The organism is Xanthomonas melonis (genome assembly GCF_020783655.1).
In the GTDB taxonomy this organism is placed as follows: domain Bacteria; phylum Pseudomonadota; class Gammaproteobacteria; order Xanthomonadales; family Xanthomonadaceae; genus Xanthomonas; species Xanthomonas melonis.
Window position 1 is genome coordinate 1 of sequence record NZ_JAJGQH010000006.1, and the last position, 115,343, is coordinate 115,343.

General features: G+C 65.8%; 89 protein-coding genes and 1 tRNA gene. 39 read left to right on the top strand and 51 right to left on the bottom strand.

Annotation, left to right across the window (positions count from 1 at the left end; translation table 11 throughout):
- Positions 1–31 precede the first annotated feature (31 nt).
- The 3 genes from pilB to LL964_RS07240 all read right to left on the bottom strand — a co-directional run bounded on the left by pilB (position 32) and on the right by LL964_RS07240 (position 2,844).
- Positions 32–1,762 (bottom strand): type IV-A pilus assembly ATPase PilB, encoded by a 1,731-nt coding sequence (pilB, locus tag LL964_RS07230; RefSeq protein WP_104586658.1) that lies wholly within the window; start codon positions 1,760–1,762, stop codon positions 32–34.
- A 78-nt stretch (positions 1,763–1,840) separates the two neighbouring features.
- Positions 1,841–2,293, bottom strand: a complete 453-nt coding sequence (locus tag LL964_RS20100; protein WP_167395255.1) for a pilin — start codon at positions 2,291–2,293, stop codon at positions 1,841–1,843.
- A gap of 101 nt (positions 2,294–2,394) precedes the next feature.
- Positions 2,395–2,844, bottom strand: a complete 450-nt coding sequence (locus LL964_RS07240; RefSeq protein ID WP_104586659.1) for a pilin — start codon at positions 2,842–2,844, stop codon at positions 2,395–2,397.
- Between the two features lie 320 nt (positions 2,845–3,164).
- On the opposite strand from LL964_RS07240, the gene LL964_RS07245 reads away from it, so the two are divergent.
- Genes LL964_RS07245 through coaE form a run of 3 tightly spaced genes read left to right on the top strand, consistent with a single transcriptional unit; the run spans position 3,165 to position 5,904 of the window.
- A complete protein-coding gene (locus LL964_RS07245) occupies positions 3,165–4,415 on the top strand; it encodes a type II secretion system F family protein (protein WP_228329403.1) in 1,251 nt (416 codons plus the stop codon).
- A gap of 6 nt (positions 4,416–4,421) precedes the next feature.
- The gene (locus tag LL964_RS07250; protein ID WP_104586660.1) at positions 4,422–5,285 is read left to right on the top strand and encodes a prepilin peptidase; all 864 of its coding nucleotides are present in this window, start codon (positions 4,422–4,424) and stop codon (positions 5,283–5,285) included.
- A gap of 13 nt (positions 5,286–5,298) precedes the next feature.
- Positions 5,299–5,904, top strand: coding sequence for a dephospho-CoA kinase (coaE, locus tag LL964_RS07255; protein ID WP_104586661.1), 606 nt, complete (start codon positions 5,299–5,301; stop codon positions 5,902–5,904).
- A gap of 69 nt (positions 5,905–5,973) precedes the next feature.
- Here coaE and LL964_RS07260 read toward each other — a convergent pair whose 3' ends face one another.
- The 4 genes from LL964_RS07260 to rimK all read right to left on the bottom strand — a co-directional run bounded on the left by LL964_RS07260 (position 5,974) and on the right by rimK (position 9,557).
- Positions 5,974–7,308: a sensor histidine kinase gene (locus tag LL964_RS07260; protein ID WP_167395256.1), complete on the bottom strand. Its 1,335-nt coding sequence runs from the start codon at positions 7,306–7,308 to the stop codon at positions 5,974–5,976.
- Positions 7,301–7,978, bottom strand: a complete 678-nt coding sequence (locus LL964_RS07265) for a response regulator transcription factor (protein ID WP_003490678.1) — start codon at positions 7,976–7,978, stop codon at positions 7,301–7,303. The genes LL964_RS07260 and LL964_RS07265 overlap by 8 nt, the downstream gene beginning before the upstream one ends.
- An 18-nt stretch (positions 7,979–7,996) precedes the next feature.
- Positions 7,997–8,461: a hypothetical protein gene (locus LL964_RS07270; protein WP_208621403.1), complete on the bottom strand. Its 465-nt coding sequence runs from the start codon at positions 8,459–8,461 to the stop codon at positions 7,997–7,999.
- A 220-nt stretch (positions 8,462–8,681) separates the two neighbouring features.
- Entirely contained in the window at positions 8,682–9,557 is an 876-nt protein-coding gene (gene rimK, locus LL964_RS07275) for a 30S ribosomal protein S6--L-glutamate ligase (protein ID WP_104586662.1), read from the bottom strand.
- Between the two features lie 481 nt (positions 9,558–10,038).
- Between rimK and glgX the strand changes: the two genes are divergently transcribed.
- Entirely contained in the window at positions 10,039–12,171 is a 2,133-nt protein-coding gene (gene glgX, locus LL964_RS07280) for a glycogen debranching protein GlgX (protein ID WP_104586663.1), read from the top strand.
- Positions 12,172–12,665: 494 nt separating this feature from the next.
- Here glgX and LL964_RS07285 read toward each other — a convergent pair whose 3' ends face one another.
- The 5 genes from LL964_RS07285 to LL964_RS07305 all read right to left on the bottom strand — a co-directional run bounded on the left by LL964_RS07285 (position 12,666) and on the right by LL964_RS07305 (position 16,834).
- Positions 12,666–13,058, bottom strand: coding sequence for an H-NS histone family protein (locus tag LL964_RS07285; protein WP_104586664.1), 393 nt, complete (start codon positions 13,056–13,058; stop codon positions 12,666–12,668).
- An 88-nt stretch (positions 13,059–13,146) separates the two neighbouring features.
- Positions 13,147–13,536, bottom strand: coding sequence for a hypothetical protein (locus LL964_RS07290; RefSeq protein ID WP_167395269.1), 390 nt, complete (start codon positions 13,534–13,536; stop codon positions 13,147–13,149).
- 376 nt (positions 13,537–13,912) lie between these two features.
- Entirely contained in the window at positions 13,913–14,458 is a 546-nt protein-coding gene (locus tag LL964_RS07295; RefSeq protein ID WP_146092343.1) for an STN domain-containing protein, read from the bottom strand.
- Positions 14,459–14,702: 244 nt separating this feature from the next.
- A tRNA-Gly gene (locus LL964_RS07300) sits at positions 14,703–14,776 on the bottom strand.
- Positions 14,777–15,049: 273 nt separating this feature from the next.
- Entirely contained in the window at positions 15,050–16,834 is a 1,785-nt protein-coding gene (locus LL964_RS07305) for an autotransporter outer membrane beta-barrel domain-containing protein (RefSeq protein WP_104586667.1), read from the bottom strand.
- Positions 16,835–17,023: 189 nt separating this feature from the next.
- Here LL964_RS07305 and thiS point away from each other — a divergent pair, with 189 nt between their 5' ends.
- From thiS to LL964_RS07325, 4 genes are all read left to right on the top strand, one after another.
- Positions 17,024–17,224, top strand: coding sequence for a sulfur carrier protein ThiS (thiS, locus tag LL964_RS07310; RefSeq protein ID WP_104586668.1), 201 nt, complete (start codon positions 17,024–17,026; stop codon positions 17,222–17,224).
- A gap of 49 nt (positions 17,225–17,273) precedes the next feature.
- Positions 17,274–18,068 (top strand): thiazole synthase, encoded by a 795-nt coding sequence (locus LL964_RS07315; protein WP_104586669.1) that lies wholly within the window; start codon positions 17,274–17,276, stop codon positions 18,066–18,068.
- A gap of 250 nt (positions 18,069–18,318) precedes the next feature.
- A complete protein-coding gene (trmB, locus tag LL964_RS07320) occupies positions 18,319–19,077 on the top strand; it encodes a tRNA (guanosine(46)-N7)-methyltransferase TrmB (protein WP_104586671.1) in 759 nt (252 codons plus the stop codon).
- Positions 19,078–19,152: 75 nt separating this feature from the next.
- Positions 19,153–21,015 (top strand): SLC13 family permease, encoded by a 1,863-nt coding sequence (locus LL964_RS07325; RefSeq protein WP_104586672.1) that lies wholly within the window; start codon positions 19,153–19,155, stop codon positions 21,013–21,015.
- A 205-nt stretch (positions 21,016–21,220) separates the two neighbouring features.
- Here the strand turns inward: LL964_RS07325 and LL964_RS07330 are convergent, their stop codons facing one another.
- A complete protein-coding gene (locus LL964_RS07330) occupies positions 21,221–21,562 on the bottom strand; it encodes a Rieske (2Fe-2S) protein (RefSeq protein ID WP_104586673.1) in 342 nt (113 codons plus the stop codon).
- 227 nt (positions 21,563–21,789) lie between these two features.
- Between LL964_RS07330 and LL964_RS07335 the strand changes: the two genes are divergently transcribed.
- From LL964_RS07335 to LL964_RS07355, 5 genes are all read left to right on the top strand, one after another.
- Positions 21,790–22,065, top strand: coding sequence for a hypothetical protein (locus tag LL964_RS07335; protein ID WP_104586674.1), 276 nt, complete (start codon positions 21,790–21,792; stop codon positions 22,063–22,065).
- 200 nt (positions 22,066–22,265) lie between these two features.
- On the top strand, positions 22,266–22,979 hold the full coding sequence (locus LL964_RS07340; RefSeq protein WP_104586675.1) for a fumarylacetoacetate hydrolase family protein: 714 nt from the start codon (positions 22,266–22,268) through the stop codon (positions 22,977–22,979).
- A gap of 61 nt (positions 22,980–23,040) precedes the next feature.
- Positions 23,041–23,472, top strand: a complete 432-nt coding sequence (gene mscL, locus LL964_RS07345) for a large-conductance mechanosensitive channel protein MscL (protein WP_104586676.1) — start codon at positions 23,041–23,043, stop codon at positions 23,470–23,472.
- 108 nt (positions 23,473–23,580) lie between these two features.
- On the top strand, positions 23,581–24,999 hold the full coding sequence (locus tag LL964_RS07350; RefSeq protein ID WP_104586677.1) for a M28 family peptidase: 1,419 nt from the start codon (positions 23,581–23,583) through the stop codon (positions 24,997–24,999).
- 51 nt (positions 25,000–25,050) lie between these two features.
- Positions 25,051–26,103: a LacI family DNA-binding transcriptional regulator gene (locus LL964_RS07355; RefSeq protein ID WP_104586678.1), complete on the top strand. Its 1,053-nt coding sequence runs from the start codon at positions 25,051–25,053 to the stop codon at positions 26,101–26,103.
- Between the two features lie 341 nt (positions 26,104–26,444).
- On the opposite strand, the gene LL964_RS07360 is transcribed toward LL964_RS07355, so the two are convergent.
- The 3 genes from LL964_RS07360 to LL964_RS07370 form a co-directional block, all read right to left on the bottom strand.
- Positions 26,445–28,127: a glycoside hydrolase family 6 protein gene (locus tag LL964_RS07360; protein ID WP_228329400.1), complete on the bottom strand. Its 1,683-nt coding sequence runs from the start codon at positions 28,125–28,127 to the stop codon at positions 26,445–26,447.
- A 687-nt stretch (positions 28,128–28,814) separates the two neighbouring features.
- Positions 28,815–31,751: a TonB-dependent receptor gene (locus LL964_RS07365; protein ID WP_104586679.1), complete on the bottom strand. Its 2,937-nt coding sequence runs from the start codon at positions 31,749–31,751 to the stop codon at positions 28,815–28,817.
- A gap of 138 nt (positions 31,752–31,889) precedes the next feature.
- Positions 31,890–35,360, bottom strand: coding sequence for a glycosyl hydrolase 2 galactose-binding domain-containing protein (locus LL964_RS07370; RefSeq protein ID WP_104586680.1), 3,471 nt, complete (start codon positions 35,358–35,360; stop codon positions 31,890–31,892).
- 217 nt (positions 35,361–35,577) lie between these two features.
- Here LL964_RS07370 and LL964_RS07375 point away from each other — a divergent pair, with 217 nt between their 5' ends.
- Together LL964_RS07375 and LL964_RS07380 are read left to right on the top strand one after the other, a co-directional pair.
- The gene (locus LL964_RS07375) at positions 35,578–37,542 is read left to right on the top strand and encodes a glycoside hydrolase family 97 protein (RefSeq protein ID WP_104586681.1); all 1,965 of its coding nucleotides are present in this window, start codon (positions 35,578–35,580) and stop codon (positions 37,540–37,542) included.
- Positions 37,543–38,345: 803 nt separating this feature from the next.
- The gene (locus LL964_RS07380) at positions 38,346–39,767 is read left to right on the top strand and encodes a neprosin family prolyl endopeptidase (RefSeq protein WP_228316013.1); all 1,422 of its coding nucleotides are present in this window, start codon (positions 38,346–38,348) and stop codon (positions 39,765–39,767) included.
- Positions 39,768–40,044: 277 nt separating this feature from the next.
- Here the strand turns inward: LL964_RS07380 and LL964_RS07385 are convergent, their stop codons facing one another.
- The 7 genes from LL964_RS07385 to cysD all read right to left on the bottom strand — a co-directional run bounded on the left by LL964_RS07385 (position 40,045) and on the right by cysD (position 52,998).
- Positions 40,045–41,556, bottom strand: a complete 1,512-nt coding sequence (locus tag LL964_RS07385) for a carboxylesterase/lipase family protein (protein ID WP_104586682.1) — start codon at positions 41,554–41,556, stop codon at positions 40,045–40,047.
- A complete protein-coding gene (locus LL964_RS07390; RefSeq protein WP_104586683.1) occupies positions 41,556–42,464 on the bottom strand; it encodes a TrmH family RNA methyltransferase in 909 nt (302 codons plus the stop codon). Before LL964_RS07390 ends, LL964_RS07385 begins: the two co-directional genes overlap by 1 nt.
- 302 nt (positions 42,465–42,766) lie before the next feature.
- Complete coding sequence (locus LL964_RS07395; RefSeq protein ID WP_104586684.1) at positions 42,767–45,442, bottom strand: M1 family metallopeptidase; 2,676 nt, start codon at positions 45,440–45,442, stop codon at positions 42,767–42,769.
- 238 nt (positions 45,443–45,680) lie between these two features.
- Positions 45,681–48,806 carry an efflux RND transporter permease subunit gene (locus LL964_RS07400; RefSeq protein ID WP_104586685.1) on the bottom strand — a complete coding sequence of 1,042 codons (3,126 nt, stop codon included), beginning with the start codon at positions 48,804–48,806 and terminating at the stop codon, positions 45,681–45,683.
- Positions 48,803–49,870 (bottom strand): efflux RND transporter periplasmic adaptor subunit, encoded by a 1,068-nt coding sequence (locus tag LL964_RS07405; RefSeq protein ID WP_104586686.1) that lies wholly within the window; start codon positions 49,868–49,870, stop codon positions 48,803–48,805. The genes LL964_RS07400 and LL964_RS07405 overlap by 4 nt, the downstream gene beginning before the upstream one ends.
- A gap of 243 nt (positions 49,871–50,113) precedes the next feature.
- On the bottom strand, positions 50,114–52,027 hold the full coding sequence (cysN, locus tag LL964_RS07410; protein WP_167395258.1) for a sulfate adenylyltransferase subunit CysN: 1,914 nt from the start codon (positions 52,025–52,027) through the stop codon (positions 50,114–50,116).
- A 62-nt stretch (positions 52,028–52,089) separates the two neighbouring features.
- On the bottom strand, positions 52,090–52,998 hold the full coding sequence (gene cysD / locus LL964_RS07415) for a sulfate adenylyltransferase subunit CysD (protein WP_104586689.1): 909 nt from the start codon (positions 52,996–52,998) through the stop codon (positions 52,090–52,092).
- A 178-nt stretch (positions 52,999–53,176) separates the two neighbouring features.
- Between cysD and LL964_RS07420 the strand changes: the two genes are divergently transcribed.
- The 3 genes from LL964_RS07420 (at position 53,177) to LL964_RS07430 (ending at position 57,597) form a co-directional block, all read left to right on the top strand.
- Entirely contained in the window at positions 53,177–55,024 is a 1,848-nt protein-coding gene (locus LL964_RS07420; protein ID WP_104586690.1) for an assimilatory sulfite reductase (NADPH) flavoprotein subunit, read from the top strand.
- A gap of 144 nt (positions 55,025–55,168) precedes the next feature.
- Complete coding sequence (gene cysI, locus LL964_RS07425) at positions 55,169–56,875, top strand: assimilatory sulfite reductase (NADPH) hemoprotein subunit (RefSeq protein ID WP_104586691.1); 1,707 nt, start codon at positions 55,169–55,171, stop codon at positions 56,873–56,875.
- Positions 56,872–57,597 (top strand): phosphoadenylyl-sulfate reductase, encoded by a 726-nt coding sequence (locus LL964_RS07430; protein WP_104586692.1) that lies wholly within the window; start codon positions 56,872–56,874, stop codon positions 57,595–57,597. The genes cysI and LL964_RS07430 overlap by 4 nt, the downstream gene beginning before the upstream one ends.
- 129 nt (positions 57,598–57,726) lie before the next feature.
- On the opposite strand, the gene LL964_RS07435 is transcribed toward LL964_RS07430, so the two are convergent.
- The 3 genes from LL964_RS07435 to LL964_RS07445 form a co-directional block, all read right to left on the bottom strand.
- The gene (locus LL964_RS07435) at positions 57,727–59,274 is read right to left on the bottom strand and encodes a PepSY-associated TM helix domain-containing protein (protein ID WP_104586849.1); all 1,548 of its coding nucleotides are present in this window, start codon (positions 59,272–59,274) and stop codon (positions 57,727–57,729) included.
- Positions 59,274–61,277: a TonB-dependent receptor gene (locus LL964_RS07440; protein ID WP_167395270.1), complete on the bottom strand. Its 2,004-nt coding sequence runs from the start codon at positions 61,275–61,277 to the stop codon at positions 59,274–59,276. The genes LL964_RS07435 and LL964_RS07440 overlap by 1 nt, the downstream gene beginning before the upstream one ends.
- A gap of 192 nt (positions 61,278–61,469) precedes the next feature.
- Positions 61,470–61,919 (bottom strand): DUF2946 family protein, encoded by a 450-nt coding sequence (locus LL964_RS07445; protein ID WP_104586694.1) that lies wholly within the window; start codon positions 61,917–61,919, stop codon positions 61,470–61,472.
- Positions 61,920–62,495: 576 nt separating this feature from the next.
- Between LL964_RS07445 and LL964_RS07450 the strand changes: the two genes are divergently transcribed.
- A complete protein-coding gene (locus LL964_RS07450; RefSeq protein ID WP_104586695.1) occupies positions 62,496–63,692 on the top strand; it encodes a sensor histidine kinase in 1,197 nt (398 codons plus the stop codon).
- Between the two features lie 605 nt (positions 63,693–64,297).
- Here LL964_RS07450 and LL964_RS07455 read toward each other — a convergent pair.
- Entirely contained in the window at positions 64,298–64,567 is a 270-nt protein-coding gene (locus LL964_RS07455; RefSeq protein ID WP_104586696.1) for a hypothetical protein, read from the bottom strand.
- A gap of 8 nt (positions 64,568–64,575) precedes the next feature.
- On the bottom strand, positions 64,576–65,559 hold the full coding sequence (locus tag LL964_RS07460) for a LysR family transcriptional regulator (protein WP_104586697.1): 984 nt from the start codon (positions 65,557–65,559) through the stop codon (positions 64,576–64,578).
- A gap of 164 nt (positions 65,560–65,723) precedes the next feature.
- Between LL964_RS07460 and cobA the strand changes: the two genes are divergently transcribed.
- The 4 genes from cobA (at position 65,724) to LL964_RS07480 (ending at position 69,444) form a co-directional block, all read left to right on the top strand.
- Positions 65,724–66,929: a uroporphyrinogen-III C-methyltransferase gene (cobA, locus tag LL964_RS07465; protein WP_104586698.1), complete on the top strand. Its 1,206-nt coding sequence runs from the start codon at positions 65,724–65,726 to the stop codon at positions 66,927–66,929.
- A gap of 17 nt (positions 66,930–66,946) precedes the next feature.
- Entirely contained in the window at positions 66,947–67,906 is a 960-nt protein-coding gene (cysK, locus tag LL964_RS07470; RefSeq protein WP_104586699.1) for a cysteine synthase A, read from the top strand.
- A 308-nt stretch (positions 67,907–68,214) separates the two neighbouring features.
- The gene (locus LL964_RS07475) at positions 68,215–68,721 is read left to right on the top strand and encodes a methyltransferase family protein (RefSeq protein ID WP_104586700.1); all 507 of its coding nucleotides are present in this window, start codon (positions 68,215–68,217) and stop codon (positions 68,719–68,721) included.
- Between the two features lie 183 nt (positions 68,722–68,904).
- Positions 68,905–69,444, top strand: coding sequence for an O-acetyl-ADP-ribose deacetylase (locus LL964_RS07480; protein ID WP_104586701.1), 540 nt, complete (start codon positions 68,905–68,907; stop codon positions 69,442–69,444).
- Between the two features lie 286 nt (positions 69,445–69,730).
- Here LL964_RS07480 and LL964_RS07485 read toward each other — a convergent pair whose 3' ends face one another.
- The 5 genes from LL964_RS07485 to LL964_RS07505 form a co-directional block, all read right to left on the bottom strand.
- A complete protein-coding gene (locus LL964_RS07485; RefSeq protein ID WP_104586702.1) occupies positions 69,731–70,735 on the bottom strand; it encodes a class I fructose-bisphosphate aldolase in 1,005 nt (334 codons plus the stop codon).
- Between the two features lie 310 nt (positions 70,736–71,045).
- Positions 71,046–72,512 (bottom strand): pyruvate kinase, encoded by a 1,467-nt coding sequence (gene pyk / locus LL964_RS07490; protein ID WP_104586703.1) that lies wholly within the window; start codon positions 72,510–72,512, stop codon positions 71,046–71,048.
- A 250-nt stretch (positions 72,513–72,762) separates the two neighbouring features.
- The gene (locus LL964_RS07495; protein WP_104586704.1) at positions 72,763–73,404 is read right to left on the bottom strand and encodes an HAD family hydrolase; all 642 of its coding nucleotides are present in this window, start codon (positions 73,402–73,404) and stop codon (positions 72,763–72,765) included.
- Positions 73,401–74,576 carry a phosphoglycerate kinase gene (locus LL964_RS07500; RefSeq protein ID WP_104586705.1) on the bottom strand — a complete coding sequence of 392 codons (1,176 nt, stop codon included), beginning with the start codon at positions 74,574–74,576 and terminating at the stop codon, positions 73,401–73,403. Before LL964_RS07500 ends, LL964_RS07495 begins: the two co-directional genes overlap by 4 nt.
- A 338-nt stretch (positions 74,577–74,914) precedes the next feature.
- Entirely contained in the window at positions 74,915–75,343 is a 429-nt protein-coding gene (locus LL964_RS07505) for a hypothetical protein (RefSeq protein WP_104586850.1), read from the bottom strand.
- A gap of 284 nt (positions 75,344–75,627) precedes the next feature.
- Between LL964_RS07505 and LL964_RS07510 the strand changes: the two genes are divergently transcribed.
- Together LL964_RS07510 and LL964_RS07515 are read left to right on the top strand one after the other, a co-directional pair.
- Positions 75,628–76,113: a hypothetical protein gene (locus LL964_RS07510; RefSeq protein ID WP_104586706.1), complete on the top strand. Its 486-nt coding sequence runs from the start codon at positions 75,628–75,630 to the stop codon at positions 76,111–76,113.
- Between the two features lie 124 nt (positions 76,114–76,237).
- Complete coding sequence (locus LL964_RS07515; RefSeq protein ID WP_104586851.1) at positions 76,238–76,618, top strand: hypothetical protein; 381 nt, start codon at positions 76,238–76,240, stop codon at positions 76,616–76,618.
- Positions 76,619–76,692: 74 nt separating this feature from the next.
- On the opposite strand, the gene gap is transcribed toward LL964_RS07515, so the two are convergent.
- Entirely contained in the window at positions 76,693–77,694 is a 1,002-nt protein-coding gene (gene gap, locus LL964_RS07520; protein ID WP_104586707.1) for a type I glyceraldehyde-3-phosphate dehydrogenase, read from the bottom strand.
- 424 nt (positions 77,695–78,118) lie between these two features.
- Between gap and LL964_RS07525 the strand changes: the two genes are divergently transcribed.
- From LL964_RS07525 to LL964_RS07580, 12 genes are all read left to right on the top strand, one after another.
- Positions 78,119–78,631: an SgcJ/EcaC family oxidoreductase gene (locus LL964_RS07525; protein WP_104586708.1), complete on the top strand. Its 513-nt coding sequence runs from the start codon at positions 78,119–78,121 to the stop codon at positions 78,629–78,631.
- A gap of 301 nt (positions 78,632–78,932) precedes the next feature.
- On the top strand, positions 78,933–79,556 hold the full coding sequence (locus LL964_RS07530; RefSeq protein WP_104586709.1) for an OmpW/AlkL family protein: 624 nt from the start codon (positions 78,933–78,935) through the stop codon (positions 79,554–79,556).
- A gap of 117 nt (positions 79,557–79,673) precedes the next feature.
- Complete coding sequence (locus tag LL964_RS07535) at positions 79,674–80,288, top strand: OmpW/AlkL family protein (RefSeq protein WP_104586710.1); 615 nt, start codon at positions 79,674–79,676, stop codon at positions 80,286–80,288.
- A 124-nt stretch (positions 80,289–80,412) separates the two neighbouring features.
- Positions 80,413–81,186 carry a S1/P1 nuclease gene (locus LL964_RS07540; protein ID WP_228329404.1) on the top strand — a complete coding sequence of 258 codons (774 nt, stop codon included), beginning with the start codon at positions 80,413–80,415 and terminating at the stop codon, positions 81,184–81,186.
- Positions 81,187–81,199: 13 nt separating this feature from the next.
- Positions 81,200–82,024: an MBL fold metallo-hydrolase gene (locus LL964_RS07545; protein WP_104586712.1), complete on the top strand. Its 825-nt coding sequence runs from the start codon at positions 81,200–81,202 to the stop codon at positions 82,022–82,024.
- Between the two features lie 75 nt (positions 82,025–82,099).
- Positions 82,100–82,876 (top strand): molybdate ABC transporter substrate-binding protein, encoded by a 777-nt coding sequence (gene modA, locus LL964_RS07550; protein WP_104586852.1) that lies wholly within the window; start codon positions 82,100–82,102, stop codon positions 82,874–82,876.
- Between the two features lie 16 nt (positions 82,877–82,892).
- Positions 82,893–83,579: a molybdate ABC transporter permease subunit gene (gene modB, locus LL964_RS07555; protein ID WP_208621415.1), complete on the top strand. Its 687-nt coding sequence runs from the start codon at positions 82,893–82,895 to the stop codon at positions 83,577–83,579.
- Positions 83,579–84,193, top strand: coding sequence for a molybdenum ABC transporter ATP-binding protein (gene modC, locus LL964_RS07560; protein ID WP_104586714.1), 615 nt, complete (start codon positions 83,579–83,581; stop codon positions 84,191–84,193). The genes modB and modC overlap by 1 nt, the downstream gene beginning before the upstream one ends.
- A gap of 165 nt (positions 84,194–84,358) precedes the next feature.
- A complete protein-coding gene (locus tag LL964_RS07565) occupies positions 84,359–86,317 on the top strand; it encodes an acetyl-CoA hydrolase/transferase C-terminal domain-containing protein (RefSeq protein ID WP_104586715.1) in 1,959 nt (652 codons plus the stop codon).
- Between the two features lie 325 nt (positions 86,318–86,642).
- Complete coding sequence (locus LL964_RS07570; RefSeq protein WP_104586716.1) at positions 86,643–87,626, top strand: L,D-transpeptidase family protein; 984 nt, start codon at positions 86,643–86,645, stop codon at positions 87,624–87,626.
- 2 nt (positions 87,627–87,628) lie between these two features.
- Positions 87,629–88,339: a M23 family metallopeptidase gene (locus LL964_RS07575; RefSeq protein WP_104586717.1), complete on the top strand. Its 711-nt coding sequence runs from the start codon at positions 87,629–87,631 to the stop codon at positions 88,337–88,339.
- A 229-nt stretch (positions 88,340–88,568) separates the two neighbouring features.
- The gene (locus LL964_RS07580; protein WP_104586718.1) at positions 88,569–89,480 is read left to right on the top strand and encodes a LysR family transcriptional regulator; all 912 of its coding nucleotides are present in this window, start codon (positions 88,569–88,571) and stop codon (positions 89,478–89,480) included.
- A gap of 290 nt (positions 89,481–89,770) precedes the next feature.
- Here LL964_RS07580 and fhuE read toward each other — a convergent pair whose 3' ends face one another.
- The 14 genes from fhuE to LL964_RS07650 form a co-directional block, all read right to left on the bottom strand.
- Positions 89,771–91,954: a ferric-rhodotorulic acid/ferric-coprogen receptor FhuE gene (gene fhuE / locus LL964_RS07585; protein WP_104586719.1), complete on the bottom strand. Its 2,184-nt coding sequence runs from the start codon at positions 91,952–91,954 to the stop codon at positions 89,771–89,773.
- Between the two features lie 349 nt (positions 91,955–92,303).
- Complete coding sequence (gene tkt / locus LL964_RS07590) at positions 92,304–94,304, bottom strand: transketolase (protein ID WP_104586720.1); 2,001 nt, start codon at positions 94,302–94,304, stop codon at positions 92,304–92,306.
- Positions 94,305–94,505: 201 nt separating this feature from the next.
- Positions 94,506–95,834 (bottom strand): dicarboxylate/amino acid:cation symporter, encoded by a 1,329-nt coding sequence (locus LL964_RS07595; RefSeq protein WP_104586721.1) that lies wholly within the window; start codon positions 95,832–95,834, stop codon positions 94,506–94,508.
- A 569-nt stretch (positions 95,835–96,403) separates the two neighbouring features.
- Positions 96,404–98,152 (bottom strand): BatD family protein, encoded by a 1,749-nt coding sequence (locus LL964_RS07600; protein WP_228329401.1) that lies wholly within the window; start codon positions 98,150–98,152, stop codon positions 96,404–96,406.
- Complete coding sequence (locus LL964_RS07605; RefSeq protein WP_146092345.1) at positions 98,149–99,960, bottom strand: tetratricopeptide repeat protein; 1,812 nt, start codon at positions 99,958–99,960, stop codon at positions 98,149–98,151. The genes LL964_RS07600 and LL964_RS07605 overlap by 4 nt, the downstream gene beginning before the upstream one ends.
- A complete protein-coding gene (locus tag LL964_RS07610; RefSeq protein WP_104586724.1) occupies positions 99,957–100,964 on the bottom strand; it encodes a vWA domain-containing protein in 1,008 nt (335 codons plus the stop codon). The genes LL964_RS07605 and LL964_RS07610 overlap by 4 nt, the downstream gene beginning before the upstream one ends.
- The gene (locus LL964_RS07615) at positions 100,961–101,422 is read right to left on the bottom strand and encodes a DUF4381 domain-containing protein (protein WP_104586853.1); all 462 of its coding nucleotides are present in this window, start codon (positions 101,420–101,422) and stop codon (positions 100,961–100,963) included. The genes LL964_RS07610 and LL964_RS07615 overlap by 4 nt, the downstream gene beginning before the upstream one ends.
- Positions 101,423–101,424: 2 nt before the next feature.
- Entirely contained in the window at positions 101,425–102,384 is a 960-nt protein-coding gene (locus LL964_RS07620) for a DUF58 domain-containing protein (protein WP_146092346.1), read from the bottom strand.
- A gap of 22 nt (positions 102,385–102,406) precedes the next feature.
- Entirely contained in the window at positions 102,407–103,426 is a 1,020-nt protein-coding gene (locus LL964_RS07625; protein ID WP_104586726.1) for an AAA family ATPase, read from the bottom strand.
- Between the two features lie 428 nt (positions 103,427–103,854).
- On the bottom strand, positions 103,855–105,810 hold the full coding sequence (locus LL964_RS07630; RefSeq protein ID WP_104586727.1) for a type IV pilus secretin PilQ: 1,956 nt from the start codon (positions 105,808–105,810) through the stop codon (positions 103,855–103,857).
- A gap of 19 nt (positions 105,811–105,829) precedes the next feature.
- Complete coding sequence (locus LL964_RS07635) at positions 105,830–106,363, bottom strand: pilus assembly protein PilP (protein WP_104586728.1); 534 nt, start codon at positions 106,361–106,363, stop codon at positions 105,830–105,832.
- Positions 106,360–107,025, bottom strand: coding sequence for a type IV pilus inner membrane component PilO (locus tag LL964_RS07640; RefSeq protein WP_029220527.1), 666 nt, complete (start codon positions 107,023–107,025; stop codon positions 106,360–106,362). Before LL964_RS07640 ends, LL964_RS07635 begins: the two co-directional genes overlap by 4 nt.
- Entirely contained in the window at positions 107,022–107,765 is a 744-nt protein-coding gene (locus tag LL964_RS07645; protein ID WP_104586729.1) for a PilN domain-containing protein, read from the bottom strand. Before LL964_RS07645 ends, LL964_RS07640 begins: the two co-directional genes overlap by 4 nt.
- Positions 107,765–108,823, bottom strand: a complete 1,059-nt coding sequence (locus tag LL964_RS07650; protein ID WP_104586730.1) for a pilus assembly protein PilM — start codon at positions 108,821–108,823, stop codon at positions 107,765–107,767. Before LL964_RS07650 ends, LL964_RS07645 begins: the two co-directional genes overlap by 1 nt.
- Before the next feature lie 212 nt (positions 108,824–109,035).
- Between LL964_RS07650 and LL964_RS07655 the strand changes: the two genes are divergently transcribed.
- Both LL964_RS07655 and LL964_RS07660 read left to right on the top strand, forming a co-directional pair.
- On the top strand, positions 109,036–111,462 hold the full coding sequence (locus LL964_RS07655; protein ID WP_167395259.1) for a penicillin-binding protein 1A: 2,427 nt from the start codon (positions 109,036–109,038) through the stop codon (positions 111,460–111,462).
- A 299-nt stretch (positions 111,463–111,761) separates the two neighbouring features.
- A complete protein-coding gene (locus LL964_RS07660; protein WP_104586732.1) occupies positions 111,762–112,412 on the top strand; it encodes a hypothetical protein in 651 nt (216 codons plus the stop codon).
- Between the two features lie 116 nt (positions 112,413–112,528).
- Here LL964_RS07660 and LL964_RS07665 read toward each other — a convergent pair whose 3' ends face one another.
- The 3 genes from LL964_RS07665 to LL964_RS07675 form a co-directional block, all read right to left on the bottom strand.
- Positions 112,529–113,818, bottom strand: coding sequence for a citrate synthase (locus LL964_RS07665; protein WP_104586733.1), 1,290 nt, complete (start codon positions 113,816–113,818; stop codon positions 112,529–112,531).
- A gap of 225 nt (positions 113,819–114,043) precedes the next feature.
- On the bottom strand, positions 114,044–114,286 hold the full coding sequence (locus LL964_RS07670) for a type B 50S ribosomal protein L31 (protein WP_104586734.1): 243 nt from the start codon (positions 114,284–114,286) through the stop codon (positions 114,044–114,046).
- Between the two features lie 71 nt (positions 114,287–114,357).
- Positions 114,358–115,296 carry a nucleoside hydrolase gene (locus LL964_RS07675; protein WP_104586735.1) on the bottom strand — a complete coding sequence of 313 codons (939 nt, stop codon included), beginning with the start codon at positions 115,294–115,296 and terminating at the stop codon, positions 114,358–114,360.
- Between the last annotated feature and the right edge of the window lie 47 nt (positions 115,297–115,343).

Genomic DNA, 115,343 nt, shown 5'->3' on the forward strand with positions numbered 1-115,343 from the left:
GAGAAGGTGCCCGAAGGGCGGATGAGGGCGCTTAGTCCTTCGTCACCCGATTGATTTCCGCCAGGCTGGTCACCCCATGCGCAGCCTTCATCAACGCCGACTGGCGCAAATCGCGGATACCGATCTTCTGCGCCGCCTCGGCGATCTGCATCGCATTACCGCCTTCCAACACGATCGCACCGATCTCGTCGGTCATCGGCATCACCTGGTAGATGCCGGTACGGCCCTTGTAGCCCTCGGTGCACTCGTCGCAGCCCACCGCCTCGTACAGCTCGATCCCCGCAGCGATCTGCTCGGGCGTAAAGCCTTCGGCCAGCAACGCGTTTTCCGGCAGCGACGACCTGCGCTTGCAGTGGTTGCACAACCGCCGCGCCAGACGCTGCGCGATCACCAGCGTCACCGAGGAAGTGATGTTGTAGGGCGCAATGCCCATGTTCATCAGACGCGCGATGGTCTGCGGCGCATCGTTGGTATGCAGCGTCGACAGCACCATGTGGCCGGTCTGCGCCGCCTTGATCGCGATCTCGGCCGTCTCCAGGTCGCGGATTTCGCCGACCATGATGATGTCCGGATCCTGGCGCAGGAACGAGCGCAAGGCCGCGGCGAAGGTCATGCCGCGCTTGTTGTTCTGCTGCACCTGGTTGACGCCTGGCAAGCGGATTTCGACCGGATCCTCGGCGGTGGAGATGTTGCGCGTCTCGTCGTTGAGGATGCCCAGCGCCGTATACAACGACACCGTCTTGCCCGAACCAGTCGGCCCGGTCACCAGCACCATCCCGTACGGCTTGTGGATCGCCTCCAGGAACAACTTCTGCTGGTCCGGCTCGTAGCCCAGCTTGTCGATGCCCAGCTTGGCCGCGCTGCCGTCCAGGATACGCAGCACCACCTTCTCGCCGAACAGCGTCGGCAAGGTGCTGACGCGGAAGTCGATCTGCTTGGTCTTGGACAGGTTGAGCTTGATGCGCCCGTCCTGGGGCACCCGCTTCTCCGCGATATCCAGCTGCGACATCACCTTCAAGCGAGCCGCGATGCGCTGATTCAGCTTCACCGGCGCCTTGGCCACATTCTTGAGCAGCCCATCGATCCGCAACCGCACCCGGTAATCGTCTTCATAGGGCTCGAAATGGATGTCCGAGGCTCCCCGCCGGATCGCATCCACCAGCACCTTGTTGACGAACTTCACCACCGGCGTGTCGTCGCCCTTGGCATCGACCCCGGAATCCCCGCCGGCGCCCATGTCCTCGTCCCCGGCCGACACGTCCAGGTCGCCCATGCCCTCATCATCATCCCCGAGAGAAGCGCCTAGCGAGGCATTACTGGCCTGCCATTGCTCCAGGGTACGACGGATCTGGTCTTCATCAACCAGGATCGGCTCGACCACCAAGTTTGTATGAAATTTGATGTCATCCAGCGCGCGCGTCTGCGTCGGGTTGCTCACCCCTACGAACAACCGGTTGCCGCGCTTGAACAGCGGCAGCACCTGATGCTTTTGCAGCAACTCCTCGCTGACCAGCTTGACCGCGTTTTGGCTAGCATCGAACACCGAAACGTCCATCAACGGCATGCCGAACTCGACTGCGTTGGCCGCTGCAAGTTGCGAGGCAGATACCAGCTTCTTCTCGGCGAACCACTGCGGCAAAGGAACTTTGGCAGCTGATGCCTGATCCATTGCCATCCTAGCCACACCTTCGTCTATAGCTCCATCCTGAACAAGACGCCGCGCTATACCAGTAATGCCAACAAGATTAACGGCTACGTTCATCGCGTTAAATGCTCCGAAGGTGATGGCGTCTATTCGACGAACCTAGACGACGCGCTTAGAGGGGCAAGTAAACTTCACTCATTTACAGTGGCCTTGACCATTCCGAAAACCGCGGCGCGGGTCACATATCGTCCCTGTATTGGTCCAATCCAGTTGAACACCTATCGATAACGATGGCGTATCAACGATGGTAAGCCGGGTCGCGCCATCGACGGAGGTCGCAGCAGTTGTCGCGCGAATCACGCCATCTTGTATCGAAAATGGCGTAGGAATATTTCGAGTTCCCCCAGCTGGAGGCATCGGTACGCCATTTTGCCCCGAACTGCATCCAGTCAACGATTGCTGTTCCGTCGCACATAGGCCTATCGCAGTGCGATAAGCCCCCAGCTCCGCCATTGCAGCAGCAGCTCTCGCGCGAGACACGTAGTCGCTATAGATAGGAGAAGCCACCGAGGCTAAAATCGCTACAATTGCGACGACAATCATTAGCTCCACAAGCGTGAAGCCTGCAAAATTTTTTTTCAGCCTCATCTCGCGCCTCCCCTACTAGACTTCAGCGCAAAGCCTCCGACTTGCAAAACTAAAAGAGCCCTGCCACTTGGCAGGGCTCTTTTTTCTATCCAATTACACAATTACGGGCAGCCGCCCTGACCTGGCTTGAAGCCGCGAGTAGCATTGCAAGAAGTACCCGAATTTTCCCAGGTGATGACGCCGGCATTCGCGGTCGGGGTCAGAACATACGTCAGGTTTGCTCCACCGCTCGATGCAGTGGCCCCAGTCGTCGCAGTGACCACACCATCGGCAATGCTGGTGATGTTGGTAACGTTCTTGGTACGGGGAAATGCGGCAGCAGTAATGGCTGGAATACCATTGGTACCGGCATTGCAACCGGTCGCAGTCTGCGTTTCGGCAATGCAGGACGAAATCGCGGTCTTGTAGCCAGCGAGTTCAGCAGCGGCGCCGGATGCACGCGTGCGCGAGACATAGTCCTGATATTGCGGAATCGCGATTGCAGCGAGAATAGCGATGATTGCCACCACGATCATCAATTCGATCAGCGTAAAGCCTTGTTGCTTCTTCATTTCAAGATCCCCAGAGTGAGTTAGACCGAGCAGCCAGATAAGCTAGACGGGCGTGCTGCAAATAGGCTTAAGCAGATTTCGTGCCAAGAATAGAACCAGCTCTTTGCATGCCGCGGGGCAATGATGAACCAACCGTGAGACCGAAGGAAGAAGCCGTGTTGCCAATTGAGACGCCGTCATCGCCCTGACGCACTAGGTCACTTTGTACCAAACGAAGTCACAAACCTTCTTCTGCAACCGGACGCGCCAGCTGCCTCCAAAAACGCTACCATAGACAGCATTCTGGCCTGGGGATGGCTAAGGGGAAATACATGTCGGCAATGCAGTCAGTCGCCAAGAAGACACAGCCTGGACAACGCAGCGTCCTGCTACAAACGTTTGTTTGGGAAGGGACAGACAAACGCGGCGTGAAGATGAAAGGGGAACAGACCGCAAGGAACGTGAACTTGCTTCGAGCTGAGCTTCGACGGCAAGGCATTACGCCAATAGTCGTGAAGCCCAAGCCCAAGCCCCTGTTTGGAGCTGCAGGCAAGAAGGTCACCCCTAAGGATATTGCATTCTTCAGTCGACAGATGGCCACCATGATGAAGTCTGGTGTGCCCATCGTAAGCGCGCTGGAGATAATAGGGGAGGGCCACAAAAATCCTCGAATGAAGCAGATGATCGGCCAAGTTAGAGGCGATATTGAAGGAGGGTCATCACTTTACGAAGCCATTAGCAAGCACCCAGTGCAGTTCGATGAGCTCTATAGAAATCTCGTTCGCGCGGGTGAAGGTGCAGGCGTTCTTGAGACCGTGCTCGATACTGTTGCAACGTACAAGGAAAATATCGAAGCACTGAAAGGAAAGATCAAGAAAGCACTCTTTTACCCAGCGATGGTTATCGCGGTTGCGTTGATCGTTAGTGCAATCCTTTTGATTTTCGTTGTCCCACAGTTTGAAGAAGTATTCAAGGGCTTTGGAGCGGAACTGCCTGCCTTTACCCAGTTGATTGTGTCAGCATCTCGTTTCATGGTGAGCTATTGGTTGCCAATGCTCTTCTTGACGATTGGCTCGATAGGCGGCTTCATTTTTGCCTATAAACGATCACCGCGAATGCAGCATGGAATGGACCGACTGGTATTGCGCATACCAGTGATTGGCCAGATCATGCACAATAGTTCCATTGCCCGTTTTTCTCGTACGACAGCTGTAACCTTTAGGGCAGGCGTGCCGCTAGTAGAAGCACTTGGGATAGTGGCAGGCGCAACGGGCAACAAGGTTTATGAAGAAGCAGTCCTTAGAATGCGTGATGATGTGGCAGTAGGGTATCCTGTCAATACCGCAATGAAACAAGTAAATATCTTCCCGCAGATGGTGATACAGATGACCGCAATTGGCGAGGAAGCAGGCGCCCTGGATTCCATGCTCTTCAAGGTTGCAGAGTATTTCGAACAAGAAGTGAACAACGCCGTAGATGCTCTTAGCAGCCTATTGGAACCGATGATCATGGTTTTTATTGGCACGGTTGTCGGCGGCATGGTTATTGGCATGTACCTACCCATTTTCAAACTCGCTTCGGTGGTTGGATAAGACGTAATGGCATTTCTCGACCAGCATCCCGGTCTCGGCTTTCCTGCCGCGGCCGGACTGGGACTGCTGATTGGCAGCTTCCTGAACGTGGTGATCCTGCGCTTGCCCAAGCGCATGGAGTGGCAGTGGCGGCGCGATGCGCGCGAGATCCTGGAGCTGCCGGACATCTATGAGCCGCCGCCGCCGGGGATCGTGGTGGAGCCCTCGCACGACCCGGTGACAGGCGACAAGCTCAAGTGGTGGGAGAACATTCCGGTCCTGAGCTGGGTGATGCTGCGCGGCAAGTCGCGCTACAGCGGCCAGCCGATCTCCATCCAGTATCCGCTGGTTGAGCTACTCACGGCCTTCCTGTGCGTGGCCAGCGTCTGGCGTTTCGGCTTCGGCTGGCAGGGCTTTGGCGCGATCGTGCTGAGCTGTTTCCTGGTAGCGATGTCGGGCATCGACCTGCGCCACAAGCTGTTGCCGGACCAGTTGACCTTGCCGCTGATGTGGCTGGGCCTGGTCGGCTCGATGGACAACCTCTACATGCCTGCCAAGCCCGCCTTACTGGGCGCGGCGGTCGGCTATGTCTCGCTGTGGACGGTGTGGTGGCTGTTTAAGCAGCTCACCGGCAAGGAAGGCATGGGCCACGGCGACTTCAAGCTGCTGGCCGCGCTCGGGGCCTGGTGCGGCTTGAAAGGCATCCTGCCGATCATCCTGATCTCTTCACTGGTCGGCGCCATCCTGGGCTCGATCTGGCTGGTGGCCAAGGGCCGCGACCGCGCCACCCCGATCCCATTCGGCCCCTACCTGGCCATCGCCGGCTGGGTGGTGTTCTTCTGGGGCAACGATCTGGTGAACGGCTACCTGCAGTTCGCAGGCCTGCGCTGACCGGGGCACGGCGATGAGCGACTTCATCGTCGGCCTCACTGGTGGCATCGCCTCCGGCAAGAGCGCCCTTGCCGCCGAGTTCGAGAAGCTGGGTGTACCGGTCATCGATGCCGATGCGGTTGCGCGGCACGTCGTCATGCCGGGTCCTGTTCTCGATTGCATCATCGACTACTTTGGACCAGGCATCTTGCTGCCGGATGGCACGCTGGACCGCTCCGCCCTGCGCAACATTGTTTTCGCAGATCTGACGCAACGCAAAGCGCTCGAAGCAATTACGCATCCGGCTATCCGTGCAGAGTTGCAGCGCGCGGCACAGGCGGCTGAAGGTCCTTATGCCATCGTTGCGATCCCTTTGCTCACCGAGGCGGGTGGCCGCGCAGCCTATCCCTGGTTGGATCGCGTTCTGGTGATCGATGCACCAGTCGAACTGCAACATGCACGACTAATGCGCCGCGATGGCAGCACGCCGGAATTGGCGGATCAGATGATCGCTGCGCAGGCGTCCCGCGAGCAGCGTCTTGCGCTGGCGGACGACGTCGTGGTCAACGATGGCCAGCCGGCACATCTAATTCGAGCGGCGCACGAGCTCGACGCGCGTTATCGCCAGCGCACGAATTAGCGCGTCATTCCTGCAATTCCGCACACCCTACCGACGGGAGCGGAAAACATGACAGGTCGCAAAGACGACCTAGCGATGAAAGGCCAGTGTCGCGATGACGCCGCGCTCCTGGCCTGGCCGCACGCTCACGCGCCAGCCATACAGGTCGCACAGCCGGCTGACGATGGACAGGCCGATGCCGCCGCCTTGCGAGTGGCCGGCGTGGGTGCCGCGGTAGCCGCGCTGGAACAGTTTGGCGGCGTCTTCTTCGCTCAGGCCGGGGCCGGAGTCGATGACTTCCACCGCATCGCCGAGCACGCGCACGCGCACCTGGCCGTCCTGGGTGTATTTGACGGCGTTGCCGATCAGGTTGCCGAGCGCGACCGACAAGGCGGATTCGGGCGCGTCGATCACCAGGTCGCGGCCGCCCTCCAGCAGCAGCTCCAGCGGTTTTCCGCCGAGTTGGGCGCGGTGCGAGTCGATCAGTTGTTCGGCCACCTTGGCCACATTGCTGCTGCCCTGCCCGCGTTCGTTGCGCGAGAGCAGCAGCAGCGAGCCGATCAGGTCGCTGCATTGCTGTTCGGCGCGCTGGATGCGCTGCAGCCGTTGCAGCACCTTCTCATCCAGATTGGGCTTGGTCAGCAGCAACTCGGTGGCACCGCGAATCACCGCCAGTGGCGTGCGCAGTTCGTGGCTGACGTCGGCGTTGAATTCGCGGTCGCGCTGCACCACTTCGGTCAGGCGTGCGGAATAGTCGTCCAGCGCTTCGGCGAGCTGGCCCACCTCGTCGTCCGGGAAGTGCGCGGCCAGCGGCTTGGGCTCGCTGGTACCGCCGCGGTAGGCACGCAGGCGCGCAGCCAGGTCCGACACCGGGCGCATCACCTTGGAGGCGGACCACCAGCCGATCAACAGTGAAAACCCGCTGAACACCAGTACCGACAGCATCAAGGTGCGCTTGAGCTGGATCTCGCCCTTGAGCGTCTGGGTCATGTCGTAGGCGAGGAAGAACCACTCGCTGGGCGTCTTGCGCACCGCCAGTTTGTACGAGTACGCATTGCCGTTTTCGTCCACGCCGGAAATGGTGTGGATGCCATCGGGGAACTGGTACCACTCCGGCTGCTCCAGGCGCAGCGCTTCGAACTTGTCGCTCTTGACCACGCGCCCGCGCATCTGTTGCACGGGCAGGTCGGGGTTGCGCATCGGATCGGAATAGAACCGCTGCGCGAACGCGTCGATGTTGCGGTTCATCACGTCTTCGACCAACTGGTTTTCCACGCGCGAGCGCGCCCAGTTGGTGGCAAAGGCGAACAGGGTCGTCAGGCAGAAGCCCAGCAACACGAACGACAGGATGATGCGGCTGCGCAGTCGCCGCCGGTAGCGGCCACGCCGGCGGGCGGGCCGCGGTCCGCTGGCACTCTCAGGCATCGGGCGAAGCGATGCGGTAGCCGATGCCATGGCGGGTCTGGATCATCGGTACATCGAACGGCTTGTCCACCACCGCGCGCAGGCCGTGAATATGCACGCGCAGCGAGTCCGAATCGGGGAGCTCTTCGCCCCACACGCGGGTTTCCAGCTCCTGGCGCGTCACCACGGCGGGCGAGGCTTCCATCAGCGCCTGCAGGATCTTCAACGCAGTGGGATTGAGTTGCAGCAGCTTGCCACGGCGGCGCACTTCCAGTGTGTCCAGGTTGTACTCAAGATCGCCGGTTTCGAGCACGCGGGTGTGCACGCCCTTGCCGCGACGCGACAGCGCGTTGAGGCGTACTTCCACTTCCTGCAACGCGAACGGCTTGATCAGATAGTCGTCGGCACCAGAGTCGAAGCCGGCCAGCTTGTTGTCCAGCGAGTCGCGCGCGGTGAGCATCAGCACCGGGGTTTGCTTGCGCGCTTCGTTGCGCAGCTTGCGACAGACTTCGATGCCGTCCATGCCGGGCAGGTTGAGGTCGAGCACGATGGCGTCGAACTCGTGCACCACCGCCAGGTGTAGGCCAGTGACGCCATCGGCGGCGAAATCCACCGTATGGCCGCGGTCTTCGAGGTAATCCCCCAGGTTGGCGGCAATGTCGCTATTGTCTTCGATTACTAGAATTCGCACTGGAACCTCGTTGTTGAGTCAGTTACCCGACTGCATTCGCACGTTCTGGCGTTGCAGCCGCGTCAATTCGTTTTTGTCGCCGTCTCGCAGCCGGCGCCGCTCGGCAGCCGTCATGCATTGCGTGGTGGAGAGATGCGAGCCCACTGCGCGAACGCGTTGACAGACCATCCGACTGTCTTCGCCAGCCTTGGTCAACAGCGCATTGACCACTTCCTGGTCATTGAACACTGCGACGCTTGACTCGGGCGTGAGTTGCGCCGGGTCGGGACTGGCCTGCAGCGTGGCCTGCATTCGCCCGAGGGCGGCCAGCACCTTGGCGCGGTCCTCGGGCCCGATCTCGGCATAGGTGTCGCCCGAGTTCAGGTCGCGGCGCACCTGTTCGGCCTGCTCGGCGAACGGCCGCTTGGCCTTGAGATCCACCATGGTCTTGGTGGCGGCAAAGGCCGGCAACGCCAGGAACAGCAGCAGCAGAGGTCCCTTCATGATTTTCCTTTGCGTTCCATACCCGACGATTGCTGAAATGTAGACCTGAACACGGCAACCAACAAGCCGTCACAAAAAGGCCCGGGCGCCTGTGGGACACCCGGGCCAAACGTTCTTCCCGATCACCGTCACTGCCGAGAGCGGAGCTACGGTCGGCAGAGGCTAGCGGTCCAGAGATTATTTTTTTGTTAATTTTTCGGTAAGGCATGCAGTCGGCCGATCAGCGGGTGGCCTGCTCCAGATGTTCCACGATATGGGTGGCGACATCCACGCCACAGACGCCCTCGACCCCTTCCAGCCCCGGAGTCGAGTTGACTTCCAGGACCAGTGGTCCACGGCTGGAGCGGATCAGGTCCACGCCGGCCACCGCCAGGCCGAGCGCGCGCGCCGAACGGACCGCCACTTCCTGTTCCTGCGCGCTGGCCTCGGCCATGGCGGCGCTGCCGCCCAGATGCAGGTTGGAACGAAAGTCGCCTTCGGCGGCCTGGCGGCGCATGGCGGCGACAACGCGGTCGCCGACCACGAAACAGCGCAGGTCCGCCCCCTCTGCCTCGCCGATGAATTCCTGCACGATGAAGTTGGCGTACAGCCCGCGCAGCGCCTCGACCACCCCGCGCGAGGCGCTGGCTTTTTCGGTCAGGATCACGCCGGCCCCCTGCGCGCCCTCGTTCAACTTCACCACATGCGGCGGCGGGCCGAGCATGGAGAGCAGATCCTGGGTGTCGTCGGGGTTGTCGCCGAACACGGTGACGGGCATGTCGATGCCCTGCGCGGCCAGCAGCTGGTGTGCACGCAACTTGTCGCGCGAACGCAGGATGGCGTCGGAAGGGTTCGGCGTATAGGTGCCCATGAACTCGAGCTGGCGCAACACTGCCGTGCCATAGCGGGTGACCGAGGCACCGATGCGCGGGATCACCGCGTCGAAGCCGGTGATCGGCTTGCCCTTGTAGTGCAGGCTGAAACCGTCGGCGGCAATCCGCATATAGCAGCGCAGCGGATCCAGGATGCGCACCGTATGCCCACGCTTGCGCCCGGCTTCGATCAGCCGGCGGGTCGAATACAGTTTGCTGTTGCGGGAAAGAATGGCGATCTTCATCGCAGTGGGAGTACGGCGCGGCCTGGACATGGTCGGAGTCTGGTGACGGAGTGACCCAAGCCCGTACGTGTGCCGTCCAGATCGCATGCAGGCCAGCTCCCTGCGCGCGACGATCGGACTGCTGTGCGACGGCCCCGAGAATGTGGAAGCGATGGCGCCAGGGCCTGTTGCAACCACGAACGCTGCGCAGCCACGGCCGCCTGGATGCTAGCAGGGCGTGCGCGCCGCGCTCAAGCGCCAAGCCGGCGACGGTCGCCCGCTAACGCATGCCAGCCATTGGCGCTGCCCGGCATGCACGGTCCACAACGCGTGGCGCGCGCAAGGCCCTCCGCTCGCAGCATCGATACCGACGCCGACGCAAGCTGCACATCCCCGTCGCCCTCACGCCACACCGCGATCGCCGTGACGCGTCTTGCACGCCTGGTACCGCAATGCTTGAGCCCCCTCAATGCCGGCATGCCGGCCCACCCGAGACCCATCCATGCGACGTCCAGCAAGCGCGGCCTATGCCAACCCCTCCCGCATCCGTCAGGGGCGTCCGTTTCCGCGCGGCGCCGTTTTCGATGGCAAGGGCACCAATTTCGCCCTGTTTTCCGCGCATGCCACGCGTGTGGAGCTGTGCCTGTTCGACGAACAGGGCAACGAAACGCGCGTCGACCTGCCCGAATACACCAACGAGATCTGGCATGGCTATCTGCCGGACGTCAAACCGGGGCAGCGTTATGGCTACCGCGTACACGGTCCTTACGCACCGACCGAGGGGCACCGCTTCAATCACAACAAGCTGCTGCTGGATCCCTATGCACGCGAGCTCGAAGGCGACCTGATCTGGGCCGACGAACTCTACGGCTACACGGTGGGCCACCCTGACGGCGATCTGAGTTTCGACGAGCGCGACAGCGCACCCTTCATGCCCAAGTGCGTCGTGGTCGAAGACACCTACGACTGGGAGGACGATGCGCGCCTGCTCAAGCCATGGAACGAGACGGTGGTGTATGAAACCCATGTGCGCGGCTACACCATGCGCAACCCGCAGGTGCCCGAAGCGCTCCGCGGCACCTGCGCCGGCCTGGCGCAGCCCCAGGTGCTGCAATACATCAAGGACCTGGGCGTCACCGCAGTGGAGTTGCTGCCGGTGCACGCGTACCTGGACGATCAACACCTGCTGGACAAGGGCCTGCGCAATTATTGGGGCTACAACACCATCGGTTTCTTCGCATTGAAGTCACGCTATCTCTCCAGCGGCCACCGCGATGAGTTCCGCGACATGGTCAAGGCCATGCACAAGCAGGGACTGGAGGTGATCCTGGACGTGGTCTACAACCACACCGCCGAAGGCAGCGAGCTTGGGCCCACGCTGTCGTTCAAGGGTATCGACAATGCCAGCTACTATCGTCTGGCCGAGGACAAGCGCTATTACATCAACGACACCGGCACGGGCAATACGCTCAACCTGAGCAACTCGCGGGTGATCCAATTCGTCAACGATTCGCTGCGCTACTGGGCGGGCGAAATGCATGTAGACGGCTTCCGCTTCGATCTGGCGACGATTCTCGGCCGCGAGCCGAGCGGGTTCGATCAACGCGGCGGCTTCCTGGATGCCTGCAACCAGGACCCGTTGCTGTCGGAAGTGAAGCTGATCGCCGAGCCGTGGGATTGCGGCCCTGGCGGTTACCAGGTGGGTCACTTCCCACCGGGCTGGTCGGAGTGGAACGACAAGTTTCGCGACAATGCGCGCGAGTTCTGGAAGGGGGAGGACGGCAAGCTCGCCGAATTCGCCACCCGTTTCACCGGCTCTGCGGACCTGTTCGATCGGCGCGGCCGCAGGCCGTGGGCGTCGGTGAATTTCATTACCGCGCACGATGGGTTCACCCTGCGCGATCTGGTCAGCTACAACGAAAAGCACAACATCGACAATGGTGAGGACAACCGCGACGGCTCGTCCAATGACGGATCGTGCAATTACGGCGCCGAAGGCGAGACCGACGATGCCCAGATCCTGCAGATCCGCGAGCGGCAGATGAAGAACCTGCTTGCCACCCTGTTCCTGGCGCAGGGAACACCGATGCTACTGGCCGGCGACGAGCGCGCGCAGACGCAGGGAGGCAACAACAACACCTATTGCCAGGACAACGAGATCACCTGGCTGGACTGGGAGAACGACCCCACCGACGGACGCCTGACCGACTTCGTCAAGGCGCTGACGCACCTGCGCAAGCGCTACCCGATCCTGTCGCGTGGACGCTTCCTCAACGGTCAGTACAACGAGGAAGCCGGAGTGCGCGACCTCACCTGGCTCAACCCGGGCGGCAGCGAGATGGACGATGCGCATTGGACCGACGCCGGTGCGCGCTCGGTGGGTCTGCTGCTGGAGGGCAAGGCGCAGACTTCCGGCGTCAAGGAGCTGGCCAACGATGCCACCCTGCTGATCGTGATCAACGCCTACCACGAGGGCGTGAGCTTCACCCTGCCCGCGGCCGACGAGCCGGTGCATTGGAAGCTGGTGCTCTCCACCGACGAAGCACTGGAAGTGGACATGATGCCGGCCGGCGCGAGCGAGTTCCTGGCGCCGCCGCGCAGCGTGTCGGTGTTCGAATGCAAGAGCGACCAATGACCTGACACGGAGTGGCTCGCCGTTCGTCGACAAGGCGAGCGGCGAGACCGCTGCACGCGCGGCACCGATGTGGCGAGGTGTCGGTCAAGGATCCAGGCCGTCGAAGGGTGCGATGGCGCGCGATCGTTACGCGACATCGTTGCCGGCCGCCTCCGCATCATCGCGACGTTCGATCTACAGAGCGCACTCCACACGGTGCCCGCTGCAGGCCGGGTGGCCGTGCTGCGGGAAGGGTTGGCTGCGAGAAACGTTGGCGCATGCATCGTCGCCGGGGCTTACGCTGCCTGGCCTGTGTCGCGACGAATCGACGCCGAGCAGCGGTAGTACGATGCGATCCGGGCAGGCAAAACCAGCGCCGTTCGGCGAGCCGTAGACCGCGAAGCATTGCACCACCAGACGCCGCGTCTGGCGCAACCAGTCACGCGTGTGCAGCGACTGACGGCCGCGTCCTTCAGACCCGCTCGAGCGTCGACCCGTCCTTGCTCGCGGACTGCTTAGCCGGGATAAAGCGGAAAGCGCTTGTCCGGGTGCTTGGCCTTCCATTCCTTGTACGAACTGGTGCCTTCCCAGGCCTTGAACGCGCGCGGCGTACGGCCGCGCCCGGACCAGGTTTCGCCCGAATGCGGGAGCCAGTACTTGGCCAGGACCTCGCCTGTGGACGCCAGCGGCCCCTTGGACTTGCCGGTCATGGCGAGCGAAGCGATCTGGGATTTCTGCTTGGCATTGAAGCGGCTGGCGAACTGGGTCAACACTTCCACGACCTGGTCGAAGGCTTCCAGCGTCTGGGAATACTTGAGCTGCGCCTCCTCCTGCTCGAGCTTGCGCAGTTCTTCCAGCAATTGGGCTTTGGCGGCGGCGGTGGGTGAATCAGGCGGAACCTGGCGCATTGACGAAGCGGGGCTTGGGTGGGTCAACGAGTATTGCCGCTGGGCCGCCCAGCGTAAAGCGTCTGGCGGCTGGCGGGTCTGCTCGCGCTCAGCGATGGCGCAGCAAGGCCTGCTCGCGGGCCATGGTCAGCACCGGCCCGATGCGCCCGGCCCGTATCAGTTCGCTGCAGTGCTTGCCCACGAATTCCACGCGCGGCGCGGTGAACCATTGCACCACCCGGTCCAGCTGACCTGCGTTGATCGACCAGGCATGGCAGACCGCCTCGCCCAGTTCCTCGACCCCCACCAGGCCCATCTCGCGGATCTGCTCGGAATCGAGCTTGAACATCTCGAGCACCTTTTCGGCATCGTCGGGCGTGCCGCAGCGAACCGGCTGCTGTTCCGGCCCGGCTCGATACGCGATCGAGGCCATCCGCGCAAACTCGGCGCGACGCATGCCCTTGACCAGCGCTCCAACCAGTTGGGAATAGGTAGTGATCATGGTGCTCGCTCGGTGGTGCATGCACTATGCGCACCGGCGACGACCCGCTCAATCAGGAGGTTCCTGACCGCGGGGAAGGAAATTTCGCAACAGTCCAGTCATGGTTTTCGGCGCAGCCTCGCTGCAATCGATGTCATGGACGCTGCGAAAAAAACGGACTCCCCCGGCTTCGTGGCGATGCGCTGAAGTCCCCACCGCCTAGCTTATCGCCACACTCACCGGACGCATCGGCGACGCAGGATCGCCATGGGGCGGAAGCCTGCGCCGAACGGATCGACCGAGCAAGGCGTGCCCCATGTGGGAGCCGACATGGGCGACAACGCGGCCTGTGCGATGGCCACGCGCGCGCGGCTTGCCGTCCTGGTCCACGCGCCTAGTGCCGTAGCGCCTGATCGACCGCCGTCAGCGTGCGCTCGTACGACGCACGCTCGGCCGCACTCAAGAATCCCTGCTCACGCACATGCCGGCGTACCCCCGTCTCCACCTTGGCCAGTTCCGCAACAAGGCGGCGCGACTGCCCTTGCGTCACGTCGCCTTGCTTGCGCGCCTGTGCGATCGTCTCCCGCAACACCGCGGTGCGCCCAAAAAAATAGTGTTGCTGCGCCCGATCGACCTGCCAGCGGCCTTGCACGGGCCGAACCTCAAGCCCGCTGCCACGCACGGATTGGATGAATGCCTGATCGGCGCTCAGGGAGCCCGACAGCGCCACGGAACGCTTGCCCTGCGTCAATCCAGGGTCCACGTCCACGGCACATCCGGTCCGATGCGCCAATTCTTGCAAACGCTCATCCAGCCGCTGTGCCGGCAGCGACAGTGGGAACGGCCCCGGCTGACAGGCCGCCACGGCCTGCCCCGCGCACAGAAACACGTTCCCGAATGCAACAACGATCGGCAGCAACCGATTGCAAACACCAGACATGGCGGCGTCCAGATCCGCACGGACATACGTGCAAACCAACGCTAGACCCGCAGGACCCAACGGCGACCAAATCGACGGGACACATCACTCGCCGCGCACTTCCGCAGCACACGCTCCGATCACATCGTCGGCGCGGCTATAGCAGGTGAGTTCTTCCAACGGGCTGGCTGCAGGAGCGCAGCTGATCGCGGAGCGAACCGGAAAATTGCGGAGCGGGCAGAAACGCCGAAACCCTTGCGGCATATGGAGCGGGCGATGGGAATCGAACCCACGTCAGTAGCTTGGGAAGCTACAGCTCTACCATTGAGCTACGCCCGCCTGGCGTGGTGAGAGTGTAGGCGGGTGCGGGCATCGGGCGCAATGTGCGCGTGACATGCAGCAGCACCATGACATGGCCGACTCGCCGCAACTAGGCCACTTTCTCCGCCACCACGCGGCCGATCTGGGTCGAACCGGTGGTGACCGGCAAGCGAGCGGCCAGACACGCTGCGCGTGGATCCCGCCCAGGCCTTGCGAGGATTCCACACGCAACGAGGGCCGGTTGCCCGGCCCTCGTGTCTTGCTGGTGCTGCACGCTCTACGACGCGTGGATCAGAATGCGCCGCTGAAATTCACGAACAGGGTGGCATCGCGTGCGCTGCGCTGGGCAGTGGTGGTGCTCAGGCCGATGTTGCTCTGCAGGCCCCACAGGCCGGTGCGCGCACCCAGTACCACGGTGGCGTAATTGCGATCGAAGTTCTGACCCGGGACGGTGTACATGCCTACCTGCGGCATCGACTGCAGCCAGGCGCTGGCTTCGCCGCCATCCTTGAACTCGTGGTCGTAGGTGGCCTGCAGGTAGGGCTTGACCATGGCGCCATCCAGACGCACCTGGAAGCCGACCCGGCCCACCAGCGAATCGATGTCCTGATCGGCATAGCCCAGCGCGGTCGCGCCTGCGTTGCTTTCGGTGTAGCCGTCGAGCTTGATCTTCTGCCAGGTCAGGCCGGCCACCGGGCCGTACTTGACGTTGCCTTCGCCCAGCGAATAGCCGGCGTTGAGCGCGGCGGTGAGGTTGCTGCCGTCCGGCGAACCGCTGTGCACGCGGGTGGCCGGCCCGAGCTGCACTTCGCGGTCCACGTCGTAGCTCAGCCAGCTGTAGCTGACCTGGGCATTGACCCACACCGGGCCGGTGTACCAGCCGAAGAAACCGCCCAGGGTGGTGTCGTCCTGCTTGAAGCTGCCATTGCGGTTGCCGAAGTCGGCGTCCATGCGGCCGAAGCCGGCAAAGCCACCGAAGACCAGATCGCCCGCGGTCCAATCCACACCGAACAGGCCGGCCGGCGCCAAGCCGTCGTACAGGTCGGCATGATCGTAGCGCTGCATGTCGCCACGCACGCTTCCCCACCAGCGCAGGCCGTCGGCGTCGGGCTTGCCGTCCAGATGCCAGGCCACCTGATCGGCGCGCGCGCGGCCGCCGGCCTGCGCGGAATGGGTCAGCACCTGCTGCAGACGCGGCGCTTCCAGCAGCGAGATCGCGTACTGGCCCAGGATCTGATGGACTGCAGTGGTCGGGTGGATGCCGTCTGCGAACACATAGGTGTTCTGCGCATTGGCGGCGACCAGGCTGGTCGGGTTGCAGGCCGGCAGCGCCAGCGCCGGGTTGCAGGCGGTGCTGGTGACGTTACTGAAACCAAAGGTGCCCGGCGTGGCGACGATTTCCTGCAGCATGTGGAAGGTATCGACCGGGATCACGCGCAGGCCAGCCGACTGCAGGCCGTTGAACAAGGCCGTGTTGTAGGTGGTGGCCGCAGCGGTGCCCTGCGCCATTCCCACAGCGCCGCCAGCGCGGAAGCGCGGGGTGAGGCCGACGTCCGGGATGGTGGGCACCATGACGTAGCGCGCGCCGGCATTTTGCAGGGTGGCCACGGCACCGACCTGTGCGGTGACCGCGCCGCCGATGATGGCCTGCGCCTGCGCCGGAGCGAGGGACGCGGCGAGCAGGTCGTTGGCGCCGCCCCACACGGTGTAGAGCGCGTTCGGGTCGGCGCGGCCGCCGTTGGCGGTGAGGTAGGTATTGATCTGGCTGGTCACCGACGGTGCGGCGCCGAGCACGCTGACCGAGCTGGCCTGGATACGCGCGCCGCCGGCAGCGTAGTTGTCGCCGATCTGGCCATTGCCGTTGGGCGCGGCATTGGTGGCGAAGTGGTCGGCCACGTACTCGGCCCATACCCAGCCCGGGTTGGTGGTGAACTTGCCGGTGACTGGGCGCGAGGCGGCCGGCAGCAGCGGGTTGTAGTAGCCGCTGTCGGTCAGGCTGTCACCGAAGAAGACGGTGCGATCGAAGGCCGACTCGGCCATGGCCGGGGTGGCCGCGATGGCGATGGCAACGGCCATCAGGGAACGGATCGGGCGAAATGTTGAAGCCATGGGAGTGCCTGTGTGATGGGAGTGGGACCGGAGATCGACCTGCATACGTACGCCGGCGCATGGCAATGGTTTCATCCTGGCCGCCCGTGCTCACGCTGCATCGCCGCATAACGCAAAAACGCGCGCCCGGACGGCGCGCGATGCAACAATGATGACATGAACATTCAACTCAACGGCAGCCCGCGCGCACTTCCCGACCAACTGACCCTGGCCGCCTTGCTGGAGCAGGAGGGCCTGGCCCAGCGGCGCGTGGCAGTGGAAGTCAACGGCGAGATCGTTCCACGTGGGCAACACGCCACGCATGCGCTGCATGCAGGCGACGTGGTGGAAATCGTACATGCGCTGGGCGGCGGCTGATGCGTCACGCCGCCCGACGCACCTGAGCACGATGGGTGATAATTGCGCCATGACGAATCCTGCCCCCTCCGACGCGCTGGTCATTGCCGGCAACCGCTACCGTTCGCGCCTGCTCACCGGCACCGGCAAGTTCAAGGATCTGGACCAAACCCGCCTGGCCACCGAGGCGGCCGCCGCCGACATCGTGACCGTGGCGATCCGCCGCGTGAACATCGGCCAGGACCCCAACGCGCCCAGCCTGCTCGACGTGCTGCCGCCGGACCGCTATACCCTGCTGCCCAACACCGCCGGCTGTTACACCGCCGAAGACGCAGTACGCACCTGTCGGCTGGCGCGCGAACTGCTGGACGGCCACACCCTCACCAAGCTGGAGGTGCTGGGCGACGAGAAGACGCTGTACCCGGACGTGGTGCAGACGCTCAAGGCCGCCGAGCAACTGGTCGCCGACGGCTTCGACGTCATGGTCTATACCTCCGACGATCCGATCCTGGCCAAGCGGCTGGAAGAGATCGGCTGCGTGGCGGTGATGCCGCTGGCCGCGCCGATCGGCTCGGGCCTGGGTATCCAGAACAAATACAACCTGCTGGAAATCATCGAGAACGCCAAGGTACCGATCATCGTGGATGCCGGCGTGGGCACCGCCTCGGATGCGGCGATCGCGATGGAGCTGGGCTGTGATGGCGTGCTGATGAATACTGCCATTGCCGGCGCACGCGATCCGATCCTGATGGCCAGCGCCATGCGCAAGGCGGTCGAGGCCGGACGCGAGGCCTTCCTGGCCGGGCGCATCCCGCGCAAGCGCTATGCGTCGGCGTCGAGTCCGGTGGATGGCGTGATTGGATGAGTGGGTGGTCTGCGTTGACATTGCGGCCGAGGCGCAATGATTGGCAGTGCGGCGTGCCGGATATGACCGCTGCCAGATCGCGCGTTGCTGCGAGCGCCCCGTCACACCGTACCCTCACCCCAACCCCCGCTCTGCGCCCCGGCCCGCGCCTGCGTCGCGGGCGCTCCTCGGCACGCGCGCCCACGGCGCGCAAGCTGTGCCTCCTCGCCCCGGTGGGAGAGGGGCGTTCGTTTCGTCGATGACTTAATTCATGACCGACCCTTTCACCAGCAACGGCGCCAAGATGCCGCCCAAACCCTTCACCATCGAAGAGGGCCGCCGCCAGGTGCGCAGCTTCGTGTTGCGCCAGGGGCGCTTCACGCCTGCGCAGCAGCGCGCCTTCGACGCGCTGTGGCCACGGTTCGGATTGGACTACACCGGTGCACCGCGCGATCTGGATGCCACCTTCGGCCGCAGCGCCCCCAAGGTACTGGAGATCGGTTTCGGCAACGGCGCCGCGCTGCGCTTCGCCGCCCAGCATGACCCCAGCCGCGACTACATCGGCATCGAGGTACATGCACCCGGTGTAGGCCGCCTGCTCAATGCGCTGGACGAAGACGGCAGCGCGCATGTGCGCCTCTACCACCACGACGCGGTGGAAGTGCTGGAACGCGAAATCGCCGATGGCGCGCTGGACGAGGTGCGCATCTACTTCCCGGACCCCTGGCACAAGAAGCGGCACAACAAGCGCCGCCTCATCCAGCCGGCCTTTGCGCAGTTGCTGGTGCGCAAGCTGCGCCAGGGCGGCCGCCTGCATGCCGCCACCGACTGGGCCGATTACGCCGAACAGATGTGGGACGTGCTCGATGCCACCGACGGACTGGTCAACCGCGCCGGCCCGCGCGGCCACGTCGAACGCCCGGCCTGGCGACCGCAGACCCACTTCGAAACCCGCGGCCAGAAGCTTGGCCATGGCGTGTGGGATCTGTTGTACGACCGGGATTCGGGAGTGGGGATTGGGGATTCGTAACAGCGCCTTCCCGCACAATCGACGCCGCAGCAGCTCAACGAATCCCCACTCCCGAATCACGAATCCCGGCCACTAATGGACACCGCGCTGACGCTGACCAACGATATGAAGCTCGTCCTCGGGCTGGTCGGCTTCACGATGGCGATGTTCCTGTTCGAGCGCATCCGCGCCGACGTGGTGGCGTTGATCGTGCTGGTGGTGCTGGGCGTCACCGGGCTGGTGGCGCCGGAAGAACTGTTCGGCGGTTTTTCCGGTAACGCGGTGATGAGCATCATCGCCACCACCATCCTCGGCGCAGGCCTGGAACGCACCGGCGCGTTGAACCGGCTGGCCAGCTGGTTGCTGCGGCGATCGCACGGCAGCGAGCAGCGGCTGATGATGATGACGCTGGGCATCTCCGGTTTGAACTCGTCGTTCATGCAGAACCCGTCGGTGATGGCGTTGTATCTGCCGGTGGCCTCGCGCCTTGCCGCACGCACCGGGCTCACCCTGCAGCGCATGCTGCTGCCGATCGCTTCGGCCATCGTGATGGGCGGTGCACTCACCATGGTGGGCAACTCGCCGTTGATCCTGCTCAACGACCTGCTGGTGTCGGCCAACAACAACCTGCCCTCGGGCATGGCCAGCATCGAGCCGCTGACGATGTTCGCGCCGCTGCCGATCGGCGTGGCCTTGCTGATCGCGGCGCTGCTGTACTTCCGCTTCTATGGCGACCGCAAGCTGATCGAGGAAGAGCGCCTGATCAACGAAGGCGTGACGCCGTCGCGCACCGAAAGCTATTTCGCCAAGACCTACGGCATCGATGGCGATGTGTTCGAGCTCATCGTCACCGCCGAAAGCCCGCTGGTCGGCATGACCCTGGGTGAAGCCGAGGCCCTGCACGATGCGCCGCTGCTGCTGGCGCTGAAGACCGGCAACGACACCCGTCTGGCGCCGCCGGCGGACATGCGCATCTGGGTCGGCAGCGTGCTGGGCGCGATGGGCCGGCGCCAGGAGGTGGCCGACTTCGCGCAGAACCATTTCCTGCGCATGTCCTCGCGGCTGCGCAACCTGGGCGATCTGTTCAACCCGAGCCTGGCGGGCATTTCCGAAGCGGTCATCCCGCCCAATTCGCGGTTGATCGGCAAGAGCGCCGGCGAACTGCGGCTGCGCAAGCAGGCCGGCATCAGCCTGCTGGCGATCAACCGCGACAAACAGGTCATCCGCGAGGACGTGCGCAACGTGCCGCTGCGCGCCGGCGACATGTTGGTGTTCCACAGCATCTGGCAGGATCTGGCGCAGGCAGCGGAAAGCCGCGACTTCGTGCCGGTCACCGATTTCCCGAAGGGCGAACAACGCCCGCACAAATTCAAGATCGCCATGGCGATCTTCGCCTTCACCATCTTGATCGCACTGACCTCCAAGCTGCCGGTGGCACTGACGCTGATGACCGGCGTGGCCTGCATGCTGGTGGCCGGCGTGCTGCGCATGGACGAGGCCTACGCCTCGATCAACTGGAAGACCATCTTCATGATGGCCGGGCTGATTCCCCTGGGTTGGGCGATGGACAGCAGCGGCACCGCTGCCTGGGTCGCCGGCCACACCATCGACCGCCTGCCCGAAGGCATCCCGGTGTGGGCGCTGGAAATCAGCCTGGCACTGCTGACCACCGCGTTCTCGCTGGTGATCAGCCATGTGGGTGCGACCATCGTGATGGTGCCCATCGCGGTCAACCTGGCGTTGGCGGCCAACGGCAACCCCACCGCCTTCGCACTGATCGTGGCGCTATCGGCATCCAACAATCTGATGACCGCCTCCAACCCGGTGATCTCGATGGTCGCCGGCCCGGCCAACTATCAGCCGCGCGAACTGTGGCGCGTGGGCGCACCGCTGTCGCTGATCTACATCGTGGTGATGGTGGCGACGATCAACCTGATGTTCTGGTGGGCGGCGCGCTGAGGGCGGCGATACGCCGGCGGATGCCGCACTCATTGCACGCGACATGCAGCGACCACGCCAGACACCGGCGGGCTGCTGCACTCTGCGCGCAGGTCGCGGCCCGGTCGTCGCGCGCGCGGGCCATCTTCGACGCGCGCAGCGCTCCCGTTCTTGCGGTGACGTTCTGTCTTGCGCAGGGCTCGCGGGCCGCGCTGCGGGCGCTGCCCTAGGCGAGCAGCACCTGCCCTGCCTCGATGCGCACCGGCACCGCGACCAGCGATTGGCCGCGACACGGCCCGCTGATGCATTCGCCTGCCCCCAGCTCGAATGCAGCGCCGTGCGCGGCGCAGACCAGATGGCCGTCTGCGGTCTTGAGAAACTGACCCGGCGCCCAGTCCAGCCGTCGGCCGGCATGCGGACAGACATTCAACCAGGCACGCACCTGCTCGCCGTCGCGGTACAGCACCAGCGACTCGGCACTGCCGCCCCACACCGCCTCCACTTCCAGCACTCCGGCATCGGGAATCTGTGCGACGGCAACAAGCGGGACGGGCGATGGCGCGGACATTGGCACTGGCTGCTGGCGGTGGGCGGCGATTGTGGCATGCGCCTGGCTACGGTCGCTGCCGGCGGCCTGTGGTGCTGGCAGGCGAACCTGACGACCGTCATGGGCATGCGCTTGCCCGTGATGTGATGCCCTTAACAAAACAGGCGTCGATTTAACGAAGTTTTCACTCAATGACATGAAACCGCAACGATACTGCGCGCTCGTTTCCTGCCCGGCAGCCCACCGCCATGCCTGCACGCATTTTCCAATCCGGCCACCTGCATCACCTGTTTGCGCCGCGCAAGCCGCGCCACCCGCTGGTACGCGTCGCTGCCGGCCTTGCCGGGCTGGCCATTCTTGCGGTGCTGATCTTCTTCAGCGTCTTCGTGGGTGCGGCGATGATCCTGGGCGGCATCGCCTGGAAGCTCCTGAGCAAGTCGAACCGGCGGGCGCCGCAGCAGGCGCGCGTGGTCGATGCCGAATACCGCGTGGTGCGCAAGCCTGCGCTGCCGATGTCGCACTGAGGTCTGCGCGGCACGCCTGCCGAGCCGGTCCACACTCCCACTGCATCGCATCGGCATGTCGACGGACATGCCGATGTCGTTTGCACGCCAAGATGCATCTACTGCGATGTGCCGGCCGCTGCCCGGTGCGCCATTGCCGAAGGTTCCGTCGTACGCCGTAGAGCGGCTAGACTCACGCGTCCCGTTCCGAGGATGCGCGCATGACCCACGATGTGATTCCCGCTGCCGATGTTCCGCGTATTCCGGTGATCGGCGGCGGCAATTTTCCGGTGCATCGCATCTATTGCGTCGGCCGAAACTTCGCCGACCACGCGCGTGAAATGGGCGCCAGCGCGCCGGCATCGAAGGCAGAACGCGGCCAGCCGACCTTTTTCATGAAACCCGCCGACGCCATCGTGGTCGGCCACGGCGACCACATCGCCTACCCGCCCGGCACCCGGGAGCTGCATCACGAAGTGGAACTGGTGGTCGCGCTGGGCAGCGACGCGCCGGCGGGCGAAGTGCCGGTGGACCAGGCCGAGGCGTTGATCTACGGCTATGGCGTGGGGCTGGACCTGACCCGGCGCGATCTGCAGGCCGCTGCCAAAGCCAAGGGCCTGCCCTGGGATACCGCGAAGGGCTTCGACCAGTCCGCGCCGATCAGCGAACTGGTGCATGCCGGCGAGGTGGGCGCACTGGATGCGCTGAACCTGTCGCTGGAAGTCAACGGGCAGGTACGCCAGCAGTCGTTGCTGGATCAGATGATCTGGAGCGTGCCGGAAATCCTGCACGAGCTCTCCAAACTCTACGCACTGCGCGCCGGCGATCTGATCTTCATGGGCACACCGGCCGGCGTGGGGCCCTTGCTGCCGGGCGACCAGTTCAGTGCGCGCCTGGAGAACGTGGCCGAGCGCCACGGCATCATCGCGGGCTGACATCGGCCGGGCTAGGATCGGCTCAGCGGCAGTTGGTCCGCGACCGCATCAGGAGTGCGCTATGGGAATGGTCAGCGAATTCAAGCAATTCGCGATGCGCGGCAACGTCATCGATCTTGCGGTCGGTGTGGTCATCGGCGCGGCGTTCGGCAAGATCGTCACCGCATTGGTGGAAAAGATCATCATGCCGCCGATCGGCTGGGCCATCGGTAACGTGGATTTTTCGCGCTTGGCGTGGGTACTCAAGCCGGCCGGGGTCGACGCTACCGGCAAGGAGATTCCGGCCGTGGTGATCGGCTACGGCGATTTCATCAACACCGTCGTGCAATTCGTGATCATCGCCTTCGCGATCTTCCTGGTGGTCAAGCTGATCAACCGTCTCAGCCATCGCAAGCCCGATGCGCCCAAGGGACCGAGCGAAGAAGTGCTGTTGCTGCGCGAGATCCGCGATAGTCTCAAGAACGGCACACTCAAGCCGCCGGTTGCGCCGTAAACGGGCCCATCCGCCGCGCACGCGGCACCGGACAATGACCTTTCACACGCAGACGGGGGACCTTGCGCTGATAAGCTCAAGGTCCCCCTGTCGTTTGGAGCCGCCTGCATGCGTCGCCTCGCTGTCGCCATTTCCGCCCTGCTCGCCTGCTCGTCTGCGCTTGCCGCGCAGACCACCATTCCCGACAGCGCGTTGCGCACCGCCGCGCAGCTGCGCGAGCAGGCGCTGGCCGACACCACCGGCTTTGCAGTGGTGGAATCGCTGACCACCGAAGTGGGCCCGCGCATCGCCGGGGGCGAGGCCGATCCGCGCGCGGTGGCCTGGGCCAAGGCCAAGTTCCAGTCGCTGGGCTTCGACAAGGTGTGGACCGAACCGGTGACCTTTCCCAAGTGGGAACGGCGTAGCGAACACGCCGCGGTGCTGGGCGCGCATGCACAACCGCTGACCATCACGGCCTTGGGTGGCAGCCCTGGGGGCAGTGTCGAGGGTGAAGTGGTGCGCTTCGAGACCCTTGCCGCGTTGCAGGCCGCGCCCGCAGGCTCGCTGGCCGGCAAGATCGCCTTCGTGGACTATCAAATGGTCAAGGCGCGCGACGGCAAGGATTACGGCAATGGCGGCGCGGTGCGCAGCAAGGGACCCTCGGAAGCGATCCGCAAGGGCGCGATCGGCTTCGTGATGCGCTCGGCCGGCACCGATTCGCATCGCGTGCCGCATACCGGCATCACCCGGTTCGACGAGGGGCTTACGCCGGTGCCGGCAGCGGCCCTGTCGGTGCCCGACGCCAACCAGCTCGCGCGCCTGGTCGCCCTGGGCGCCACACGCATCCGCCTGAGCCTGGATTGCGGCTGGGACGGCACTGCCACGTCGTACAACGTGATCGGCGAAATCACCGGCCGCAGCAAGCCCAAGGAAGTGGTGGTGATCGGCGGGCACCTGGATTCCTGGGATCTGGGCACCGGTGCGATCGACGACGGCGCTGGCGTGGCGATCACCATGGCGGCCGGCCATCTGATCGGGCAACTCGAGCAGGCTCCCAAGCGCAGCATCCGCGTGGTGGCCTTCGCCAACGAAGAACAAGGCCTGTACGGCGGCAAGGCCTATGCCGCCGCGCACGGCAAGGATGCCAAGGACATGGCGCTGCATCAGATCGGCGCGGAGAGCGACTTCGGCGCAGGGCGGATCTATGCATTCAATACCGGCTCCGTAGCGCCGGACGCGTCGCGCGCTGCGACGAGGCAGATTGCCGAGGTGTTGGCACCGCTGGGCATCGAATACGCACCGACCAAGGGCGGGCCGGGCCCGGACGTCGGCCCGATCTCCGCCAAGGGCGGTGCCTGGGCATGGCTGGCGCAGGACGGCACCGACTACTTCGATCTGCACCATACCGCCGACGACACCCTGGACAAGATCGACCCGAAGGCGCTCGCGCAGAACGTGGCCGCCTACACCGTGTTCGCGTATCTGGCGGCCGAAGCCGATGGCGATTTCGGCAGCCGCGCCCGCGCTGTACAGCCGCCGAGCGAGTAAGCTGGCAGCGCATCGCCCGCTTGCGCTTCTACTCCAGGACGAGCACACACGATGGTGGTCAAGCGCAAACGCAGTGCGAACACCGCGGCGACGTTGCTGGATGTCGCCAAGCATGCAGGCGTGTCGCCGATGACCGCTTCGCGCGTGATCAACCGCCACCCGCATGTCGGGCAGGACATGCGGGAGCGGGTGGAAGCGTCGGTACAGGCGCTGGGCTACCGGCCCAATCTGGCGGGCCGCTCGTTGCGCACCAGCGGCCTGCTGCGCATCGGCGTGCTGTACAGCAACCCGAGCGCGGCCTATCTCAATCAATTCATGCTGGGCCTGCTCGAACAGAGCAGCCTCAATGGTAGCCAGGTACTGGTGGAAAAATGCGGCGCCATCCGCAGCCAGCGCGCCGCCACCGAGCGTCTGCTGGCAGCCGGCGTGGACGGCGTGATCCTGCCGCCGCCACTGTGCGATTCGCGTCAGACCATCGCCGAACTGGATGCACGCGGGATTCCGGTGGTGGCCGTGGCCAGCGGCGCGCCGATGGCGCAGATCAGCTCGGTGCGTATCGACGACTATCAGGCGGCGCGCGCCATCGTTGCGCATCTGATCGAGCTCGGGCATCGGCGCATCGCCTTGATCAAGGGCGATCCGAAACATACGCCGAGCGCGCTGCGTGCCAACGGGTACGCCGACAGCCTGCAGGCGGCCGGTCTGGAGATCGCCGACGAACTGATCGCAGACGGGCTGTTCACCTACCACTCCGGCCTGCTCGCCGCGCGCAGCCTGCTCGCCCGTCCGCAGCCGCCGACCGCGATCTTCTGCAGCAACGACGATATGGCCGCCGCCGCGGTCGCCGTCGCGCACGGATTGGGATTACGCGTGCCCGAGGACGTCTCGGTGGCCGGGTTCGACGACACGCCGGTGGCCACCACCATCTGGCCCGAACTCACCACCGTGCATCAACCGGTGGCCGCAATGGGGCGCGCGGCGGTTTCTCTGCTGGCCGATGCGATCCGCCAGCGGCGCAAGGGCGACTCGATGACCGGCGTACACCAGGTCATGAAATACACCGTGGTCAAACGCGGCTCCACGGCAGCGCCGGCCGGAGCGTGATCGGCGTTGCCGATCGTCGCTGGATGCCATCTGCGCGACATTCCCATGCCTGCGACAGCGTACACATGTCGGAACGGCTACCGCCGCGCCGTCAGTCAGGGCGCCTCCGCACTGCTCCATGCTCGCGGCGCCGGTCGCCGGACCCGCAGCAGACGCTGTGGCATCTCGCAGGCCATGCAACGCCCAGGCCAGCAAGCAATCCTCTGATCATCGCAACGATCATGGCGGCCGCTGGGCCGCCATGATCGGAACCTCACATCACCTGCGCCGCGATGGAGTCGCAACGGTGGACGCACTGCGCGTCCATGCCGGGTCATCCACACGATGCATCGGCAGACAGGTCAGCGGCGCGGCTGCGCGCGTACCAGGGCCGATGGCGCGCTGGCGCCTGCGGCGCTGTTCGCCGTGACCATATAGTCGTAGCTCGCTCCATTGGTTACCGACTGATCGACATACGCGGCGGTGACCAGTGCGGGCGCCACCACGGCGAACGTACCGATGCCCGCGAGGCGGCGGCTGACCGTGTAGCTGCTCGCACCCGCCACCGGAGACCAGCTCAGCTTCACCCGGCCATCGCCACCAGCGGCAGTGAGCCCGCGCGTAGCGCCCGGCACCGCGCTCGGCGCCGGCGCAACCGTCGTGGCGCTGGCGGTTGCGATGACCGGATACGCGTTGTTCACCAACTCGACGAACTGGTTGTGGAACCAGGCGCCGGAGATCGGCGCGCCGGGGAAGGAGCCGGACAACACCCCATCGGCGGTCGTGTAGGTGGGATCGCACATCCGGTCGAAGCCCTTGCCCTCATTGTTGGGAATGAGGGAGCTGGAGCCGTCGGATTCGCCCGGCGGCTTGACCCAGGCATACGCATCCAGATGCGGACCAGGTGCGGCCGTCGGCAGCTCGCCGATGCCCGCGCCCTTCTGATTGCACCAGTTACCGCGGTGCAGACGGCGATCGATGCGGCCGGAATTGACGTAACTGGTGATGTCGTTACCGAAGGCGCCGCTCGGGCGATTCGGCCCGCCCCAACCATTACGTCCGGTATCGACGATGAAACCGATGGAGCTGGGCCAGCCCGCGCTGACGAACCCGTTGTACAGGGCCTGGGTAAAATCGGTCTCGTCGAAATACGGATTCCACTCGTAATACTTCGACGATTTGATCGGTTGCCCGTTGATGCTCAATTCGGGGTTGGGCAGATTCGGCTCGTTCAACGGCGTGGTATTGGCGGTATTGGTGACGAACCCGTCCACACTTGCAAGGCCCGCGGTTGTACCGAGCACCACCCTGGTGTAGAGCGAAATCGACGGGCCACGATTGCTATCCCAGCCCAGCCAGCCGGAATGGCCGATATCCAGGTAGTTGTAGGTGTTCGGGATGGCATGCAGCTTGTTGATGGCGTACTTGATGCCTTCTTCGTAAATGCCGGTGGAATTGGCCAACGCGCAGCGCATATCGTTCAAATTGGTGACCAGATTGGGAAGACTGTCCGGCTCGATCACGTTGACGATGCGAATATCCTTGTATTTCGGATCGGCGAATATCGCGGCGATCACATCGATGTATTCCTTCTTGTAACGCTCCAGCGCTGCCGGGGTCAGCGGCAATTCGCCATTGGAGGCCAGCGCGTGGCAGTCGCGGCCCGGCAGGTTGTAAATCACGAAGCTGGCCGTGATCGGCGTGTTCGGCTTCTTCTGTGCCAGTGCGGCATCCAGATGCCCTCGCAAACCCAGCCGTCCGGCGTTCTGCGAGCCTCCGCCGATCGCAGCGATGCGGTCCAGCCACACCGCGGTGGGGTAGGTCTTCACCACGCCCATCTTTGCCTTCAGCGGAAGGCCCTTGACCTTCGCGATCGATGCATCGACCTTCTTGGCGTAATCGGGATTGACATACCCGCTGGCGCCAACGAACGGATTGTCGACATGGGCTTGCGCGCCCACCGCCCCGATCAAAAACGGGTTCACTGCCAATAGCGAGAGCGCCAGCGAGCGCTTGAGATTCCGACGAATGCCTTTCCTGGTCATGACTTTCACCTTATTGATCTTCGGAGGATTATTACGAGCGTTGGACTGCAGCACGTCCTTCGATTGCCTTCGATTCTTGAAACACTCGCCGGATAGTTTCTGAGGCCGATCGAACCCGCTCCATCGGCGCATGACCGAAGAGGATTCGCACGGCATTATCTTGGCAACACCCAGCAGCTCGCGCAGCCCGGGAGTGGCTGCAAACGCCTGAAAAGGTGTAGCTAGGACTTCAGACCCGTTGCAGGCCAGGCTGTCGTCTACATTATCTTCGCGACGGTGGCCTGAGTGATGTTCGGAGTATCTCCAGGGAGCGATTGAGCGAGCAGCATCGATGCTGTGCCTGCGAACGGGGTGACCGTGTTCGCCACGCGGAAACTACGCCGCATACCAGGCATGCGCAATCTTCAAAAATTGCGTTCGGGCACAGATCCGGCGACTGTCCATGGCGACATTTCAACTGCAGGCATTAGGACACAATTGAATGTGCCAATACGCACAAAAAACGGCCGCATCGCTTCCCGACGATGCGGCCGAATGGGAGGGTACCCGACATGATCGTCGGGTGTACTGCAGCGCCGAACGCATCGGCGACGGGAAGAACGCGCAATCACCACTTGGAGAGGGACGACAGAAGATCATGTGCGACACGCCGCAGGGGTGCGCCGTGTCGCACATCGCTACATCCGATCAGAACCGCAGGCGCACGCCGGCGTAGTAACGACGCTCGAAGATGTTCTGGTCGTAGTAGTGGTTGCTCCATTGCGCGTACCGGCGCTCGCTTTCACCAGTGAGGTTGGTGGCCTGGGCATACAACGTGAGATGGTCGTTGACGTCGTAGCTCAGCGACGCATCCAGATAGCCCACGTCGTCGTTCCAGATGGCCAGCCTGTCGCCCCACGCGCCGCTATTGACCTGACTGAAGCGCTTGCTGCGCCAGTTGTAGGCCACACGCGCCTGCAACCTGTCCTTCTGGTACCACAGCACCGCATTGGCCTGGTGCTTGGAGTTGTCGCCGATCGGCAGCGTATTGCCCTCGATATCGGTATTGTCGGTGTCAGCGTCGGAGAAGGTGTAGTTGATGTTGGTGCCGAAGCCGCTGAGCCAGCCAGGCAGGAAATCGAAAGCCTGCTGATAGCCGATCTCGAAGCCCTTGATCTTGCCGCCGCCGCCGTTGACGATGCGCTCCACCGGCCCACCCAACCGCGCCACGCCGTCGGCATCGGGCTGCGGCTCGATGTTGGTGACGGTGGTGGGGAAGGACTTCACGTCGATCAGGAAGGCGCCGACGCTGATCAGCGAGGCATCGGCGAAGTACCATTCCCATGACGCGTTGTAGTTGGTGGCGCGGTACGGATCCAGATCCGGATTGCCAGAGCGTCCGTTGAGGAACAGCACCGCATCCGGCGGCAATGCGGGGTTGCGCGGTGGCGTGCCGTTGACGGCATAGAAGCTCACCAGACCGCGGCCCAGATCGGGCAGATCCTGGCGGGCGACCGCCTTGTTGTAGGCAAATCGCAGCTTCTGCGCATCGGTGATGTCCAGCGATAGATTGGCGCTGGGCAGCACGTCGGTGTACTGCCGATTCAAGCGATTGATGCCGATCGCGGGGCTGACGCCGTTCCATTCGACATTGCCGATGAACACGTTGCCACTGCTCAGATACTGATCGATCGCCAGCTTGGTCTGCACGATGCGCGCACCGATGTTCGCCGTCCACGGCAGGCGGCTGCCGATGCCGCCTTCCAGGTTGGCGAGGAAGTAGGCCGCGCTGCTCTTCTCGGTGACCTGATAGGAATCGGCGGCTTGCTGGTAGGCCACGTTGCCCGGATACAGGCTGTCGATGTAAGCGATCGGGTCCTTCATCACCTGCGGGTTGATCGCCGGCAGGCCCTGCGGCCCCAGGCCGGTGACCCTGAGCGGATCGAAATCGTTGAAGTACGCCCAATAGCCGGGAATGCTGTTGAACGGCAGCAGACGCGCTTCGGACACACCGCTGCAGGTGTCGACGATCAGCGGATCCTTGAAGTAGTACAGCGAGCGGTTCGGATCGGCACAGGTGGTCGATACCGGCGACAGGTAGCGATAGGTGTCCAGTTTGAAATCGCGCTCGCCGTAGCGGAGGCCGAACTGGAAGCCGCGTACCACGCCCTCCTCGAACTCGAAGGTACCGTCGGCACGGAAGGCATCCATTTTTGCTTCGATCTTGTTGCCCTGGGCCCAGGTGGACATCAGCTGCCAGTTGTCCGGGTTGGACACATCGGTGTCGAGGTTGACCGCCGGGTAGGTGCCGCGGAAGTCCACCGAAGCGTCCACCACCGGCAACCCGTTCGCATTGGCCCACTGGGTGACCCCACCGGCACGGGTGATGCGATCGCCGCGGGTCACCACTGCATCTGCGCGCGCTTCGTCGTAGGTGCGCTGCGCATCGCCATGCACCCAGCGGAACGAGGCGCGGAACGGGCCGCCGTCGTCGTAGCGCAGCTCCAGGTTGGTATTGAGCGCATCCGAGTCGGCCACGCCGGCCATCGAGTGCGCCTGGAAGCGGTTGTAGCGGAACCGACCGTACTCGAGCACGCCATTGCGATCGACCACCGAGCCCGGCTGCAACTGGTTGGTGGACCAGCCGGTATGCACCTGCGCGGCCACCGACGTGTCCTGGTCTTCGAGCTTGGTGTAGGCGGCGTCGGCCAGCAGCGTCCAGGAATCGTTGATGTTGAACTGGAACGAGCCGTTGACGCCGGTCCGCTGACGATCGGTACTGCGGTTGCTCAGCTCGGTGGCCACCCAGTTGTAGAAGTAGTCGCGTGGCAGGTTGGAGGCGGAGGTGTTGCTGCCGATGCGCCCGTCGCCGTTGAAATCGAAACCCACGTTCTGTTCGGTAGATTTCTGCGCACCGTTGGAATACACGCTGGGATGCTTGTTCTCCAGCGTGGCATCGGAATAGGACACCGCCAGCAGCGCGCCCCAGCGTTCGGTGCGGAAGCTGGCCAGGCCCGAATAGAGCTCGTTGAGCTCCTGCACGCGATCGCCATAGGAGCCTTCGGCCTGGCCGCTGAAGGTCCAGCCTTCGGGCAACTCGAACGGGCGGCGGGTCTTCAACGACACGGTGCCGCTGATACCGCCGTCCAGATCGGCGGCGGTCGGCGACTTGATCACATCCACGCCACTGAACAGCGTCGGCGGGATGTCGACGAAGTCCGGCTGCGCGCGACCGATGTTGGGCTGGCCGTACTGATCGCCGCCGCCGGCGCTCAGATACATTTCGCCGTTCATGGTGGTCTGTACCTGCGGCATGCCGCGGATGTTGAGTTGCGAGCCCTCGCCGGCCGAGCGCCGGATCTGCACGCCGGGCACGCGTTGCAGCGAATCGGTGATGGTGACGTCGGGCAGCTTGCCGATGTCTTCGGCCGAGATCGAGTCGATGATCTGCGCGGCGGTGCGTTTGTTCTCGATGGCCTCGGCCTGGGCGCCGCGTACGCCCTTGACCAGAATCTTGTCCAGATCGGTGACGCCAGCGGCGTTGCCAGCGTCCTGCGCGGCGGCGTGCGCGGCCGCCAGGGTGAGTGCGGCCGCCAGCGCGGCGGCCAACGGAGTGTGACGCGTACTACGATGCAGCTTGTTCATGGTCCCCTCCCAGGGATGACGACAATCCACGACCGTTTCGAATGGCAGCGCCAGAGCACTGCGGTATTGGCTGACACGCCGACCGGCGCGTCAGTGCGAACGCCGTGCATGCCACGGCGCGTCGGTTCGCAAACGCGGTTACGGAGGTCCGTTGCCCGCGTCTGTCGAAGATGCGATGTTCCAGCCACGCACCTGCAGCCTGGCACTGCGCAAGACTGCGGCCGCGGGGCCGCGGATCTCGATCTCGCGCTGTTCGCCGGGCACCAGACTCAGATAGTTGTCGCTGTAGTAGGCCGGCAGGATGCGCTGACCTTGCGCATCGACCAGGGTCAACTTGGCATTGAGTGCCACCTGTTGCGACGGATTGCGCACGCTGGCACGCAGCACCGGTTCGGCGGCGTCTTCGAGCCGTGTGGCGATCTGCAACGGCACCGCGGCCAGCGCAGTCAGGCCGCGCATGGCCGCCGCATCGCGCGCCACCCAATAGAAATTGCGTGACCGCACCAGCCCGTCGCGATCGAGCAACTGCAGGCGCACGAAGCCCAGCCCGTCGGTGGCCTCCAGTTCCGACGCCAGCTGCAGCAGCGGCGCCGAGACCGCCACCGCCGCTGCGTCCAGCCGCTGCTCGCGCCGTTGCAACAGCGCGCCCCCGATCGAATAGATCTCCGCCTGCACACGCAGCCCGCGCACCGGCGTGGTGGCATTGTTGACCACGACCACCTCGTGCCCCGGCAGGTTCATCTGCACATGCAGCATTTCGGCCGCGTTACGCACCCCGTAATACGCCGCATGGGTGTCGTAATCGTGGCTGTAGATCTGCCACATGTTGCTGGGCCAGGCCGGGTGGCTCATCCACAACAGGCGCCCGCTGTTGCGGCTCCATAGCTGCGCATTGAATCCTTCGAAGATGGCGCGATGGGTCTCGTAGTTGAGCAGTTGCGCCTTGCGCTCGAAGTCGTCCAGGTCGGTCGGCGCACCCAGCTTGTCGGTCAGCGCACGCATGAAGCTGGCAGTGTCGCCGTTACCGGACTGGTGCCAGTCGTGGTAGGCCCAGGCATCGCCGATGGGCCACTGATCCTGCGCTGCCGGAACCGATGCCTTGAACGACTCCAGGGTGGAGAACGATGGCGTGCCCACCTCCACCGAAAAGCCTTGTGCCAGGGCATCGAAGTAGGCCACCGGCTCACGGTAGTTGTAAGGCCCGCTCCCCTGCAGGTTGACCTGATTGGAGCTGCCGGTATACCAGCGCGTGCCATCGAGCTCGGCGACCAGCTTGTCCAGGCCTTCGTTGAGGATGGGTGCGGGAACGCCTTCGTTGCGTCCGAACCACAGCACGATGGACGGATGATTGCGGAAGCGTTTGATCACTTCGGCGGCGTTGTCCAGGAACAACGCCGCATCGGCGGGCTCCATGTTGTAGTTCTGGGTGGATTGCCAGAAGTCGTTGAACACCAGCATGCCGTATTCGTCGGCCAGCTCGTAGAAACTGGCTTGGGTGTTCTGTCCCACCCAGTTGCGCACCACGTTGAAATGCGCGTCGCGTTGCAAGCGAAAATAGGGCTCCAGCCGTTCGCGCGAGACGCGCTTGCGCCAATCGTCCATGCCCCAATTGCCACCCTTGACGGCAATGCGCACACCATTGATGCGGATGGCCAGGTAAGGCGTCAGCGCGTCGTCGCTCAGCGGCGTTACCGCTGGCGAGACCTGCGCACCCGGGTAGAACGACTGCGCATCGCCGCCGGGCACGGGGCGAATTGCGCTGTGACGCGCATCGACGATGCGTTCACCACGCAGCCGTGCCTTGTTGAAATCCACCATCACGCGGCGCAGCGCGCCGTCCTGGTCGAACAACGACAGCTCGTAGCTGACTTCACGGATGCCAAAGCGCAGCTGCTGCGTGTCCGAGCGGGTGCCGGCCACATCCACGCCTACCTGCAAGGTGTAGAGCGCCGGTTCGCCATAGCCGTTGGGCCACCACAGACGGGGATTGGCGATGACCAGCTCCGGCGTATCGGCCGCGGTGAGCTTGAGCGTGGTGCCACCGGACGGCACGTCGACCTGGCGCTGGATGCGCACATCGCCCATGGTCAGTTGCAGGGTGCCCTGCACCGCCGTGGTGCTGTCGTTGCGCAGCGGCACATTGATTTCAAGCTCGGCACGCCGGTGATCCGCGGCCAGCCGGGTCGTGACGACCTGGGTGTCTCCAAGCGCCACCGGCCCTGTAGCGTGCAGCTGCACGTCCTGCCACAAGCCGGCGTTGCGATCGCGTACCGCCGGAATCCAGTCCCAGCCCTCGCTGGCGATGAAGGTTGGCCCATCCAGCGCCTGCACGCCGCCGTTCTCTCCCACGCCTGCGGTCATCGATTGCTCGTGCGCAATGCCGGGATGCGGCGGCGGAGAAACCCGCACCGCAATGATATTGCGGCCGGCCTTGAGCTGCGTGCTGACATCGAAACGCCCACGTGCGAAGGCACCGCGCGTGCGCCCCACCTGCGTACCATTGACCCAGACCTCACCGGCATAGTTGATGCCGTTGAACAGCAGTTCCAGCCGCTTGCCCTGCGCTGCCGCGGGCAGATCGAAACTGCTGCGGTACCACCAGTCCTGCCGGCTCAGCGATTCGGGAATGGCCATGTTGTTGAGACCAATATCCGGATCCGGATACACGCCGCGATCGACCAGTGTGGTGAGCACCGTGCCCGGCACGGTGGCCACGCGCCAGGCTGTAGCATCACCTGCAGCATCGCCGCGCGACAGGCTGGCGCCGGTGGCCTGTGCGAGATCCGGTGCGGCAGCCAGCTGCCACGCCCCCACCCGCCACGCCGCGGCATCCAGCGGCTGCAACGCGGGCGTCTGTGGCACCGGCTTGGCCACGGGTGCAGAAAAGGCCGCCGCACTGCGCGGCAGCGTCGCCGGCGCCTGCGGTGCAATCTGGCCGGCCATCTGCTTGACCTGCACCTGCCAGGCCGGCGATGCGTCTTCAAAACGCTGCAAGGCCGCGTCAGGCGCTTTGGCCGCACGCTGCGCGACGGCTGCAGCATCCAGAGCGCCGGCCTGCGCGACGAAGCCGGAAATCTCACCGCCGAAGTGCTGCGTATATGCGGGAGGTTGTTCGCGTGGGCCGAACATCAGCACCGGCGCGACCACGCTCTGGCGTAGCGCGCCGCTGGCAACCCGACGCCCGTTGGCATACAGCGTCAACTGCCCGCCTTGCGCCACCGCCGCGACCTGCGTCCAGGTTCCGGCACGCAGTGGCTGCGTGCTGCGCAACACAGTGTCGGCGCCCTGCACGAAGCCGAGCCTGCCATTGTCGATCGTGAAATAGCGGCCTGCGGCTTGCGGCTCGCCGATACCGGCAATCAATGCCGGGCCGGCAGTCACACGGGAGGGACGCACCCAGCCCGACACGCTCCAGTCTGCGTCGGCGGCCAACAACGGTGCATCGGCAGCAAGCTTCTTTGCCAACCCCATCCCACCCGCCAACACGCGGACATCGTACGGGCCGGGCGAAGGCACATCGGCAGGCGCAGCCTCTACTGCAGCCCAGGCCATGCAACCAGACAACCACCACAGCGCTCCACGGCGGAACGCCTTGCGAACCATCAGCATTAGAGGCCTCTCCCAAGCTCTACTGCCAAGCAACGGTGCACACTACCAACATGCAATCTGCAACCGTCGATAGACGTGTTTGCGCGTTGCGTTCGGTCGTGCCGCCCGTGGCTGCCGCCCCTGTTTCAGCGGCCATGGTGCGAGGTAACGTTACCCCAAGGCGATATCGACGACAACCGTTCTGCGTTAGGGTGGTCGCTCCCAGGAGGAGGGAACCATGCAGAACCTGATCCAGCCCGTACTATCCGTGACGTGCGCCTTGCTGTGTCTTGCCGCTCTACCCGCGTCGGCGCAGCGCTTGAGCGTGCAATCGCCAGATGCACGTACCCAGGTGGAATTCACCCTGGCCGAGGGCGGCGTGCCGAGCTATCGCGTGCTGTACCGCAACACGATCGTGCTCGACGACGCGCCACTCGGACTGGATCTTGGCAAGGCCGGCAAGCTCGGTCGCGGCATGATCGTGCAGGGCAGTACGACCGACACGCACGACAGTCACTTTGCATTGCCGGTCGGAAAGACCCGGCAGGCGCGCGACCATTACCGCGCGTTGCGCGTGCAGCTCTCCGACCCGCAACAGCGACGCCTGGACGTCGAGCTACGCGCCTACGACGAGGGCGTGGCGCTGCGTTACGTATTGCCGGATGCAGGCGATGTGCGCATTCGCGATGAGCTCACCAGCTTCGCCTTCCCGCGTGATTACGCGTGCTGGACATTGAACCTGGGCCGTTTCGGCACCAGCCACGAGGGCGAATACGACGCCATCGCCGCGTCGAAGTTGCGTCCGCACAATCTGCTCGAGTTGCCGCTGGTCTGCCAGACCGATGCCAAGGGCACCACACTGGCGATCGGCGAGGCGAACCTGCGCGATTACGCCGGCCTGTATCTCACCGGACGCGCCGAAGGCGGGCTGGGTGTGTCGGCAAGACTGTCGCCGCGCCTGGACGACCCCAGGCTGGCGGTCAGCTTCGATGCGAAGGGGCGCGATTTCGCTACACCCTGGCGCGTGATCATGCTGGGCGACACCCCGGCGAGCCTGATCGAATCCAATCTGATTTCCGCATTGAATCCGCCGCCGGCATTCGATACGCGCTGGGTGCGGCCAGGTAAATCGGCCTGGGACTGGTGGTCCGGCAGCCTGGCCAGCGGCGTGGCCGATCCGGGCATGAACACCGCCACCATCCGGCGTTACATCGACCACGCGCAGCAACTGAAACTGCAATACATGCTGATCGACGACGGCTGGTACTACGGCAGCACCGGCGATGGCCAATACAACGCCGATGCGGATATCCGCCGCCCGGTGGCGCAGCTGGATCTGCCGGGCCTGGTGGCGTACGCGCGCGAACGCAACGTCGGCCTGTGGCTCTGGGCGCACTGGCGCGCGCTCGATGCGCACATGGACGAGGCACTGGCGTGGTATCAACAACTCGGCATCAAGGGCATCAAGGTCGACTTCATGGACCGCGACGACCAGCAGATGGTGGACTTCTACCATCGCCTGCTGGGCAAGGCCGCCGAGCACAAACTGCTGGTGAATCTGCATGGGGCCTATCACCCCACCGGCCTGACCCGCACCTACCCCAACTATCTCACTCAGGAAGGCGTGCTGGGCGCCGAGTACAACAAGTGGACAGCGCGCATCACCGCCACGCACAACCTCACGCTACCGTTCACGCGCATGCTGCTCGGGCCGATGGATTACACGCCAGGCGGCTTCCGCAACGTGCGCCCGGCCGAGTTCAAGTGGCAGCACATCGCACCGCAGGTGATGACCACGCGGGCACAGCAATTGGCGATGTATGTGGTGTACGAAAGTCCGTTCGCGGTGGTGGCAGACAGCCCGGAGCAGTACGAGAACGTGCCGGCGGCGCAGTTCCTGCGCGATGTGCCGGCAAGCTGGGATGAGACGCGCGCGCTCGATGGCGCCATCGGCGAACACATCGCACTGGCGCGGCGTCGCGGCAAGGACTGGTACGTAGGCGCGATGACCAACGAGCAGGCCCGCACGCTCGACTTGCCGTTGTCGTTCCTCGGCAAGGGCCGCTGGACCGCCACGATCTATGCCGACGGACAGGCGCCGACCGAGGTGCGGATCGACACCCGCAAGCTCACCCGCGACGACAGCCTGCAACTGGTACTGGCCGCGAACGGCGGGGCAGCGGTGCGACTGCGGAGGGACTGAAGATGAGGTGCGAGTGGCCCGGTTGCGCGACTCGCACCTCCGATCGTCTGCGCGGGCGTTTGCCCTATCCTCTGGCAGCACGGCCGCAGCATTGCCTTGCAGCTCGATTCCCGCCTGCCCCACCGATCGGCAGCCGGCTGCCTCGCTCCACCTGATGGACATCGCCATGCCTCGCCACTCGGCAAGCCATGAGCCAATCGCCGACGATCAGTTGCCTGATCGAAACAGACACCAACGCATCGACTGGTCGCACTCGGCGAAGGCCGGAGACCATTGGCGGAAAGTGGCTGCACGATGCAGCACTTTCGTGCAGCTCCAGTGCGATCGACCACAGGAGTCGCACGCATTCACTGTCGCAAGCATCAACGCGCTTGCAGTGGTCGGCGCTGGTCGCTGCGGACCGCCATCTGGCTGCGTCGGCGCTACACCGTGAATCCACAACCACCGCGTTGCGCGCCGCACGTGACCGCGCGCACCCTTGCGCAAGCAGACTCGCATCTGCCTTGCCAACGGCCAAGGGCGCAGCGGCATTCGCTTAGCCGATTGCGCTTGGCGTGTGTCTGATGTCACGCATTACGCTTTCAGTGAACATTTCAGATGAAGAGAACCTAGTATGCGCACGCCTTCATCGTAGAGACGTGCAATCGAGCGCATCTGCAGACGCCACTACGCGCTGACGGCACGGCCCTGCACGGTTGGCCGCGTGCCGGCCGCCTTGCTCCGGCCACAGGAAACGCTTCATGCCCCCTCGTTCGATTCGATCGCTGCCCTTGCGCAGCGGCATTGCCGCGCTCGTCCTTTGCATGGCGGCTGCCGCCCATGCGGCTCCCCTGCTGCAGATCTCCGTCTCCCCCGCCAGCGACCAGTACGTCGACCAGTTGATGCCGCCACTGCTGCAGGTGCCGGCCACCGCACGCACGACTGCAATACAAACGGCAGGCGCCGGTCTGGACAGCGCGGTATCGCGCGCGCATCCGCAGGTGACAGCGGACTTCCGGCGATTCCTGCAGGCAGAAGCGCAGGCCAGCTACGCCAACCGCGACGCCACGGCGAAGGTTGCCGGCCCTGCGGCGTTCGCGCAGATGCAGCGCTATCTGTTCAATCGCTACAACGGCCTGAGCGTACTGCGCAGCGTGCGACAGGGCAGCAAGGTGTTCGACTGCATTCCGCGTGCGCAGCAGCCGGCGTTACGCGATGGGAGCGCGCCCGCGCTGCCACCTCCCGTTGCGCCCGGTATCAGCACGGGTGCCGGCCTGGACGCGGCGCAACGCTGCGATGCCGGCAGTGTGCCGCTACAGCGCGTCGGCCTGGCCGAGCTGGCCCGCCACGCGACACTGCAGGCCTATCTGCGCGGCACCACGCCGCGTGTCACCGAGCCGACCCCGACACCCCGGCTCGGCGTCGCGCAGGATGCCGCATCGGTCGTGCATTACTACTCCACCATCTATCTGGACACCGCCGGCTCGCCGGTGACCGGCGCCGGTGCAGATCTCAACACCTGGGTGCCGGCCGTGCGTGCGAACGATGCGCAGTCGATCAGCCAGATCTGGCTGGGCGGCTACACGCCTCAAGGCCAGATCCAGACACTGGAAGCCGGCTGGCAGACCCAGCCCGGTGCAGGCTGGGGAACCACCCCCATCCTGTTCATCTACTCCACCCAGGACGGCTACATCACCACCGGCTGCCATAACCTGGATTGCGCCGACTTCGTGCAGACCAGTACCGCGAACGTGCTCGGCGCCGCACCGCCGGGCGGCTTCAGCACCGCTGGCGGCAAGCAGGCACTGCTGCATGTGGAATTCCAGCGCAACGCCGAGGGTTACTGGTGGTTCGGCTTGAACGGCGAATGGATCGGCTACTACAAGGCCGAGCTCTACGCAGGCGATATCGCGGAGGGAAGTACCGACATCTTCATTTCCGCCGGTGGCGAAATCTCGACGTGGGACGGTCGCCCCAGCGCACCAATGGGCAGCGGACGGTTCGCTTCGGCCGGCTATCGGCAGGCAGCGTTCCAGGCCAACCATTTCTACCGCGACGCGAACATGGCCACCCGGCCCGCACAGCGCCTGTCATCGATGAGCGTGGAGCGGCCCGCCTGCTACACACTGGCGATCGCCGGCTACGGGTATCCGTACGCCCTGGGCACCGGCGTTTCGCGCACCACGTTGTCGCCGGAGATGCGCAACGGCGGCATCTACTTCGGTGGCCCGGGCTGCGCACGCTGAGCCGCAGCACCTGCGCGCAGTGCTGCAGTGCGCGTTGCGGCACAGGTAACGGCAACGCCGCAGGCGAGTCGCGCAGGGAGTGCGGCTGGCGACAGCGTGCATGTCGCCGGTTGCACGCCATGGGAAACGTGCTGCACCGACCGTGCAGCGCGTGGTCGGGCGTGCCAGCGTGTCGCGTGCGACGTGCTGGGAACAAGCACCACGCCCCGGCGGCACCATGCACGCGAACGCCTTGTCTATCGAACGGCATCCCATCGCTTCGGCAATGGGGTGCGCCTCATGGCAGGTCCAGGCCCGCGCACACCGCCGGGCGGGCATCCTTGATCTGCTGCACGCCACCCCCATCGAACTGCAACGCCGCATGCCCCGGCGCAAACGCCGGCCACGCAGGCAGGCCGCTGGCATTGGGATTTCCGCGCTGCACGAACGCGGCCCAATAGCGCTGCAGGCTCACCGCTGGCTTGCCGATCGGCAGGTTCTTGAACAGGAACGGCAGCTCGGCGCTGTGGGTCACCTGCGCGCCCGGCGCGGCGGTGTCGAACACGTAATGCCACACCGGCACGCCTACTGCCGCCTGGCGCTGGGCGACCGTGACGGCAGGGCAGCGGAAGGTGAGATCGGTGGACAGCTGCATGGACGCATTGCCCTGGCGCGCCGCACGCTGCTCGGCATGTGCGCGCTGTGCCTGCAGCACGCGATCGGCACGATCGGGATAGTCGCGGCGCAGACGCGCCTGCGCACCCTGCTCGCCGCCATAGGTGAGCTCCTGCACCACATAACCGATCAGCAGCGGCACCTTGGCTTGCGCACCGCTGGCCAGCAGCTCGGCCGGCGCGCGCGGCAGCACGCGCCCATCCACGACCGCCTGCAACCAGATGTAGCCGTCGTCGTCCAGCGCCGGCACGTCCACGCCCTGCCCGGCCTTGAGCAGTTGCTCCGCCGGCAGCGCACGCAACTGCGCCAGGCGCGTGGCTGGATCGTCGATGCCGGCGCGCTGGGCGATGCTCACGCCCAGCGCGCGGTTCTCTTCCAGGCTGCGCGCCGGCAGCCCGAACCCCGCGGTACCGCTCTGCTCGATCGCCGCCGAAAACAGGCCACGCGCCAACGGGCTGAGCATCAGCAGGCCCACGTCCTGGCCGCCGGCCGACTGCCCGGCGATGGTGACGCGCGCAGGGTCGCCACCGAACGTCGCGATGTTGTCGCGCACCCAGCGCAAGGCCGCGATCTGATCGAGCAGGGCGTAGTTGCCGGCCGCTTCGTTCTCGCCATCGCGCAGTTCCGGCAGCGACAGGAACCCCAGTGCGCCCAGCCGATACTGCAGCGTCACCACCAGCATGTTCTGCGCGACCAGGTTGGTGGGCAGATGCCCGTCCGCACCGCCGGCCACATTGGCGCCGCCATGGATCCACACGAATACCGGCAGGGGCTTGGCCGGATGCAACGTGGGCGTCTGCACTTCCACGTACAGGCAGTCTTCGCTGCCGCGGCTGGCCATCGCGTTGTTCCAGCCCAGCGCAGGCTGCACGCACGGGGTGGCGGCCTGGGTGGCGTCGCGCACCTGCGTCCACGCGGCCACCGGTTGCGGCGGCCGCCAGCGCAGCGCGCCAAGCGGCGGCGCGGCGAACGGAATCTTGCGGAACACCGCGCTGCCGTCGTCCTGCCACTGCCCACGTACCGCACCGTGGTCGGTCATGACTTCCGGTGGCGCGGCGGGCGCGGATGGCGTGGCAGCAACGGCACTGCCGGTGAGAACACACAGGGCAGCAAGCGCCCAGGCAGATACACGCATCAGAGATCTCCGGTGATCACACGGGCTCGCCAGGCGGCCTGGAAAACGGCGGTGGCCGAGGCCACATTGAGGCTTTCGACCTTGCCGCTGCCGCCGATGGACAGCTGCAGATCGCAGCTGCGCGCGAACTGCCGATCCATGCCTTCGCTCTCTGCACCCATGACATAGACCAGACGGTGCGGCAGCCGGGCAGCGAACACGTCCTGGCCGCCTTCCACCAGCGTGGCGGCCACTGCAAACCCGGCCTGGCGCAAGTGCGCCAAAGCCTGCTCGGTGTCCGGCAGCTGCACCAGCGGCACCGCCTCGGCGCCGCCTTCGGCCACGCGAGCCGCGGCGCCGGACAGCCCCAGCGTGGAGCCGGCCGGCAGCAACAGCCCGGCCACATCGAAGTGCGCCGACGAGCGCAGGATCGCGCCGAAGTTATGCGGGTTGCCCACGCCATCCAGCCACAGCGCCAGCACCGGGCCTGGCGGCAGCGCAGCCAGCCATTCCTGTAACGGTTGCGGCGATACCCGCAGCACGTCGGCCACCACGCCCTCGTGATGCGCGCTGGCGGCGAGCTTGTTGAGATCGGCCTCTTCGACCACGCGGTAGCCGATGCGCTGAGCCACGCACCACGCCAGCAGCGCCTTGAACTGCGGAATGCGCGCCTGGCTCAGATACAGCTTGCGCAGCGCCTGCGGGCGCGCCTTGAACACGGCCTGCACTGCATTGATACCGTACAGGCGCAGTTCGCGCGCGTTGCCGGGCGGCGGCGCTGCGGAGGGGCCGGCGTCGGGCGCGCGGTGCGCAGGCGGGTTGTGCGTGGCGGTGCGCGGCGCAGCGCGGCCCCAGGGGTTGTGCTGGCTGCCTGATGGCCTGCCGCCATCGCGTGGCGGCCGTGGGCCGCGTCCATCGTGCTGTGTCATCGTTGTATCCAGAAGTTCGCGTGCAGTGCGGTGCAACCTGGGCCGTGGCGCCATTACGGGCGCTCCGCGTCCCCGCGTCGCAGCGCCGGCCGAAGCCGCCGCCGCGAGCGCAGTGGCCGATGGTAAGCCAGTGCGCTGCGCCGCGCGTTGCCGATCCCTGCATGCGGGTGCAACGTCGCAACGCGTCCGGGTGCTCGCCTCGCCAATAGCCGATGCGAGGCAACGGACTGCAGCTGACGCGGCGCGCCACCGTCCTGCTTGCCATGCACCTACCCGGGCCGGCCAGGCCGCGTCGGCCGCAATCAGCGCTTGGCGGTTTGTGCCTGCTTGAGCGCGGCGCACAGGCGGATGGCTTCGCCGGTCTGGGCCATTCCGCGATCGGCACCGCTGAGGCTGGCCAGACGCGGCTTGAAGAACGCCTCCATGCGGTCGGCCTCCGCGCTGCTGCAGCCGCCGCTCGCCCCCAGCGCCGGCAAGCCGCCGCCATCGAACGAACCGCTACGCTGCACGATGCGATCGAAGTTGGCGGTGAACCACGGCCACATCGAGTCGTGCGAAGCCGGCTCGGCGTGTCCCTGCCGCAGCAGGCTCTTCATCTCGCCGACCTTGATCGCATCGGTGAGGGCGAAGTCGCGCACACGCGTCAGCAGGGCAGGATCCTGCACCGATCCCAGCGCCGCGATCATCGCGTTGCGCTGCGCCGGGTCGGCATGCGTGCGCAGCGCCCCGATCAGCGCATCCACGGCGGGTGCGCCACGCTCCTGCGCGGTGACCGCCAGCGTGGTGTCGAGCAGATCGGGGTTGGCGGCGGAAAAATCCAGCGCACCCGCGCCGCCGGCCAGCACCGTATCGCCCTGGGCAAGCAGCGCCTTGCGCACCTCCGGGTGTTGCAGGCGCAGCGCGAACAGGCTGACCAGCGAGCTTCTTAGCGCGGTGTCGTCGATCGATTCGCCGCTGCGCCGTGCGTAGCCCAACTGGCGCAGACGCGGCAGATACGCCTGTTCGGCGACCTTGCGCAAGGCGTTGCGCTGCGCATCGGTGCCGGCCTGATGACGCCAGATCCAGCCAAACCGGCCGACCAACGCGGTCGAGACATCTGCCGATGCGGAGGGCGCCAGCTGCTTGATCGCCGCCAGCACCGCATCGTTGCCGGCATCGCCGCGCCGGTAGGCTGCATCGATGGCATCGGCATAGGCCAGTTGCTCGCTGTCGTCGAGCTGGGCGACCTGTTTGCCCAGGGCGGCCAATTGCTTGCTCGGCAGACTGAAACGGTAGTAACCGGCGCCCTGCGCGTTCGGGAACACCCAGGTGTTCTTGCCGGCCCCCTCCAGCACGATGCTGCCGCTGGCGCTGTCCAGCAGCTGGCAGGCCGTGCCGACCTGATTCTTGCCCTTGCCGTACTTCACGCACACCGGCACGCCCCACTGCTGAGCAGCAGAGCCGGTGGAGCCCAGTGGCAGGTAGCGTTGCTGCTGCAGCCTGACCACGGTCTTGCCGCCTTCGCGGGCGAGCTGGGTCTGCAGGTATGGCACGCCCGGCTGGTCGAGGAAGCTGCGGAAGGCCGCCTTGAACGCATCGTCCTTGCCGGCGGCGCTGGCGATCGCATCGACCAGATCGTCGGCGGTGGCGTTGGCGAACTTGTGCTCGGCGATGTAGGCGCGCATGCCCTGGCGGAACACCTCTTCGCCGACGAACGCCTCGAACATGCCGAGTACCGCCGCACCCTTCTGGTAGGTGATGCCGTCGAACGCGGTTTCGATGTCGCCATTGCCGGTGATCGGCTGGCGGATCTTGCGTGCGCTCACCAGGCTGTCGTTGTCCATCGCGCGTTGCGCACCGCCGCTGCGGTCCAGATTGGCGCGGTATTCCGGATGCAGCTGCATGGTGATCTTCTGCTGCATCCAGGTGGCGAACGCCTCGTTCAACCACAGGTCGTCCCACCATTCCATGGTCACGGTGTCGCCGGTCCACTGGTGCGCCAGTTCATGCGCGTTGACGTTGAAGGAGCGCTGCAGGTTCTCGGCTGGCGAATTCTTGTCCAGCAGCAACAGCCAGTCGCGGAAGGTGACGAAGCCGGGGTTTTCCATCGCGCCGGCGCTGAAATCCGGCGCCGCCACCAGATCGAGCTTGTCGAAGGGATAGCCGAAGGCGTAATAGTCCTCCAGCGCGGCGATGATGGCCGGGGTCTGGTCCAGCGCGGGCGTGATGCGCGGGCCCTGCCCCTTGGCCGCGATGCCGCGCAACGGGGTGGCCGTGGGCCGCTGCGGCGTGGCCGGCATCGCCGGCACGTCCACCACGTCCCACGGACCGGCCGCGTACGCGACCAGATACGTGGGCAACGGCACGGTCGGGGCGAAGGTCACCGTCTTCCAGCCCTTGCCGGCTGGCTTGGTCGAGGTGGCGATGGTATTGGCCAGCGCCTGGTCGTCCTTGGGCACGGTCAGGCTGATGTCGAACGGCGTCTTGAACGCCGGCTCATCGAAGCCGGGAAACGCGTAGCGCGCGCTGATCGGCTCCATCTGCGTCATCGCGTACGCATTGCCCTGGAACTTCACCTGATACAGGCCCTGCAGTTGCTGGTTGAGCGGCGCGCTGTAGCTGATGTCCACGCTCAGCGTCTGCGGCTTGAGCGTGCGGCCGAATTCCAGCCGCACCACACCGGCCTGCGCATCGGCCTGCACGTAACGTGCAGTGAGCGGCTTGCCCTTGGCCGGCTTCACGGTGGCCTTGCTCACCTTCAGCTCCTTGCCGTGCAGCCACAGGTGATCGGAGGCCTGCTTGAGCTGCACCCGGATGGTGGTGCGGCCGCTGAATTGCGCCTGCTCGGGGTCGATCTTCAGCGCCAGGCTGTAGCGCTCGGGCACCGCCCAGGTCGGCAGCCTGCCATTGGGCACCGGCTCGCCGGCGGATTGGGCCAGCGCGGTGCCGCAGCACAGTGCGAGGACGGAAGGAGCGAGCAAGCAGGCAAGACGACGCATTCGAGACTCCGGTCAGGGCAACCGCGCAAGTCGACCACAGACCGGCACGGCTGTCATGTGGCCTGGCTTTTCGCAGGCCGCGCCGGCGGATGGGCAGCGCCTTGCCGGGGCCCTCGTTCGGCGTGCGCAGCGCACGCCACCGCGCGCTGATCATCGCCTCCCGGCACCTCAGCAATCATCGCGCTGCCTTCTCCGCAGGCGAGCGACCGCCACGACCGCGGCCGGGTGCGCTACCGGCTTACGCATGCCCGCCCACCGAAGGGGTCTGCGCCTCCAGCGTTTCCAGCTCGCGCGCCAGCGCCTCGGGCGACTTGGTGTAGGGCGCGATCAGGCTGTAGAACGCCGGCACCACGTACAGCGACAGCAAGGTGGACAGCGAGACGCCGAAGATCACCACCACGCCGATGGTGGCGCGGCTGGCCGAGCCGGGCCCACCGGCCACCACCAGCGGGATCGCACCGACCACCGTCGCAATCGACGTCATCAGGATCGGGCGCAAACGCACCGATGCCGATTCGACGATGGCCGCATGCACGCTGCGGCCTTCGTCGCGCAACTGATTGGCGAATTCCACGATCAGGATGCCGTTCTTGGCCGCCAGGCCCACCAGCATCACGATGCCGATCTGGCTGAAGAGGTTGAGCGTGCCGCCGGTGAGCCACAGGCCGACCAGTGCACCCAGCACCGCCAAAGGCACGGTGAGCATGATCACCAGCGGATGGGCGAAGCTTTCGAACTGCGCTGCCAGTACCAGGTACACCACCAGCAGGGCCATGCCGAAGGTCAGCAAGACGGCGCTGCCGGATTGCTGGTATTCGCGCGATTCGCCCTTCCAGTCCACCTGCGCGTAGTCGGGCAGCTCTTCGCGCGCGGTCTGCTGGGCCCAGGCAATGGCCTCGCCCAACGGGTAGCCCGGTGCCAGGCCCGCCGTGATCGTGATCGCGCGCAGGCGATTGAAGCGGTTCAAGGTACCGGCTTCGGCCACTTCGCTGAGCGTGACCAGATTGGAGAGCGGGATCAGCTCGCCGCGGGTGGAGCGCACACGGATGGCGGTGAGGTCTTCCGGCGCCATGCGGCCTTCGCGCCCGGCCTGCAGCATCACGTCGTACTCCTCGCCGTTGTCGACGAAGGTGGTGACGCGGCGCGAGCCCATCATCGCTTCCAGCGCGCCACCGATCGCGGTCACCGGCACGCCCAGGTCGGCCGCGCGCAAACGGTCGATGTTGACGCGCATCTGCGGGCGGGTTTCCTTGTAATCCGAGTCCGGACCGACCAGGCCGGGATTGGCTTCCATGCGCTGCAAAATGCGATCGCGCCACTGCGCGATCTCGGCGTAGTCCGGCCCGCCCAGCACCAGCTGGAACGGCTGGCCGCGACTACGCACCAGGCCGCCGCTGACCTGCGTACGTGCGCGCACGCCACTGAGCGCGTTGAGCTTCTGCTGCAGTTCGTCGGCCACTTCGGTGGTGGGGCGGGTGCGCTTTTCCCAATCCTGCAGGAACACGCTGACGCGGCCGGTGTGCATCTCCTCGCTGCTGCCGAAGCCGCCGGGCACGCGCGGATTGGCGCGCACGATGGGTTTGTCCGGGCCCACGTAGGGGCGCAGGATGTCTTCGACCTGGTGCATCTGCCCCACGGTGTAATCGAAGCCCGCACCTTCCGGGCCGTCGATCATGATCTGGAAATTGCCACGGTCCTCGGCCGGCGCCAGCTCGGAAGGGATACGGCCCATCAGCCAGGCGCTGGCGCCCAGCGCCAGCAGCATCAGCAGCGCGAAGATCCAGGTGCGCTGCACATGGCGCTCCAGCGAGCGGCCGTACGCCGCGGACACCGCCTGCATGCGTCCGTCGAACCACTGGTGGAAACGATTGGGCTTGGCCTGCCCGTGCGAGCGCAGCAACTTTGACGACATCATCGGCGTCAGCGTCAGCGCCACGAAGGCCGAGATCGCCACCGCCGCCGCCAGCGCCACTGCCAGCTCACGGAACAGCCGCCCGGTGTTGCCTTCCAGAAAGCCCACCGGCAGGAACACCGCCACCAGCACCGCCGTGGTGGCGATCACCGCGAAGGCGACCTGTGCGGTGCCGCGTTTGGCGGCCACCAGCGGCGGCTCGCCTAGATCGATGCGGCGCTGGATGTTTTCCACCACCACGATGGCGTCGTCCACCACCAGGCCGATGCACAACACCAGCGCCAGCAAGGTGAGCAGGTTGATCGAGAAATCGAAGGCATACAGTGCGATGAACGCGGCGATCAGGCACACCGGCACCGTTACCGCCGGAATCAACGCGGCGCGTGCGCTGCCCAGAAACACCCAGATCACCACCAGCACCAGCACCACCGCTTCGACCAGCGTGTGGTAGACGCGCTCCACCGCCGCATCGATGAAGGTGGTGGTGTCGAAGGCGACGAAGATGTCGGTGCCCTTGGGCAAGGTCTTCTGGATCTCTTCGGCACGCGCCCGCGCCTCGCGCGCCACATCCAGCGCATTGGCGGTGGAATTGCGCACGATGCCCAGGCCCACGTTGGGCACGCCATTGCTCTGGAAATACGCGCGTCGCTCGGCCGAGGTGAGTTCCACCTTGGCCACGTCGCCCAGCCGCACCACGTAGCCGTCCTCGCCCTTGCTCAGCGGCAGCTTGGCGAAGTCCTCCGGCTTGAGATAGCTGCGCTCCACGCGCAGGGTGAAGTCGCGCTGCGCCGATTCGATGCTACCGGCCGGCAGTTCCACGTTCTCGTTCTGCAGCGCCGCTTCCACATCGGCCACGGTGAGCGCGCGTGCGGCCAGTTGGTCGCGATCCAGCCAGATGCGCATGGCGTAGCGCTGGCGCCCGCCGATGCGCACCTGCGCCACGCCGTCCAGGCTGGAGAAACGGTCCACCACGTAGCGTTCGGCGTAGTCGGACAGCTGCAGCGTGTCCATCGTGCTGGAGCTCATGTTGAGCCACAGGATGGGGTCGGCATCGGCTTCGACCTTGGAGATTTCCGGCGGCCGCGCTTGGTCGGGCATGCGGTCCGACACCCGGCTGACCGCATCGCGCACGTCGTTGGCGGCCGCTTCCACATCGCGCGATTGCACGAACTCGATGCTGATGTCCGAGGAACCGTTGCGGCTGCGCGCTTCGATGGTCTCGATGCCCTCGATGCCGGCCAGCGCGTCTTCCAGTACCTGGGTGATGCGGCTTTCCACCACCGCCGCCGAAGCGCCGGTGTATTCCACGTCCACCGAGACGATGGGCGGGTCGATCGCCGGCAGTTCGCGCAGGGTGAGCCGGGTGAACGACATCACCCCCAGCACGATCAGCAACAGGCTCATCACCACCGCCATCACCGGGCGGGTAATGGACAGGTCGGAGAGTTTCATCGCGCGGCCTGCGCAGGGGCTGGCGCAGGCGCGGGCTGGTCGGCGACCTTCAGGCCGGGCCGCAGCTTGCCGGTACCATCCACGACGATGCGCTCACCGGCCTCGAGGCCGTCGAGGATTTCCACCTTGCCATCGCGCCGCTCGCCCAGGCGCACATCGGCGCGCTCGACGCTGGAATCGGGTTTGACCCGGAACACGTAGGACTCGCGCCCCACCTGCACCACCGCAATTTCAGGAATCACCACCGCCTGCCGGGCCGGCTGGAACAACCGCACATCCAGCAACATGCCCGGGCGCAACCGACGATCGTCATTGGGGAAGTCTGCACGCACCGTCACCGAGCGCGTGGTCTCGTCGATCCGCGAATCGATCGCCGCCACCTCGCCTTCGAACCGTGCCCCCGGATACGCTGCCGCAGTGCCGTTGACCGCGTTGCCCAGCTGCACCAGGCCGAACTGCGATTCGGGCACCTGAAAATCCACGTACATGCGTGCCACATCGTCCAGGGTGGCGATCACCGTGCTGGAGGTGATCAACGAACCGGGACTGATCTGGCGGATGCCCAACACGCCGGCAAACGGCGCACGCACCTCGCGGTCGATGATCTCCGCCCGCATCTGCTGCACGCGCGCCTGCGCGGCATCGCGCAACGCACGCTGGGTGTCGACCGTGGACTTGGCCACCAGCTGCTGGCCGACCAGGCTCAACTGGCGACGGTACAGCTGATCGGTTTCCTCGAAGGTGGCCTGCGCCGCAGTCAGCGCCGCCTGCTGGGAGTTGCCGCGCAGACGCAACAACAACTGCCCGGCCCTGACCTCGTCGCCGCTGTCGAAATAGACCTGTTCGACCACATCGCTGACCGCGGCGGTCAGCGCCACCGACTCACGCGCCCGCACCGTGGCGATCGACTGCACGGTGGAGTTCCACGGCTGCACCGCCACCGGCTGCACCACCACCGGGATGGGTTTGGCGGCCGCGGGCGCACTGGCCTGGCGGGCACAAGCGCACAGCCACACGGCCAACAGGAGCGCGACGCAGACGCGCGCGCTGGGCAGAACAAGCATCAGAACATCCTGGCGGGGTACATCGAAAGTGTAGAGCCTTGCCGCCCTGCAAAAGGCAGAAAGGGCGCGCTTTTCACCATGACCAACGACCCTTGCCGGGACCGCCACGATGCGATGCAAAGCTTGACGCCCGTCGCGTGACGCGCGCAGGAAAACGGACCCGACCGGCCCGCCCGGGCCTCTCCTGGCGGGCGCGCGACGGCTGCAGCCTTCAGATCGGAACGGCCAGCGGGCGTTTCCCGCTCAGCGCTCCAGCCCGAGGTATCCCAGCACCTGGCGTGCCAGCGCCTCCACATTCTCGCCATCGGCACGAAGATGGATCTCCGGCGCCTGCGGCGCCTCGTAGGGCGAGTCGATGCCGGTGAAGTTGGGAATCTGCCCGGCGCGCGCCTTGCGGTACAGCCCCTTCACATCGCGCGCCTCGGCCACCGCCAGCGGCACATCGACGAAGACCTCGACGAACTCGCCTGCCTCGAAGCGTTCGCGCGCCAGTTGCCGCTCGGCGCGGAACGGCGAGATGAAGCTGACCAGCACGATCAGCCCGGCATCGGCCATCAACCGCGCCACCTCGGCCACCCGGCGAATGTTTTCCACGCGATCCTCGTCGGTGAAGCCCAGATCGCGATTGAGCCCGTGGCGCACGTTGTCGCCGTCCAGGATGAAGGTGTGATAGCCCAGCGCGTGCAGGCGCTTGTCCACCAGATTGGCCACGGTGGACTTGCCTGCGCCGGACAGACCGGTGAACCACAGCACGCGCGGCGCCTGCCCCTTGATGCGCGCGCGCGCGCTGCGGTCCACATCCAGGTGCTGCCAGTGCACGTTGCCGGCGCGGCGCAGCGCGAACTCCAGCGTGCCGGCCGCCACCGTGGCGTTGGTCTGCCGGTCGATCAGGATGAAGCCGCCGAGCACGCGGTTGCGCGCATACGGCGCGAACGCAATCGGCTCGTCCAGCGACAGGTTGCAGTAGCCCACCTCGTTGAGCTCCAGCCGCTTGGCGGCCAGCCGCTCCTGGGTGTTCACCTCGACCTTGTGCTTGATCTCGCTGATGCTCGCGGTGACCGAGCGCGCACCGATCTTCAGCCAGTACGGGCGACCGGGCAGCAACGCCGCATCGTCCATCCACAGCAGATGCGCAGCGAACTGGTCGGCCACCTCGGGCGGGTCGTCGATACCGGCGATGATGTCGCCACGACTGATGTCGATTTCGTCACGCAGGGTCAGCGTCACCGCCTGACCGGCCCGTGCGCTGTCCACCTCGCCATTGGCATCGAGCACGCTGGCCACCTGGGTACGGCGCCCGGAGGGCACCACCACCACCGCATCGCCCACACGCACCTGGCCGGCGGCAATGGTTCCCGCATAGCCACGGAACTGCGCATTCGGCCGGTTGACCCATTGCACCGGCAGGCGCAGGCCGCTGCCGGACTCCGGCGCCGTCACCTGCACGGTTTCCAGATGTTCCAGCAGAGACGGCCCCTGGTACCACGGCATGCGGGTGGACGGGCTGGACAGGTTCTCACCCGCCAACGCCGACAGCGGAATGCACTGCACGGCGGCGATGCCCAACTGCGCGGCAAGCGCCCGGTAGCCTTCGGCGATCGCGGCGAACACCTGCGCGTCGTAGTCCACCAGATCCATCTTGTTGACCGCCAGCACCACGTGGCCGATACCCAGCAGCGACACGATGTAGCTATGCCGGCGTGTCTGGGTCAGCAGCCCCTTGCGCGCATCCACCAGCACCACCGCCACATCGGCGGTGGACGCGCCGGTGGCCATGTTGCGGGTGTACTGCTCGTGCCCGGGGCAATCGGCCACGATGAACTTGCGCCGGTCGGTATCGAAGTAGCGGTAGGCGACATCGATGGTGATGCCCTGCTCGCGCTCGGCTGCCAACCCATCCATCAGCAGGGCGTAATCGATCCCCTCGCCCTGGGTGCCATGGCGGCGGCTATCGCTTTCCAGTGCCGCCAGCTGGTCGTCGAACAGGCGCTTGCTGTCGTACAGCAACCGCCCGATCAGGGTGCTCTTGCCGTCGTCCACGCTGCCGCAGGTGATCAAGCGCAGCAGCGGCTTGGATTCGTGCTGTTGGAGGTAGGCAGCGATGGTGCCGGGATTGGGGATTCGGGATTCGGGATTCGCAAACGCGGCCCCCTCCATCTTTCCGCTCTCTGCAAACGGCTCCTGCCAATCCCGAATCCCGAATCTCGAATCCCGGCCCATCAGAAATACCCCTCCAGCTTCTTCTGTTCCATCGATGCGCCGGGGGCGTGGTCGATCATCCGGCCCTGACGTTCGGAGCTGGTGCTGACCAGCATTTCGGCGATCACCGCTTCCAGGGTGTCGGCCGTGGAGTCGATCGCGCCGGTGAGCGGATAGCAACCCAGCGTGCGGAAGCGCACCGAGCGCAGCTGCGGGGTTTCACCCGGATGCAGGGGCAGGCGCGCGTCATCGACCATGATCAGGGCACCATCGCGTTCGACCACCGGGCGCGGGGCGGCGAAATACAGCGGCACCACCGGAATCTGCTCGCGATAGATGTACAGCCAGATGTCCAGTTCGGTCCAGTTGGACAGCGGGAACACGCGCACGCTTTCGCCAGGGCTGGTGCGTGCGTTGTACAGATTCCACAGCTCCGGGCGCTGGTTCTTCGGGTCCCAGCGATGGCGCGCATTGCGGAAGGAAAACACGCGCTCCTTGGCGCGCGATTTCTCTTCGTCGCGGCGTGCACCGCCGATCGCCGCATCGAACCGGCCATGCTCCAGCGCCTGCTTCAGGCCCTGGGTCTTCATGATGTCGGTATGCACGGCGGCGCCGTGGCTGATCGGGCCGACGTTCTGCGCGATGCCGTCGGGATTGATGTGCACGCGCAGGTCCACGCCGGCTTCGGCCGCGCGGCGATCGCGGAAGGCGATCATCTCGCGGAACTTCCAGCGCGTGTCCACGTGCAGCAGCGGAATCGGCGGTGGCGACGGCGCGAACGCCTTGAGCAACAGGTGCAGCAGCACCGAACTGTCCTTGCCGACCGAATACAGCATCACCGGCGCGCGGAATTCTGCGGCGACCTCGCGCAGGATGTGGATGCTTTCGGCTTCGAGCCGGTCGAGATGGGACAGCGGGAGTTGGGTCATCGGACTGTGATCGGCCTCGGCAGGCGGCCAACCGATGGTAGGGCAAGGCGCAGCAGTGTGTCCTGCCGCGAAGCCGGCCCGAAATAAGCGGCCGGCATAACGCGATAACGGCTGTTCCTTTCTGCTGGCGGCAACGGCTCCCTAACATCCTCGGTCTCATCCACGCCCCTGGAACCGAATGACTGCCGCCAGCTCCACGCTACCGCCCAGCCCCTTGCCCGACGAGCGCAAGGCGCTGCTGGAGCGGCTGGTCGAGGGCCTGGATACCGCTTCGCTGTGGTGGCTGTCCGGCTACACCGCCGGGCTGGCCCAAGGCCAGCCGCCGCGTTCGCTGGCGGTGCTGCCGGGTGGGCAAGCGCAGGCGGCAGCGCAGGACAGCCAGCGCCTGACCGTGCTCTACGGCAGCCAGACCGGAAACGCCCGTCGGCAGGCCGAGCAACTGGCCGCCGACGCTGAAGCGGCGGGCCTGAGCGTGCGGCTGCTGCGCGCCGATGCCTACCCCACCCGCGAGCTGGCCAGCGAACGCCTGCTGTACGTGGTGATCAGCACCCAGGGCGAAGGCGACCCGCCGGACGATGCGATCGGCCTGGTGGAGTTCCTCGCCGGCCGCCGCGCGCCCAGGCTGCCCGAGCTCAAGTACGCGGTACTGGGCCTGGGCGATTCGAGTTATGCGGACTTCTGCGGCATCGCACGGCGTATCGACGAGCGGCTGGCCGAGCTCGGTGCCGGCCGCGTGCAACCACGCGGCGAGGCCGACCTGGATATCGACGGTGTCGCCATTCCGTGGCGCACGCAGGCGCTCAAGCACGCGCGCGAGCAGCTGCGGAGCGTCCCGCACTCGGCCACCGTCACTCCCCTGCGCAGCTCCCCTGCCGCGCCCGCCTGGTCGCACCAGCATCCGTTCGGTGCAGAGCTGCTGGCCAACCAGATCATCAGCGGGCGCGACTTCAAGGGCCCGGGTTTCCGGGTCTATGCGCAGCCGGGCAAGCGCGTACGGCACCTGGAATTCTCCCTGGAAGGCAGCGGCCTGAGCTACGAACCGGGCGATGCGCTGGGCATCGTGCATCGCAATCCACCAGCCCTGGTGGAGCCGCTGCTGCAGGCCGTGCGGCTGGATGGCGATGCCGCGGTCACTGTCGGCGAGGACACCCTGGCGCTGCGCGAGTGGCTGAGCACCCGGCGCGAATTGACCAAACTCTCGCGCCCGTTCCTCACCGCCCATGCCGAGCGTGCCGGTGCAGACGAACTGCAGGCGCTGCTCGCCCCGACCCAGACCGCCGGCCTGGCGGCGCTGCTCGCCGATCATCAGGTGATCGACGTGCTGCGCCGCTGGCCGGCGGATTGGGACCATGCCGGCCTGCTGGCCAGCCTGCGTCCGCTCACCCCACGGCTGTACTCGATCGCCTCCAGCCGCAAGCGCGTGGGCGAGGAAGTGCACCTGGCGGTGGACGAGCTCCATTACCAGGCACACGGGCATACACACCTGGGCTCGGCCAGCGGCTTTCTGGCCGGGCTCGCCGAAGGCGACACCGCGCCGGTCTACATCGAGCCAAACCAACGTTTCCGCGTGCCCGCCGATGCCGACCGCGACATCCTGATGATCGGCCCCGGCACCGGCGTGGCGCCGTTCCGCGGCTTCGTGCAGGAGCGCGCCGAAACCGGCGCCCGTGGACGCAACTGGCTGTTCTTCGGCGCCCAGCATTTCAACACCGACTTCCTGTACCAGGCCGAATGGCAGCAGGCCCTGCAACGCGGCGAGCTGCACGCCCTGGAGCTGGCGTTCTCGCGCGATCACAGCGAAAAGATCTATGTGCAGCACCGCCTGCGCGAACGCGGTGCCGAGGTCTACGCCTGGCTGCAGGGCGGCGCGCATGTGTATGTGTGCGGCGCCATCGGCATGGGCAAGGACGTGCACGCCGCATTGCTGGACATCGTCGCCACCCACGGCGCACGCAGCCCGGAGGACGCCGCCGCCTACCTCACGCAACTGCAGGTGGAGGGGCGGTATGCGCGTGATGTCTATTGAGATGCCGGGACTCGGGACCCGGGACCCGGGACCCGGAAGAGCAAGAGCGTGCACTGCAGTTGCTGTGTTTCTTGCTGCTCCCGGGTCCCGGGTCCCGAGTCCCCGGTCCCGCTCCCACAACCCGCCCCTCCCCAGCATCCACCAATGAGCCACTCCGTCGAAGACATCAAATCCCACAGCCGTCGCCTGCGTGGGTCGCTCGAGCAGAGCCTGGCCGATGCGGTGACCGGGGCGTTGCGCGAAGACGATCAGACCCTGATCAAATACCACGGCAGCTACCAGCAGGACGACCGCGATATCCGCGACGAGCGGCGCCGGCAGAAGCTCGAACCGGCGTATCAGTTCATGATCCGCACGCGCACACCGGGCGGAGTGATTTCGCCCAGCCAGTGGCTGGCACTGGACGGCATCGCCACCCGCTATGCCAATCATTCGCTGCGCATCACCACCCGCCAGGCGTTCCAGTTCCATGGCGTGATCAAGCGCGAGCTCAAGGCCACCATGCAGGCGATCAATGCGACCCTGATCGATACGCTGGCGGCCTGCGGCGACGTCAACCGCAACGTCCAGGTGGCGGCCAACCCGCTACTGTCGCAGGCGCACGCCGCGCTGTATGCGGATGCGGCGCGCGTGTCCGAACACCTGCTGCCCAACACCCGTGCGTACTACGAAATCTGGCTGGACGAGCAACGCGTCTCCGGTTCCGGCAGCGAGGACGAGCCGATCTATGGCGAGCGTTATCTGCCACGCAAGTTCAAGATCGGATTCGCCGCCCCGCCGCTCAACGACGTGGACGTGTTTGCCAACGATCTTGGTTTTATCGCGATCCTGCGCAACGGCGAGCTGCTCGGTTACAACGTCAGTATCGGCGGCGGCATGGGTGCCACCCACGGCGACACCGAGACCTGGCCGCGCGTGGCCAACGTGATCGGCTTCGTCAGCCGTGAGCAGTTGCTGGACATCGCCACCGCGGTGGTCACCACCCAGCGCGACCTCGGCAACCGCGCCGTGCGCAAGCGGGCGCGCTTCAAGTACACCATCGACGATCACGGCCTGGACACCATCGTGGCCGAGATCGAACGTCGTGCCGGCTTCGCCCTGCAACCGGCACGGCACTTCGCGTTCGAGCACAACGGCGACCGCTATGGATGGGTGGAGGGCGAAGACGGCCTGTGGCACCTCACCCTGTCGCTGCCGGCTGGACGCATCGCCGATACCGACACCGCCGCGCATCTGAGCGGCCTGCGTGCGATCGCACAGCTGCAGGTAGGCGAATTTCGCATGACGCCCAACCAGAACCTGGTCATCGCCGGCGTACCCGCTGGCGAACGGGCACGCGTCGATGCCCTGGTGGCGCAGTACGCGCTGGATGCCGGCAATCGCGCCACCACCGCGCTGGCGCGGGGCGCGATGGCCTGCGTGGCGCTGCCCACCTGCGGCCTGGCCATGGCCGAAGCCGAACGCTATCTGCCGGACTTCAGCGCCGCCCTGCAACCGCTGCTGGCGCGCCATGGCCTGACCGACACCCCCATCGTGCTGCGTCTGTCCGGCTGCCCGAATGGCTGCTCGCGGCCGTACCTGGCCGAGATCGCCCTGGTCGGCAAGGCGCCCGGCCGTTACAACCTGATGCTGGGCGGCGACCGCCGAGGTCAGCGGCTCAACACCCTGTACCGCGAGAACATCGCCGAGGCGGACATCCTCGCTGCACTGGATCCGCTGCTGGCCTGCTATGCGGCCGAACGCGACCGGGACGGCGATGAAGGCTTCGGCGACTTCCTGCACCGCAGCGGCCTGATCGCGCTGCCGCCCTACCCCACGCACCGTCACCTCGACCTGGAACTGCTCGCATGACCGCGCTGCCCGCTGCATCGAACACCGCTTCGGCACTGGATGACCTGGACGCGCTCAACGCGCAGCTGGAAAACCTGCGCGCCGACGAGCGCGTGGCCTGGGCCTTGCAGCACGGGCCGCAGGAAGCGGCGCTGTCGTCCAGCTTCGGTGCGCAATCGGCCGTCACGCTGCATCTGTTGTCCCAGCAACGCCCGGACATTCCGGTGATCCTGATCGACACCGGCTATCTGTTCCCGGAGACCTACAGATTCGCCGACGCGTTGACCGACCGGCTCAAGCTCAACCTCAAGGTCTACCGCCCGCTGGTCAGCCGTGCCTGGATGGAGGCCCGGCACGGCCGCCTGTGGGAACAGGGCATGGTGGGCATCGATCAGTACAACAACCTGCGCAAGGTCGAGCCGATGCGGCGTGCACTGGACGAGCTCAACGTGGGCACCTGGTTCACCGGCCTGCGCCGCAGCCAGTCCGGCGGCCGCGCGCAGACACCGATCCTGCAGAAGCGCGGCGACCGCTACAAGGTCAGCCCCATCGCCGACTGGACAGACCGCGACGTCTGGCAATATCTGCAGGCCCACGACCTGCCGTATCACCCGCTGTGGGAACAGGGCTATGTCTCGATCGGCGATTTCCACACCACCCGCCGTTGGGAGCCGGGCATGCGCGAGGAAGACACGCGTTTCTTCGGGCTCAAGCGCGAGTGTGGCATCCACGAAGACATCTGAGCGCGGCGCAGTGCGCGCTTGTTACCAAGCCTGCATGCACCACGACGCGTCGAATTTGCCGGTGGGCACACCGCCGAGCGCACTCCTGACTCGGCAGGTCTGCAGCGCATCGAGGTGACGCGCTCGTGCTCATGGCATGAGAACGCGTGCCTGACTGCGCTGCATCCAGTAGCGGTCGAACAGCCACATCAGCAATAGCGACACCCCGACCAGCGGGAAGATCAGCCCGCAGATCACCAACAGCACCAGCACACCGCGCAGCGTGCGCGGATCGGCCGGCAACGGCGGCACGCCCAGGCCGCCGACCGGGCGACGTTTCCACCACATCACCGCCGCGCTCACGCAAAGCAGTACGATCGCCGCGCACGCCAGCAACAGGATCAGCTGGTTCGCCGTTCCGTATTGCTGACCCAGGTGCACGTTGATGCCCCATTCCAGCGCACGCCCCACTGGCCCGTAATCGTGATAGCGCATGTCCAGCAGCACCGCACCGCTGTACTGATCCAGATGGATCACGCGTTGGCGCTGCAGGTCGGCCGGATAGACCGAGGCGGTATACACCCCGGTGGCGCCACGCGGTGGCGAGACGCTGTAGCCCGGCACGATGCCGAGCGCATCGAACCGCGCCATCGCCGAATCCAGACCGATTGCGCCGTGACCTGGCGCAGCGACACCGCCGGTGCCGCCGGTGCCGCCGGTGCCGCCGTGGGCGGCATGTTGAGACTGGACCGCGTGTTCTGACGGGCTTGGCTGTTCCGAGTGTTCCGAGTGTTCCGCATCCGCCAGCGTCACACTTACCCGCCCGTCACGCAGACCCTCGTCCACCACCGCGGCCCCACGCCCAGGCAGCACAGACTCCGGCACACGCGCCTGCCGCAACGACCACGCCGGATCGGTCGTCTCGGACAAACGCTGCTGCGACATCGGCTGCTGCACACGCAGCCCCGCGGGATAGCCGAAATCATGCCCATTGGCCCAGCGGTTGACCTGTGCGCCCCACAGCCAGGACCACGGCATGCCGGTCAGCGCCAGGAACAGCAGCACCGCGCCCACGCCGGCACCGGTCACCGCATGCAGGTCGCGCCAGAACAGCCGCTGCGCCGGCTTGCCGCGCACCTTGATCACGCCGCCGCGGCGCCCGCGCGGCCACCACAGGTAGAAGCCGGTGAGCACCAGCACGATTGCCCAACCCGCTGCCATTTCGATCAGCCCCTGCGCGAACGGCCCGAGCAGCTCCAGACTGTGCAGCCGCCGGATGGTCCAGGCCAGGGTGCCATGCTCGGGCAGGCTGCCCAGCACGCGCGCGCGATACGGGTCCACGTACATCACCCGCCGTGCGCCCTGCGCATCCACCAGCCCGATCTCGGCGCTGGCATCGGCCTGTTTCGGCGTGGTGTAGCGGAACATACGACCGACGTGATGCCGCCTGGCCGCATCCACCAGCTGCTGCGCGGACGCGCGCGACGTTCCCACCGGCACCACCTTCAGCGCGTGATGCGCGCTGCGGTCGATCGCTTCCTGATACAGGAACGCCGCACCGGTCAACGCCAGCCACACAATGAACGGCAGCACCAGCAGGCCGGCGTAGAAATGCCAGCGCCATACCGCGCGGTAGAACCGCCAGCGGCCATCCTGCGACGCTGCACTGGCTCGGCCATCGTTGAAGAATGCGTGCATCAGAAGCTCCAATCCCACGACAGCGACAGCGCGCGGCCATCTCCCGGCGAATAGCCGGAACTGCCGCTGTCGTACCATGCATAGACATAGGCGCGATCGGTCGCATTGCGCAGCTGCAGGCTCACTGCAGTGCGTGCACTCACGCTCCAGCGCGCACCCAGGTTGAGCAGCGCATAGCCGCCCGTGCGGCCCAGCGTGTTGCTGCGCTCCAGGAAATAGTCGCCCTGCGCGTTGCCCCAGGCGCTGAGCTGCAAGGCCGTGGTGAGCTGCCACTCCAGCCCGGCGGTTGCCAACCAGCGCGGCACGTTTTCGATCTCCTTGCCGCGCGTAGCCGGTGCGCTCGGGTCCGGTGTGGCGATGCTGGCCTTCTGCCGCGAATACGCGATCCACGCGCGCCAGTGTTCGGCCGGCTGCAGATTCACCTGCGCATCCCAGCCACGCCGCAGCGTGCGCCCCACATTGGCCACCTCGCCGACGCCGGGAACGCCGTTGACGCCAAGCACGGTCGCCACCTCGCCGGATGCGCGTTGCTCCCAGTACGCCAGGCGCCCGTCCAGCAGCACCGACGGCGCGAATTTGAAACCGGCTTCCCAGCCGTCGTTGATCGATGGCCCCAGATCTGCGGACTGCCGACGATAGGCTCCGTCACCGCTACCGATCTGAAAGCTGCGCCCCCAGTTGGCGTACACGCTGTCGTGCTCGCCCACCCGATAGCTGGCGCTGAACTTGGGTTGCCTGATGGCGCCGTAGCGGTAGATGGGGGCGTACACGCCAGCCAACACATCGTGCAATTGGCCATCGACACGATCGACCCGGTAACCCGGCACCAGCTGCAGACGCCCGGTAGGTTCGAGCACCGCCTGCACATAGGCGCCGTGCGTGCGCAGGCCGTAGTCCCACGCGCGCAGTCGCGCCGTGCGCACACGCGCCACGGTGCGATACCGCCGCGACTGGTTGGACTGCCATTGCGCATCCACGCCGGCGTCCAGGTTGAGATCCATCGCCTCCCAGTCCGGCCGCCAGCTGCCGCGCAACAACACGCCGCGATGGGTTTCATCGGCATCGCGCTCCTGTTGCAGGCCTGCGGCCGAAAAACGCACCCAACGCTGGTTGCGGTAATCGTTCTGATAGGCCTTGGCGCTCCACTGCGCAGCTGCGCCCAGCGTGCCGTCCGCGTGCAACGCGGTCTGCCACAGCTGGCGTTCGCTGCGATCGTCCTGCGCATACGCCGGTGAACTGCGCGGCGCCGCACGGGCGGTGGCCGCATCCAGATAGCCCGCCTCCAGTGCATGGTTGTCGTAATGGCGCGTGGTCAGCCCGGCGCGGAAGGCGCCATCCGGATCGGTGTAGAACCATTTGCCGGCCGCGCTGCGTTTGCGGGCGTCGGCATGTTCGCGATAGCCATCGGAGTCGCGCCAGGCCAGCACGTAGTTCTGGCTCCACGCACCGCGTTCGACACCCTTGCCCAGTTGCAGCTCGCGTGCACCGAAACTGCCCCCGGTCACGCTCAGCCGGCCATCGTTGCCGCCGCTGCGGGTCAGCACATCCACGCTGCCGGCGATGGCGTTCAACCCATATCGTGCATCGTTGGTGCCGCGCACGATCTCGATGGCGCTGATGTCCTGCGGGAACACCGCGTCCAGATACGGCATGCCGCCAGCGTTGTCGTTGCTGGGAATGCCGTCGATCAGCAGCTTCACCGCATTGATCCGCCCCTCGCCATTGAAACCGCGGAACGAGAACCGCCCTGCATCGGTGCCCATGCGGAACGGGGTGACCTGCACGCCGGGCGCGCGCGTCAGCAGTTCCCAGCTGTAATCCACATGTTGATCGTGCAGCAGTTCGCCGCCGATCACATCCACCGAGCTGAGGACCTGCGCAGCACCTGGAAAGCGCGGTGCCTGTGCACCGACCTCCACCTTGCCCAGCATCAATGCCACCTCCTGCGCCTGCAGGGTACCGGCGGCTCCATACACCAGCGCCAACGACGGCGCGTACCACAACGCTTGCAACAACCCCCAACGCATTGACCAATCCCTTGCCGTCACAAGACGGCACGACAGCCGCGCACCACCCAGACAGCGGGCGCCAGCGTGATTCAAGGAAACGGGCGGTTCATCCAGCCATGCACGCACCGGCCGACGCACTGGCGGCGGCGCAGCTGCGATGCAACGAACGCCCGCGACGGGCGAGGTTCACGCCTGCCGTGGCGGCCCGCGCGCGCCGAGCGCTGCCCAGCGCAGTGCCGCCCGGTGCGGTGCGGCAGAAGCTGCGGATATCGGCGATGGCCGCAACTGCAGCAGACATAGCACGGCCACGATCAGCCACGGCAACAGCCGCGCCGCCAATACGCAGTAATCGCAGGCTTCGCCATGCGATGCGGCGGCGTGGTCACCGGCGTGTGGTGTGGTCGCGGCCGCGTGCCCGGCGTGATGCGATGCGTGCTGGTGGGATGCATGCTGGTGCGATGCGAACTGACCGCGCGCCAGCAAGGCGGTGTCGATGCTCGCCGACACCCCACTGGTGCACATCGGCTCCGCCGGCATCTGGCTCCAGCGACTGATCAACGGCGCCACCAGCATCAGCAGGACGGCCAGGCAGGCAAGCCGATGCAGCAGGCGGTGGTGGCGGAACGAACCCAGCATCCGGGCAGTGTAAGCGGCACGGCGCTGCCGCCGCGATGCCCGCAGCCCCTGCGCGACCGGATGTCGCACCCTGCGGCTTGGGTTTGGCGTCGCGTTGGCTGACCTGTCCGTCGATCCTGCCGAACAGCTTGCGTTCGCCCCTGCACCGGCTGAGCACCTGCCAAGGTCACCTCGAGCGAGCCAGCGGTCAGTCCCTGCAGCATCCCGCGCCGTCGACAACGGGGCGCGGCCAGGCGTCGGCAGAGATGGCTTGCCGCGGTCGACGCCAGGCACTGCGAGCTGGCGAAGCGCCGCCAGGACACCACCGCGCCCCGCCACAGTCAGGCCAGGCCAGCACCTGCACCCGTAGCGCGCAACGCCTCCCGGTGACGGCTCGGCGACCAGCCTCTCCGCAACCCACTGTCGCCCAACGCCGGCAGGCATCGGCCTCTGGAGCGGGCGGATGCCCACCACAACGACGCCAGCGCGAAGCTGTCCAGGCCGGCAGTCACAGTTCCCGGCCGGCACCCGGCGCCGCATACCTGCTGCGCACGGCCATGCCCTATGCTTGCGGCTCATCCCATTCATACCGCGCGCATGAGCACCGTCCTGTCCGATCCAGCGGCCGAGCCACTTCCCTGCGCCCCCAAACCGCCTAGCGAAGCCTTGCGCCTGCAAGCCCTGCGTGGCTACGGCATTCTCGATACCCCGCGCGAGGCGGCGTTCGAAGACATCACCCGGCTCGCGTCGATCATCTGCCAGACCCCGATCGCATTGATCAGCCTGGTCGATGCCGACCGCCAGTGGTTCAAGAGCGAACTCGGCATGGGCGAGCGGGAAACCCCGTTGTTCAAGTCGATGTGCGCGCACGCGCTGCTCGACAACGACGTACTGGTGGTACCGGACACCCGCGAAGACGTGCGCTTCTCGCGCAATCCGCTGGTCACCGGCGAGGCGCCGCTGTACTTCTATGCCGGCGCTCTGCTGAAGACCCCAGACGGCCTGCCCCTGGGCACGGTCTGCGTGCTGGACCGGAAGCCGCGCCAGCTCACCGACGAGCAGGTCGAAGCGCTGCGCGCGCTTGCGCGCCAGACCATGGCGCAGCTGGAACTGCGCCGTGCACTGCTGATCGCAGAAGAGTCCGATCGCTACCGCAGCCGGCTGATGGCCATCGCCGGTCACGATCTCAAGACGCCATTACGCACGGCCGCCTACGCCATCGACAAGATGCGCAGGCATGCCAATGTCGATTCGATTCCCACCCTGGTGACCGCACGCGATGCGATCGGCCAGGTCGCGCGCGAGCTGGACGAACTGGCGACGCTGGCCGCGGCAGGCAAGTCCGCGATGCCCGACCTGCAACCGCTGCAGCTGGAGGACGTGCTGCACGCGGTACTGGGCGTCTGGCGCCAGCCAGCCATCGACAAGTGCCTGGCGCTGCGCCATGTGCCGACCTCGCTGCGCGTCCGCAGCCACCCCACCTTATTGACCACGCTGATCGGCAACCTGGTCGGCAATGCGGTCAAGTACACCGAGCGCGGACGCGTGCTGGTCGGTGCGCGTCGTCGCCCCGGCCATGCCGTGGTGGAAATCATCGACAGCGGCATCGGTCTGAATCTGGAACAACCCGAACAGGTCTTCCAGGCCTTCCGCCAGGCCGACCCACGCAGCGACGGCCTGGGTATCGGCCTGTGGATCGTGCACCGCACTGCCGAGACGCTGGGCTGCGAGGTCAGCGTGCGCTCCCGCCCGGAAGGCGGCACCTGCTTCTCCGTGCGGATTCCGCTTGCCTGAGGCTTGTTGATCGATTCGCCTGGCAGTGGGCTCGCGTGGACGGCCGGCGTCTGGCGAGTTGTCCGCGGGCGGCGCTGCGCGCGGCATCCGGCTCGCCCCTGTACAGCTGCGTGGCCTTGCATAAAAAAGGCGGACCCGGGCTCCCGACCCGGGTCCGCCGCCAAGCACGCCAGGCCTCTCCCCAGGGACCCGGGTGCGCCAGCCGCTCTGTGCGCAGCCTCGCGCAGCAGTGATGCGACAGCGCTAGCAACCCTCCACGACACCCCACTGACCAGACCGGCAAGGCGATAGCGGCATCGCCGGTCCTGCGTCGTCCACCCCTAGACGTCCGAAGGTAGTCGTCTCATGGCTGCTATAAGGATTTACGACAGGGCGCAGCGCAACTTGAAGGACGCTGGCGACACCGGCACAGGCGGCCCTGACAGAGGTAGGGGGAATCACCGACAGCGCGCGTTCGCGTACGCCACAAGGGCCAACTAAATCATTGGTTGAAACTACTTTTTCGTGCATGGCCGACTGTGCAATGCAGCATGCAGCGGAAGGCGGAAGGCCTGTTCCGACCACATCGCCGGGAGATCGCAGCGCTCCGCCACTGACGACTCCCGCTAGTCCGACGCCTGCCGCGCGAACCAGTTCGCCGAATGCACCTCTTCACTGGCGACCTCGAGCAGCTGCCGCAGCGTTGCCAGTGGAACCTGCACCACCGCATCGCCGGACGGCAGGGTGACCCATAAGGTGTCGTCCTGCGGGTCGGCGGACACGGTCACCAGCGCCTGCTCGTTTCCGTCGACGCAGGCCGACAGCTGCAGCGACAGCCCGCCGTCCGGTTCGGACAACCACAACCGGCTCAATGCGGGACGCATGGGCGCGCTCATCGCATCGCTCAGCTGGTAATGGTCTGGGTGAGCGATTCCCAGGTCGGCGGCAGCGGCCAGTCCGGTGCCTGGTTGCCGTCCAGGACGCGGCGCAGGTCGCGTTTGTCGATCTGCGGGGCCAGTACATGCACCAGATCCAGCGCATAGTCGCGCAGCACACGGTCGCGCGGCAGCACCGCCCAGGCGATGCACTCGGCGATGGGCGCCGGTGCCGGCCAGGCCCGCAGGTCTTCGTCGTACGCGCTGATCGCCATCTCCGCCACCAACCCCACGCCGAGCCCGGCGCGGACGTAGGTCTTGATCAGATCGGCATCCAGCGCGGTCAGCGCGATGCTTGGCTCCAGCCCTACCTGCGCAAACGCCCGCTGCAGCGAGGAGCCCGGCCGGGTGGACGATTCGTAGCTGATCAAGGGGTGCTCGGACAGCGCCTGCATGTCCGGCGTCACCCTCGGAGTGTCCAGCGCATGACCGCGTGGCACCACCACCAGCCGCCGCCAGCGGTACAGCGGCACCGCGATCCCGGCACCAGGCTCGCCGCCGGCGGTACTCACCACGGCGATATCGGCATCGCCCTGGCTGAGCAGATCCAGCGCTGCACTTTCGGCGGCCTGCTGCAGGTGCACGCTCACCTGCGGGTAGGAATGCTTGATCTGCGCCACCGCCGGCGGCAGCACGAAACGCGCCTGGGTATGGGTGGTGGTCAGGGTCAGCTGCCCCTGACTCTCGCGGCGCTGATTGGCCGCGTAGGTACGGATGTTGTTGGCCTCGGCCAGCACCGCGCGGGCGCGCTCGATCACCTCCACCCCGGCCGGCGTCACCGTGTCCAGGCTGCGCCCCTTGCGCACGAACAACAGAAAGCCCAGCTCGTCCTCCAGTTGCTTGAGCTGCTTGGACAGGCCGGGCTGGGTGGCGTGCACCCGCGCGGCGGCCAGCGTGATGTTCAGCTCGGCATCGGCGATGGCCACCAGATAACGAAGTTGGGTCAGCGTCATGGGCTTATGTCCAAAAAAGCGCGAGGCGCCACAAGGCCTTCGACTGTAGTGGAGTTCCGGGGGCCAGCTTATAACCGAACGCTATTTTTAGGGTGTATGAAGTCATTTCCGACCGCTATATGCCGGCGGTACGGTCTGGCCCTTCCTTTCGATACCCCCGGACCGTGACCGCTGCGTTCCCGCTCCTTGCCGACCTGTGTGGCCGCGCCGTCCTGGTGGTCGGCGGCGGCGTCGCCGCCGAACGTGCAACGGCCAGCCTGCTGCAGACTGGCGCACGGCCATTGGTCGGCGCCCCGGCACTGACCAGGCAACTCCGGCAGTGGGTGCAGGCCGGCCAGGTGCGTTGGCTGGCCGGACACTTCCACGCCGACTGGCTCGCCCTGCCCGACGCTCCGCTCTGGCTCACCGTCGCCGCCAGCGAAGACCACGACCTCAACCACGCCTTGCGCACTGCCGCCGGCCGCCAGCGCCTGCTCACCCATACCGCCGCGCCGGTCAGCGCACCTGCCGCCGCGCCCTCCCCCCCGCAGCGCAGCGGTATCGCTGCGCCGAGCCCCGGCAGCGTCACCCTGGTCGGCGCCGGTCCTGGCGACCCCGGGCTGCTCACCCGGCATGCGCTGCGCGCGCTGCGGCAGGCCGAGGTGGTCCTGCACGACCGGCTGGTCAGCCCGCAGATCCTGCGCCTGGCCCGCCGCGGCGCCGTGCTGGTGGAAGTCGGCAAGGCCGCGCAAGGGCATAGCACGCGCCAGGAACAGATCCACGCACTGATGCTCGAATACGCCCGCGCCGGGCGCCGCGTGGTCCGCCTGAAGGGCGGGGACGCGTTCGTCTTCGGCCGCGGCGGCGAAGAACTGGAGTTCCTGCAGGCGCACGGCATCGGCTTCCAGGTGATTCCCGGCATCACCGCCGCGCTCGCCTGCGCCGCCTATGCCGGCATTCCACTCACCCATCGCGACCACGCGCAGTCGCTGCGGCTGGTCACCGCCCATTGCAAGGATTCGCTGGACACCCTGGACTGGCAGGCGCTGGGTCAGGAGCGGCAGACCCTGACCTTCTACATGGGCGTGGCCGGGCTGGACGCCATCCAGCACCGCCTGCTGCAGGCCGGCCGCGCAGCCGGCACCCCGTTCGCGCTGGTAGAGAACGGCTCCCGCCCGCAGCAGCGCGTGATCACCGGTACGCTGGCCACGCTGGCAACCACCGCCCAACGGCATGCCGTGCGCGCCCCCGCGTTGTTGATCCTGGGCGAGGTCGCGGCCCTGGCACGGTCGCTGCACTGGTTCGGCGCCGCCCCCCTGACTGCCGAGCCGCCAGCGCTGCCCTCACCCGACGCAACGCCCCACCCGCACACACTCGCCCACGCAGCCTGATTCCGACGGAGACCCCCATGGCCCTGTACGACACCATCCTCGACACCATTGGCCGCACCCCGGTGGTCAGACTCAACCGCCTGGCACCGGACCACGTGTCGCTGTACGTCAAGGTCGAATCGTTCAACCCCGGCGGCTCGGTCAAGGACCGCCTGGCACTGGCGATCATCCTCGACGCTGAACAACGCGGCCTGCTCAAACCCGGCGACACCATCGTGGAGGCCACCTCCGGCAACACCGGCGTGGCGCTGGCCATGGTGGCTGCCGCACGTGGCTACAAGTTTGTCGCCACCATGGTGGAAACCTTCTCCATCGAGCGCCGCAAGCTGATGCGCGCCTACGGCGCCAAGGTGATCCTGACCCCGGCCGCCGAGCGCGGCAGCGGCATGGTGCGCAAGGCCAAGGAACTGGCCGAGCAGCATGGCTGGTTCCTGGCCAGCCAGTTCGCCAACCCGGCCAACCCGGCCTATCACCGCAACACCACCGCCGCCGAGATCCTGCGCGACTTCGCCGGGCAGCGGCTGGACCATTTCGTCACCGGCTGGGGCACCGGCGGCACCCTCACCGGAGTGGGCGAAGTGCTGCGCGTGGCCCGCCCGGAAGTGCGCATCACCGCCACCGAGCCGGCCGGCGCCGCGCTGCTGCAAGGCCAGGACTGGAAGCCGCACAAGATCCAGGGCTGGACGCCTGACTTCGTGCCGGACGTCCTCAACCGCGAGGTCGCGCACGAAGTGTTGAGCGTGGAAGACACCGACGCCATCAGCGTGGCGCGCCGCCTGGCCGCAGAGGAAGGCATCTTCACCGGCATCTCCGGCGGCGGCACGGTCGCCACCGCGCTGCGCGTAGCCGACGCTGCCGCACCGGGCGTGGTGATCCTGGCCATGCTGCCCGACACCGGCGAGCGCTATTTCTCCACCCCGCTGTTCGCCGACATCAACGAGGGCTCCGACGACGACTGGCTGGCCGGTCTGCCCTGAGTGGAGCCGGTAGGGCGAGCGGTGGCGGGGATGGTGTAGGGGCTGCGGGTTTGGTTCGGGACCCGGGACCCGGGACCCGGGACCCGGAAAAGCGTAGTCCTGCTGCAATCTGCTGTTGTGGACGGTTGGCCATCTCTCGGTGGATGAACTCACCTGACCGGCGGCGGCTCTCAGGTCGCACGCACTGGCATCGTGTCTGCCTGGCTCTTACGGGTCCCGGGTCCCGGGTCCCGAGTCCCGGCCCTCCCCACCTCCCACCCCCGTCAAGGAACCGTTAGGATGGCGGCCCTGACGCAGGGAGAAATGTGGTGAGCAACCGGCCGTATGGACACAGCGAGACCCGCGCCACGCGGGCGCCATGGCTGGTGAAGATGACCTCGCCGGTGCATTTCGCGCTGGCGCTCGGCCTGGGCGCATGGCTGCAAGGCGTGCTGGACCTGCCGCTCCCTGCCCCGTCGCTGCTGGCCTGGATCCAGCTGGCCGGCGGCCTGGTCGCCTGCCTGGGACTGGTGCTGGCGGTGAGCTGCTTCGTCCTGTTCGCACGCCGACGTACCACCATCCTGCCCAGCGGCCATCCCTCCCGACTGGTGCTCGACGGCCCGTACCGGGTCACCCGCAACCCGATGTACCTGGCACTGGTGCTGAGCCATGTCGGGCTATGCCTGCAGCTGGGTCAGCTATGGGCGGTGCCTCTGGTTGCACTGCCCTGGCTGGCGCTGCAGCGCTACGTCATTCCGTTCGAAGAAGCGCGGCTGCGTGCCGAATTCGGACGCACCTACGCCGATTACTGCGCGCGCGTCCGTCGCTGGCTGTAGCGCCAGGACGAAGAACCGATCGATCCGATCGATGGATCCAGCCTCTCCGCAAGGCGTGGCATGGGCCCCGATCGCGCATGCCCGAACCGTCGCAGGCGATGAGATGAATGGACGTTAGCGTGCCTCCGTCGCAACGCCTAACCCATCACGCTTTCATCATTCAAATCCCATAACTATCGCTGCATGAAAATCGAAGTCTGGCAAGGCGACATCACCGAACTCGACGTTGACGTCATCGTCAACGCGGCCAACGAATCACTGCTTGGCGGTGGTGGCGTGGACGGCGCCATCCACCGTGCTGCCGGCCCCCGCCTGCTGCAGGCCTGCGAGGCATTGCCGCAGGTGCGGCCCGGCGTGCGTTGTCCCACCGGCGAGATCCGCGTCACCGATGGTTTCGACCTCAAGGCCCGCCACGTGTTTCACACGGTCGGCCCGATATGGCGCGACGGCAAGCACAACGAGCCCGAGCAACTGGCCAATTGCTACTGGCAGTCGCTGAAGCTGGCCGAGCAGATGCTGCTGCATTCCATCGCATTCCCGGCCATCAGTTGCGGCATCTACGGCTACCCGCTGTACCAGGCCGCCCGCATTGCCGTGACCGAAACACGCGACTGGCAACGCTCGCACAAGGTGCCCAAACACATCGTGCTGGTGGCCTACAACGAAGCGACCTACAAGGCCTACCAGCAGGCCCTGTCAATGCAGGAAACCGCGGCCGCCTGACCGCACTGCACGGCTCGATGCGGCATGCAACGACGAGCGCCGCAAGGCGCTCGTTACGCTTTGGCAGCCCGGATGGACACTTGCCCATCTCCGATACATTACTCAGGCGTATCCCGAAGGTCTGCAACAACGTGCGCAGTTGGAGGCCGGGCGCTGCGGCTGGAAACCCGCGCGATCGAACGCTGGGGCCTTGGTTGCGATGTTCGAGTTCAATAAAAAACGCCGGCATCGCTGCCGGCGTTTTTGCACTCAGGTTTGAGCCGGCCTTGCAGCCCCGCTCACACGATCAACCCTTCCACTTGCCCAGCGCGGCCAGGCCGTTCTCCTTGGCGCGCTCGTAGATGATCTGCTGCGCCTTGGCGTAGTTGCCGGTCATATCCTGCGACCACAGCTTCAGTGCGGCCTGCTGCATCGCGCGGCCGTACGAGAAGCTCAGCGGCCACGGCAGGTTGCCGAGCTGGTGCATTTCGTTGAGGTGCGCGGTGGACTGCTCGTCGGTCTGGCCGCCGGACAGAAACACGATGCCAGGCAGGATCGCCGGCACGGTGGATTTCAGGCACATCACGGTGGATTCGGCCACTTCCTCGACGCTGGCCTGCTCCTCGCAGCTCTTACCGGAGATGACCATCGACGCCTTCAGGATGGTGCCTTCGAGCACGACATTCTGCTCGTACAGCGCACCGAACAGCGAGCGCAGGGTGGCTTCGGTGACCTCGTAGCAGGTCTCGATGTCATGGGTGCCGTCCATGATCACTTCCGGTTCCACCATCGGCACCAGGCCCTGCTCCTGGCACAGCGCTGCATAGCGGGCCAGCGCATGCGCATTGGCCTCGATGCAGGTGCCGGACGGGATGTCCTCGCCGATGTTGATGACCGCACGCCACTTGGCGAAGCGCGCGCCCAGCGTGTAGTACTCCTCCAGACGCGCCCGCAGGCCGTCCAGACCTTCGGTCACCAGTTCGCCCGGCATGCCAGCCAGCGGCTGCGCGCCCTTGTCCACCTTGATGCCCGGGATGATGCCGTGGTCGGCCATGTACTTGGCGAACGGCACGCCGTCCTTGGTCTTCTGACGGATGGTCTCGTCGAACAGGATGGCGCCAGAGATGTAATCGCTCAGCTTGGGCGTGGTCAGCAGCAGTTCGCGGTAGGCGCGGCGGTTTTCCTCGATGTTCTCGATGCCGACGCTGGCAAACCGCTTGGCGATCGTGCTGGTCGATTCGTCGATGGCGATGATGCCCTTGCCCGGGGCCACCATGGCCTGGGCGGTTTCGGCAAGCTGTTCGATGCTCATGTAGTTCCTGTGGCAGCAGCGGGGGAGAACGAAAGTATAGCGACGAAAGTCGTATACATTCCTTCACGGAATGCCTGCAACCGATTACACCCTTGTCGCGTGACAGGATGTGTGGCGTTGCTCGCATCGCGTTACGGATTCGGGATTCGGGATTCGTCAACGCTGAGCATGACGTGCAGCCTGTTGCTTGCTTTGCTGTGATGCATGGCGCCGACTGCGGCTGCGCAACACAGCACAACGGCGGCCCTGGGGCCGCCGTTGCGTGTCGCATCTTCCGGCCCGGCGCATGCGCCGGGTGCCGTCGACGGGATTAAAGCTCGCCCAGACCCGTCGCGCGGCCGTCGTCGCCCACTTCCAGCAGACGCAGCGTGTTGGTGGCGCCGTGCATTTCCATGTGCTCGCCGCTGGTGAACACCACGCGGTCGCCGGGCCCCATGCGCTCGTTTTCCACCAGCAGGCGGATCGCCGCACGTGCGGCTTCGCGCGGGGTCAGGCCGCGGCTGTCGAAGCTGATCGGGAACACGCCGCGCATCATCGCCATCTGGCGACGCGCGCCATCGTGACGGGTGAAGGCATAGATCGGCATGTTCGAACGGAATCGCGACAGGAAACGCGGGGTGCCACCGGACTCGGTCAAGGCCACCACGCCGCCCAGACCGATGTGCTCGGACAGGAACATGGTCGCCATCGCGATGGCCTGGTCGGCGCGCTGCAGGTTGCGCTGCGCTGCCTCGAAATCGGTGTCGAATTCGAACTGGTGTTCGGCACCCAGGCAGATGCGCGCCATCGCTTCCACCGCACGCACCGGATAGGCGCCGGCAGCGGTTTCGGCCGACAGCATCACCGCATCGGTGCCGTCGATCACGGCGTTGGCTACGTCCAGCACTTCGGCGCGGGTCGGGATCGGGCTTTCGACCATCGACTGCAGCATCTGCGTGGCGGTGATCACCACCTTGTTCTGCGCAAGCGACTCCTTGATGATCTTCTTCTGCAGGCCCGGCAGTTCGGCATCGCCGATCTCCACGCCCAGATCGCCGCGCGCCACCATCACCACATCGGACGCTTCGACGATCTCGACCAGATTTTCGATCGCTTCGGTACGTTCGATCTTGGACACCAGCTGCGCATCGCAACCGTGCTGCTGGGCGATCTGGCGGGCGTCGTGCATGTCCTGCGCGTTCCGGCAGAACGACACCGCAATGAAATCCACGCCGATCTTGGCAACGATCCCGATCAGCTCCTTGTCGCGCTCGGTCAGCGCACCCAGCGACAGGCCGCCGCCCTGCTTGTTCAGGCCCTTGCGGTCGGACAGCACACCATCGTTCAACACCTTGGTGACGATACGCGCACCCTGCACGTCGGTGACCTGCAATTGCATCAGGCCGTCGTCGAGCAGCAGCACATCGCCGGCGGTCACGTCCTGTGGCAGGCCGAGATAGCTCACGCCGACCTGCTGCTGGTCGCCAGCCGGCGCGTTGGCATCGGCCACCAGGTCGAAACGATCGCCCATGGCCAGAGTGATCTTGCCCTCGGCGAAGCGCTCGATGCGGATCTTCGGGCCCGGCAGGTCGGCCAGGATGCCGACTTCCGCACCGACCCGCGCAGCGGCGGCCCGCACCTCTGCGGCGCGCTTGGCCTGGCCGGACGGATCGCCGTGGCTGAAGTTGAGGCGCACCACGTTGACGCCCGCCTTGAACAAGGCGTCCAGCACACCGGGCGGATCCGTTGCCGGCCCGAGGGTGGCGAGGATCTTGGTGCGGCGTTGACGTTCTTTCATGATGGCCTCCCTGTAAAAGCCGCGAAACTTAACACACACATCACGCGCCCAGGATGGCATTGCGGCATAGCCACCCTTCGATTCCGGCATGTCCTAAAGACAGTGCGGGACAGTATGTATGCCAGCACTCGCGCCGCCGTTGGCGGCACGCACAATGCCACCCTAACCCGGCGGCGGTGAAGACGTTCTGCGTGATGCGAACCGCCTGCAGCAGGCGTGTCGACCAAGCGGACGCAACGGCCGCTGCGCATCACCCCTGAAGCAGGGTCGCCAGTTCGGCGGGCGTGCGTGCCAGCGCACCGGCAGCCTGCAGTTCGGCCTCGTCGCCGAAGCCCCACAACACGCCGATGCTATGGATGCCGTGGTGATTGGCGCCATCGATATCCATCCGGCGATCGCCGATCATCACGCAGCCAGTCGTGTCGATCTGCAGGCGGCGCAGGGCTTCGGCAATGAGGTCGGGCTTGAAACGGCGTTCGCCATCCTCGCTGGCACCGATCACATCCTCGAAGCAGGCTCCGAATGGCAGATGCTCGACGATGCGCCGCGCATAACGTTCGTTCTTCGAGGTGACCACGGCCAGGCGATGACCGGCGCGCTGCAGGCCGGTGACCACCTCGCCGATACCGTCGAACACGCGCAGCTCGGTCCAGCCCACTGCGTCGTAGCGCTCGCGGTACACGCCGAGCGCACGCTGGACCAGCGCCGGGTCGTCTGGAAAACAGGCAGTGAAGCTGTCGCGCAACGGCGGGCCGATCCACGCACGCAGGGTCTGCGCCGATGGACGCGGCCGCCCGATCTGGTCGAAGGCATGCACGATGCTGGCGACGATGCCCGCTTCCGAATCGACCAGCGTGCCGTCCAGATCGAAGAACAGCGTGGCTGCACTCACTTGCCGCGGGCCTCGAGCGCGGCCACGGCCGGCAGGGTCTTGCCTTCCAGGAATTCCAGAAACGCACCGCCGCCGGTGGAGATGTAGGTGACGTCCTGGGCGATGTCGTACTTGTCCACCGCCGCCAGGGTGTCGCCGCCGCCAGCAATGGAGAACGCCTTGGATGCGGCGATGGCGCGCGCCAGGGTCTCGGTGCCATGGCTGAAGGGCTCGAACTCGAACACGCCGACCGGCCCGTTCCACACCACCGTGCCGGCATTGGCGATCAGCTCGGCGTAGCGCTGTGCAGTCTGCGGGCCGATGTCCAGGATCAGATCGTCTGCGTCGACCGCATCGAGCGACTTCACGCTGGCTTGCGCATCGGGCAGGAATTGCTTGGCGACCACCACGTCGGTGGGCAGCGGAATCTCGGCACCACGCGTCCTGGCATCGGCCACGATCTGGTTGGCGGTGGGAATCAGGTCCGGCTCGTTCAACGACTTGCCCACGTCGTGCCCGGCTGCGGCGATGAAGGTGTTGGCGATGCCACCGCCGACGATCAGCTGATCCACCTTGTTGACCAGGTTGGACAGCAGCTCCAGCTTGGTGGAAACCTTGCTGCCGGCCACGATCGCCAGCAACGGCTTGGCCGGGTTGTCCAGCGCCTTGGCCAACGCATCCAGTTCGGCCATCAACAACGGGCCGCCGGCCGCCACCGGTGCGTAGCGGATCACGCCATGCGTGGAGGCCTGTGCGCGGTGCGCGGTACCGAAGGCATCCATCACGAACACATCGCATAGCGCGGCGTACTTGCGCGCCAGGGTCTCGTCGTCCTTGCCTTCGCCGACATTCATGCGGCAATTTTCCAGCAGCACCACCTGGCCCGGCGCGACCTCCACGCCATCGACCCAATCGCGCACCAGTGGCACGTCCACACCCAGCAGGCTGGTCAGGCGCGCGGCCACCGGTGCCAGTGAATCTTCTTCGGTCCAGCTGCCTTCCTTGGGACGGCCCAGGTGCGAGGTGACCATCACCGCCGCGCCTTTTTCCAGCGCCAGTCTGATGGTGGGCACCGAGGCGGTGATGCGCTGTTCGGAGGTGATCTGGCCGTTGTCGATCGGCACGTTGAGATCCTGGCGGATCAGCACGCGCTTGCCGGAAAGATCGAGGTCGGTCATACGGACAATGGACATGGGCTTGGCTCGCTGGGTCGGGAATGGGGAATGGGGAATCGAAAGAGCCGCGATGCGCAGCGTGCCGCAGACGCGCGCGCGGATCTTGCCCGCACTGCACCGCCACCGCTGGCGCGGTGGAGTGACGTTGGTCGGTCGGACACGACGGGCAAGCAACTGTCTTGGTGGCAGGGGATGCCCATTGTCGGACCTTCGCGCCGCAGCAGCAAACCACCTGCCAGAGCTGGGCTGCTCGCGCGTGGCGGTTTGTCGGCGTAACGCCCCCGCAGACTCGCGCGCGCCACCGGCAATTTGCAGCGCCCCCTAAAAGAAACGCCCGGAAAACCGGGCGTCTGGAGTTACTCGCGGTAGCCGCTGTCGTTCTTGTTGTGGATGATCCAGATCAGATTGCCACCGGTATCCATCGACTTTCCGGCAAACACCAGGCGGCCCTGGCCCTTGTACGCCATCTCGTAGCGGTAGCGGTCACCGCCGAAGAAGAATGGGATGAACGCCTTGCCGGTCACATACGCGCCCTGATCGGTCGGCTGGCCGATCAGATCGGTCACCTGCTTCATCGGCATGCCGATCTTGAGCTGGGTGAACTTGCTGTCGGGCGCCGGTTTACCGGTGATCTCGCCCTCGTAGTCGTTGATCCCCTTGACCGTCTCGCCGTAGCCGGCCTCGACGTCGGAGGACTTGATCACTTCGCCGTCGGCATTCATCCACGCCGGCGTACCGGTCTGCTTCTTGGCGATGGCCTGTGGAGCGCCCCCCGCCACCGACACCACGGCCAGCACCACGATGGCGGTCCATTTACCGAGAACTTGCACGTCACCTCTCCTTGAATCCATGTGTGTCCCAAGACGTCCTGTACGCGACCGGCGTGGGAACGGTCGCCGGCCGACAGCGCGCATTAGTGCATGAGCCGGCAGCGATGTCCATGCCGATGCGCGCTACGAAAGCGGCGCCTTGCACAACTGCCGACCCGGTGGTAAAAATCGCACGCGCACGCGTCAGTGACGGCTCTGGCGCCCACTCTTGGAATGACGTCTTACAGGGAAGTATCGCCATGCATCACCTCTCCCGCAGCCAGCTCATCCTGGCGTTCTGCGCGTCCCTCATGGCCGCGGCACCGCAAGCGGCTGCCGACGTATTCGGCACCGCCGAAAGCGTCGCCCAAAGCTGGATCGGTCACGACGCCAGCGAACTGATCATGCAATGGCCGGTAGGAAAGGGCCTATACACGTCCGAGAACACCCAGACGCAGGAAACGGCCTACACCTACAATTTCGGCGTAGAAGCGCACTACCGCACCAATTACTGGACCACCCAAGGCGGAGTCGTCGGAATGGTCGGCGGGGGCAATGGCGTGGCTCCAACGCCGATCTTCGAGCACCAGCAGCACAGCCAGGAAGTCTTCGTCCCCGCCGAGCATCATTGCGAGATCACCTTCATCGCCGATGCCAGCGGCACCATCACCCGATACGATTTCGCCGGCAGCAAGTGCAACGACCACGTGCGCAGTTGGGGGCGCCCGAAGAAAAAGAAGAAGTGACGCCGTCGCTCGCCCCTCATCGATCTACCAACCAAGGAACGCGCTGATGAAAACCAGGAACTGGATTGACCGCATTGCATGGCTGACGCTGGCACTCGCACACTGCACGCTCGCGCTACCGGCCATGGCCGAATCGGTAAGGCACGGGACCATTGCGGCGCTGGAACCCATCGAGAACAAGGGTGAAAACGTTCCGGAACGCAACAGGAGGCTCAAAAACGCAGCCTCGAACTTCGGCGGCATTGCAGGCAGCTTTCTTGGCCTCAAGGCCAACAGCCAGGTCGGCGCAGAAGCCGGAGCGGCCGCAGGCACTTACGCCGGCACACAGGTGGGCGACAGGGTCGTCGGCAACGGCGTCGCTTCGCACTACATGCTGAAGATCCGTTTCGACAACAAGTCGCAGGTGATCGTGACAAAGCCAAGCGCGGAAGTCTCCGGGCTTGCAGTGGGTAGCCGGGTCGCGGTCACGGGCAAGGGCGAAGACATGCGTATCGTGGCGGAATAAGCGCCTGCCAGAGCGTGTAGCTTCAACTAAAAAAGCGCCCGAAGGCGCTTTTTTAGTCGATCCATGAAGAGCGATTACTTGGCGACGACGCGCACCATTTCCAGGCACTTGTTGGAATAGCCCCACTCGTTGTCGTACCAGGACACCAGCTTGACGAAGGTGGAATCCAGCGCGATGCCGGCATCGGCGTCGAACACCGAGGTGCAGGTCTCTCCGCGGAAATCGGTGGCCACCACCTTGTCTTCGGTATAGCCCAGCACGCCCTTCAGCGCGCCTTCGCTCTGCGCCTTCACTTCGGCACAGATATCGGCGTAGGTAGCCGGCTTTTCCAGCTCGACCGTCAGGTCCACCACCGATACATCCGAGGTCGGCACGCGGAAGCTCATGCCGGTGAGCTTCTTGTTGAGCTCGGGAATCACCACGCCCACGGCCTTGGCCGCACCGGTGGAGGACGGAATGATGTTCTCCAGAATGCCGCGACCGCCGCGCCAGTCCTTGTTCGAGGGACCATCGACGGTCTTCTGGGTGGCGGTCGCCGCGTGCACGGTGGTCATCAGGCCGCGCTTGATGCCCCACTTGTCGTTGATCACCTTCGCCAGCGGCGCCAGGCAGTTGGTGGTGCACGAGGCGTTGGAAACGATGGCTTCGCCGTTGTAGGTCTTGTCGTTGACGCCGTAGACGAACATCGGGGTGTCGTCCTTGGACGGGGCCGACAGGATCACCTTCTTGGCACCGGCATCGATGTGCTTCTGCGCGGTTTCCTTGGTCAGGAACAGGCCGGTGGACTCGATCACCACATCGGCGCCCACCGCGTCCCACTTGAGGTTGGCCGGGTCGCGCTCCTGGGTCAGGCGGATCTTCTTGCCGTTGACGATCAGGGTGTTGCCATCGACCGACACCTCGGCCTTGAAGCGGCCGTGCACCGAGTCGTACTGCAACATGTAAGCCAGGTAATCGGGCTCGAGCAGGTCATTGATGGCCACGATCTCGATGTCATTGGCGAAGTTCTGCACCGCAGAGCGCAGCACATTGCGTCCGATGCGACCGAATCCGTTGATGCCAACCTTGATTGCCATGTTCACAAGCTCCTGCGACCGCGACAGCGCGGCGGATGGAAAGGGGCCGCCATTCTAGCAGTGTCGCCAATGCGCAGCCGCGCGGCCGACGGGATGTGTCGGTATGCAGCCTTGCCTGTGCAGGGGCGGATGTTCCGCCCGATCCCGTCCATCCATCGCCGTGCCTGGCCGGCGCACTCGCGGCGGCGCGCGCAGATGCGCCATGGCGACTTCCATCATCAGGACTGTCGCGAGCGCGCCCCGATGCCCTGCGCACTCCGGGCACCACCCGGAAATTTTCAATATTTTTCAATCGTGTAATGTCAGAAAAATATGCCGAATAGCGTATTCGCACCTATGCCGACCGGCGGCATATCGGCACTCCGTGGATTTCGATACTGGCTCTGCCCACCGAGGCACCACTCATCCACACGGAGACTCCCCCATGCATCGCACCCTGCTCTCTCTGGCCCTGACGCTTGCCGCTACTCCGGCACTTGCCGCCGGTGTGATGCACTACACCGAACACGCATCGTTGCCGGCCAGTGGGGAAGCACGCGAAGTGGCCGCGCTGTTCGATACCTGGAATGCTGCCCTGGCCACCGGCAACCCGCACAAGGTGGCCGACCTGTATGCGCCCGATGGCGTGCTGTTGCCGACGGTCTCCAACGAAGTGCGCGCCTCGCGCGAGCAGATCGAAAAGTACTTCGAGATGTTCCTGACCAAGAAGCCCAAGGGCGTGGTCAATTACCGCACCGTGCGCGTGCTGGACGACGACAGCGCGGTGGATGCCGGCGTCTACACCTTCACCCTGACCGACAAGGACGGCAAGAAGACCGACGTGCAGGCGCGCTACACCTTCGTCTACGAAAAGCGCGAGGGCAAGTGGCTGATCATCAATCACCACAGCTCGGCGATGCCGGAAAAGGACGCCTCCCCGCTCGCCCAGGCCAGGTAATGCCGGCTGATCGCCGTCCCATGCCGGCCTCCTGCGACCTGTCGCTCTCCTACCCTGGCCTGCTTCCCCCACCGTCGCCTGCCTCCTCCGCCAACCCGGACAGCTCGGACGTCAGCGGCTCCTGCACACCTCGCAATGGTGTGCAGCGGTGCCGCCACTGCGCCGCCCTGCTGCACGCGGCGCACCACGGCGGCCTTGCGCAGGATCGCCCGCATGCCGATGCCGCGGGATTGATCAGGATCAAGGCGGCACCGCATCCAACACCGAAGACTGCCCCCCTTCCTACCCGACGAGAATCCTCATGCACATGCGCTCTGCCCTGCTGTTCACCGGCCTGGTGGCCGGCTTCGCCAGCTTCACCGCATCAGCTCAATCCAAAGGCGACTGGGCCATTGCCGTCGGCGCCCACCAGGTCGCCCCCAAGTCCGACAACGGCCGTCTGGTCGGCGGCACGCTTGAAGCGGACGTGGGCAAGGACATCAGGCCGACCTTCAGCGCCGAGTACTTCATCGCCGACAACCTCGGCATCGAAGTCCTGGCTGCGCTGCCTTTCGAACACGACATCGCGCTGCGCGGCGTGGGCCGGGTCGGCAGCACCAAGCATTTGCCGCCGGTGATCTCGCTGCAGTATCACTTCAACAGCCAGGGCAAGCTGTCTCCCTTCCTCGGGGCCGGGGTCAACTACACCCGCTTCTTCAGTACCGATACCCGTGGCGCGCTGGCCGGTAGCGAACTGGAGCTGGACGATTCCTGGGGCCTGGCCCTGCACGCGGGCGTCGACTTCAAGCTCAGCGATCGCGGCGCCCTGCGGGTCAACCTGCGCTGGATCGATATCGACACCGACGCCCGCTTGAACGGCAACCGCATCGGCACGGTCAACATCGACCCACTGGTCTACGGCGCTGCCTACGTCTACCGCTTCTAGGCGGTAGCGGCAAGCGCGGGGCATCTCTGGCACACTTGGCCTCCAGGGACGTGCATCCACCGCCGGAGTTGCGGACAGGTCGGTCACGTCGCGCCTGTCCGACCTACCGGGGATCCCATGAGCACGTTCATTCGCACTGCACTCGCCATCGCACTGGCCGCTTCGACCAGCCCCGTCCTTGCCCAATCTGCCGGGCACTGGACCACCGGCTACGGTGCGGGCTACGTCTCGCCGAAATCCGATAGCGGCGCCTTCGGCGCCGCACGCGCCGAGATCAAGGGCGCCCCGACACTCTCGTTCACCTACGAATACTTCCTGCGCAACAATCTCGGGATCGAAGTGCACGCCGCTGTCGCCGGCAGGCACGACCTGGAACTGCAAGGCGTCGGCAAGGTCGGCAGTTACTGGTCGGTGCCGCCTAGCGTGTTGCTGCAGTACCACATCAACGGCTATGGCGTGGTGTCGCCATTCGTAGGCGTCGGCATCAACTACACCGCCTTCGTGGGCGAGGACACCGAGCCGGCGATCGGCAATGGCGAACTGCGGTTCGGTGACTCGGTGGGCGCGACCGCGCATGTCGGCGTGGATTTCATCTTCAGCGATCGCAGCGGCCTGCGTGTGGATGCACGCTGGACCGACTCGCGCAGCAAGGTGGATTTCAACGGTACGCGGCTGGGCGAGGCGCGGGTCGATCCGTTGACCTACGGCGTGTCGTATCTGGTCTACTTCTGAGCGGACCGCCGCTTCGCCCCAGGGCGGCGCATGCCGGCAACGGCCATCAATCCGCCTGGGGCGGTTGCGTACAATCGGGCGGATGAAGACCTTCTCTCGCTCCCTTTGTGTTCTGACCGCAGCCATCGCCGCGGCGATCCAACCTCTCACTGCCTGCGCCTGGGGCGCACAGGGCCACCGCCTGGTGGCCCGTGTTGCCGAGACCGAACTGAGCCCGCAGGCGCGTACACAGGTCGCGCAATTGCTTGCCGGCGAATCCGACCCGACCCTGCACGGGATCGCAACCTGGGCCGACGATCTGCGCGAGCACGACCCGGACCTGGGCAAGCGTTCCGCGCGCTGGCACTACGTCAATCTCGGCGAACACGACTGCAACTACATGCCGGCGCGCGATTGCCCGGACGGAAGCTGCGTGGTCGCCGCGCTGGAACGCCAGACCGCCCTGCTGGCCGATCGCAGCCAGCCGCTGGAGGCGCGCCGGCAAGCACTGAAGTTCGTGGTGCATTTCGTCGGCGACATCCATCAGCCGATGCATGCCGGCTATGCGCACGACAAGGGCGGCAACGATTTCCAGCTGCAGATCGACGGCAAGGGCAGCAACCTGCACGCCTTGTGGGACAGCGGCATGCTCAACGCGCGCCATCTCGGCGACGCCGCCTATCTGCAACGGCTGCTGGCATTGCCCGCCGCCACTGCGGCGTCGCCGGTACTGCCGCCGCCAGCGGCAAGCTGGGCGCAGGCGTCCTGCAAGATCGCCATCACGCCTGGCGTTTACCCGAAGGCACACGTCTTGCCGGAGGACTATCTGGCCACTTATCGTCCGATTGCCGAAGCGCAGTTGCGCATGGCTGGTGACCGGCTGGCCGCCCTCCTCAACGCGACGCTGGCCGGCCCCTGACACGGAGACGCCGATGCAGCCCGAGGTTCTTGCGTTCTTCCACGCCGACAGCAACACCTTCACCTACGTGGTCGCCGATGCGGACTCGGGCGCAGCGGCGGTGATCGACCCAGCATTGGATTACGCAGCAGACACCTGCGCCATCGGCAGCCGCATGGCGCAGGCCATCGTCGATGCCGTCGGGCAGCGTCGATGGGAGGTGCAGTGGCTGCTGGAGACCCATGCCCACGCCGATCACCTGTCTGCTGCACAGTGGCTCAAGCAGCAATGGCCGCAGGCGCGCGTGGGCATCGGCGCCGGAATCGCCCAGGTGCAGCGGACGCTCGCACCGCTCTATGCATTGCTGCAGGACTTTCGCGCCGACGGCTCGCAATTCGATCATCTGTTCGGCGACGACGAACGCTTCATGCTCGGCGGCATCCGGGCCCGGGTCATCGCTGTCCCCGGGCACACCAGCGACAGCATCGCGTACCTGATCGGCGACGCGCTGTTTCCCGGCGATTCCTTGTTCATGCCCGATGCGGGCACCGCGCGTTGCGACTTCCCCGGCGGCGATGCGCGACAGCTCTACGCGTCGATCCAACGTCTGTACGCGCTCGCCGACGACACCCGCGTGTTCGTCTGCCATGACTACGGTCCAGGCGGCCGGGCGGTGGCGCACCAGACCAGCATCGGCGAACAGCGGCGCAGCAACATCCATGTGCGCGACGGTGTGGACATCGAGACCTTCGTGGCGCAGCGACAGGCACGCGACGCGACCTTGCCCGAGCCGAAGCTGATCCGTCCCGCGCTACAGGCCAACCTGCAGGCCGGCCACTGCGGGGATGCAAAGCCCTAGCGCGTAGCCGGCATACGCCACGCGGCTCACGGCACAGCCGTTATGATCGGTGCCCACCACCTGCTGGAGCTTTCCATGCGCACGATCGGTTTCTGGCAGCGCGCGCTGTGCGTGCTGATGCTCGCCCTGCCCGCCCTGGCCTACGCGCAGGCGGCGCCGGTGACCGTCTTTGCGGCCGCCAGCCTGAAGGAATCCATGGACGATGCCGCAGCCGCGTACGAGAAGGCCACCGGCACGCCGGTCCGTGTGTCGTATGCGGCGAGCTCGGCGCTGGCGCGCCAGATCGAGCAGGGCGCGCCGGCGGACGTGTTCTTCTCGGCCGATCTGGAATGGATGGACTACCTGCAGCAACGCGGCCTGGTCGCGCCCGCACAACGCCACGATCTGCTCGGCAACACCCTGGTGCTGATCGCGCCCGCCGCCAGCAAGGTGCAGGTGGATCCGCGCGCCGCCGGCAGCATCGCCAAGGCGCTGGGCGCTGGCGGCCGCCTGGCGCTCGGGCAGACCGGCAGTGTTCCGGCCGGCAAGTACGCGGCCGCAGCACTGCGCAAGCTCGGCCAGTGGGACAGCGTGCACGGACGCCTCGCCGAATCGGAGAGCGTGCGTGCGGCACTGATGCTGGTCTCGCGCGGCGAGGCACCGCTGGGCATCGTGTATGGCTCCGATGCACGCGCAGACCCCAAGGTGCGCGTGGTGGCGACATTTCCCGCCGACAGTCATGCGCCGATCGTGTACCCGATCGCTGCCTTGAAGAACAGCCGCAACCCGGCCACGGCGGCCTTCGTGGCCTGGGTGCGCAGCGCGCCGGCCAGGGCGATCTTCGCGCGCCGTGGCTTCTCGCTGCAGGATTGAGGCATCGCGTTTGTCGATCTTTACCCCGCAGGAGCTGACTGCCATTGGCCTGAGCCTGAAGGTCGCGCTGGTGGCGGCGCTGGCCAGCCTGCCGCCGGGCATCGCCTGCGGCTGGCTGCTGGCGCGGCGGCGCTTCCCCGGCAAGGCCCTGTTCGACGCGCTGCTGCACCTTCCCCTGGTGATGCCGCCGGTCGTGACCGGCTATGTCTTGCTGATGACGCTGGGAACGCAGGGACCGATCGGCCGTTGGTTGCTGGAACACTTCGGCGTGCAGTTCGCGTTTCGCTGGACCGGCGCGGCGCTGGCCTGCGCGATCATGGGATTTCCGCTGATGGTGCGCGCGATCCGGCTGTCGATCGAAGCCACCGACCGCCGTCTCGAGGCGGCCGCCGCCACACTGGGCGCCACGCCATGGCGGGTGTTCTTCAGCATCACCCTGCCTCTGGCGTGGCCCGGTCTGGTCGCCGGCATGGTGCTGGCATTCGCCAAGGCCCTGGGCGAGTTCGGCGCCACCATCACCTTCGTCTCGAATATTCCAGGCGAAACGCAGACCCTGTCCTCGGCGATCTACGGGCTGATGCAGGTGCCGGGCATGGAATCGGGCATCTGGCGGCTGGCGGCGGTGGCACTGGCGATCTCGCTGGCGGCGTTGCTGCTTTCCGAATGGCTGGTGCGCCGACCGCATCCGCGCGAGGACGACTGATGCTGGATCTTGATCTGCAATTGCAGCGCGGCAGCTTCCGGCGGCATGTCGGCATCCAGGACCACGCGCGCGTGGTGGCGCTGGTCGGCCCCTCCGGTGCCGGCAAGACCACCGTCCTCAACGCCATCGCCGGCCTGGTGCAGCCGCATGCCGGACACATCCGCATCGACGGGCGCTGCCTGTACGACGACCGGCAGCAGGTGAACCTTCCCACGCACAAGCGCCGGATCGGCTACGTTTTCCAGGATGCGCGGCTGTTCCCGCATCTGGATGTGCGCGGCAACCTGCGCTACGGCCGACATGCGCGTGGAGCTGTGCACTTCGGATTCGACGATGTGGTGGCCTTGCTCGGCATCGCGCCGCTGCTGCAGCGCCGGCCACGCAACCTGTCCGGCGGCGAAGCGCAGCGCGTGGCGATCGGCCGCGCGCTGCTCTCGCAACCGGCACTGCTGCTGTTCGACGAACCCTTGTCTGCCCTGGACCAGGCACGCCGCGAAGAACTGATCCCCTACCTGCAGCGCGTACGCGACGAAATCCGCCTGCCGATGCTCTACGTCAGCCACAACCCGGACGAAGTACGGCGGATTGCCGATAGCGTGCATGTGCTGGAGTGATTTGCGCCTCGACGAACGAAGACGACCAATTGGCCGAAAGCGGCCCGATGGCAGGCATCGCCATCAATTGCATGATGTTTCCAGTTGGAGAGCCACGCGGTTTCATCTCTCGCCGGCATCACCGCCCTGCACGCGATGCCACGGCGGCTCGGCTACCCTGCACGGATGACCGATCACCTCACCGACCTGGACTCCGCGCTGGAGTGGATCCTGCAGCGTATCGACGGCCCCTTGCGCGTAGGCGCACCGCTGGGCATCGGCAAACCGCATCGGCTCTTGAATGCGCTGTATGGGCGGATCAAGGACACTCCGTCGCGGCCGCTGGCGGTGTATACCGCGCTGTCGCTCAATCCGCCCAAGCCGGGTGCGGGGCTGCAGGCACGCTTTGCCGCGCCGTTCATTGCACGCCACTTCGGCACGGACTTTCCGCGCCTGGAGTACGTCGATGCCATGTTGCGCGATGCCTTGCCGGCGCATGTGCAGGTGGAAGAGTTCTACATGCAATCCGGCGGTTTGCTGCACTCCACCCAAGCGCAGGCCGATTACACCAGCTTGAACTATACGCATGCCGCGGCCACGGTAGCGCAGCGCGCACCGAACCTGATCGTGCAGAAGGTGGCGCGCGAGCCCGGTGGCACGCGGCTGTCGTTGTCGTGCAACAACGACATCACCCAGGACACGCTGGATGCCGTGCAGGCATTGCGGTTGCCGCGCCCGCTGCTGGTGGCCGAGGTGGATCCGCACCTGCCGTGGATCGGCGGTACCGCTGCCGTGGACGCCACGTTCTTCGATCTGATCATCGACCTGCCCGGCCCGTCGCCTCGCCTGTTCGGCCTGCCGCGACAACCGGTGAGCAGCGTCGACTACGCCATCGGCCTGTATGCCAGCGCGCTGGTACGCGATGGCGGCACCCTGCAGATCGGCATCGGAACGCTGGCCGATGCCTTGAGTCATGCATTGGTGCTGCGCCACACCGACAACACGACCTACCGGCGCGTATTGCAGGCACTGGATCCGGAACTGGCCACACACCCGGCCGTGCAGGCCAGTGGCGGTCTGGAGCCGTTCGCGATCGGGCTGTATGGCTGCAGCGAGATGCTCAACGAGGGCTTCAAGCAGTTGGTGGACAGCGGCGTGATCCGCCGCAAGGTGCACGACGACCTGCCGCTGATGCAGCGCATGGCCGACGGCAACGCCGATGCCGCCGACCACGCGCGCGTGGAGGACGAAGGCCAGTTCCTGCATGGCGCGTTCTATCTCGGCTCACCGGATTTCTACCGCTGGCTGCATGCGTTGGACGATCGCACCCGCAGGGCCATCGGCATGCGCCGTATCAGCGAGATCAATCAACTGTATGGTGGCAATGAACCGCTGCAACGCCTGCAGCGGCGCGATGCGCGGTTCTTCAACTCCTGCATGATGGCCACTGCACTGGGCGCGGCGGTCTCCGATGGCCTTGACGACGGCCGCGTGGTGTCCGGCGTCGGCGGGCAGTACAACTTCGTGGCGATGGCGCATGCCCTGCCGCAGGCGCGTAGCGTGCTGATGCTGCGTGCCACCCGCGATACCGGCGCACACGCAGCCAGCAATGTACGCTGGAACTACGGCCACACCACGATTCCACGTCACCTGCGCGATCTGTACATCACTGAATACGGAATCGCCGACCTGCGCCACAAGACCGATCAGCAGTGCGTGCTGGAGATGGCCGGCATCTGCGATGCCCGCTTCCAGGACGCGCTGCTGGAGCAGGCAAGGCGATCGCGCAAGCTGCGTACGCAGCCGGCGTTGGCTGCACGTGCGCAGCGCAATACGCCCGAGGCGCTGGGCCGCGCGCTGGCCCCCTTCCGGCGTGATGGCAGCCTGCCGGACTACCCGCTCGGCAGCGATTTCAGCGAGGTCGAACAGTATCTGCTGCGCGCACTGACCAGGCTCAAGGGTGCGACGGCCGGTCGCGTCGGCAAGGTGACGACCGTGGCCCGTGCACTGCTTGCGTTCCCGCGCGTGCAGCCCATGGAAATGGCTTGCCTGCAACGCATGGCGCTGGATGCACCGCGCGGCCTCGGCGAACGCGTGCAGGCGCGGCTACTTCTCTACGGCCTGAGACAGCAGCATCCTGGCTGACAACGCTGCGCCGCCGCGGCCATCAGCGTCTGCCTTGGGAATCGCCGCCAGGAGAAGCGGTGGCGCGTATCGATGCTCAACGGGCGAACGGTACCCAGGCACGGCAGCCATTGCCCGAGGTTGACGCGATTCGGCCCGCCGAGATGCGTCTTCTCGTTCTGCCGCTCGCCAACCCGATGTGCTGGCGCTTCGGATCGTGTGCCGGGAAGCCAATCGACAACGCCGGCCCGTCGCAGTGACGCCAGCCACGTGGCGATGCCGTCATTTCACGTGGATACGAAGGCAGCTGCGGCAAGGTGCGGGCATGCCTCTTTCGGACCTGCCCATGCCCTTACGCTCCAATGCTCGTGTTTGCTTGATCGCCCTGGCGCTGGGCGCCGCGCTACCTGCGCTGGCACAGGCGCCGCAATCTGCAGCCACACCTGCAACACCTGCTGCGATGCCGGCCGAGAAGAGCGTTGCGACCGGCCCGCGCTCGGACCTGCATGCGCAGGTGCTGCTCGATCGCGCGCATTTTTCGCCAGGTCAGATCGACGGCGAACGCGGCTCCAACCAGAAGCGCGCGATCTCGGGCTTTCAGGCCGCGCATGGCATCAAGGTGACCGGCGAGATGGACGATGCGACCTGGCAGGCGCTGCAGGCAGAGAGCACGCCGGCGTTGGTGCAGTACACGCTGACCGATGCCGATGTCGCCGGCCCGTTCCAGCCGATTCCCAAGGGTCCTGCCGAGCAGGCCAAGCTGTCCGCGCTGGGTTACGCCTCGGTCGAAGAAGCGCTCGGTGAGCGCTTCCATGCGGATCCGGCGCTGCTGCGCCAACTCAATCCAGGCGTGGACCTGAGCAAGGCCGGCAGCGCGATCCAGGTCCCCAATGTCGATGGCGTGGCGCCGCTCGCCAAACCGGCCAGGTTGGTGGTCGACAAGTCCGATTCGACGCTGCGACTGTTCGATGCGGACGGCAAGGTGTATGCACAGTTCCCGGTGTCTTCGGGCAGCAAGCACGATCCCTTGCCGATCGGGCGCTGGAAGATCCTGGGCATCTCGCGCGACCCGGTGTTCAAGTACAACCCCAAACTGTTCTGGGATGCCAAGAAGGGCGACAAGAAGGCCACGTTGCCGGCCGGACCCAATAATCCGGTCGGCCGGGTCTGGATCGATCTGTCCAAGCCGCATTACGGCCTGCATGGCACGCCTGAGCCAGGCCATGTCGGCAAGACCGAATCGCACGGTTGCGTGCGCCTGACCAACTGGGATGTGGTCGCACTGGCCGGCGTGGTCGGACCGTCGGTCCCGGTGGTGATGCAGGAGTAAGCATGAAACTGCTGATGATGTTGATCGTGGGGCTGGCGATCGGCGCGGGCGGCTACTGGTGGCTGGAGCGCGACGTTCCGGAAGCGACGGTGACGCCCTCGGCCAATGCAGCACCCACATCCACGACCGTGGCCCGTCCTGGGAGTGCGCAGGTCGCGCACCCGGCAACGATGGCCTCATCGCCTGACCCCGCGAAGCCTGCGCCAGCGCCAGCCGCGCAGGATCTTCCAGCACGACCTGCCGCTGCCATTCCCGATGCATCGCCTGTCGCCACCGACCTGCTGATCCCCGTGCAGGGTATCGGCCGCAACCAGCTGCAGGACACCTTCACCGACGCGCGTAGCGAGGGCCGCGTGCACGATGCCATCGACATCCTGGCGCCCGCTGGCACTCCGGTGCTTGCGGTCGCCGATGGCACGGTCGAAAAGCTGTTCGACAGCGAACGCGGTGGCCTGACCGTGTACCAGTTCGAGCCGAGCGGCACGTACTGCTACTACTATGCGCATCTGCAACGCTACGCCGATGGACTGACCGAAAAACAGGCCGTCACGCGCGGGCAGGTCATCGGTTATGTCGGCAGTACCGGCAACGCGAATCCTGCAGCGCCGCACCTGCACTTCGAAATCCATCGGCTCGGGCCGGAAAGGCAGTGGTGGAAGGGCGAGGCGGTGAACCCCTATCCCATCCTGCATGGCGATCAACGCTTGCAGTAGCCGGCCGCAGGCATGCCATCTGCGGATCGCGCGCCAGCGACGCCCCACATGGCGTCATGCATGACCCGACCCGCGGCCGTCTTGCAGCGAACGCGTGCAGCGCTTCGGGGCTCAGGCTGCGACGGAAGCTGACGATACGAATCGGACACGCCTGGCGGACAGGAAGCGCTTGCCGACGCATCGACATCCACTCACGCTGGGCGCACCGCTCAAGATACCGAATCGATCGATGGACACGCTGGAATCCTTGCGCATCTTTCTACGCGTTGCCGAGCTCGGCAGCTTCACCCAGGCGGCCGAAACCCTGGGCCTGCCCAAGGCGAGCGTGTCGACTGCCGTGCAGCGCCTGGAAGCATCGCTGGGAACACGGCTCCTGCATCGCACCACGCGACGCGTGCAACTCACCGGCGATGGCACCGCCTATTATCAACGCAGTCGCGATCTGCTCGACGACATGGACGAGCTGCAAGGCATGTTTCAGCGCGAGCGGGGCCAGTTGCGCGGCCGCCTGCGCGTGGACATGTCGACGGGCATCGCACGCAACTTCGTGATTCCGGCGTTGCCGGCCTTCCTCGCGCAGCATCGACAGCTGGAAGTGGAAATCAGCGGTACCGACCGCCGCGTGGATGTGGTGCGCGAAGGCTTCGATTGCGTGTTGCGCGTCGGGGCACTGGAAGACACCAGCCTGGTTGCGCGCCCATTGGGCGCTTTCCGGATCATCAGTTGTGCGAGTGCCGAGTATCTGGCTCGCCGAGGCACCCCTGGGTGCGTGGAGGATTTGTCCCGACACGATCTGGTGCATTACGCGCCCACATTGGGGCAGCGCGCGCCGGGCTTCGAGTATCACGATGGACAGGCGTACCAACTCTTGCCGATGCGCGGGCCGGTCACCGTCAACAACGGCGATGGATATCTCGCTGCCGCTCTGGCCGGACTCGGCATCATCCAGGCGCCGGTCAGCACCTTGCGCCCGCATCTGCAGAGCGGCGCCCTGGTCGAAGTCCTGCCGGATCTGCTGCCCGAACCGATGCCCGCCACTCTGCTCTACGCACATCGCCGCCATCTGCCGCAACGCGTGCGGGCCTTCATCGAGTGGGTGAGCGAGGTGATGGCGCCGCATCTGCTGCCTCCGGTGCGCTGAGCTGCCGGGGACTGCTGCGATGCGTGTCGCCTCTGCGATCGACCAACGCATCGATGCGCTGCAGCCGTCGAGAGAGCCGCACTGCAGTCACGCGCACGGCAATGCGCGATGGTCGAGGCATCGCCCTGTTCCCACTGCACGAGAGGGCAGCGAACCAACTGGCCGGCCGGCCAGGTCCGGTGCTTGCTCCACACACGGTCCGCTGCAAACAGGGACAGGCATCTTTCGCAAGATGCCTGTGCCAGGTGTCAGCGAGACCGCTCCCTAGGGAAGCTCGAGCGTGCGCCTACTCAGAACGAATAGTTGAAGGTCAGCATGCCGTTACGCGATGCACCCCATGCGCCGTAGCCGCCGTTGAACTGCGCGTAATAGCGCTTGTCAAGCAGGTTATCGACATTGAGCTGCACCGAGAACTGCGGCGCCAGACGGTAGCGTGCGAATGCGCTGACCAGCGCATAGCCACTCTGCTCGAAGGTGCCGTACACCGGGTCCACGTAGTACGAACGGTTCTGCCAGTTGACGCCGCCACCCACGGTCAGATCGCTCCATGCGCCCTGCGGGGTGTAGCTGCTGAACAGCTTGATGGTGGTGCGCGGCAGATGCTTGTTGATCGATGTACCGCCATCGTCGCGCGCGGTGTAGTGGGACGCACCGAGGGTGGCATTCCAGCCCTGGGTCAGGCGCCCGGACATCTCGAAATCGAAGCCTTCGCTGACCACGCCATTGGCGGCGATGTAAGCAGGATCGCTGCTGCCCGGAACGAAGCCGCCGGTTAACACGCCGAGGTTGTCCTGCTCGATGCGGAACAGCGCCAGCGAGGCATTGAGCTGGTCGTCGAACCACGCCGCCTTGACGCCGGCTTCGTAGCCCTTGCCACTCAACGGGTTGAGGTAGCCGCCGTTGGCATCACGCAAGGTCTGCGGGTTGAAGATTTCGGTGTAGCTGACATAGGTCGACCACACATCGTTCAAGTCATACACCAGACCGGCGTACGGAGTCACTTCGGTCTGGGTGTCGGAGAACGGCACAAGTCCCTGGGCAGCGTCGAAATTGCGGCCGTCGATCTGCCAATCGGTATAACGCGCACCCACCAGCAGCGTCAGCGGATCGGCCAGCGAGAAGCGTGCGGCCACGTAGGCGGCCTTCTGCTTGATGGTGCCGTCGCTCTGCACCGTGCGCGGGCTCCAGTTCGGCTCCGGATAGGCGCCGTTCCAGCCGAAGTAGCTGCTCAGCGGTGCCGGGAAATCGAAGGTGCCGTTGTTGACGTACTCGCGGCGGTTGTAGCTGGCGCCGGCCACCAGCTGGTGCTCACGTCCGAACAGCTGGAACGGGCCTTCCGCATACACGTCGGCGCCATCGGCCTTGCGCTCGGTCTGATAGTTGCCCGAATAAGGCACCACGCCGCCGCCGGTGGTGCGGTCAAAGCCGAAGATCGTGTAGAACGGGTAGAACAGGTGGTTGGCCGCTTCGGTCTTTTCGTGGCTCACATTGGCCTTGAGCAACCAGCCGCTGTCGAAGCTCTGCTGCAGGCTGGCGAAGGTGCGCTGCAGGCGCGTGTCCCAGAACGTCCAGTCGGCCGCCGGATTGAACGAACGGTCGTAGTTGGTGCGCGTGCCATCGCTGTAGAACAGCGGGAAGCCGCCCCAGGTGACATCGTCCGATTCCTTCTTCTGGTACTCGTAGCCCACGCTCAGCAGGGTGCTGTCGGTGAGGTCGGCATCGATGATGGCCGAGCCGATCTTCTTGCGCAGGTTGTAGCGATCCATGTCCGATTCGCCGTCCTGGTAGACGCCGACCACGCGCGCACGCACGGTGCCTTCGGGGCTCAGCGGCACGGTGACATCGGCCACACTGCGGGTCTTGTTGAAATCGCCGCCACCCACCGACACGGTGCCGGTGAAGTCGCGGCTGACCGCATGCTTGCGCACCAGGTTGATCGAGGCCGAGGGGTTACCCGAGCCGGTCAGCAGCCCGGTGGCGCCGCGCACCACTTCCACGCGGTCGTACAGCGCCACGTCCAGTGCCGAATCGCCGTAGCTCCAGGCCTGTTCCATGTAGGCCGGAATGCCATCGAACTGGTAGTTGTCGATGTAGAAACCGCGCGCATAGAACTCCAGCCGTTCGCTGTCGCTTTGCGCAACCGAGATACCGGAGACATTGTTGAGCACGTCGGTGATGCTCTGCAGGTTCTGGTCGTCCATGCGCTCGCGGGTGACCACGGTGACCGACTGCGGAATCTCGCGCAGCGCCAGGTTCATGCGGGTGCCGGCGGTGGTCTTCTCCACCGTATAGCCCTTGACCTGCTCGCCCTGCACGTTGAGGCGGTCCAGGGTGGTGACCTCCGCGTCGCCAGCGGGCGTTTCGGCCAGCGCCGGGCCCGCAGACAGGGTGCACAGCGCGGCGAACACCGCATGCGACAGCGCGCGCGGGCGCAGCGCAATGGGAAGGAGACGCATTACGGCAGGACGATTCATCACAACTCCGGTACAGGCATTCGAGGACGACCCGTCGCGGCGGTACGCGAGGGTCCATAGGGGGAGGACATGCCGCGAGCTGCGGCAATACGCCATTTTAATGGGAATGATTCACATTTTAAACAGCCCCATGGCAGCGCCGGCTTCCAGGAATGCCTTATAGCGAGCGCGACAATCCCCCATCGAAGGCTGAGCCTGCTTTGTTCGTGCAGCGCGTGGGAGCGCAGCGCGCCGGTCGATCACCCGGGCGCGTGGACATGCCGGGATACCCGCAGCGCCGCTGACTTGCCGCCCGCGCGCAAAAAAAAACGCCGGCATTGCCGGCGCTCTTTTCAACACAGGACCGGCCTTACAACGCCTTGGCTGCTTCCACCACGTGTTCGGCGGTGATCTTGAAGTACGCGTAGAGCTGATCGGCCGGCGCCGACGCGCCGAAGCTGTCCATGCCGACCACCGCACCATCCAGACCCACGTACTTGCGCCAGAAGCCGGTCACGCCCGCCTCCACCGCCACGCGCTTGCGGACGGCATTCGGCAGTACCTGTTCGCGATACGCCGCGTCCTGGCGATCGAACACATCGGTGGACGGCATCGACACCACACGCGTCTTGATGCCGGCCGCATCCAGCGTCTTCTTCGCTTCCATCGCCAGGCCGACTTCCGAACCGGTACCGATCAGTATCACGTCCGGCGTACCGCCTTCGGCCTCGGCCAGCACGTAGCCACCGCGCTCGATCAGCTTGAGCTGCTCGGCGCTGCGCGGCTGGTGCTGCAGGTTCTGGCGGCTGAAGACCAGGCAGCTGGGACCGTCCTTGCGGGTGATGGCGGCCTTCCAGCTCACCGCCGACTCCACCGCATCGCCCGGGCGCCAGACATCGTTATTGGGGATGTAGCGCAGCGACGCCAGGTGTTCCACCGGCTGATGGGTCGGGCCGTCTTCGCCCAGGCCGATCGAGTCGTGGGTGTACACGTGGATGGCATGCGCCGGATTCAACGCGCTCATGCGCACGCCATTGCGCGCGTAATCGCTGAACACCAGGAAGGTGGCGTCGAACGGAATGAAGCCGCCATGCAGCGCCAGGCCATTGGCAATCGCCGTCATGCCGAACTCGCGCACGCCGTAATACACGTAGTTGGCGTCCGGATCGTCGGTGGCCACCGACTTGCTGGCCTTCCACAGGGTCAGGTTGGAATGGGCCAGATCGGCCGAGCCGCCGATCAGCTCGGGCAGCAACGGCGCGAAGGCTTCGATGGTCAGCTGCGACGCCTTGCGCGAGGCGATGGTCTGGCCCTCTTCCTGCGCCTTGGCGATGTAGGCATCGGCCTTGGCGATGAAGTCGGCCGGCAGCTCGCCGTGCGAGCGGCGGGTCAGCTCATCGGCTTCGTTGGCATACTGCTTGGCGTACTTGTCGAACAGCTGTTCCCATTCGGCCTGACGCAAGGTACCAGTGCCGCCGGCGCGCCAGCCGGCGTAGATCTCTTCGGGAATCTCGAACGGGCCGTACGGCCAGTCCAGCGCCTTGCGCGCGCCTTCCAGCTCGTCCTTGCCCAGCGGTGCGCCATGCGAGGATTCCTTGCCGGCCTTGGTCGGCGCACCGAAGCCGATCTTGGTGCGGCAGCAGATCAGGGTGGGCTTGTCGCCGTTGTCCAGCGCCGCCTCGATCGCCGCCTTGATCTTGTCGGCGTCATGCCCGTCCACGTCGCGGATCACGTGCCAGCCATAGGCTTCAAAGCGCGCCGGGGTGTCGTCGCTGAACCAGCCGGCCGTGTTGCCGTCGATGGAGATCTGGTTGTTGTCCCAGAACGCGACCAGCTTGCCCAGGCCCCAGGTGCCGGCCAGCGAGGCGGCTTCGTGCGAGATGCCCTCCATCAGGCAGCCATCGCCCATGAACACCCAGGTGCGGTGATCGACGATTTCCAGCTCCGGCCGGTTGTAGCGCTGTGCCAGCAGTTTCTCGGCCAGCGCGAAACCGACGGCGTTGGCGAAGCCCTGGCCGAGCGGGCCGGTGGTGGTTTCCACGCCCGGGGTTTCGCTGCGCTCCGGGTGACCGGCGGTCTTGCTGTGCAACTGACGGAACTGCTTGAGCTGCTCGATCGGCAGGTCGTAGCCGGACAGGTGCAGCAGCGCGTACTGCAGCATCGAGCCATGGCCGTTGGACAGCACGAAACGGTCGCGATTGAACCAGTGCGGGTTGTTCGGGTTGTGCCGGTAGAAGTCGTTCCACAGCACTTCGGCGATATCGGCCATGCCCATCGGCATGCCGGGATGACCGGACTTGGCGGCTTCGACCGCATCTGCGGCAAGAAAACGGATGGCGTTGGCCAGCTGGCGGCGGGTGGGCTGGGTCATGGGCGTCTATGGAAGCGGAGGGGAACACCGCTGGAAGCGGAGATCCCTATTCTCCCACAGAGCATGTGACTGAGGCCGGGACCCGGGACCCGGGACCCGGGACCCGGGACCCGGGACCAAAGATCGCATGCATTGCCCGGATGTCAGCCGACTTGCGGACGCGTGCGGTCGAACCCGGCAGAAAAATGTCCCGTTCGCGTACTACTGCGCAGCCTGCGCTTCTTCGGGTCCCGGGTCCCGGGTCCCGGATCCCGGCTCCCCTTTCGCCACCAAGGTCGTCAGCGCCAGATCTCCGGTCACGTTCAACGCCGTCCGGCACATGTCCAGGAAGTGATTGACCCCGAGGATCATGCCGATGCCCACCGGATTGACCCCGACCATGGCGCAGATCAGCGCCACCACCGGCAGCGAGCCGGACGGCACGCCGGCGGTACCGATGCCCCCCAGGATGCAGACCAGCATCACCATGAACTGCTGGCCGATGCTCAGGTCCACATTGAAGAACTGCGCCAGGAAGATCACCGTCACCCCTTCGAACAGCGCCGTGCCGTTCTGGTTGGCGGTCGCCCCGACGGTCAGCACGAAGCGCGACACCCGTGGCGGCAACCCCATCTCGTCGGCGACACGCAAGGCGGTGGGCAGGGTCGCGTTGCTGGACGCGGTGGAGAACGCCATCATCGTGGCCTGCTGGGTCTGCCTGAAGAACCCGAGCGGCGAACGCCCGGCGAACTTCACCGCCAATCCGTAGCTGACCACCATGTGCAGCCCCAGGGCCAGCACCACCACGCCCACGTAGGCGCCCAGGCGGATCAACAGATCGAAGCCGAACAACGCGGCCAGGTTGAACATGAAGCAGGCCACCGCATACGGCGCCAGCCGGATCACCAGGCCGATCAGGGTCATCGAAATTTCGAAGATGCCCTCGATCCCACGCCGCAGCGTGGCGACCTTTTCATCGGCAGTCAGCACCATGCCCACGCCGAACATCACCGCGAAGAACATCAACGACAGGATGGCGCCATTGCTGGACGCAGCGGCGATCACGTTGTTGGGCACGATCGACAGCAGCATGTCCATGCCCTGCGGCTGGCTGCCCGAGCTGGAAATGATCTCGCGGGTGCGCTCGGCGTTTTCCTGGATCAGCTGGTTGGCCAGCTGCGGGTCCACCCCAGCGCCGGGCTTGAGCACATTGACCAGCACCAACCCGAGCAGCACCGCAACACCGGACAGCACCACGGTAAAGCCCAGAGTGCGCCAGCCCACCCGGCCCAGCGCACGGATGTCGCCCATTTCCGAAATGCCCATGACCAATGCCGAGAACAGCAGCGGCACGATCAGCATGAAGATCAGGTTGAGGAAGACCTGCGAGAAGGGCGTGGTGACGTACTTGGTGGCCAGGCGCACCCAGTCGGCATCGCTGCCGGCCAGATAATAGACGGCCAGACCCAGCGCCAGACCCACGACAAAGCCAATGCCCATCTTCCAATGCAGGGGCAGGCCGGGGCGGCGTGCGGCTGGGGATGCAGTCATCGGGTCGGCCTTGGTCTGGACACAAAGGGCGGAGCTTAACAAACGCCATCGATGCGGCCACCTCCCGGCCTGCCGCCGGGCGCCCGCCCGAGGGTAGGCGCCCTCCCCACGTCAGCTGAGAAGCCTGGTGAGTCGAGTGCGTGGTGCCCTCACCGCTTGCGGGACACGCCGTGAATCCATCCCTGGAGGCTCTTTGGCGGCATCCATGCCGCCAAGGGTCCCGCAATCGGCAAGGACACCGCGCCAGAGAGTTGGCCGGTTGCCTTATTGAAGGCATGTCGCTCAACTTGCGCCAGGCAGATGAGAAGTTTGCAGGTTCCGTATTGAAAGCCTGTCTGCTATTCCGCTTGCGATGGGAAGGCGATAAGAAGCTGGTGGTACCCAGTGTGCGCCCAGCGCACCTCATGCTCTGCTTGCGACCATGCGCACTGACCATCTCGACAGGTCCTTGCCCGCCCACCGTCGCGGGACCTTACGCGGCATGGATGCCGCGTAAGAGCCTACAGGGACGTACTTGCGGCGTGTCCTGCGATGGTGGGCGGGCAAGGGCCTTGCAGCGATGCCACAGATCAAGGCGCCGGCGGATACAGCGGCGCCAATACTTCCGGCTCCGCAGCCGTGGCATGCCGCCAGCGCGGCCCCTTGGCAAAGGCCTCGCGCAAGGCCGAACGTGCACTGGTCACGTCGCCGTCGCCGCCCCAGCGGGCACGCTGCATCCGTGCTACCGCTGCCCGCTGTGCCGGGTCGCTCAACGCTGCCAGCACGCTGTCGATATCGGCAACGCCGGCCATGCCGCACAGCACCGCGGCCACGTCGTCCATGCCGCCGGTATCGAGCGCGCGTCGCAGCTCGGCGACACCATGCGTCACACGCCGGCCGGGCGCAGCTGCATCGCTGGCGCTGATCACCGACGTGCCATGCGAACCGCCGCCACGCCGTAACAAGGCCCACACCAGGGTAGCAATCCACAACAGCGCAAAGCCGGTCGCCGCAGCGATCCAGCCCCACGGCCGTTGTGTGGCCGCGGGTTGCTGCAGGCTCAGCGTGCCGGCCGCTGCAGTTGTCGCAGCGCTCTCCGGCGATGGATTGACTGCAGGCGTTGGCGCAGGCGCAGGCGCCGCAAACGCGCCGCTGCCAGCCGCCACGTCCAGCGTCAGGTCCGGCAGCGTGGCGGTCTTCGCCGCCGCCGCACCGACATCCCACCACGCCACCTGCAGGCCCGGCACGACCAGCGGGCCTGCGCGGTTGGGCACCACCGAGTAGCGACGGGTCAGCCGCAGTTGCGGCGAGCCGTCCACGAAGCGCTCTTCGTACTGCGGCGGCTCGGCGAAGACCTGCGCGTCGAGCACGCTCGGCGTGGGCAGCTCGGGGAACTGCGCCTGGGTGACGCCGCGCGCACTGGCTTCCACCACGAACTGCGCCGCCTCGCCGGCGGTGGCGCGTTGCGGCGTGGCCGTGTAGCGCAACTGCAGATTGCGCAGCGGCAGCCACGGTTGCGGCGCATTGGCCGGTTGCGCACGCACCTGCAGCGCGATGCCGGCGCTGCGCGCGCTCAGCTCGCCGTTGCCGCGGCCGAAATAATCGTCGAAGAAGCCACCCACCGACCGCCCGTTGAACCGCGCGGGAGGAAGCTGCAGGCGACCGCTGCGCTCGGGCACCAGCAGATAGCGCCGCTCCACCACGTTGTACTGGCGTCCGTTGACCAGTTTCACCGAGGTGACGTCGTCGCCGATGCGCTGCAGCGATGCACCGTCCGGGGCCGGCAGGTCCAGTTCGCCGGAGGCCAGCTGATTGGCGAAATACAGCCGCACCACCACACCCACGCTCTGCTGTACGTAGGGCTGCGGATCGTCCACCCGGCTTTCGACGAATGCCTCTTCGGTGCCTTGCGCCGCACTTGCTGCGCCTGCCGCCGCGCTCCCGCTGTCGGCGGCAGCGTTGGCCCCGGCCACCACCTGCAGTCGCAGCGGTTCGGTCCGTTCGCCGCCGACCCGGATCGCCGGCACGATCAGCTCGCCGCTGCTGCGTGGAGTCAACACCACGCCGAACAACGCACGCATCGTCACCGCGCCGTTGCTGACCTGCATCTGCTGGTTGGCGCTCTTGGCACCCAATGCAAACTGGTTGCGCAGTGGCGTGTAATCCGGATCCACCCCACGTTGGTCGGTTTCGATGTTCAACGTGACCACCTCTCCGGCATCGACGCTGTCGCGATCCAGCCAGGCACGCGTGACCGCACCCAACGGTGCGCAGACCAGCAGCATCGCACTGGTCAGCATGCCGATCGCCACGCGGCGCAAATGGTGTGTGCCGATCATCGTCCGTCCCGTTGCCTGCGTTCGTATTCCAGCCTGAACTTGGTGCGCAGCAGACTACCTGGATCGTCCGGCACCCGCCGCAACCACGCATCCACGGCCTGGCGCTGCTCGCGTTGTTCCGGCGTCTCGTCCGCAACGGCCGCCTCCGCTTTACCCTGCGTGCCGGGAGCCTTGTCGCCAGCCTGCGCCATGGCCTGCTGCATCTTGCGACGCTGCGCCTCATCGGCCTGCTGCTGCGCCTTGGCGTCGGCCGACTGCGGTGGCGCGTCCTGCTTGTTCGGCTCGCCCTTGCCGTCCCTGGACTGCGGGTCCTGCGTCTTTCCATCCTGCGACTCGGGCGTGGCAGACGATGGATCCTTGCCATCCTGCTTGCCTTGCGCGTCCTGCGGCTGCTGTCCATTCCGGCCCGCGCCCTGATCATTCTGCTGGTTCTGCCCAGCCTTGTTCTGCCCTGACTGATCCTGATCCCTGGACGTGCCCTGCCCGCCCTTGTTGCCCTGCTGCCGCTTGCGTGCGGCATCGACCGCAGCGCGGTTGGCGATGGCATCGGGCTGGTTCGGACGTTGCTTGAGCGCACGATCGTAGGCCGCGATCGCCTCGTCGTAGCGGCCCTGCCGCGCCAGTGCATTGCCCAGGTTGTACAGGCCTTCGTCGGTCGGCACGTGTTCGAAGGCTTTTTGCGCAGCGGCGAAATCACCGCGCCGGTATGCCTGCACGCCGGCATCCATGCGCTGCTGCTGCACCTGATCGGCGCGTTGCCACAGCGTACCGTCGGCGGCTCGCGCGGGCTGGGCCAGCGGCAGCACGCAGGCAAGTACCAGCGACGCCACCACCGCGCGCCGCCGGAACGCCAGCAGCGCCAAGGCCATCACCGGCAACAGCAGCCAATAGCCCTCGTCCAGCCAGGTCTTGCCGCCGTTGGCTTCGGACGTTTCGTCGGCACGCGCTTGCTGCGCCGGGTTCAGGACTCCCAGCGCCTGCAGATCGGCATCGCCTGCAGTCAGGCGCGCGTAACGCCCGCCACCCTGTCCCGCCAGATCGCGCAGGCTGTCCTCGTCCAGTCGTGCCTGCGCGATCTCGCCGCCGGCGGTGCGGTAGGCCGCTCCCCGTGCACTGCCCACGCCGAGCGCGGACACCGCGAAGCCGCGCGCGCGCGCCACCCGCGCGGCGCTATCGGCCGAGCCGTCCGCGCCATCGCCCACCAGCAGGATGTCGCCCTGCTTGAAACCGGCCTGCAGCAACAACTGACGGGCCGCATCGATGCCCCGGTCCGCGCGTTTGCCGTCCACCGGCATCACCGACGGCGATAGCGCATCCAGAAACAGCGCGACATTCGCCGCATCTTCGGTCAACGGCGCCACCGTGAAACTTTCGCCGGCGTAGACCAGCAGTGCGACCTCGCCGCCAGCGCGCTCACGCAGCAGCGTGGCCAGTTTCGCGCGCACCTGCAGCAGCCGCGACGGCGGCAGATCGGTCGCATTGATGCTGGAAGACAGATCGAGCACCACCACCAACGGCATGCTGGACTGGAACACCGGGCGCTCTGTCTGCCGCCAGCTCGGCCCGCTCATCGCCACCACCGCCAGCGCATAGGTCAACGCGGCCAGCACGAAGCCCAGCCATCCACGCCGCCCCCCGGTGACCAGCAGGGCCGGCAACAGATGCGCATCCACGCTGTGACGCCATGCATCGGCGCTGCGTCGATGCAGCAGCCACAGCGCCGCCGCCGGCACGATCGCCAGCAGTGCCCATAGCCAATCCGGACGCAGCAGATGCAAGGGCCCGAGCAGTTCGGTCAGCGCGTTCATCGCCATCTCCGCGGCAGTGCGAAGGCCAGCAGCGCTACCGCCAGCGCAGCGCCGAGCGGCCAGTGATAGCGCTCCACGCGCGGCTGCACCGAGGGACCGAGCGCCTTCACCGGTTCCAGGCGATCCAGCTCGGCGTAAATGCCGGCGAGCTGCTCGGTGTCCCGCGCGCGGAAGAAGCGCCCACCGGTCTGCTCGGCGATCCTGCGCAGCCCCTCTTCGTCGATATCGTCGCCTCCGCCAGCGGGGATCGGCACACCGAACAGCGAATAGCCACCATTGCCTCCGAACGCGATCGTGTGCACGCGCACCCCTTCGGCCTTGGCCAGTTCGGCGGCCTTGGCAGGATCGAGCACGCCGGCGGTGTTGACGCCGTCGGTCAGCAGCACCACCACGCGCTGCCCCTGCTTCTGCTCGCGCAGCCGTTTGACCGACAGGGCGATCGCATCGCCGATCGCGGTTTCACGACCGGCCAGTCCGACCACGCTGTCGGCCAACTGATCGCGCACGGAGGTCAGGTCCGCGGTCAGTGGGGTCAACGCATATGCGCGTTGGCCGAATACCAGCAGGCCGACGCGATCGCCCTCGCGCCGATCCAGGAAGTCCGACAGCACCGCCTTGGCGGCGGTCAGTCGATCCACCACGTTGCCGCCCAGCACCATGTCCGGTTCGCTCATGCTGCCGGACAGGTCCACTGCCAGCATCATCTGCCGCGCCTGGCGCGGCGGCTGGATCACTTCGCCCAGTTGCTGCGGGCGCGCAAGCGCCGCGCACAGCAGAAACCAGCCCAGCCAGGCCAGCCAGCGCGGCATGCGCAAGGCAGGCACGCGCGGCGCCTGGGCGATGGCGTGCAATTGATCGGCATACGGCACCCGCAACGCCGCCGCATCGGCGCGGCGGCGCGGCCAGAACCACATCAGCAGCGGCAGCGGCATCAGCCACCACGCCCACGGCCAGGCGCAATGCGCGAAGGCGTCCTGCCACTGCGCCCACTGCAGCCAGTTCATCGCTGCCCCCGCATCAAGGCCAGAAACCGCCGCCGCGCCAGCGCCTGCACCGCGTCGAGATCGGCCACCGCCGGCGCGCGCTGAAAACCGCCCTCGAGCAGCGCGCGTCCCGGGCCGTCCGAGAACGGCCGCCGCTTGTCCTTGCGGCCGTCCAGAAACTGCAACCACGCCTCGCCCTGCAGGCGGTCGGCGTCCGCGTCCACCGTGCGCGCCGCACGCCGCAACAGCCCCGACAACCTCGCCAGGCGTTGGGCTGGCGTCAGTGCCTGCTGCAGCTCGGCATCGAAGGCCGCCATCCAGCGTCGCTGCCGCCGATGCCGGCGCCACCACCAGAAGCAGACGCCTGCCACTCCCAGCACCAGGGCCGTCATCACCAACCACCAGCCGGGCGCCAGCGGCCACCACGGTGGCGATGCTGGCAGGTGCACATCGCGTAGCGGAAGCGATTGCGGTGCCATGGTCATCCGCTCCGTACGCCGGCACCGCCCAACCAGGCATCGCTGGCCTCGTCGGTGGAGAGCCGGTGCAGCCGAACGCCGCGCGACTGCAGCGTCGCAGCCAGCTGTTCCAGCGGCGTCACGAACTCGGCCTGCCAACGCGCACGCGCCGCCTGGGTGCCAAGATCGACCGCAATGCGCTTGCCGCGCACGTCGAAGGTCAACGCATGCGCCGGCGGTGCCAGTTCCAGTGGGTCGACCATCACGATCACCACCACCTCGTGATGCAGGGCCAGGCCCGACCATCGCGTGGCCGGGATCGCGTGGGCACTGCGCGGATCGGCCAACACGGTCAGCCGCGCACCGGGACGCAACAGCCGTGCCGCATGGTCGAGCGCGACCGCCAGCCCGGCGTCGCCGCCGGGCGGTTGCGCATACCAGCGCGTCAACGCGTCCAGGACCGGCAATACGCCACGCTGGCCGGAACGGGGCGCGATCGGCGCCTCGCTGGCGGTGCCGCGCAGGGCGGCGATCCGGTCGCCCTGCCGCTGCGCCAGCCACGCCGCCACCGCGCCGGCGCGCGCCGCCTGCACCGACTTGTAGCGCACCCGCGTTCCGAAGAAGAGCGCCGGCGCAGTGTCGACCACGATCAGGCTCAAGCGTTCGCGCTCGGCCTGGAACAGCTTGGTGTGCGCCCGCCCGGTGCGCGCGGTCACGCGCCAATCGATGTGCCGCGCATCGTCGCCAGGGACGTACTCGCGCGATTCGGCGTACTCCATCCCACGGCCACGCGTGGCTGCCGGGACCGGACCCACCAGACCGTGACGACCGCGCCCCGGCTGCCCCCGATGCAGCGCGGTGCCGCGCAACGCGATCAGCTCGGCGAGGTGTGGACGCAGACCGTCGCCTGCAACCGATGGCGCAGCACCTGTGGTGAACGTGGACGGCGTGGCGGACATTGGACTCTGATCGGAGGAAGGCATACCTGCGCGGCGCACTGCCCGATCAGGGCAGCGGAATCTTGTCCAGCAGGGCTGCCACCAGACGCTCGCCGTCCCAGCCTTCGGCAGTGGCCTCATAGCTTGGCAAGACGCGATGACGTAACACGTCCGGCGCGATCGCGCGGATATCGTCCGGCGTGACGTAGTCGCGCCCCGCCAGCCAGGCGCGCGCACGCGCGCAGCGCTCCAGCGCGATCGAGCCGCGCGGGCTCGCGCCCCAGGCGATCCGCCGCGCCAGCGCGGGGTCGTAGCGCTGCGCATCGCGCGAAGCGAGCACGATCTCGATCAGGTAACGCTCCAGCTGCGGCGCCAGATGGACATCCAGCACCACACGTCGCGCGGCGAAGACGTCTTCCAGCGGAATCCGCTCGGGAACGGTCTCGTGTTTCTCCAGCGTATCGCGCGCCGCCTCGCGGGCCAGGCGCAGGATCTCCGCTTCCGCATCGGCCTGGGGATAACCGATGCGCACATGCATCAGGAAACGGTCCAGCTGCGCTTCGGGCAAGGGGAACGTGCCTTCCTGTTCGATCGGATTCTGCGTTGCCATCACCAGGAACAGCTGCGGCAGCGCATAGGTGTGCCGGCCGACCGTCACCTGCCGTTCTCCCATCGCTTCGAGCAAGGCCGACTGCACCTTTGCCGGCGCGCGGTTGATTTCGTCGGCCAGCAGGATCGGATGGAAGATCGGCCCCGGCATGAATTCGAACCGGCTGTCCTGCGGGCGCCAGATCTCTGTACCGGTCAGATCGGCCGGCAGTAGGTCGGGGGTGAACTGCACCCGCGCGAAATCCGCTTCCAGCCGCGCGGCCAGCGCACGGATCGCGGTGGTCTTGGCCAGCCCGGGCGCCCCCTCGACCAGCAGGTGCCCATCGGCCAGCAAGGCGACCAGCAGCCGCTCGACCAATGCCGACTGACCGACGATGCGTTGCGCCAACGACTCGCGCAGGCTGGTGAACTGACGGTGCAACCGGTCCTCGGCGGGCGCGGCAGCGGCTTCAGGGGGAAGGAGCGGCGGTGCGTTCATAGGCTCAGTGTGACCGATCCGGAAGCGATTGGTTCACCTGGCGATGGCTCGAGGTTCAGTAAACAACAAACTTTCGCCGCGCGTCACGAACATCGTTGGTCCTGCGAAGTCACCCACTTAGCGCTCGCCTGACTTGCCGGAAGTCTTAAGAATAGATCACTTTGCAACACTCCCGATGGCCCGAACACACATCGCACACTGTAGTTAACGATCAATTACCTGCACCACGCGCAAGCCTCGCTCTCCAGCTCGGCTTTCCAGATTCGCGCTCCTTTGAAATCGATAACACTTTTGGCCCCGGACCCGCATCATTAGATTCACTCTAAAGTTCAGCCTGGCTGCCAGATTCACGAAACTTACTATTGACCACAGAACACCCTTAAATAGAAAAGGCCGCTTTCGCGGCCTCTTCCTGGGAGTCAGTCCAATTACGGATTCGCGCTGGCTACACGCAGGACCTTGGGAGTCACAAACACCAGAAGCTCTGCCTTTTCCTTGCTACGCCCACGCTTCTTGAACAGATTCCCCAAGAAAGGAATATCACCCAGGAAGGGCACCTTGGAGACGCTTTCGCGATCAGTAAACTCATAGACACCACCGATAACCACCGTCTCGCCATCGCCGACCAGTACTGCAGTATTGACCTCGCGGCGATTAATTTCAGGCACCGTACCGTAGCCTTCCAGAATGATGAAACGAGCCACTTCATCTTTCTTGACATTCATATTCAAAAAAACACGATTGTCATTGGTGATGGTAGGCGTAACCTTCAGTTCAAGCAAAACTTCTTTGAACTGAACGTTCGCCTGCGCAGCCGAGCCCGCGGCACCGCCGCCACTAATCGTCACATAGCCGATCTCCCGGCCCTGCTTAATGACACCCTCGCGCTGATTGGCGGTAACAATACGTGGGTTGGAAACCACCTCTCCTCGCCCTTCTTCTTGCATTGCCGACAACTCGATGTCGAGATTGAAATTCGATCCCAGCAAGGTATATGCCAGACCAGCCGCCCTGCTATTGGTGAAGCCACTGGCTCCCAGATCGACATTCAGCCCGGACGGGAACAAGTGCGAAGCAAGTGTCGTGCTCGTACCGGTATTGGCAATTTCGTTAGCACGTTGAGCAGAAGTATTCTGAAAGTTGACGTTACTTTCCAACGAGCCGCTCAGAATCCCGCGCCCGGTTGACCCGGTGATACCAAAGCGCGCGCCCAGGTCACGGGCAAACGTATCGGTCGCAATCACGATACGGCTCTCGATCAACACCTGATCCACTGGGCGGTCGATATGCGAGATGAGTTCGCGCATCTGCGCGACCTTTTTCGGGATATCGCTGATCATCAAGGTGTTGGTGCGTTCGTCGGCCACCAGACGGCCACGCGGAGACAGGAAACCATTGTCCTGCTGGCCCGCACCGCCGCCACCGCCGCCACCGCCTTGCCCGCCACCACCACCGCCGCCACCGATTCCCTTGGCTTCGGTCAACGCTTTGAAGATCACTGCAGCATTGTGGTAATTGATCTGCACGTAATCGGTGATCAGATCCTCGCGATTCTCGATCGCGATGCGGGCGTCTTCCTTGTCCTGTTCGAACTTGGCCAGCTCCGGCTGCGGGGCGACCCACACCACGCCGCCGTCGCGGCGCTTGTCCAGGCCCTTGGCGCGCAGCACGATGTCCAGCGCCTGGTCCCACGGCACGTTCATCAGGCGCAGGGTCACGTTGCCCTGCACGGTGTCGGAAGCCACGATGTTGAGGTTGGATTCCTCGGCGATCAGCTGCAGTACGGTCCGCACCGGCACGTCCTGGAAGTTGAACGTCACCGGACGGCCGCTGTAACCGCGCGCGGCGATCTGCGCCGCGGCCTGGGTGACCGACGCGGCAGTGACGCCGCCCACGGCCGGCTGGCCCTTGCGCGGAGTGATTTCCACCACGTATTCGTTGCCGGTCTGATACGCCAGCGAATCGAACGCGCCCTTGGTCGACAGCACCAGCTGCGAGCCGGAGCCGGACGGCTTGACCTCCACGCGCTGCACCGGCGTGGCGAAGTCGGTGACATTGAGCGGGCGCTGCAGTTCCGCGGGCAACCTGGCGTTGCTGATGTCCACCAGCACATTGTCGCCCTGGGTGCGCAGGTCGGGGCTGGCGCCCTGGCCGTCGAACTGCAGGATCAACCGGCCGGCGCCATCGTCGCCGCGTTTGAAGTCGATCTTGGACACCGCCAGACTCGCTGGAGCGGTCCTGGCCGGATCCTGTGCAGGCGAAGTCAGCGCTGCGGCCGCGAACGCGCTGCCACTGGCCAGCGCCAGCGCGAACCCCAACGCGCAGGCCTGGAGCATCGCGTGGCGCCGAACCGGACGCAGCCGCTGGGCATTGGAAAACGTCATCGTGCTATCCCCTATCACTTTATTGATCATCCAGTGCGAGCGCGGCCGGCCGTTCAAGCCATCCACCCGCACCGTCCGGCACAAGTTCAATCAGCTCGATGCGGTCTTCGTAGACCCCGGTCACCCGGCCATCGCTCTGCCCCAGATACACGCCCGGCCGCACCCGGTAGGTCACCTTGTCCGGCGCCATCACCAATGCGATCAGGCCCGACCCACCCCCGATGGTCCCCACCATGTCGAGGGCGTCGAGCGGAAAGGCTTCCAACGGCTCCTTGCGCCGGTTCGGATCCGGTCGCGTGCCGTTGCCGCCTTCCGCGCTGACCCAGGCATCGCTGAACGGGTCGCGCATCGACTGCGCCGCGTATTCGAACGTTTCGAACTGCTGCATCACCGGCAGCGGCTCCAGTGGCGGCGCAGGGCGTGCGCGCACCTCGGCCACCCAGGCTTCCAGATTCGGTGCATCGCCAGGGGTGCTGGTGATGCCACGGCTGCAGGCCGGCAATACAGCAATTAACGCCACGCAGGACAGGATCTTGAGCAATTTCATGGTCATTGGCCGCCCTTCTTCGCAGCATCGGCCGCTGCCTTCTCCTGCTCGGCCATTTCCTCATCGTCCAGATAGCGATAGGTCTTGACCGTACCGGACAGCTCCAGTGCGCCGCGCGGCGTGATGCCGGCCTTGGCGTCCTTGGGCTTGAGGTTGATGTCGTGCATGGTCAGGATCACCACGCGCGGCAGCGAGGCCACGCCGCTGACGAATGCGCCGAACTGGTGGTAGCTGCCCACCATGCGCAAGGCGATCGGCTTCTCGGCGTAGAACTCCTTCGGCGATTCCGGACCCGGCTGGAACAGCTCGTTGGACAGGCCACTGGACAACGCGGTCTGCGAGATGTCGATGATCAGGTCGGGCATTTCGGTCTTGCTGGGCAGCTGGCGCAGCATCTGCTGCAACACCTGTTCCATCTGCGCGAGCTGCTGCTTGAGCGGCTCCAGGTTGACCGCACGACCCTGCTGGGTTTCGAACTCGGTGCGCAGCTGCGACTCGGTGCCTTCCAGCCCTTCCAGTTCGTCGCGCTTGCCGCTGATCAGCAGGAACCAGGCCAGCACCATGATGAACAGGCCCACCACCACGCAGAACACGATGCGCGCCTGTTGCGGCCAGCCGCCGATGTTGTTGAAGTCCAGATCGCTGAGCTTGAATGATTTCTTACTCATGACGCCGCCCCCTCCTGCGGCCGAGTCGCTTGCGCAGGTGCCGGCGTGGCTGGCGCCGCGGCGGGCGCCGGTGCGCCGGCAGGTGCCGGTGTGGCGCCAGCCGGCGTCGCGCCAGGTGCCTGGCCGTCGACCGGAGCGGCCCCGTTCTTGTCGGTCTCGTTCGGGTTGGCGAGTTTGACCTTCAACGTGAAGACATACGGCAGCGTCTTGGTATCCATCGCCGAGGCGACCGGCTGGCCGGCTGCCTTGTCCTGGCTCTTGGCCTCGATGATCGACAGGTCCGGATTGGTCATCCAGCCCGAGCCTTCCAGGTTGCGCATGTAGGTACTGACGCGCGCGTTGGATTGCGAACGCCCTTCCAGCGTCAGGATGTCGCCGTCCTGCTTGATGTTGGTCAGCGCCACGCCATCGGGAATGGTGCGGACCAGCGAATCGAACAGGTGCACCATCTGCGAGCGATTGGCCTGCAGTTCCTCGATGACCTTCTTGCGGGCCAGCAGGCGGTCCTTCTTCTTGTCGAGTTCCTTGATCTCTTCGTTCTGCGCCTTGACCTTCTCGATCTCGGTGGTCAGAAACGCATTGCGTTCGGTCTGGCCGCTGATCTGCGCGTCGTAATAGAACCAGATCAAGCCCGACAACAGCACCCCGCCCAACGCGGCGAAGCCCAGCATCGAATAGAACTCGCGCTCGCGCGCCTTCCGGCGCTCGGCGCGCCAGGGCAATAGGTTGATTCTTGCCATCAGTCGAAGCTCCTCAGGGCCAGGCCGGTGGCGATCATCAATGCAGGCGCATCCAGCGCCAGCGCATGGGCCTGAACCTTCGGCCCCAGCGTCATCTGAGCAAGCGGATTGGCGACCACGGTGGTCACGCCCAGCTGTTCTTCGACCATTTCCGGCAGGCGCGACAGCGCCGCACAGCCGCCGGCCAGCACGATGCAGTCCACGCGATTGAATTCGCTGCCCGCATAGAAGAACTGCAGCAAGCGGCTGATCTGCTGCACCGTCGCTTCCTTGAACGGTTCCAGCACTTCGACCTCATAGCTTTCCGGCAAACCGCCCTGACGCTTGGCCAGGCCGGCCTCTTCGTAGGACAGGCCGTAACGGCGCATCACTTCGTCGGTCAGCTGCTTGCCGCCGAACACCTGCTCGCGGCTATACAGACTGCGGCCGGAGCGCAGCACGCTCAGCGTGGTCATGGTGGCACCGATGTCGACCAGCGCGACCACCGCATCGGCGGCCACCGGCAGCTCGCTGGCCACCAGGGCGAACGCGTTCTCGACCGCGAAGGCCTCGACGTCCATCACCTTGGCGGTCAGTCCGCCCAGCTCCAGTGCCGATTGGCGCAGCTCCACGTTCTCCGAGCGCGACGCCGCCAGCAGCACCTGCACCATGTCCGGGCTGTTGGGCATCGGGCCGATCACCTCGAAATCGAGGTTCACTTCCTCGATCGGGTACGGGATGTAGTTGGTGGCCTCCAGTTCGACCTGGGCCTCCATGTCACTGTCGTCCAGATCGGCCGGCATCGGGATCAGCTTGGTGATCACCGCCGACCCGGCCACTGCCGCAGCCGCGTTCTTGGCCTTGCTGCCGGAGCGGTTGATGGCCCGGCGGATCGCCTCGCCCACCGCTTCGACTTCGACGATGTTCTTTTCCACCACCGCATTCGGCGGCAGAGGTTCCACTGCGTAGTGTTCCACGCGAAAACGATTCCCGCTGCGCGACAGCTGCAAGAGCTTGACCGCAGTGGAACTGATATCGACACCAATTAGTGGCGACTGACTCTTGGGTAGAAGCCCCACGGAAACTCCCCTGCCGATGGGCACTTGGACGCATTGCGCCCGCGTATTAATAATCAAATTTTAACAGTTGACAAGCCCCTCACGCGCAAGGCAATGACCCCGCGATCGTGACCCCAGTGCTGTCGTCTGCGATCCCCAGAGCTCGGCCCCAGCCAAACTCGGCGTCATCTATACTCTGTGACCAAGAAATCTGCAATCGGAATCTCTCGTACATGCCCCGTATTCGCCGTTGGCTGGGCTGGATCCTGGCCACGCTCGTCGTCCTCGCACTGCTTGGCGCCATTGCCGCCGGCGGCCTGTATTACGCCATTTCCTCGAAGTTGCCCGACGTACAGTCGCTCAAGCAGGTCGAACTGCAGGAGCCCATGTACGTCTATGCCAGCGACGGGCGCCTGATGGCGGTCTACGGCGAGACCCGGCGTTATCCGATCCAGATGAAGGAAGTCCCGCTGCGCCTGAAGCAGGCCTTCCTGGCGACCGAGGACGCGCGGTTCTACGAGCACGGCGGCGTGGACTACAAGGGCATCGGTCGCGCGATCTGGCTGCTGGCCACCACCGACGCCAAGCGCGTGCCCGGCGGCTCGACCATCACCCAGCAGGTGGCCCGGCAGTTCTTTCTGAGCTCCGAATACAGCTATACCCGCAAGTTGGCCGAGATCCTGCTGGCCCGCAAGATCGAAAGCGAGCTGAGCAAGGACGAGATCTTCGAGCTGTACCTCAACAAGAGCTTCTTCGGTAACCGCGCCTATGGCGTGGGCGCAGCGGCCGAGTATTACTTCGGCAAGAAGCTGGGTGAGCTGAGCCTGGACGAGATGGCCTCGCTGGCCGGCATCCCCAAGTTCCCGTCCAGCGGCAATCCGATCAGCAACCCCGAGCGCGCACGCGAACGCCGCGATTATTACGTCCTGCAACGCATGGCCGATCTGGGCTTCGTCAGCCAGGCCGAGGCCGATGCGGCCAAGGCGGTCCCGATGCACGCCAAGCCGCACGAGCCGCCCGTCGAGGTGTATGCGCCCTACGTGACCGAGCTGGTACGCCAGGAAATGATCGCCAGGTATGGCGGGGACGTGCTCAACAAGGGCTACCACGTCACCACCACCATCGATGCCACCCTGCAGACCGGCGCGGACGTGGCGATCAACGACGGTTTGCGGCTGTACGACCACCGCCACGGCTGGCATGGCGTGGAACAGCATTTCGACGTCGCCGCCGAGGCCGACGCGGCCGCGCTGGCCAAGCATCTGCAAGGCGCCTATACGCAGGGCGGGCTGCGCCCGGTGATCGTGGCGCGGACCAATGCCGATGGCGGCGTGACGGTCGTGCAGCACGACAAGACCGAACTCACCCTGCCCGCCTCGGCCAGCCGCTGGACCGGCAAGACCCCGGCCAAGCTGCTCACCCGCGGCGACCTGACCCGCATCCGTGCGGGAGACAAGGAGGGCGAGTGGAGCATCGACCAGCTGCCGCGCGGCCAGGCCGCGCTGGTATCGCTGGATGCCGACAGCGGTGCGCTGCGTGCGCTGGTCGGCGGCTTCAGCTTTGCCGGCAACAAGTTCAACCGCGCCACCCAGGCACGCCGCCAGCCGGGCTCGAGCTTCAAGCCGTTCGTGTATGCCGCGGCCTTCGAAAAGGGCTTCAACCCGGCATCGATCGTGCTGGATGCGCCGGTGGTGTTCCGCGATCGCCGGGGCAAGACCTGGTCGCCGCAGAACGACGGCGGCGGCTTCCGCGGCCCGATGCGCCTGCGCGAAGCGCTGGTGCAGTCGCGCAATCTGGTGTCGGTCCGCCTGCTGGACGCGATCGGCGTGGATTTCGCGCGCAAGTACATCAGCCAGTTCGGTTTCCAGGAGGCCGAACTGCCGCCCAACCTGTCGATGTCGCTGGGTACCGCGTCGTTGACGCCACTCTCGGTGGCGCGCGGCTATGCGGTGTTCGCCAATGGCGGATCGCGCGTGGAAACCTGGATCGTCGACGAGGTCAAGGACCGCGACGGCAACGTCATCTTCAAGGAAGTGCCGGCCGTCGCCTGCCGCACCTGCGCCCTGCAAGGCGGCAATGTGGCGCCGGTCAGCCAGGTGGTGGACGGCTTCAATTTCGGCGCGCAGGCACCGCCGACGCCACCGGCCCCGGCCGCTGGCGCCGCACCGGCTCCGGCGCAGACCGCACCTGCGGCCACGGCACAGACCAAGATCGCACCGCGTGCCATCGACGAGCGCACCGCCTACCAGCTGGTCTCGATGATGCGCGACGTGGTCCAGCGCGGCACCGGCACCGCTGCCAAGGTCTTGGGGCGCGAGGACGTGGGCGGCAAGACCGGCTCGACCAACGATCACCGCGACGCCTGGTTCTCCGGTTTCGGCGGCCCGTATGCCACCACCGTGTGGGTCGGCCGCGACGATTTCCGCTCGCTCGGCTATCGCGAGTACGGCGGCAAGGCGGCGCTGCCGATCTGGATCGACTACATGCGCGTGGCGCTGAAGGACAAGCCGATCGCGGCCAACGACCCGCCCGATGGCATGACCCAGTCCACCATCAACGGCGCGGTCGAATGGGTCAAGAACGAAGATCTGGACCGCCTGCAGGATTACGACTACGGCCTGCAGGAGCAGCAGGACGAGAAGGCGTTCGATATCTTTTGAGGGCGGGGATTCGGGATTGGGGATTCGGAACAGCATGGCTGCGCCGATTCCCTTCTTGCTCGGGAGGCGTTCGAGGCGGGCGACCGCGCGCGCCTACGAAGTGTCTGGAGTCCTCCAGGCGCATCGGACGCAGCACATGCCGATCCGGTTGCTGGCTGCCCAGCCGATCGGCATGTCGTCGACAGCGCCATCCAAGCGCCGACAGCACGACCTTCCCCCAACTCGATGCCCGACGCATTCGCCACGTCTTCATGTGGCTGTTGTAGAGTCGAGTGCAGGTTCATCAGGGGAGCCCGGTCATGCACCACGCGCGCCAACACGCCGATACGCGCACCCGAGAACGCCGTCATCGGCTTGCCCACGAGGCCGCCAGGCTGATGGCCGAAGGCGGCATCCGCGATTTCCACCAGGCCAAACTCAAGGCCGCCAATCGGCTCGGCATCCATGACGATGCGTCGCTGCCGCGCAATCGCGAAATCGAGGATGCCCTGCGCGAGTATCAGCGCCTGTTCGCCGGACCCGACCACGCAACCCGGTTACGCCAGCGTCGCGAGGCCGCATTGCGGGCACTGGATTTCCTGGGCCCGTTCCAGCCACGCCTGGCCGGCCCGGTCCTGGAAGGCACTGCCGACGCGAATGCCCCGGTGCAATTGCAGCTGCACAGCGACGATGCCGATGCGGTGCAGCGCTTTCTGGAAGAACACCGCATTCCAGCCGAAGCACGCAGCCGCCGCCTGCGCCTGGATCGCGAACGCAACGGCGACTTCCCGGTATGGGTGTTCAGTGCCGAGGAGCTGACCTTCGACCTGACCGTGCTGCCCTACGACGCGCTCCGCCAGGCGCCACTCTCGCAATTGGACGAGAAGCCGATGCCGCGCGCCTCGGCCGCGCAGTTGCGGCAACTGCTGGCCGACGAAGAGATCCAGGGCTACGTGCAGCAACCGTACTGAACGCCAGAGACGGCACTGTCTTTGCGTTGCCGCCGGATCGCCTCGCCTGCCGCCGCTGCAAATACAAGAACGCCCCGCAGTGCGGGGCGTTCGTCGACGCAGACGCGCCTTGCGCCTTAGCGCTTGGCGGCGTCGGTGTAGTCGCGCTTGTCGTAGCCGGTGTAGATCTGGCGCGGACGGCCGATCTTCATTTCCGGGTCGACCTGCTGCTCCAGCCAATGCGACACCCAGCCGGCAGTGCGCGCGATGGCGAACATCACGGTGAACATTTCCACCGGGATATTGAGCGCCTTGTAGATGATGCCGGAATAGAAGTCGACATTCGGGTACAGCTTGCGCTGCACGAAGTAGTCGTCCTTCAACGCGGCCTCTTCCAGCTTCAGCGCCACTTCCAGCAGCGGATCGTTCACGCCCAGCTCGCCCAGCACCTTGTGAGTCATCTCGCGGATGATCTTGGCGCGCGGGTCGAAGTTCTTGTAGACGCGGTGGCCGAAGCCCATCAGGCGGAACGAGGAGTTCTTGTCCTTGGCCTTGGCCACGGCGGACTCGACGTTGTCGGCGGTGCCGATCTCTTCGAGCATCTTCAGCACCGCTTCGTTGGCGCCGCCGTGTGCCGGGCCCCACAGCGCGGTGATGCCGGCAGCCACCGACGCATACGGGTTGGCACCGGTCGAGCCGACCAGACGCACGGTCGAGGTCGAGGCGTTCTGCTCGTGATCGGCGTGCAGGATGAACAGCAGATCCAGCGCCTTGGCCACAACCGGGTTGATCTCCAGCGGCTCGCTCGGCACTTCGAACATCATGTGCAGGAAGCGGTCCACGTAGTTCAGGTTGTTGCGCGGGTAGCGGATCGGCCAGCCGATCGAATAGCGGTACGCAGCGGCGGCCAGGGTCGGCACCTTGGCGATCAGACGGATGGCCGCCTGACGGCGCTGCTCCGGATCGTTGAGGTCCAGGGTGTCGTGGTAGAACGCCGACAACGAGGCGACCGAGCCGGCCAGCATGGCCATCGGGTGCGCGTCGTGACGGAAGCCGCCAAGGAAGTTCTTCAGCGACTCGTGCATCATCGTGTGATGCGTCACTTCGTGGTCGAACTTCTTGAATTCGTCCGCGGTCGGCAGCTCGCCGTTCATCAGCAGGTACGAGACTTCCAGGAAGCTCGACTTCTCGGCCAACTGTTCGATCGGGTAACCGCGGTACAGCAACACGCCGTTGTCACCATCGATATAGGTGATGGCCGACTTGCAGCTGGCGGTGGCGGTGAAGCCCGAGTCGTAGGTGAACAGACCGGTTTCTTTGGTCAGCTTGGAGATGTCGACGCAGTCGTTGCCCAGGGTGGGCTTGAGAACCGGCAGAACGACCGACTTATCGCCGGCGTTGAGCGTGACCTGATCAAGATCGGACACTGTGTACGCTCCTTCAGTGGAAGGCGCCTGATCCCACATGGGCAGGCACGTGATGGAAGTCCAAGGCAGCGCCTCGGATCCCGCCATTATCGCACAGCAGCATTTTGGCCGTCGCTTGGACTGAAGTCGTAGACGCGCAGCCCGAGGTGAGCGGGCGAAGCGGCGGCCCAAAAGACAACGGCCGCGCAATGCGCGGCCGTTGCCGATACAGCCCGTCCTGCAGGCTCAGCGCCCGTAGCGCTTCTGGAACTTGTCGATCCGGCCGCCGGTGTCGATCACCTTGTGCTTGCCGGTATAGAACGGGTGCGATGCCGAGGAGATTTCCACCTTGATCAGCGGGTATTCCTGGCCATCTTCCCACTTCACGGTCTCTTTCGAGCTCATCGTGGAACGGGTCAGGATCTTGAAATCGGAGGTCACGTCGTGAAAGACGACGTCTTTGTAGTTGGGATGCACGTTATCTTTCATGGACTTGGCGCCGGGCTGCCTGGATAAGCCGGGCATTATAGCGGCCTGCAGGCAGCCGACGCAAGATTGCCCTAGCCGGCCGACAAGGCCGCCCCGACCAGGCCGTAGAACCGCTGGCGGTCGTATTCCAGCAACAGGTTGGCGTTGTCGGGGGCTCCGCCCTGCCGGTTCCAGTCCACCAGGGTCATGCCGCGGGTGTGGGTGCCGGACAGTTCGATGTGCACCGGGCGCTGTTCCAGACGCTGGGCACCCTCCGGCTGCAGGGCGAACGCCATGGCCAGCGCGTCGGCCGCATACCAGTACTCGCCCCGGCTGTCCTCCGACCACAGACGGGTCTTGCGCGAGATTTCCTCGTAGAACCGGGCGCGGGCCGAATCGGCGGCCAGCCATTGCTCCACGTCCCGGTGCAGCAGGCCGTGCGCGATGGTGGCTTCCCAGTCGGCGACGTCGAACTGCGGAAAACCGCGGAACACGATGTGCGCCGCCTCCGGGTCGAAACCGATGTTGAACTCGGCTGCCGGGGTGATGTTGCCGTGCCCGGTCAACGCGCCGCCCATCACCACCAGCCGTGCCACGCGCTGCGGCAGGGTCGGGTCCAGGGTGAGCGCCAGGGCCAGATTGGTCAGTGGCCCGAGCGCCACCAGCAGCAGCTCGCCGGCATGTTCGTGCGACAGGCGCAGGATGGCGAGCGCGGCGTGCTCGGCCTCCACGGTGCGAGCGGCGGCGGGCAGACCGACATCGCCGAAGCCATCCAGACCATGCACGTGGGCCGCATCGACCGAGGGATGCAGCAGCGGCTGCGGGCAACCGGCATACACCGGCACATCGGCGCGGCCGGCGATCTCGCAGACCTTCAGCGCGTTACGCACCGTATGTTCCAGTCCCACGTTGCCGGCCGCGATGGTCAGCCCGACCACGTCGTGGCGGTCGTCGTTGAAGGCCATCAACAACGCCAGCGCATCGTCCACGCCGGGGTCGGTATCGATCAGCAGCGGTATTCTTTTCGTCATGGGATCAGGGAGTGAGCATTCGGGATTCATTGCCGCATCTTCGCAAG

What these genes read in the sequence shown, in the direction of transcription:
- LL964_RS07515 (WP_104586851.1), top strand. Translation starts at nt 76,238, where the DNA reads ATGGCCGAATCGGTAAGGCACGGGACCATTGCGGCGCTGGAACCCATC.
- cysK (WP_104586699.1), top strand. Translation starts at nt 66,947, where the DNA reads ATGGCCCTGTACGACACCATCCTCGACACCATTGGCCGCACCCCGGTG.
- pilB (WP_104586658.1), bottom strand. Translation starts at nt 1,762, where the DNA reads ATGAACGTAGCCGTTAATCTTGTTGGCATTACTGGTATAGCGCGGCGT.
- LL964_RS07480 (WP_104586701.1), top strand. Translation starts at nt 68,905, where the DNA reads ATGAAAATCGAAGTCTGGCAAGGCGACATCACCGAACTCGACGTTGAC.
- pyk (WP_104586703.1), bottom strand. Translation starts at nt 72,512, where the DNA reads ATGAAAGAACGTCAACGCCGCACCAAGATCCTCGCCACCCTCGGGCCG.
- LL964_RS07525 (WP_104586708.1), top strand. Translation starts at nt 78,119, where the DNA reads ATGCATCGCACCCTGCTCTCTCTGGCCCTGACGCTTGCCGCTACTCCG.
- LL964_RS07455 (WP_104586696.1), bottom strand. Translation starts at nt 64,567, where the DNA reads ATGAGCGCGCCCATGCGTCCCGCATTGAGCCGGTTGTGGTTGTCCGAA.
- LL964_RS07565 (WP_104586715.1), top strand. Translation starts at nt 84,359, where the DNA reads ATGACCGATCACCTCACCGACCTGGACTCCGCGCTGGAGTGGATCCTG.
- LL964_RS07635 (WP_104586728.1), bottom strand. Translation starts at nt 106,363, where the DNA reads ATGACCATGAAATTGCTCAAGATCCTGTCCTGCGTGGCGTTAATTGCT.
- LL964_RS07620 (WP_146092346.1), bottom strand. Translation starts at nt 102,384, where the DNA reads ATGCCTTCCTCCGATCAGAGTCCAATGTCCGCCACGCCGTCCACGTTC.
- LL964_RS07430 (WP_104586692.1), top strand. Translation starts at nt 56,872, where the DNA reads ATGACCGCGCTGCCCGCTGCATCGAACACCGCTTCGGCACTGGATGAC.
- LL964_RS07420 (WP_104586690.1), top strand. Translation starts at nt 53,177, where the DNA reads ATGACTGCCGCCAGCTCCACGCTACCGCCCAGCCCCTTGCCCGACGAG.
- LL964_RS07450 (WP_104586695.1), top strand. Translation starts at nt 62,496, where the DNA reads ATGAGCACCGTCCTGTCCGATCCAGCGGCCGAGCCACTTCCCTGCGCC.
- LL964_RS07615 (WP_104586853.1), bottom strand. Translation starts at nt 101,422, where the DNA reads ATGGCACCGCAATCGCTTCCGCTACGCGATGTGCACCTGCCAGCATCG.
- LL964_RS07660 (WP_104586732.1), top strand. Translation starts at nt 111,762, where the DNA reads ATGCACCACGCGCGCCAACACGCCGATACGCGCACCCGAGAACGCCGT.
- LL964_RS07530 (WP_104586709.1), top strand. Translation starts at nt 78,933, where the DNA reads ATGCACATGCGCTCTGCCCTGCTGTTCACCGGCCTGGTGGCCGGCTTC.
- tkt (WP_104586720.1), bottom strand. Translation starts at nt 94,304, where the DNA reads ATGACCCAGCCCACCCGCCGCCAGCTGGCCAACGCCATCCGTTTTCTT.
- coaE (WP_104586661.1), top strand. Translation starts at nt 5,299, where the DNA reads ATGAGCGACTTCATCGTCGGCCTCACTGGTGGCATCGCCTCCGGCAAG.
- LL964_RS07295 (WP_146092343.1), bottom strand. Translation starts at nt 14,458, where the DNA reads ATGTCTGGTGTTTGCAATCGGTTGCTGCCGATCGTTGTTGCATTCGGG.
- LL964_RS07655 (WP_167395259.1), top strand. Translation starts at nt 109,036, where the DNA reads ATGCCCCGTATTCGCCGTTGGCTGGGCTGGATCCTGGCCACGCTCGTC.
- LL964_RS07400 (WP_104586685.1), bottom strand. Translation starts at nt 48,806, where the DNA reads ATGAAACTCTCCGACCTGTCCATTACCCGCCCGGTGATGGCGGTGGTG.
- gap (WP_104586707.1), bottom strand. Translation starts at nt 77,694, where the DNA reads ATGGCAATCAAGGTTGGCATCAACGGATTCGGTCGCATCGGACGCAAT.
- LL964_RS07285 (WP_104586664.1), bottom strand. Translation starts at nt 13,058, where the DNA reads ATGCGCCAGGTTCCGCCTGATTCACCCACCGCCGCCGCCAAAGCCCAA.
- LL964_RS07535 (WP_104586710.1), top strand. Translation starts at nt 79,674, where the DNA reads ATGAGCACGTTCATTCGCACTGCACTCGCCATCGCACTGGCCGCTTCG.
- LL964_RS07325 (WP_104586672.1), top strand. Translation starts at nt 19,153, where the DNA reads ATGGACACCGCGCTGACGCTGACCAACGATATGAAGCTCGTCCTCGGG.
- LL964_RS07625 (WP_104586726.1), bottom strand. Translation starts at nt 103,426, where the DNA reads ATGAACGCACCGCCGCTCCTTCCCCCTGAAGCCGCTGCCGCGCCCGCC.
- LL964_RS07575 (WP_104586717.1), top strand. Translation starts at nt 87,629, where the DNA reads ATGAAACTGCTGATGATGTTGATCGTGGGGCTGGCGATCGGCGCGGGC.
- LL964_RS20100 (WP_167395255.1), bottom strand. Translation starts at nt 2,293, where the DNA reads ATGAGGCTGAAAAAAAATTTTGCAGGCTTCACGCTTGTGGAGCTAATG.
- LL964_RS07350 (WP_104586677.1), top strand. Translation starts at nt 23,581, where the DNA reads ATGCGTCGCCTCGCTGTCGCCATTTCCGCCCTGCTCGCCTGCTCGTCT.
- LL964_RS07315 (WP_104586669.1), top strand. Translation starts at nt 17,274, where the DNA reads ATGACGAATCCTGCCCCCTCCGACGCGCTGGTCATTGCCGGCAACCGC.
- rimK (WP_104586662.1), bottom strand. Translation starts at nt 9,557, where the DNA reads ATGAAGATCGCCATTCTTTCCCGCAACAGCAAACTGTATTCGACCCGC.
- LL964_RS07355 (WP_104586678.1), top strand. Translation starts at nt 25,051, where the DNA reads ATGGTGGTCAAGCGCAAACGCAGTGCGAACACCGCGGCGACGTTGCTG.
- LL964_RS07260 (WP_167395256.1), bottom strand. Translation starts at nt 7,308, where the DNA reads ATGCCTGAGAGTGCCAGCGGACCGCGGCCCGCCCGCCGGCGTGGCCGC.
- LL964_RS07580 (WP_104586718.1), top strand. Translation starts at nt 88,569, where the DNA reads ATGGACACGCTGGAATCCTTGCGCATCTTTCTACGCGTTGCCGAGCTC.
- LL964_RS07670 (WP_104586734.1), bottom strand. Translation starts at nt 114,286, where the DNA reads ATGAAAGATAACGTGCATCCCAACTACAAAGACGTCGTCTTTCACGAC.
- LL964_RS07340 (WP_104586675.1), top strand. Translation starts at nt 22,266, where the DNA reads ATGACCCACGATGTGATTCCCGCTGCCGATGTTCCGCGTATTCCGGTG.
- LL964_RS07435 (WP_104586849.1), bottom strand. Translation starts at nt 59,274, where the DNA reads ATGCACGCATTCTTCAACGATGGCCGAGCCAGTGCAGCGTCGCAGGAT.
- fhuE (WP_104586719.1), bottom strand. Translation starts at nt 91,954, where the DNA reads ATGAATCGTCCTGCCGTAATGCGTCTCCTTCCCATTGCGCTGCGCCCG.
- LL964_RS07245 (WP_228329403.1), top strand. Translation starts at nt 3,165, where the DNA reads ATGCAGTCAGTCGCCAAGAAGACACAGCCTGGACAACGCAGCGTCCTG.
- LL964_RS07460 (WP_104586697.1), bottom strand. Translation starts at nt 65,559, where the DNA reads ATGACGCTGACCCAACTTCGTTATCTGGTGGCCATCGCCGATGCCGAG.
- LL964_RS07365 (WP_104586679.1), bottom strand. Translation starts at nt 31,751, where the DNA reads ATGAACAAGCTGCATCGTAGTACGCGTCACACTCCGTTGGCCGCCGCG.
- LL964_RS07250 (WP_104586660.1), top strand. Translation starts at nt 4,422, where the DNA reads ATGGCATTTCTCGACCAGCATCCCGGTCTCGGCTTTCCTGCCGCGGCC.
- LL964_RS07370 (WP_104586680.1), bottom strand. Translation starts at nt 35,360, where the DNA reads ATGCTGATGGTTCGCAAGGCGTTCCGCCGTGGAGCGCTGTGGTGGTTG.
- LL964_RS07330 (WP_104586673.1), bottom strand. Translation starts at nt 21,562, where the DNA reads ATGTCCGCGCCATCGCCCGTCCCGCTTGTTGCCGTCGCACAGATTCCC.
- LL964_RS07545 (WP_104586712.1), top strand. Translation starts at nt 81,200, where the DNA reads ATGCAGCCCGAGGTTCTTGCGTTCTTCCACGCCGACAGCAACACCTTC.
- LL964_RS07380 (WP_228316013.1), top strand. Translation starts at nt 38,346, where the DNA reads ATGGCGGCTGCCGCCCATGCGGCTCCCCTGCTGCAGATCTCCGTCTCC.
- cysN (WP_167395258.1), bottom strand. Translation starts at nt 52,027, where the DNA reads ATGGAGGGGGCCGCGTTTGCGAATCCCGAATCCCGAATCCCCAATCCC.
- LL964_RS07600 (WP_228329401.1), bottom strand. Translation starts at nt 98,152, where the DNA reads ATGATCGGCACACACCATTTGCGCCGCGTGGCGATCGGCATGCTGACC.
- glgX (WP_104586663.1), top strand. Translation starts at nt 10,039, where the DNA reads ATGCGACGTCCAGCAAGCGCGGCCTATGCCAACCCCTCCCGCATCCGT.
- modA (WP_104586852.1), top strand. Translation starts at nt 82,100, where the DNA reads ATGCGCACGATCGGTTTCTGGCAGCGCGCGCTGTGCGTGCTGATGCTC.
- LL964_RS07675 (WP_104586735.1), bottom strand. Translation starts at nt 115,296, where the DNA reads ATGACGAAAAGAATACCGCTGCTGATCGATACCGACCCCGGCGTGGAC.
- LL964_RS07630 (WP_104586727.1), bottom strand. Translation starts at nt 105,810, where the DNA reads ATGACGTTTTCCAATGCCCAGCGGCTGCGTCCGGTTCGGCGCCACGCG.
- LL964_RS07375 (WP_104586681.1), top strand. Translation starts at nt 35,578, where the DNA reads ATGCAGAACCTGATCCAGCCCGTACTATCCGTGACGTGCGCCTTGCTG.
- LL964_RS07610 (WP_104586724.1), bottom strand. Translation starts at nt 100,964, where the DNA reads ATGAACTGGCTGCAGTGGGCGCAGTGGCAGGACGCCTTCGCGCATTGC.
- LL964_RS07240 (WP_104586659.1), bottom strand. Translation starts at nt 2,844, where the DNA reads ATGAAGAAGCAACAAGGCTTTACGCTGATCGAATTGATGATCGTGGTG.
- cysD (WP_104586689.1), bottom strand. Translation starts at nt 52,998, where the DNA reads ATGACCCAACTCCCGCTGTCCCATCTCGACCGGCTCGAAGCCGAAAGC.
- LL964_RS07305 (WP_104586667.1), bottom strand. Translation starts at nt 16,834, where the DNA reads ATGGCCGTTGCCATCGCCATCGCGGCCACCCCGGCCATGGCCGAGTCG.
- LL964_RS07570 (WP_104586716.1), top strand. Translation starts at nt 86,643, where the DNA reads ATGCCCTTACGCTCCAATGCTCGTGTTTGCTTGATCGCCCTGGCGCTG.
- cysI (WP_104586691.1), top strand. Translation starts at nt 55,169, where the DNA reads ATGAGCCACTCCGTCGAAGACATCAAATCCCACAGCCGTCGCCTGCGT.
- trmB (WP_104586671.1), top strand. Translation starts at nt 18,319, where the DNA reads ATGACCGACCCTTTCACCAGCAACGGCGCCAAGATGCCGCCCAAACCC.
- LL964_RS07270 (WP_208621403.1), bottom strand. Translation starts at nt 8,461, where the DNA reads ATGAAGGGACCTCTGCTGCTGCTGTTCCTGGCGTTGCCGGCCTTTGCC.
- LL964_RS07595 (WP_104586721.1), bottom strand. Translation starts at nt 95,834, where the DNA reads ATGACTGCATCCCCAGCCGCACGCCGCCCCGGCCTGCCCCTGCATTGG.
- LL964_RS07335 (WP_104586674.1), top strand. Translation starts at nt 21,790, where the DNA reads ATGCCTGCACGCATTTTCCAATCCGGCCACCTGCATCACCTGTTTGCG.
- LL964_RS07500 (WP_104586705.1), bottom strand. Translation starts at nt 74,576, where the DNA reads ATGTCCATTGTCCGTATGACCGACCTCGATCTTTCCGGCAAGCGCGTG.
- modC (WP_104586714.1), top strand. Translation starts at nt 83,579, where the DNA reads ATGCTGGATCTTGATCTGCAATTGCAGCGCGGCAGCTTCCGGCGGCAT.
- LL964_RS07360 (WP_228329400.1), bottom strand. Translation starts at nt 28,127, where the DNA reads ATGACCAGGAAAGGCATTCGTCGGAATCTCAAGCGCTCGCTGGCGCTC.
- LL964_RS07485 (WP_104586702.1), bottom strand. Translation starts at nt 70,735, where the DNA reads ATGAGCATCGAACAGCTTGCCGAAACCGCCCAGGCCATGGTGGCCCCG.
- LL964_RS07510 (WP_104586706.1), top strand. Translation starts at nt 75,628, where the DNA reads ATGCATCACCTCTCCCGCAGCCAGCTCATCCTGGCGTTCTGCGCGTCC.
- mscL (WP_104586676.1), top strand. Translation starts at nt 23,041, where the DNA reads ATGGGAATGGTCAGCGAATTCAAGCAATTCGCGATGCGCGGCAACGTC.
- LL964_RS07385 (WP_104586682.1), bottom strand. Translation starts at nt 41,556, where the DNA reads ATGCGTGTATCTGCCTGGGCGCTTGCTGCCCTGTGTGTTCTCACCGGC.
- LL964_RS07645 (WP_104586729.1), bottom strand. Translation starts at nt 107,765, where the DNA reads ATGGCAAGAATCAACCTATTGCCCTGGCGCGCCGAGCGCCGGAAGGCG.
- LL964_RS07605 (WP_146092345.1), bottom strand. Translation starts at nt 99,960, where the DNA reads ATGAACGCGCTGACCGAACTGCTCGGGCCCTTGCATCTGCTGCGTCCG.
- LL964_RS07390 (WP_104586683.1), bottom strand. Translation starts at nt 42,464, where the DNA reads ATGACACAGCACGATGGACGCGGCCCACGGCCGCCACGCGATGGCGGC.
- LL964_RS07445 (WP_104586694.1), bottom strand. Translation starts at nt 61,919, where the DNA reads ATGCTGGGTTCGTTCCGCCACCACCGCCTGCTGCATCGGCTTGCCTGC.
- thiS (WP_104586668.1), top strand. Translation starts at nt 17,024, where the DNA reads ATGAACATTCAACTCAACGGCAGCCCGCGCGCACTTCCCGACCAACTG.
- LL964_RS07640 (WP_029220527.1), bottom strand. Translation starts at nt 107,025, where the DNA reads ATGAGTAAGAAATCATTCAAGCTCAGCGATCTGGACTTCAACAACATC.
- LL964_RS07405 (WP_104586686.1), bottom strand. Translation starts at nt 49,870, where the DNA reads ATGCTTGTTCTGCCCAGCGCGCGCGTCTGCGTCGCGCTCCTGTTGGCC.
- LL964_RS07395 (WP_104586684.1), bottom strand. Translation starts at nt 45,442, where the DNA reads ATGCGTCGTCTTGCCTGCTTGCTCGCTCCTTCCGTCCTCGCACTGTGC.